General features: G+C 68.4%; 109 protein-coding genes (2 of these 109 running past the window's edge). 72 read left to right on the forward strand and 37 right to left on the reverse strand.

Going from position 1 to position 112,805, the window contains the following annotated elements:
- A protein-coding gene (locus EV640_RS03275) for a CCA tRNA nucleotidyltransferase (RefSeq protein WP_036475740.1) crosses the window boundary here: on the forward strand, positions 1-304 show its 3' end. 1,121 nt of this gene lie to the left of the window's left edge; only the last 304 of its 1,425 coding nucleotides appear in the window; its start codon lies beyond the left edge, outside the window; the stop codon is at positions 302-304.
- Here the strand turns inward: EV640_RS03275 and EV640_RS03280 are convergent.
- Complete coding sequence (locus EV640_RS03280) at positions 290-1,702, reverse strand: glycosyltransferase family 87 protein (protein ID WP_133725804.1); 1,413 nt, start codon at positions 1,700-1,702, stop codon at positions 290-292. The genes EV640_RS03275 and EV640_RS03280 overlap by 15 nt on opposite strands.
- A gap of 142 nt (positions 1,703-1,844) precedes the next feature.
- Here EV640_RS03280 and EV640_RS03285 point away from each other — a divergent pair, with 142 nt between their 5' ends.
- Positions 1,845-2,930 carry an inositol-3-phosphate synthase gene (locus tag EV640_RS03285; protein WP_133725805.1) on the forward strand — a complete coding sequence of 362 codons (1,086 nt, stop codon included), beginning with the start codon at positions 1,845-1,847 and terminating at the stop codon, positions 2,928-2,930.
- Positions 2,931-2,969: 39 nt separating this feature from the next.
- Here the strand turns inward: EV640_RS03285 and EV640_RS03290 are convergent, their stop codons facing one another.
- Complete coding sequence (locus EV640_RS03290; RefSeq protein ID WP_133725806.1) at positions 2,970-3,836, reverse strand: potassium channel family protein; 867 nt, start codon at positions 3,834-3,836, stop codon at positions 2,970-2,972.
- Between the two features lie 115 nt (positions 3,837-3,951).
- Here EV640_RS03290 and EV640_RS03295 point away from each other — a divergent pair, with 115 nt between their 5' ends.
- The 5 genes from EV640_RS03295 to EV640_RS03315 all read left to right on the forward strand — a co-directional run bounded on the left by EV640_RS03295 (position 3,952) and on the right by EV640_RS03315 (position 9,405).
- Entirely contained in the window at positions 3,952-5,244 is a 1,293-nt protein-coding gene (locus EV640_RS03295; RefSeq protein ID WP_133725807.1) for a DUF418 domain-containing protein, read from the forward strand.
- Positions 5,245-5,279: 35 nt separating this feature from the next.
- Positions 5,280-6,191, forward strand: coding sequence for an ABC transporter ATP-binding protein (locus EV640_RS03300; protein WP_036475743.1), 912 nt, complete (start codon positions 5,280-5,282; stop codon positions 6,189-6,191).
- Complete coding sequence (locus EV640_RS03305) at positions 6,188-7,090, forward strand: ABC transporter permease (protein ID WP_133725808.1); 903 nt, start codon at positions 6,188-6,190, stop codon at positions 7,088-7,090. The genes EV640_RS03300 and EV640_RS03305 overlap by 4 nt, the downstream gene beginning before the upstream one ends.
- Entirely contained in the window at positions 7,083-8,504 is a 1,422-nt protein-coding gene (locus EV640_RS03310; protein ID WP_243832215.1) for a sensor histidine kinase, read from the forward strand. Before EV640_RS03305 ends, EV640_RS03310 begins: the two co-directional genes overlap by 8 nt.
- 97 nt (positions 8,505-8,601) lie before the next feature.
- On the forward strand, positions 8,602-9,405 hold the full coding sequence (locus EV640_RS03315) for a response regulator transcription factor (protein WP_036475918.1): 804 nt from the start codon (positions 8,602-8,604) through the stop codon (positions 9,403-9,405).
- Positions 9,406-9,425: 20 nt separating this feature from the next.
- Here EV640_RS03315 and EV640_RS03320 read toward each other — a convergent pair whose 3' ends face one another.
- Positions 9,426-9,629: a hypothetical protein gene (locus EV640_RS03320; protein ID WP_133725809.1), complete on the reverse strand. Its 204-nt coding sequence runs from the start codon at positions 9,627-9,629 to the stop codon at positions 9,426-9,428.
- 58 nt (positions 9,630-9,687) lie between these two features.
- On the opposite strand from EV640_RS03320, the gene EV640_RS03325 reads away from it, so the two are divergent.
- The 6 genes from EV640_RS03325 to EV640_RS03350 all read left to right on the forward strand — a co-directional run bounded on the left by EV640_RS03325 (position 9,688) and on the right by EV640_RS03350 (position 14,312).
- A complete protein-coding gene (locus EV640_RS03325; RefSeq protein ID WP_133725810.1) occupies positions 9,688-11,007 on the forward strand; it encodes a M18 family aminopeptidase in 1,320 nt (439 codons plus the stop codon).
- 174 nt (positions 11,008-11,181) lie between these two features.
- On the forward strand, positions 11,182-11,481 hold the full coding sequence (rpsF, locus tag EV640_RS03330) for a 30S ribosomal protein S6 (protein WP_036475747.1): 300 nt from the start codon (positions 11,182-11,184) through the stop codon (positions 11,479-11,481).
- Positions 11,482-11,537: 56 nt separating this feature from the next.
- Positions 11,538-12,125, forward strand: coding sequence for a single-stranded DNA-binding protein (locus EV640_RS03335; RefSeq protein WP_036475749.1), 588 nt, complete (start codon positions 11,538-11,540; stop codon positions 12,123-12,125).
- Positions 12,126-12,239: 114 nt separating this feature from the next.
- Positions 12,240-12,479, forward strand: a complete 240-nt coding sequence (rpsR, locus tag EV640_RS03340; RefSeq protein WP_036475751.1) for a 30S ribosomal protein S18 — start codon at positions 12,240-12,242, stop codon at positions 12,477-12,479.
- A gap of 32 nt (positions 12,480-12,511) precedes the next feature.
- Entirely contained in the window at positions 12,512-12,964 is a 453-nt protein-coding gene (rplI, locus tag EV640_RS03345; protein ID WP_036475753.1) for a 50S ribosomal protein L9, read from the forward strand.
- A 226-nt stretch (positions 12,965-13,190) separates the two neighbouring features.
- Positions 13,191-14,312 carry an LLM class flavin-dependent oxidoreductase gene (locus EV640_RS03350; protein WP_133725811.1) on the forward strand — a complete coding sequence of 374 codons (1,122 nt, stop codon included), beginning with the start codon at positions 13,191-13,193 and terminating at the stop codon, positions 14,310-14,312.
- A gap of 62 nt (positions 14,313-14,374) precedes the next feature.
- Here EV640_RS03350 and glsA read toward each other — a convergent pair whose 3' ends face one another.
- Complete coding sequence (gene glsA, locus EV640_RS03355) at positions 14,375-15,385, reverse strand: glutaminase A (protein ID WP_166645863.1); 1,011 nt, start codon at positions 15,383-15,385, stop codon at positions 14,375-14,377.
- 698 nt (positions 15,386-16,083) lie between these two features.
- Positions 16,084-16,866 (reverse strand): alpha/beta fold hydrolase, encoded by a 783-nt coding sequence (locus EV640_RS03360; protein ID WP_243832216.1) that lies wholly within the window; start codon positions 16,864-16,866, stop codon positions 16,084-16,086.
- Positions 16,867-16,950: 84 nt separating this feature from the next.
- Between EV640_RS03360 and EV640_RS03365 the strand changes: the two genes are divergently transcribed.
- On the forward strand, positions 16,951-18,516 hold the full coding sequence (locus tag EV640_RS03365) for a peptide synthetase (RefSeq protein WP_133725814.1): 1,566 nt from the start codon (positions 16,951-16,953) through the stop codon (positions 18,514-18,516).
- Positions 18,513-19,874: a replicative DNA helicase gene (gene dnaB / locus EV640_RS03370; protein WP_036475756.1), complete on the forward strand. Its 1,362-nt coding sequence runs from the start codon at positions 18,513-18,515 to the stop codon at positions 19,872-19,874. The genes EV640_RS03365 and dnaB overlap by 4 nt, the downstream gene beginning before the upstream one ends.
- A gap of 40 nt (positions 19,875-19,914) precedes the next feature.
- On the opposite strand, the gene EV640_RS03375 is transcribed toward dnaB, so the two are convergent.
- From EV640_RS03375 to EV640_RS03395, 5 genes are all read right to left on the reverse strand, one after another.
- Entirely contained in the window at positions 19,915-20,907 is a 993-nt protein-coding gene (locus tag EV640_RS03375) for an SDR family oxidoreductase (protein WP_133725815.1), read from the reverse strand.
- Between the two features lie 66 nt (positions 20,908-20,973).
- Positions 20,974-21,318 carry a hypothetical protein gene (locus tag EV640_RS03380; RefSeq protein ID WP_133725816.1) on the reverse strand — a complete coding sequence of 115 codons (345 nt, stop codon included), beginning with the start codon at positions 21,316-21,318 and terminating at the stop codon, positions 20,974-20,976.
- A 379-nt stretch (positions 21,319-21,697) separates the two neighbouring features.
- On the reverse strand, positions 21,698-21,880 hold the full coding sequence (locus EV640_RS03385; RefSeq protein WP_036475763.1) for a hypothetical protein: 183 nt from the start codon (positions 21,878-21,880) through the stop codon (positions 21,698-21,700).
- Between the two features lie 124 nt (positions 21,881-22,004).
- Positions 22,005-22,664 carry a pyroglutamyl-peptidase I gene (locus EV640_RS03390; protein ID WP_133725817.1) on the reverse strand — a complete coding sequence of 220 codons (660 nt, stop codon included), beginning with the start codon at positions 22,662-22,664 and terminating at the stop codon, positions 22,005-22,007.
- A gap of 19 nt (positions 22,665-22,683) precedes the next feature.
- On the reverse strand, positions 22,684-24,018 hold the full coding sequence (locus EV640_RS03395; RefSeq protein WP_166645864.1) for a galactokinase: 1,335 nt from the start codon (positions 24,016-24,018) through the stop codon (positions 22,684-22,686).
- Positions 24,019-24,137: 119 nt separating this feature from the next.
- Between EV640_RS03395 and EV640_RS03400 the strand changes: the two genes are divergently transcribed.
- From EV640_RS03400 to EV640_RS03420, 5 genes are all read left to right on the forward strand, one after another.
- Entirely contained in the window at positions 24,138-24,560 is a 423-nt protein-coding gene (locus EV640_RS03400) for an organic hydroperoxide resistance protein (RefSeq protein WP_036475934.1), read from the forward strand.
- 129 nt (positions 24,561-24,689) lie between these two features.
- Entirely contained in the window at positions 24,690-25,877 is a 1,188-nt protein-coding gene (locus tag EV640_RS03405) for a pirin family protein (RefSeq protein WP_133725819.1), read from the forward strand.
- Positions 25,878-25,968: 91 nt separating this feature from the next.
- Positions 25,969-26,361 carry a YidH family protein gene (locus EV640_RS03410; protein WP_036475770.1) on the forward strand — a complete coding sequence of 131 codons (393 nt, stop codon included), beginning with the start codon at positions 25,969-25,971 and terminating at the stop codon, positions 26,359-26,361.
- Complete coding sequence (locus tag EV640_RS03415; protein WP_133725820.1) at positions 26,361-26,687, forward strand: DUF202 domain-containing protein; 327 nt, start codon at positions 26,361-26,363, stop codon at positions 26,685-26,687. The genes EV640_RS03410 and EV640_RS03415 overlap by 1 nt, the downstream gene beginning before the upstream one ends.
- Before the next feature lie 96 nt (positions 26,688-26,783).
- A complete protein-coding gene (locus EV640_RS03420) occupies positions 26,784-27,575 on the forward strand; it encodes a SurA N-terminal domain-containing protein (RefSeq protein ID WP_036475936.1) in 792 nt (263 codons plus the stop codon).
- A 36-nt stretch (positions 27,576-27,611) separates the two neighbouring features.
- Here EV640_RS03420 and EV640_RS03425 read toward each other — a convergent pair whose 3' ends face one another.
- Genes EV640_RS03425 through EV640_RS03445 form a run of 5 tightly spaced genes read right to left on the reverse strand, consistent with a single transcriptional unit; the run spans position 27,612 to position 32,681 of the window.
- Positions 27,612-28,826, reverse strand: coding sequence for a glycerate kinase (locus EV640_RS03425; protein WP_133725821.1), 1,215 nt, complete (start codon positions 28,824-28,826; stop codon positions 27,612-27,614).
- A gap of 30 nt (positions 28,827-28,856) precedes the next feature.
- Positions 28,857-29,285 carry a universal stress protein gene (locus EV640_RS03430; protein ID WP_036475773.1) on the reverse strand — a complete coding sequence of 143 codons (429 nt, stop codon included), beginning with the start codon at positions 29,283-29,285 and terminating at the stop codon, positions 28,857-28,859.
- A gap of 38 nt (positions 29,286-29,323) precedes the next feature.
- Positions 29,324-30,244, reverse strand: coding sequence for a sugar phosphate isomerase/epimerase family protein (locus EV640_RS03435; RefSeq protein WP_036475775.1), 921 nt, complete (start codon positions 30,242-30,244; stop codon positions 29,324-29,326).
- Positions 30,241-31,455, reverse strand: coding sequence for a dihydrodipicolinate synthase family protein (locus tag EV640_RS03440; protein ID WP_424991609.1), 1,215 nt, complete (start codon positions 31,453-31,455; stop codon positions 30,241-30,243). Before EV640_RS03440 ends, EV640_RS03435 begins: the two co-directional genes overlap by 4 nt.
- Before the next feature lie 59 nt (positions 31,456-31,514).
- The gene (locus EV640_RS03445; protein WP_133725823.1) at positions 31,515-32,681 is read right to left on the reverse strand and encodes a Gfo/Idh/MocA family protein; all 1,167 of its coding nucleotides are present in this window, start codon (positions 32,679-32,681) and stop codon (positions 31,515-31,517) included.
- Positions 32,682-32,833: 152 nt separating this feature from the next.
- Here EV640_RS03445 and EV640_RS03450 point away from each other — a divergent pair, with 152 nt between their 5' ends.
- From EV640_RS03450 to EV640_RS03535, 18 genes are all read left to right on the forward strand, one after another.
- Positions 32,834-33,856: a LacI family DNA-binding transcriptional regulator gene (locus EV640_RS03450; RefSeq protein ID WP_133725824.1), complete on the forward strand. Its 1,023-nt coding sequence runs from the start codon at positions 32,834-32,836 to the stop codon at positions 33,854-33,856.
- Between the two features lie 152 nt (positions 33,857-34,008).
- Positions 34,009-35,688, forward strand: coding sequence for a ribulokinase (araB, locus tag EV640_RS03455; RefSeq protein WP_133725825.1), 1,680 nt, complete (start codon positions 34,009-34,011; stop codon positions 35,686-35,688).
- Complete coding sequence (locus EV640_RS03460; RefSeq protein WP_133725826.1) at positions 35,685-36,458, forward strand: L-ribulose-5-phosphate 4-epimerase; 774 nt, start codon at positions 35,685-35,687, stop codon at positions 36,456-36,458. The genes araB and EV640_RS03460 overlap by 4 nt, the downstream gene beginning before the upstream one ends.
- A 26-nt stretch (positions 36,459-36,484) precedes the next feature.
- The gene (araA, locus tag EV640_RS03465; RefSeq protein ID WP_243832227.1) at positions 36,485-38,014 is read left to right on the forward strand and encodes an L-arabinose isomerase; all 1,530 of its coding nucleotides are present in this window, start codon (positions 36,485-36,487) and stop codon (positions 38,012-38,014) included.
- A gap of 80 nt (positions 38,015-38,094) precedes the next feature.
- A complete protein-coding gene (gene chvE / locus EV640_RS03470) occupies positions 38,095-39,258 on the forward strand; it encodes a multiple monosaccharide ABC transporter substrate-binding protein (RefSeq protein ID WP_133725827.1) in 1,164 nt (387 codons plus the stop codon).
- Positions 39,259-39,378: 120 nt separating this feature from the next.
- Positions 39,379-40,920, forward strand: a complete 1,542-nt coding sequence (mmsA, locus tag EV640_RS03475; RefSeq protein ID WP_133725828.1) for a multiple monosaccharide ABC transporter ATP-binding protein — start codon at positions 39,379-39,381, stop codon at positions 40,918-40,920.
- A 3-nt stretch (positions 40,921-40,923) separates the two neighbouring features.
- Positions 40,924-42,105, forward strand: a complete 1,182-nt coding sequence (mmsB, locus tag EV640_RS03480; protein ID WP_036475787.1) for a multiple monosaccharide ABC transporter permease — start codon at positions 40,924-40,926, stop codon at positions 42,103-42,105.
- Positions 42,106-42,262: 157 nt separating this feature from the next.
- Complete coding sequence (locus EV640_RS13995; RefSeq protein WP_161634820.1) at positions 42,263-44,488, forward strand: SMP-30/gluconolactonase/LRE family protein; 2,226 nt, start codon at positions 42,263-42,265, stop codon at positions 44,486-44,488.
- Between the two features lie 66 nt (positions 44,489-44,554).
- On the forward strand, positions 44,555-45,058 hold the full coding sequence (locus EV640_RS03490) for a DUF421 domain-containing protein (protein WP_036475789.1): 504 nt from the start codon (positions 44,555-44,557) through the stop codon (positions 45,056-45,058).
- Positions 45,059-45,178: 120 nt separating this feature from the next.
- Complete coding sequence (locus tag EV640_RS03495) at positions 45,179-46,411, forward strand: Gfo/Idh/MocA family protein (RefSeq protein WP_084479596.1); 1,233 nt, start codon at positions 45,179-45,181, stop codon at positions 46,409-46,411.
- An 8-nt stretch (positions 46,412-46,419) separates the two neighbouring features.
- Positions 46,420-47,112 carry a ThuA domain-containing protein gene (locus EV640_RS03500; RefSeq protein ID WP_133725829.1) on the forward strand — a complete coding sequence of 231 codons (693 nt, stop codon included), beginning with the start codon at positions 46,420-46,422 and terminating at the stop codon, positions 47,110-47,112.
- Entirely contained in the window at positions 47,109-48,302 is a 1,194-nt protein-coding gene (locus EV640_RS03505) for a Gfo/Idh/MocA family protein (protein WP_084479597.1), read from the forward strand. The genes EV640_RS03500 and EV640_RS03505 overlap by 4 nt, the downstream gene beginning before the upstream one ends.
- Before the next feature lie 61 nt (positions 48,303-48,363).
- Positions 48,364-49,425: a LacI family DNA-binding transcriptional regulator gene (locus EV640_RS03510; protein ID WP_036475791.1), complete on the forward strand. Its 1,062-nt coding sequence runs from the start codon at positions 48,364-48,366 to the stop codon at positions 49,423-49,425.
- Between the two features lie 110 nt (positions 49,426-49,535).
- Positions 49,536-50,861: an extracellular solute-binding protein gene (locus EV640_RS03515; RefSeq protein ID WP_133725830.1), complete on the forward strand. Its 1,326-nt coding sequence runs from the start codon at positions 49,536-49,538 to the stop codon at positions 50,859-50,861.
- Complete coding sequence (locus tag EV640_RS03520; RefSeq protein ID WP_235181048.1) at positions 50,858-51,832, forward strand: carbohydrate ABC transporter permease; 975 nt, start codon at positions 50,858-50,860, stop codon at positions 51,830-51,832. Before EV640_RS03515 ends, EV640_RS03520 begins: the two co-directional genes overlap by 4 nt.
- Entirely contained in the window at positions 51,829-52,740 is a 912-nt protein-coding gene (locus EV640_RS03525; protein ID WP_036475794.1) for a carbohydrate ABC transporter permease, read from the forward strand. Before EV640_RS03520 ends, EV640_RS03525 begins: the two co-directional genes overlap by 4 nt.
- Positions 52,741-52,859: 119 nt before the next feature.
- Complete coding sequence (gene arfA, locus EV640_RS03530) at positions 52,860-54,431, forward strand: arabinosylfuranosidase ArfA (protein WP_036475797.1); 1,572 nt, start codon at positions 52,860-52,862, stop codon at positions 54,429-54,431.
- Positions 54,432-54,579: 148 nt separating this feature from the next.
- The gene (locus EV640_RS03535) at positions 54,580-55,815 is read left to right on the forward strand and encodes an alpha-hydroxy acid oxidase (RefSeq protein ID WP_036475798.1); all 1,236 of its coding nucleotides are present in this window, start codon (positions 54,580-54,582) and stop codon (positions 55,813-55,815) included.
- Positions 55,816-55,861: 46 nt separating this feature from the next.
- On the opposite strand, the gene EV640_RS03540 is transcribed toward EV640_RS03535, so the two are convergent.
- Positions 55,862-56,908 carry a sunset domain-containing protein gene (locus EV640_RS03540; protein ID WP_133725831.1) on the reverse strand — a complete coding sequence of 349 codons (1,047 nt, stop codon included), beginning with the start codon at positions 56,906-56,908 and terminating at the stop codon, positions 55,862-55,864.
- Between the two features lie 187 nt (positions 56,909-57,095).
- Here EV640_RS03540 and EV640_RS03545 point away from each other — a divergent pair, with 187 nt between their 5' ends.
- The 4 genes from EV640_RS03545 (at position 57,096) to EV640_RS03560 (ending at position 61,092) form a co-directional block, all read left to right on the forward strand.
- Positions 57,096-57,911: an electron transfer flavoprotein subunit beta/FixA family protein gene (locus EV640_RS03545; protein ID WP_235181049.1), complete on the forward strand. Its 816-nt coding sequence runs from the start codon at positions 57,096-57,098 to the stop codon at positions 57,909-57,911.
- Entirely contained in the window at positions 57,908-58,867 is a 960-nt protein-coding gene (locus tag EV640_RS03550) for an electron transfer flavoprotein subunit alpha/FixB family protein (RefSeq protein WP_133725832.1), read from the forward strand. Before EV640_RS03545 ends, EV640_RS03550 begins: the two co-directional genes overlap by 4 nt.
- A gap of 55 nt (positions 58,868-58,922) precedes the next feature.
- Positions 58,923-59,834, forward strand: a complete 912-nt coding sequence (locus EV640_RS03555; protein ID WP_036475804.1) for an HpcH/HpaI aldolase/citrate lyase family protein — start codon at positions 58,923-58,925, stop codon at positions 59,832-59,834.
- A 91-nt stretch (positions 59,835-59,925) separates the two neighbouring features.
- Positions 59,926-61,092, forward strand: coding sequence for an acyl-CoA dehydrogenase family protein (locus tag EV640_RS03560; RefSeq protein WP_133725833.1), 1,167 nt, complete (start codon positions 59,926-59,928; stop codon positions 61,090-61,092).
- Here EV640_RS03560 and EV640_RS03565 read toward each other — a convergent pair whose 3' ends face one another.
- Positions 61,093-61,557 (reverse strand): GNAT family N-acetyltransferase, encoded by a 465-nt coding sequence (locus EV640_RS03565; protein WP_036475806.1) that lies wholly within the window; start codon positions 61,555-61,557, stop codon positions 61,093-61,095.
- A 100-nt stretch (positions 61,558-61,657) separates the two neighbouring features.
- On the opposite strand from EV640_RS03565, the gene EV640_RS03570 reads away from it, so the two are divergent.
- The 4 genes from EV640_RS03570 to EV640_RS03585 all read left to right on the forward strand — a co-directional run bounded on the left by EV640_RS03570 (position 61,658) and on the right by EV640_RS03585 (position 65,948).
- A complete protein-coding gene (locus tag EV640_RS03570) occupies positions 61,658-63,037 on the forward strand; it encodes a sugar porter family MFS transporter (protein ID WP_036475808.1) in 1,380 nt (459 codons plus the stop codon).
- A gap of 181 nt (positions 63,038-63,218) precedes the next feature.
- Positions 63,219-64,322, forward strand: coding sequence for a maleylacetate reductase (locus EV640_RS03575; RefSeq protein WP_036475809.1), 1,104 nt, complete (start codon positions 63,219-63,221; stop codon positions 64,320-64,322).
- A 12-nt stretch (positions 64,323-64,334) separates the two neighbouring features.
- Complete coding sequence (locus tag EV640_RS03580) at positions 64,335-65,294, forward strand: VOC family protein (protein WP_036475810.1); 960 nt, start codon at positions 64,335-64,337, stop codon at positions 65,292-65,294.
- 6 nt (positions 65,295-65,300) lie between these two features.
- The gene (locus tag EV640_RS03585; RefSeq protein WP_051501220.1) at positions 65,301-65,948 is read left to right on the forward strand and encodes an alpha/beta hydrolase; all 648 of its coding nucleotides are present in this window, start codon (positions 65,301-65,303) and stop codon (positions 65,946-65,948) included.
- Positions 65,949-65,977: 29 nt separating this feature from the next.
- On the opposite strand, the gene EV640_RS03590 is transcribed toward EV640_RS03585, so the two are convergent.
- The 3 genes from EV640_RS03590 to EV640_RS03600 form a co-directional block, all read right to left on the reverse strand.
- Positions 65,978-66,958, reverse strand: a complete 981-nt coding sequence (locus EV640_RS03590; protein ID WP_036475811.1) for an ArsA family ATPase — start codon at positions 66,956-66,958, stop codon at positions 65,978-65,980.
- A 15-nt stretch (positions 66,959-66,973) separates the two neighbouring features.
- Positions 66,974-67,330, reverse strand: a complete 357-nt coding sequence (locus tag EV640_RS03595) for a cory-CC-star protein (protein WP_341802702.1) — start codon at positions 67,328-67,330, stop codon at positions 66,974-66,976.
- Between the two features lie 139 nt (positions 67,331-67,469).
- Complete coding sequence (locus EV640_RS03600; protein WP_133725834.1) at positions 67,470-68,255, reverse strand: hypothetical protein; 786 nt, start codon at positions 68,253-68,255, stop codon at positions 67,470-67,472.
- 405 nt (positions 68,256-68,660) lie between these two features.
- On the opposite strand from EV640_RS03600, the gene EV640_RS03605 reads away from it, so the two are divergent.
- Complete coding sequence (locus EV640_RS03605; RefSeq protein WP_133725835.1) at positions 68,661-69,182, forward strand: DoxX family protein; 522 nt, start codon at positions 68,661-68,663, stop codon at positions 69,180-69,182.
- A 197-nt stretch (positions 69,183-69,379) separates the two neighbouring features.
- Here the strand turns inward: EV640_RS03605 and EV640_RS03610 are convergent, their stop codons facing one another.
- Positions 69,380-70,870 (reverse strand): amidohydrolase family protein, encoded by a 1,491-nt coding sequence (locus EV640_RS03610; protein ID WP_133725836.1) that lies wholly within the window; start codon positions 70,868-70,870, stop codon positions 69,380-69,382.
- Positions 70,871-71,123: 253 nt separating this feature from the next.
- Here EV640_RS03610 and EV640_RS03615 point away from each other — a divergent pair, with 253 nt between their 5' ends.
- From EV640_RS03615 to EV640_RS03630, 4 genes are read left to right on the forward strand one after another with little or no spacing between them, the layout of a single operon-like run.
- Positions 71,124-72,395: a CaiB/BaiF CoA transferase family protein gene (locus tag EV640_RS03615; RefSeq protein WP_133725837.1), complete on the forward strand. Its 1,272-nt coding sequence runs from the start codon at positions 71,124-71,126 to the stop codon at positions 72,393-72,395.
- Entirely contained in the window at positions 72,392-73,297 is a 906-nt protein-coding gene (locus tag EV640_RS03620; RefSeq protein ID WP_084479628.1) for a citryl-CoA lyase, read from the forward strand. Before EV640_RS03615 ends, EV640_RS03620 begins: the two co-directional genes overlap by 4 nt.
- A gap of 2 nt (positions 73,298-73,299) precedes the next feature.
- Positions 73,300-74,271: a DODA-type extradiol aromatic ring-opening family dioxygenase gene (locus EV640_RS03625; RefSeq protein WP_133725838.1), complete on the forward strand. Its 972-nt coding sequence runs from the start codon at positions 73,300-73,302 to the stop codon at positions 74,269-74,271.
- Positions 74,268-74,633: a hypothetical protein gene (locus EV640_RS03630; protein ID WP_036476229.1), complete on the forward strand. Its 366-nt coding sequence runs from the start codon at positions 74,268-74,270 to the stop codon at positions 74,631-74,633. The genes EV640_RS03625 and EV640_RS03630 overlap by 4 nt, the downstream gene beginning before the upstream one ends.
- Before the next feature lie 43 nt (positions 74,634-74,676).
- Here EV640_RS03630 and EV640_RS03635 read toward each other — a convergent pair whose 3' ends face one another.
- Both EV640_RS03635 and EV640_RS03640 read right to left on the reverse strand, forming a co-directional pair.
- The gene (locus EV640_RS03635) at positions 74,677-75,528 is read right to left on the reverse strand and encodes an IclR family transcriptional regulator domain-containing protein (RefSeq protein WP_051501280.1); all 852 of its coding nucleotides are present in this window, start codon (positions 75,526-75,528) and stop codon (positions 74,677-74,679) included.
- Between the two features lie 10 nt (positions 75,529-75,538).
- Positions 75,539-76,231: a GntR family transcriptional regulator gene (locus EV640_RS03640; RefSeq protein WP_036476227.1), complete on the reverse strand. Its 693-nt coding sequence runs from the start codon at positions 76,229-76,231 to the stop codon at positions 75,539-75,541.
- 115 nt (positions 76,232-76,346) lie between these two features.
- Between EV640_RS03640 and EV640_RS03645 the strand changes: the two genes are divergently transcribed.
- Genes EV640_RS03645 through madM form a run of 3 tightly spaced genes read left to right on the forward strand, consistent with a single transcriptional unit; the run spans position 76,347 to position 80,484 of the window.
- The gene (locus tag EV640_RS03645; RefSeq protein WP_084479626.1) at positions 76,347-79,277 is read left to right on the forward strand and encodes an AMP-binding protein; all 2,931 of its coding nucleotides are present in this window, start codon (positions 76,347-76,349) and stop codon (positions 79,275-79,277) included.
- A 42-nt stretch (positions 79,278-79,319) separates the two neighbouring features.
- Positions 79,320-79,721, forward strand: coding sequence for a malonate transporter subunit MadL (gene madL / locus EV640_RS03650; protein ID WP_084479625.1), 402 nt, complete (start codon positions 79,320-79,322; stop codon positions 79,719-79,721).
- A 1-nt stretch (position 79,722) separates the two neighbouring features.
- A complete protein-coding gene (gene madM / locus EV640_RS03655; protein WP_036476224.1) occupies positions 79,723-80,484 on the forward strand; it encodes a malonate transporter subunit MadM in 762 nt (253 codons plus the stop codon).
- 93 nt (positions 80,485-80,577) lie between these two features.
- Here madM and EV640_RS03660 read toward each other — a convergent pair whose 3' ends face one another.
- The gene (locus tag EV640_RS03660; protein ID WP_243832217.1) at positions 80,578-81,687 is read right to left on the reverse strand and encodes a MinD/ParA family ATP-binding protein; all 1,110 of its coding nucleotides are present in this window, start codon (positions 81,685-81,687) and stop codon (positions 80,578-80,580) included.
- A 288-nt stretch (positions 81,688-81,975) separates the two neighbouring features.
- Positions 81,976-85,278: a beta-phosphoglucomutase family hydrolase gene (locus EV640_RS03665; RefSeq protein WP_235181064.1), complete on the reverse strand. Its 3,303-nt coding sequence runs from the start codon at positions 85,276-85,278 to the stop codon at positions 81,976-81,978.
- A gap of 87 nt (positions 85,279-85,365) precedes the next feature.
- Here EV640_RS03665 and EV640_RS03670 point away from each other — a divergent pair, with 87 nt between their 5' ends.
- From EV640_RS03670 to EV640_RS13690, 5 genes are all read left to right on the forward strand, one after another.
- A complete protein-coding gene (locus EV640_RS03670; protein WP_161634824.1) occupies positions 85,366-86,310 on the forward strand; it encodes an acyl-CoA thioesterase in 945 nt (314 codons plus the stop codon).
- A 33-nt stretch (positions 86,311-86,343) separates the two neighbouring features.
- Positions 86,344-87,426 carry a CPBP family intramembrane glutamic endopeptidase gene (locus EV640_RS03675; RefSeq protein ID WP_051501278.1) on the forward strand — a complete coding sequence of 361 codons (1,083 nt, stop codon included), beginning with the start codon at positions 86,344-86,346 and terminating at the stop codon, positions 87,424-87,426.
- Between the two features lie 16 nt (positions 87,427-87,442).
- Positions 87,443-88,798: an MATE family efflux transporter gene (locus EV640_RS03680; protein ID WP_036476218.1), complete on the forward strand. Its 1,356-nt coding sequence runs from the start codon at positions 87,443-87,445 to the stop codon at positions 88,796-88,798.
- 111 nt (positions 88,799-88,909) lie between these two features.
- Positions 88,910-89,479, forward strand: coding sequence for a hypothetical protein (locus EV640_RS03685; protein ID WP_051501277.1), 570 nt, complete (start codon positions 88,910-88,912; stop codon positions 89,477-89,479).
- Positions 89,480-89,593: 114 nt separating this feature from the next.
- Positions 89,594-90,007: a hypothetical protein gene (locus EV640_RS13690; RefSeq protein ID WP_200869321.1), complete on the forward strand. Its 414-nt coding sequence runs from the start codon at positions 89,594-89,596 to the stop codon at positions 90,005-90,007.
- 222 nt (positions 90,008-90,229) lie between these two features.
- Here the strand turns inward: EV640_RS13690 and EV640_RS03695 are convergent, their stop codons facing one another.
- Positions 90,230-91,060, reverse strand: coding sequence for a CGNR zinc finger domain-containing protein (locus EV640_RS03695; protein ID WP_051501276.1), 831 nt, complete (start codon positions 91,058-91,060; stop codon positions 90,230-90,232).
- 119 nt (positions 91,061-91,179) lie between these two features.
- Positions 91,180-91,716 carry an SRPBCC family protein gene (locus tag EV640_RS03700; protein WP_084479623.1) on the reverse strand — a complete coding sequence of 179 codons (537 nt, stop codon included), beginning with the start codon at positions 91,714-91,716 and terminating at the stop codon, positions 91,180-91,182.
- Positions 91,717-91,818: 102 nt separating this feature from the next.
- On the opposite strand from EV640_RS03700, the gene EV640_RS03705 reads away from it, so the two are divergent.
- Positions 91,819-93,078, forward strand: a complete 1,260-nt coding sequence (locus EV640_RS03705) for a hypothetical protein (RefSeq protein WP_133725839.1) — start codon at positions 91,819-91,821, stop codon at positions 93,076-93,078.
- Positions 93,075-94,655, forward strand: a complete 1,581-nt coding sequence (locus EV640_RS03710; RefSeq protein ID WP_133725840.1) for a phytoene desaturase family protein — start codon at positions 93,075-93,077, stop codon at positions 94,653-94,655. The genes EV640_RS03705 and EV640_RS03710 overlap by 4 nt, the downstream gene beginning before the upstream one ends.
- A gap of 34 nt (positions 94,656-94,689) precedes the next feature.
- Here EV640_RS03710 and EV640_RS03715 read toward each other — a convergent pair whose 3' ends face one another.
- Complete coding sequence (locus tag EV640_RS03715; protein WP_036476208.1) at positions 94,690-95,376, reverse strand: LysE/ArgO family amino acid transporter; 687 nt, start codon at positions 95,374-95,376, stop codon at positions 94,690-94,692.
- A 94-nt stretch (positions 95,377-95,470) separates the two neighbouring features.
- Between EV640_RS03715 and EV640_RS03720 the strand changes: the two genes are divergently transcribed.
- From EV640_RS03720 to EV640_RS03730, 3 genes are all read left to right on the forward strand, one after another.
- Positions 95,471-96,364: an ArgP/LysG family DNA-binding transcriptional regulator gene (locus EV640_RS03720; protein WP_133725841.1), complete on the forward strand. Its 894-nt coding sequence runs from the start codon at positions 95,471-95,473 to the stop codon at positions 96,362-96,364.
- Positions 96,365-96,534: 170 nt separating this feature from the next.
- The gene (locus EV640_RS03725) at positions 96,535-97,608 is read left to right on the forward strand and encodes an LLM class flavin-dependent oxidoreductase (RefSeq protein ID WP_133725842.1); all 1,074 of its coding nucleotides are present in this window, start codon (positions 96,535-96,537) and stop codon (positions 97,606-97,608) included.
- A gap of 74 nt (positions 97,609-97,682) precedes the next feature.
- A complete protein-coding gene (locus EV640_RS03730) occupies positions 97,683-98,849 on the forward strand; it encodes a hypothetical protein (protein WP_133725843.1) in 1,167 nt (388 codons plus the stop codon).
- A gap of 20 nt (positions 98,850-98,869) precedes the next feature.
- Here EV640_RS03730 and EV640_RS03735 read toward each other — a convergent pair whose 3' ends face one another.
- Positions 98,870-99,409 carry a small multi-drug export protein gene (locus EV640_RS03735; protein ID WP_133725844.1) on the reverse strand — a complete coding sequence of 180 codons (540 nt, stop codon included), beginning with the start codon at positions 99,407-99,409 and terminating at the stop codon, positions 98,870-98,872.
- A 116-nt stretch (positions 99,410-99,525) separates the two neighbouring features.
- Between EV640_RS03735 and EV640_RS13695 the strand changes: the two genes are divergently transcribed.
- Positions 99,526-100,137 (forward strand): TetR family transcriptional regulator, encoded by a 612-nt coding sequence (locus tag EV640_RS13695; protein ID WP_051501274.1) that lies wholly within the window; start codon positions 99,526-99,528, stop codon positions 100,135-100,137.
- Positions 100,134-101,741 (forward strand): MDR family MFS transporter, encoded by a 1,608-nt coding sequence (locus tag EV640_RS03750; protein ID WP_133725845.1) that lies wholly within the window; start codon positions 100,134-100,136, stop codon positions 101,739-101,741. The genes EV640_RS13695 and EV640_RS03750 overlap by 4 nt, the downstream gene beginning before the upstream one ends.
- Positions 101,742-101,908: 167 nt before the next feature.
- Here EV640_RS03750 and EV640_RS03755 read toward each other — a convergent pair whose 3' ends face one another.
- Both EV640_RS03755 and EV640_RS03760 read right to left on the reverse strand, forming a co-directional pair.
- Entirely contained in the window at positions 101,909-102,385 is a 477-nt protein-coding gene (locus EV640_RS03755; RefSeq protein ID WP_051501378.1) for a hypothetical protein, read from the reverse strand.
- A 24-nt stretch (positions 102,386-102,409) separates the two neighbouring features.
- Positions 102,410-102,892, reverse strand: coding sequence for a hypothetical protein (locus tag EV640_RS03760; protein WP_133725846.1), 483 nt, complete (start codon positions 102,890-102,892; stop codon positions 102,410-102,412).
- Between the two features lie 256 nt (positions 102,893-103,148).
- On the opposite strand from EV640_RS03760, the gene EV640_RS03765 reads away from it, so the two are divergent.
- The 3 genes from EV640_RS03765 (at position 103,149) to EV640_RS03775 (ending at position 105,152) form a co-directional block, all read left to right on the forward strand.
- On the forward strand, positions 103,149-103,841 hold the full coding sequence (locus EV640_RS03765; protein WP_133725847.1) for a hypothetical protein: 693 nt from the start codon (positions 103,149-103,151) through the stop codon (positions 103,839-103,841).
- Between the two features lie 68 nt (positions 103,842-103,909).
- Positions 103,910-104,650 (forward strand): copper resistance CopC family protein, encoded by a 741-nt coding sequence (locus EV640_RS03770; protein WP_051501380.1) that lies wholly within the window; start codon positions 103,910-103,912, stop codon positions 104,648-104,650.
- A 94-nt stretch (positions 104,651-104,744) separates the two neighbouring features.
- Positions 104,745-105,152 carry a YccF domain-containing protein gene (locus EV640_RS03775; protein WP_036477075.1) on the forward strand — a complete coding sequence of 136 codons (408 nt, stop codon included), beginning with the start codon at positions 104,745-104,747 and terminating at the stop codon, positions 105,150-105,152.
- Positions 105,153-105,209: 57 nt separating this feature from the next.
- Here the strand turns inward: EV640_RS03775 and EV640_RS03780 are convergent, their stop codons facing one another.
- Positions 105,210-106,640, reverse strand: coding sequence for an aldehyde dehydrogenase family protein (locus EV640_RS03780; protein ID WP_051501381.1), 1,431 nt, complete (start codon positions 106,638-106,640; stop codon positions 105,210-105,212).
- Between the two features lie 205 nt (positions 106,641-106,845).
- On the opposite strand from EV640_RS03780, the gene EV640_RS03785 reads away from it, so the two are divergent.
- Both EV640_RS03785 and EV640_RS13560 read left to right on the forward strand, forming a co-directional pair.
- On the forward strand, positions 106,846-107,223 hold the full coding sequence (locus tag EV640_RS03785; RefSeq protein WP_133725848.1) for a hypothetical protein: 378 nt from the start codon (positions 106,846-106,848) through the stop codon (positions 107,221-107,223).
- Between the two features lie 51 nt (positions 107,224-107,274).
- On the forward strand, positions 107,275-107,445 hold the full coding sequence (locus EV640_RS13560) for a hypothetical protein (RefSeq protein ID WP_166645865.1): 171 nt from the start codon (positions 107,275-107,277) through the stop codon (positions 107,443-107,445).
- Positions 107,446-107,447: 2 nt separating this feature from the next.
- Here the strand turns inward: EV640_RS13560 and EV640_RS03790 are convergent, their stop codons facing one another.
- The 5 genes from EV640_RS03790 to EV640_RS03810 all read right to left on the reverse strand — a co-directional run bounded on the left by EV640_RS03790 (position 107,448) and on the right by EV640_RS03810 (position 111,691).
- Positions 107,448-108,917, reverse strand: coding sequence for a bifunctional PIG-L family deacetylase/class I SAM-dependent methyltransferase (locus tag EV640_RS03790; RefSeq protein ID WP_133725849.1), 1,470 nt, complete (start codon positions 108,915-108,917; stop codon positions 107,448-107,450).
- The gene (locus EV640_RS03795) at positions 108,904-109,905 is read right to left on the reverse strand and encodes an acyl-CoA dehydrogenase family protein (protein ID WP_133725850.1); all 1,002 of its coding nucleotides are present in this window, start codon (positions 109,903-109,905) and stop codon (positions 108,904-108,906) included. Before EV640_RS03795 ends, EV640_RS03790 begins: the two co-directional genes overlap by 14 nt.
- Positions 109,902-110,636, reverse strand: a complete 735-nt coding sequence (locus EV640_RS03800) for a glycosyltransferase family 2 protein (protein WP_036477037.1) — start codon at positions 110,634-110,636, stop codon at positions 109,902-109,904. The genes EV640_RS03795 and EV640_RS03800 overlap by 4 nt, the downstream gene beginning before the upstream one ends.
- Positions 110,637-110,952: 316 nt before the next feature.
- Entirely contained in the window at positions 110,953-111,249 is a 297-nt protein-coding gene (locus tag EV640_RS03805; RefSeq protein ID WP_200869334.1) for a transcriptional regulator, read from the reverse strand.
- Positions 111,239-111,691, reverse strand: a complete 453-nt coding sequence (locus EV640_RS03810; RefSeq protein WP_036477039.1) for a hypothetical protein — start codon at positions 111,689-111,691, stop codon at positions 111,239-111,241. Before EV640_RS03810 ends, EV640_RS03805 begins: the two co-directional genes overlap by 11 nt.
- 113 nt (positions 111,692-111,804) lie before the next feature.
- Between EV640_RS03810 and EV640_RS03815 the strand changes: the two genes are divergently transcribed.
- On the forward strand, positions 111,805-112,805 hold the 5' portion of the coding sequence (locus EV640_RS03815; RefSeq protein ID WP_036477041.1) for an SDR family oxidoreductase. Its footprint extends 91 nt past the window's final position; 1,001 of the gene's 1,092 nt are visible here — the first part of the coding sequence; its start codon is at positions 111,805-111,807; the stop codon falls past the right edge of the window.

Consider the following 112,805-nt stretch of genomic DNA (forward strand, 5'->3'; position numbering starts at 1 on the left):
GCAGCGGCTGCACCGGCTCACCCGGTCGGATGTGACCACCAGGAACAAGAAGAAGGCCGCCCGGCTCGATCACGCCTACGACGACCTTGAAGCACGGATCGCCGAGCTGGCCGAGCGCGAGCAGCTGGACCGGATCCGGCCGCACCTCGACGGGGAAGCGATCATGGCCGTCCTGGAGATCCCCCCGGGCCCTGAGGTGGGCCGGGCGTATAAGTTCCTGCTCGAACACCGCATGGAGCACGGGCCGGTGTCCCGCGAGGACGCCGTGCAGATCCTCAAGGAATGGGCCTCAGCCCAGCTCTGAGCTCGGCACCGGTTCGTGCCGGCCACCCGGGGCTGGATCCGGGATCGCGCGTCGCACGGGATCGCGCTCCGGGCGCAGGATGTCGAGCACCACCTGGACCATCAGATAGATCGTGGCGCCGATGTGGCCCAGCACCGCGGCGATGTAGAGCGCGGTGTCGAAGGAATGCTGCGGATCCTGGTCCCCCACGATGCCTGCCAGGTACATCCACACCGCCCAGAAGTGCAGCAGCTGGAACCCCTGCCAGATCAGCGCGTCGCGCCAACGCGGTGCCGCCAGCGCGATGAGCGGGATCAGCCAGATCATGAACTGCGGCGAATAGACCTTGTTCAGCAGCAGGAACGCCGCCACGATCAGGAACAGCAGCTGCACCATCCGGGGTGGATGCTTCGCCAGCAGTCCCAGCACCAGCACTCCGGCGCAGGCCGCCACGAAGAGCCCGAGTGCGAGGCCCGAGATCATCTCGGGACTCGGGCCGCCGCGATCCCCGGCGAGCAGCTGCCAGAGGTGCCAGGGTGAGGAGTATCCGGCGCCGCGCTCGGCGGAGAGCTCGAAGAACTGGGACCAGGAGGTGAAGCTCAGCGCCATCGCCGGGATGTTGAGCACCAACCAGCTGGCCGCCGTGCCGCCGAGCACGCGCAGGAAGACCTGAAACCCCAGCCGGGTGTCGCGGCGCAGCACCAGGACCAGCACGGCGCCGAGCATGAACAGCGGGAACAGCTTGAAGGACACGCCGACGCCGATCATCACCCCGGCGCTGACATGGGCCCCACGCTGGAAGGCCAGGATGGCCAGGGCCAGCGCGGTCACGGCCCAGATGTCCCAGTTGATCCCGATGCCGAAGATGATCGCCGGGGAGAGTGCCACGATCGCGGCGTCCCAGGGACGCGCGCCGGCGGCCTTCATCACCACCAGCACCAGCACCAGCCACACGGCTGCGGCCGCGGCGAAGCTGAGGTCCCAGTAGAGCAGCGAGGCGCGCTCGGCGGACCAGCCCAGCGCCACGGTCACCTCCTGGGTGAGCAGGAACCGGGTCGAGGCCGCCAGCAGCGCGGCGACCAGGCTGGTGAGCACCGGGTACTCGAAGTAGCTCGGGCCGAGCAGCGGACCCCACGGCGCCTGGCCGAGTTCACGCTGGGTGAAGAGCGCGCTGATGTCTGAATAGCAGCCCGCGTGATAGACCCCCACCCCGCCCCAGCCATTGATCCGACAGTACTGGCTGGTCAGCGCCGAGAGCAGGATTCCCAGCACGGTCAGGCCCAACAGCACCCGGGTCGGGGTGCCCCGAGGGCGCAACCGAGCCCCTGCGGGTCCGCCGAGGCGTTCCGAGAGGTGCCGCAGCATCGGGTCATCCCGGGTCGGAGCGACCGGGGGTCCGTCCTTCGGGGGCTTGGTCATCGGGTCCACGATAACCTCCGGGGTCGACTCGCTATAGGCTTCTGACTCAGAGACACCGATATGACTGAGATCACCTTCCAGCTGGCGGCGGGACCCCCGCCGCGCTGGGAGACAGAGCTGCAAGACCCCAAGGAGAGCACTTTTGGCAGATCATCCCATCCGAGTCGCCGTGGTCGGCGTCGGAAACTGTGCGGCATCACTGGTCCAGGGCGTGGAGTACTACAAGGACGCCCCCGATGATCAGCGAGTTCCCGGGCTGATGCATGTCCGATTCGGGGACTACCACGTGAGCGACGTCGCGTTCGTCGCGGCCTTCGATGTGGACGCGAAGAAGGTCGGGCTGGACCTGGCCGAGGCGATCACCGCCTCGCAGAACAACACCATCACCATCGCCGAGGTCCCTGCCACCGGGATCACCGTGCAGCGTGGCCCGACCCTGGACGGACTCGGGAAGTACTACCGGGAGACCATCGAGGAGTCCGCGGCCGAGCCGGTGGACGTGGTGGCCACGCTGAAGCAGGCCCAGGCCGATGTGCTGGTCTGCTACCTGCCGGTGGGCTCCGAGGAAGCCGCCCGGTTCTACGCCCAGGCCGCGATCGACGCGGGCGTGGCCTTCGTCAACGCGCTTCCGGTGTTCATCGCCGGCACCCCGGAATGGGCGAGCAAATTCGCCGACGCCGGGGTCCCGATCGTCGGGGACGACATCAAGTCGCAGATCGGGGCGACGATCACGCACCGCGAGCTGGCCCACCTGTTCGAAGACCGCGGGGTCCACCTGGACCGGACCTACCAGCTCAACGTGGGCGGGAACATGGACTTCAAGAACATGCTCGAGCGCGATCGACTGGAGTCCAAGAAGATCTCCAAGACCCAGGCGGTGACCTCGAACACCTCCGCGCCGCTGGCCGACCGAGATGTCCATATCGGACCCAGCGACTACATCCAGTGGCTCGATGATCGGAAGTGGGCGTTCATCCGGCTGGAGGGTCGCAATTTCGGGGACGCCCCGGTCTCCATCGAGCTCAAGCTCGAGGTCTGGGACTCGCCGAACTCAGCCGGGGTGATCATCGATGCGATCCGGGCGGCGAAGATCGGGCTGGACCGCGGCATCGGCGGACCGCTGCTCTCGGCGTCGAGCTACTTCATGAAGTCCCCGCCGGAGCAGTTCCACGACGATGTCGCCCACGAGAAGGTTGAGGCCTTCATCCGCGGCGAGATCGACCGGTAGGAACTTCCCAGCTCGCGTCTCGGCAAGCCGCTGGAGGGTTCAGCGGGAGCTGGAGTGGTCTGCGGCATAGGCCGCGAAGATCTCATCCAGGTCCCGGCCCGAGACGAAGCTCGGGCTCAGCGTGGAGCCCAGGTGGTCCAGCAGCGAGCCGAGCCTCGCGGCGCTGATCCGCACCTCCGGCGCGCTGCTGTCTGCTGCGGCTCGACGCAGCGCCAGGGCATGGTGCAGGTGCTGCGAGAGCGCGACGGCGTCCGCGTCGACTCGGAAGTAGTAGGTCTCGCTGTGCTGGGTGAAGTCCACGCAGATCTGCGCGATCTGCTCCGAGAGCCGGTCAACCTCGGTCTGGACCGAAGCCGGGTCCAGTTCGGAGAGCTGCTTCAGGAATCCGGATTCCTGAAGCGCGTTGAGCATCAGCGCGGCAGAGCGCCGGCGGAACAGCGGCGGATAGATCTGCATGAACCAGGTGAGCGCTCCGGTGAGCAGCGCGAAGCCGGTCAGTCCCTGGACCGGAGCCACCAGCCTCAGCCCCGGCTCCACCGCGACCACATCGCCGAAGCCGAGCGTCGCCAGCGAGGCCAATGAGACGTAGAGAGCCTCGGCGAAGACCGGGTAGTCGCCGGGGTTGATACCGTCGGCATAGAGGAGGCCCTCAGGGACATGTGGGTAGTAGATCAGTGCCCAACCCACCGCTTGGATCATCACCCACATCATGATGACGGCAACCATCGTGGCGGGACCGAGCGCGTAGCTCAACCGATGCTTCGTGGTCCTGGAGAGCTTCCACACCGCTGAGAAGACCAGGCTGCTCAGCGGACCTGACCCGCGCGGGTGCAGCAGGTGGTTGAACATGTCCCAAAGGCCCACCAGGATGACGGCGATTCCGGCGATGGTCAGTACGGTGCCCAAAGAAGACTCCTGAGACTCGAAGGTGTCCTGCGACCTTAGCGCCACAGGGCCCGCCCAGATCCAGCCTGTGCCCCCTGAAGGGATCGTGTCCGGCGGGTCCGGGTATTTTGGAGGGATGGAGAGACTTCACGCCGTCGACGCGCTACGCGCGCTGGCCCTGCTGGGCATCTTGTCCGTGAACATCTGGTACTTCGCCTTTCCGGAGAACCTCGTCGGCGGCGGGCGCTCCGCCGGACTGAGCGAGACGGGCTCCGGAGACGACGCCGGGGCCTTCGCCGCTGCTGATCAGTGGGTGGCCTTCGCCGCTACAGCGGTCTTCGAGGGCAAGTCCTATGTGATCTTCTCCTTCCTCTTCGGTCTGGCCTTCGTGCTGCAGTGGAGCTCCGCGCACCGCGCCGGGGTCAGCGAGGTCTCCCGCTCACAGCGTCGCTTCACCGGACTGGTGGTCCTCGGGCTGCTGCATGGGGTCTTCCTCTTCGTGGGCGACATCCTGCTCGCCTACGCCGTCCTGGGCTTCGCGCTGCTGGGACTGCGCCGGATCAGCACCCGGGCCGCGCTGCTGCTCGCCGCCGGGCTCTGGGTCGTGGTGGCGCTGGCGCTCCTCGGACTGGGCGCACTGACCTGGTGGCTGGAGTCCGCTCCGCTGATGGACGGCGCGGCGATGAGCCCGGAGTCCATGGAGAGCTCCGGGCTGATCATGGCCAGCGAGGAGGCCCGGGCGGCCTATACCGGGAGCCTCGGCAGCTACCTGGCCTTCCAGCTGGACGCCTACGCGCTCGTGGCCCCCTCGATGCTGCTGGTGCAGGGGCCCATCGCGTTCGCGGCCTTCCTGCTGGGGCTGGTGCTCGGACGCCTGCGGATGCTGGAGCGGATCCTCGCCGGAGAGATCGCCACGGCGCGGCTGGTCTCGGTCATGCTGCCCGCCCTCGCGGTGGGAGGCGGGCTCAGCGTGACCGCCGCCTGGATGGTCTGGGGCGGCGAGCCGGGAGCCGGTGGATTGGGCGCTGAGACGCTCAGCGCCGGACTGATCTTCCTCGCGGGACCGGTACAGGCCACCGGCTATGTCCTGGCGGCACTGCTGGTCATGCGCCACCGCGGGTTCAGCTGGCTGGTGCGCCTCCTGGCCCCGGCCGGGCGGATGTCGCTGAGCAACTACCTGGGCCAGTCCCTGGTGCTCGCCCTGATCTTCTCCGCGCTGGGCGCCCCGCTGGGCCTGGGACTGGCCGGGCAGCTGAGCGCGAGCCAGGTGGGCGGCGTCGTCGTCGTGCTCTGGCTGGGCCAGCTCGGGATCTCGCACCTGTGGCTGCGCTTCTTCGACCGCGGCCCGATGGAGGCGCCGCTGCGCGCCTGGACCTACGCGGTGAAGCCGCTTCACGTGAAACCGGCCCAGGATCATCCTTCAGCGTGATGCGCACCGCACCGGTGCGGACCTAGCGTGGAGCCATGATCACAGCCAGCGGCCTGCGCAAGACCTACGGGGAGCGAACCGCGGTGGACGGGATCAGCTTCGCGCTGGAGCCGGGCCGGGTCACCGGCTTCCTGGGTCCCAACGGGGCGGGGAAGTCCACCACGATGCGGCTGGCCATGGGGCTGGACCGGCCCAGCGCCGGGCAGATCACGATCAACGGCAGGCCCTACGCCGAACACCGCGCCCCGCTGCGCGAGGTCGGGGCGGTGCTCGACGCCGGGGCGTGGCATCCGGGATGGACCGGGGAGCAGCAGCTGCGCATCCTGGCCGCCACCCACGCCATCCCCAAGGCTCGGGTCCAGGAGGTCATCGAGATGACCGGACTCAGCTCCGTGGCCACCCGACGGATCAAGAGCTACTCCCTGGGGATGACTCAGCGGCTTGGGATCGCCGCTGCGATGCTGGGTGACCCCGGGGTGCTGATCTTCGACGAGCCCATCAACGGGCTGGACCCTGAGGGCGTGCGCTGGGTCCGCCAGCTGGTCCGCCGACTCGCCGCCCAGGGACGGACCGTGTTCATCTCCTCTCATCTGATGTCGGAGATGGCGCAGACCGCCGATCATCTCATCGTGCTCGGACAGGGGCGGATCATCGCCGATCAGCCGCTGGGCGATTTCATCGACCCGGCGGGAGAGACCCGGGTGCTGGTGCGCACCGAGGACGCGCAGGCGCTCATGACTGCGCTCGCCGGAGCCCAGATCACCCTGGTCTGCCAGGACGCCGAGACCTTCGAGGCGCGCGGCATCGACGCCCGGAGCATCGGCCGCCGGGCACTGGAGATCGGCGTGGTGATCCACGAGCTGACCCCGCTGCACTCCTCCCTGGAGGAGTCCTACCTCAGGCTGACCGGGAACTATGTCGAACACCGCTCCGGAGGACTGCTATGAACCCCAACACCTCCCGCGCCCCGGGAAGCACCCAACCCGGCGCCGTTGATCATCCGGCGGGCAACGCCGCGGCCTCGGCGTTCGGTCCCGCCGAGGTCAGCTTCACCCGTGCGCTGCGCGCGGAGTGGCTGAAGCTGACCAGCCTTCGGCTGAACTGGTGGCTGAGCCTGGCCGCACTTGCGGTGATGATCCTCACGCTGACCGCCACCGTGTTCAGCACCCGCTACCTGTTCTCCGAACCTCCGGTCCAGGGCCTGGACACTGAGCTGACCGGGCTCGGCCTCTTCGAGAGCGTCTACTTCAGCTTCACCCTGGTCACGCTGCTGATGGGGGCGCTCGCGGCGGTCGCGATCACCACCGAGCACACCTCGGGCTCGATCCGGTCCTCGCTGGCCGCGGTGCCCAACCGCAGCATGTTCTTCGCCGCGAAGCTGCTGGCGGTCTGCGGCTTCATCGCAGCGCTCACCGCGGCGCTGATGCTGCTCTGCTTCCTTGTCCTGCTGCCGCTGGCCGGGTTCTACGACGTGATGCCCCCGCTGTGGGAGCCCGAGCTCTGGTGGATGACGCTGAGCAACGCGGCGGTGGTGATCATCACCGCCTCACTCGGGTTCGGGCTCGGAGCGCTGCTGCGCAGCACTGCCGGAGCGGTGGTCACCTACTGCCTGCTGCTCTTCAGCGGACCCATCGCGCTGGGTCTGCTGCAGGCGCTCACCGACTTCGCCCCATGGGTCGAGGAGCTGGCCCGCTTCGAGATCTTCGCGCTGCAGCGCCAGTTCACCGCCGGCAGCGCCTCCCTGGCCACAGACCTCCCGGTGCCGCTTGCCGGTGGGCTGCTGCTGGCCTGGGCCGGCGTCGTGCTGCTCCCGGGGTGGCTGCTGTTCACTCGACGCGATGCCTGAGCCGGGTGCCGCGCCACTGGGTAGAGTCGATGCCGTGATCACCCAGGCGCCCTCCGAATCCCCCACCGGGCAGGTCATGCCGGCCGGCTTCGAGGATCTCGCGATCGTGCGCCGGCGCGGCCTGCGCGGCTGGTTCCGCAGGCATCCGAGGTCGATGGACGCGGTGGTCATCGGGGTCTATGTGCTGCTGACCCTCTGGGTCTACCCCTACGCCTTCTACGATCTGGGCAGCGGCGCGCTGTGGCTGCTGATCGGCTATGGCGTGATCATCGCTGCGCTGTGCTTCCGTCGCTCGCATCCGCTGAGCGTGCTTGCCCTGGTGGCCCTGGCCGAGGCGGTGCTGCTGCTGTTCTACCCCTGGCAGGGCGTGCAGATGATGGGACTGTGCTTCGCCGCCTACGCCGTGGCGCTGCAGCGCGGACTGCTGGTGGGGCTGATCACCGGTCTTCCTGCCTGTGTGCTGGGGTATCTGACCTTTCTGCGCACCGAGATCTGGGCGGATCGGAACCAGCCCAGCTGGTGGATGGAGAACTACTACGATCCGATGGGGCTCAGCGAGTTCGAGTCGCTGAGCATCCTGGCGGTGATGATGTTCTTCAGCGTCGGGATCTCCGCCGGCATCGGTGCCGCCGTGTGCCGCGGCCGCAGCCATGAACAGGAGGTCCTGGAGTGGGCCCGGCGCAGCCAGCAGCTGGCCCAGGTCGCCGAGCGCAACCGGATCGCCCGAGAGATGCACGACGTGATCGCCCATTCGCTCTCGGTGATGATCTCGCTGGCCGACGGCGCCCGGATCGTGGCGCGCAAGGATCCGCACCGCGCCGGCGAGGTCCTCGAAGAGCTCTCCGGCACCGGCCGCACCGCACTGGGAGACATGCGGCGCGTGATCGGGGTGCTGCGCGAGGGCCAGGACGTCGGCGCCGCCCGGCGCCCGGTCGGGGAATCCCTCGAGGACCTCTATGAGAACTTCCGACAAGCGGGCCTGCCGCTGACCGTGAGCCTCACCGGGCCCTCGCTGCCCGAGGACGCCGGCTTCGGTCTCACGGTGCACCGGATCATCCAGGAATCGCTGACCAATGTGCTGCGCTACGGGCGCCAGGTCACCGAGGTGGCGGTGCACATCGAACACCGCCCCGGTCCGAGCCTGGAAGAGTCGCGACGGCTGCGCTCTGAAGGCCTCAGCGCGGCGGACCAGGCCGCGCTGGGAATGCCGGCCACCGGTCAGGTGGTGCTCACGATCACCGACGACGGCGTGCACCCGGCCCATGGTGAGCGCCGCGAATCGGTGGGCAGCGGCCTGGGGATCCATGGCATGGAGGAGCGCGCAGGCTTCTACAGCGGTTCGGTCTACGCAGGCCCGGCACCGCGCCGGGGCTGGATGGTGCGCGCGGTGCTGGAACCGCCGCAGAAGGGATGACCAGGTGAACAACCACCACCACGACGACGCGGCACACCCCGCACGCCTCGAGGCCGCCGTGCCCGGGGACGAGCCGCGCACCGGCCCGTTGAAGGTGATGCTGGTCGATGATCAGCACCTGCTCCGGATGGGCTTCCGGCTGATCCTCGAGGGCGAGGAGGACCTGGAGGTCGTGGCGGAGGCCGCCGACGGGATCGAGGCGCTGCAGACGCTCAACGCGCTCCCCCCTGGCCAACGCCCAGAGGTGGTGCTGATGGATGTGCGGATGCCTCGGATGGACGGGATCGAGGCCACCACGAAGGTGGTCGAGCAGTTCCCGCAGACCCGCGTGATCATCCTGACCACCTTCGACCTGGACGAATACGCCTTCTCAGGACTCCAGGCCGGCGCGAGCGCCTTCCTGCTCAAGGACGTCACCCCGGAGGACCTGGTCCACGCGGTGCGCGTGGTGGCAGAGGGCGACGCCGTGGTGGCCCCGCGGATCACCCAGCGGCTGCTGGAGGTCTACCTGCGCGGTGGAGCCCGGATCGAACCCTCAGCAGCGCAGAGCCCCAGCGGCGGGGCAGCTCGCCGCGCTCGCGGAGCTGCAGGCGGCGCGGGGACCGGCACGACCGACGCGACCGGCGCCGGGACCGGCACGGGGCGGCCGCTGCCCGATGGTCGGGAGATCGCCGAGGCCATGGACGATGGAGTCCCGCGCGAACCCCTGACCCAGCGCGAGACCGAGATGCTCTTCGCCGTGGCCGAGGGTCTCTCCAACGCGGAGATCGCCGCGAAGTTCTTCCTCTCCGAGGCCACGGTGAAGACCCATGTGCGTCGGATCCTGACCAAGCTGCAGCTGCGGGACCGGGTGCAGGCCGTGGTCTACGTGTTCCAGACCGGGCTTATCGGTCCGCTCTAGCCCGGAGGGTGCGCGGCGGGTCAGGTCTCGGACTGGCTGGGGATCCGATCTGCGGTTTGGGCATGGGCCTGGGCCTGGGTCTGCTCCTCGCGGTAGGCGTCGTGGTCGCGCAGCGCATTGCGCACCGCGGCACGGATCGTGGCGTGCAGCACGAACATCACGATCAGCAGCAGCGCCACGAAGAGCAGGAGATTGATGAGAAGGCCGGCCCACATTGCTGACATGCGGCCACGCTGGCAGCGGGCCCCGCAGGAATCGAGGCCTCTGATTAGGATGGCGAGCATGACATCCGAAGAGCTGATCGAAGACCTCGCCGACTATGTGACCGCCTCGCCCTCCTCCTACCATGCGGCGACCGTGGCGGCGCAGCGGCTGGTCAGCGCCGGATTCACCCAGCTGGGTGAACATCAGGACTGGCCCGCCGAGCCCGGACGCTACGTCGTGGTCCGCGATGGAGCCGTGCTGGCCTGGGTGGTGCCGGCCGGGGCGTCCCCGATGACCCCGCTGCGCATTCTCGGGGCACATACCGATTCCCCCGGGTTCAAGCTCAAGCCCAAGTCCACGATGATCAGTCAGGGCTGGCTGCAGGCCGGCGTCGAGGTCTACGGCGGACCGCTGCTGAACTCCTGGCTGGATCGGGAGCTGCGCCTGGCCGGGCGCCTGGTCACCCGCGACGGAGCCACACACCTGGCCTCCACCGGGCCCGTGGCTCGCATCCCGCAGCTGGCCATCCATCTGGACCGTCAGGTCAACGAGGGCCTCAAGCTGGGCAAGCAGGCGCACACCGCTCCGATCCTGGGACTTGCCGGCTCCGCGGAGCAGGCGGCTGCCGCCGACGTGCTGGGCCTGCTGGCCGCCTCCGCCGGGGTGGACCCCGCCCAGGTCGACGGCTATGACGTGGTCCTCGCCGACGCCCAGGCCCCGGCGACCTTCGGTGCGGCGCAGGAGTTCCTCGCCTCGAGCCGGCTCGACAACCTCTCCTCGGTCCACGCCGGACTCAGCGCCCTGATCGGCACCGCGGAGACGGCCGAGGCCGGCACGGTCATTCCGATGCTGGCCGCCTTCGACCACGAGGAGCTGGGCTCGGCCTCGCGCTCCGGCGCGGCCGGGCCGTTCCTGGAAGAGGTGCTGGGCCGGATCTATGAAGGCCTCGGCCGAGCCGCAGGTCAGCCCGATGCCACCACCACCCAGCGGGCTCAGGCGCTGGCGGCCTCCTGGCACCTCTCCAGCGATGCCGGGCACGCGGTCCACCCGAACTACTCCGAACGCCATGACCCGGCGAACCGGCCGCTGCCCAACGGGGGTCCGCTGCTGAAGATCAACGCCAACCAGCGCTACACCACCGACGCCCCTGGGGCGGCGATGTGGGCCCAGGTCTGCCGCGCCGCCGGAGTGCCCACCCAGGAGTTCGTCTCCAACAACGACCTCCCCTGCGGCTCCACCATCGGGCCGATCACCGCCACCCGGCTGGGCATCCGCACCGTCGACGTCGGCATCGCGCTGCTCTCGATGCATTCGGCCCGGGAGATGTGCGGGGTCCAGGACATCGCTCATCTCCGGGACGCCGTAGCGAGCTTCTTCACCACCTCGCTCAACAGCTGAGCGGGCGCGTTCGTCGCCCTGGCGCAAAGCCGGTACGATGGTGCAGGTTGTCTGACCTTGATCCTTCCTGCCCTCATGCCGAGGGCGGAGGAAAAGGCCCAGATGCAGATGCAGATAGACCCTCCTGTTACGGAAATCCCGTGACCGCAAGGCCAAAGGAGGTGGGTTAACACAATGCGTCACTATGAACTGATGGTGCTCGTCGACCCCGAGGTTGACGAGCGCACCGTGGAACCGACTCTCGGCAAGTACATGGAGGTCGTCAAGAAGGACGGCGGCACCGTGGACAACGTCGATGTCTGGGGCCGTCGCCGCCTGGCTTACGAGATCCAGAAGAAGACGGAAGCGGTCTACGCCGTCGTCAACTTCCACTCGACTCCTGACGCCGCCGCCGAGCTCGACCGACTGCTGCGCCTGAACGAGACGATCATGCGCACCAAGATCACCCGCCCCGAGGAACAGAAGATCGATTAATCCTCCAGGTGGTCTATCCACCTGTCAGGGCGAACCAGCAACCAAGGAGCATTTCCATGGCCGGCGAGACCATCATCACCGTTGTAGGCAACCTGACGGCAGATCCAGAGCTCCGCTTCACCCCCTCGGGTGCAGCGGTCTCCAACTTCGCCATCGCGTCTACGCCGCGGTTCTTCGACCGTCAAGCAAACGAATGGAAGGACGGAGAGACTCTCTTCGTCCGTTGTTCGCTGTGGCGTGAAGCCGCAGAGAACGCCGCCGAGTCCCTCACCAAGGGCACCCGCGTGATCGCGCAGGGTCGCCTGAAGGCTCGGTCGTTCCAGACCAAGGAGGGGGAGAACCGCACCTCCTGGGAGCTCGACGTCGATGAGATCGGTCCCTCGCTGCGCTTCGCCACGGCAAGCGTCCAGCGCTCGAGCGGCGGCCAAGGCGGCCGTCCGAGCGGCGGAGGCGGCTTCGGCGGCGGCAACGCCGGCGGCGCGGCCTCCGGCGGCGGCTTCGGCGGTGGGAACTCCGGCGGCGGCTCGTCATCCGGCGGCTCCGGCGGGTGGAACAACGATTCCGCACCGCAGGATCCGTGGGGCGGCCAGCCCTCCGGCGGCGGAAGCTGGGGCACCCCTGACAACAACGAGCCACCGTTCTGAGCTTGAGCAGCGCCTCGCGCTCCTCGAGCCCACGAACAGCGGCTTGAACACACACACTATCCACCATCCCGCATCCCACAGGTGCGGGCTCCGAGAATGAGAAGGAGCACCACGATGGCAAAGGCTGAACTCAAGAAGCCAAAGCCCAAGGCGAACCCGCTGAAGGCTGCTGACATCACGGTCATTGACTACAAGGACACCGCCCTGCTGCGGAAGTTCATTTCCGACCGAGGCAAGATCCGCGCACGCCGGGTGACCGGCGTGACTGTCCAGGAGCAGCGAAAGATCGCCCAGGCGATCAAGAACGCTCGCGAAGTCGCACTGTTGCCGTACGCTGGCGCAGGCCGCGGCTGATCCAGGACTGACTGGGAAGGAAAGGAACAACCATGGCAAAGCTCATCCTGACTCAGGAAGTGACCGGTCTCGGCGCCTCCGGAGATGTGGTCGACGTCAGAAGCGGCTACGCACGCAACTACCTGTTGCCGCGTGGCTTCGCACTGGCCTGGACCAAGGGCGGCGAAAAGGATGTGGAGCGCCTGCGCTCCGCTCGCAAGGCTCGCGAGATCGCAACGGTCGAGGAAGCACAGGCAGTGGCCACCAAGCTGCAGTCTGCCCCCGTGAAGATCACCGTGAAGACCGGCGACTCCGGTCGCCTGTTCGGAACCGTCGGTTCCGCACAGATCGCCGATGCGGTCGAGGCCTCCGGCCTGGGCTCCATCGACAAGCGCACCGTCGAGATCCCCGCACGTATCAAGGCAGTCGGCAGCTACAAGGCCACCGTTCGCCTGCACGCTGATGTCTCAGCGACCCTCGACCTGCAGGTCGTCGGCTCGAAGTAGGCAGCACCCAGCATCCCAGCCGAACCCGGCTGAAACACGAGAGAGCCTCGGACTCCTGCGGGAGGCCGGGGCTCTCTTGTGCTCTGGAGGAAGCCCCGACCGACCCGCGATCAGGGGCGTCTGTGGGGAATGACCTCGGGCAGGCGCGGGTTATGCTGAACGTGCTTCAAATTTGAATCAGTGACCGGGGTGGACCGGGTCACCCGTGACGGCGCAGGGAGCAGCTATGCAGTTCGGCATATTCAGCATCGGCGACATGACCCCGGACCCGAGAACTGGACGGGTGCCCACCGAGCACGAGCGCATCCAGTCGATGGTGACGATCGCGAAGCGGGCGGAAGAGGCAGGGCTCGACGTCTTCGCGGTCGGGCAGCACCACAACCCGCCCTTCGTGGCTCCGGCCAACCCGCCGATCCTCATGGCCTACCTGGCGGCGCAGACGAGCCGGATCCAGCTCTCCACGGCGACCACCCTGATCACCACCACCGACCCGGTGCGGATCGCGGAGGACTACGCCTTCGCGCAGCACCTGGCCCAGGGCCGCGTAGATCTCACCCTGGGTCGGGGGAACACCGGTCCGGTCTACCCCTGGTTCGGGAAGGACATCCGCAGCGGGATCCCACTGGCCCTGGAGAACTACGCGCTGCTGCACCGGCTCTGGCGCGAGACCGAAGTCGACTTCTCCGGGCGCTTCCGCACCCCGCTGCAGGGATTCACCTCCACCCCTCGCCCGCTCGATGACATCCCGCCCTTCGTCTGGCACGGCTCGATCCGCTCACCGGAGATCGCCGAACAGGCCGCCTACTACGGCGACGGGTTCTTCCACAACAACATTTTCTGGAACAAGGAACACACGGGGCGGATGATCGAGCTCTACCGCTCTCGCTACGCGCACTACGGCCACGGGCCGGCCGAGCAGGCCATCGTGGGCCTCGGCGGCCAGGTGTTCATGCGCAGGAACTCGCAGGACGCGATCCGGGAGTTCCGGCCCTACTTCGACCGGGCGCCGGTCTACGGCAACGGACCCTCGCTCGAGGACTTCAGTGCGCAGACCCCGTTGACCGTGGGCACGCCCGATCAGGTCATCGAGCGGACGCTGAGCTTCCGAGACTACGCCGGGGACTATCAGCGTCAGCTCTTCCTGATCGACCACGCCGGACTGCCGCTGAAGACCGTGCTGGAGCAGATCGATCTGCTGGGGGAGGAGGTCGTGCCGGTGCTGCGACGAGAGGTGGCCGCACGCGCCCCGCAGAGCACCCCTGAGTCGCCTACCCACCAAGTCCTGGCCCGTCGCCGCGCCGAGGGTCGCGACCCCGTCCCAGGGGGCGGCACGGCGGCGGCCGCCTGAGGCTGCGCCGCGCGCGTGGGCTCGGTCTAGGCTCAGGCCCCGCCTGAAGCCGGGGGTCCGGCTCAGCCGCGGCGTTCCAGCTCCTCGATCACGTTGATGCGTTCACTGCTCATCAGGTGCAGCGAGAGCTCGTTCGAGAGGTGCTGGAACATCGCCACGCCCTGGACGCTGCTGCCTTCCTCGTTGAGCCGCGGCGCGAAGGAGGCGATGCCGACCTGGCCGGGAAGCACCCCGATGATGCCTCCGGAGATGCCCGACTTCGCCGGGATCCCGATCTGGGTCAGCCAGCGCCCGGAGGCGTCATACATCCCGCAGGTCGCCATGATGCCCAGCGTGGTGCGGGCCGACTCGGCGGAGACCACGCGCAGACCGTTCTCCGGATTGATCCCGTTGTTCGCCAGCGTGGCCGCCATCCGGGCGATGTCTTTGACCGTGACCAGGATCGAGCACTGATCGATGTAACCGCGCACGGCCTCATCGGGCTCGGTCTCCAGGGAGCCGTGAGACTTCAGCATGTGGGCGATCGCCATATTGCGGTAGGCGGTGGAGTACTCCTCCTCGGCCGCGTCCCAATCGATCTCGAGCGGACGCCCGGCGAAGGCCGACATGCCATCAAGGATCCGGGTGGTCCTGCTGCGGACCTCGGAGGTGCGAGATTCGCTCTGCCGGCCACCGGGATGCTCCTCGTGGCTGGTGTGGTCCACCAGGTGGTGCGTGGCGATGGCGCCGGCGTTGATCATCGGGTTCAGCGGCCGCCCGGTGCCCCCCTCCAGGGAGAGCTCGTTGAACGCCTCACCGGAGGGTTCCATCCCGACCATCTCGCGGACTCGGTCCAGACCGATGTCGTCCAGCGCCAGCGCGTAGACGAACGGCTTGGAGATGGACTGGATGGTGAACAGGTGCTCGTCGTCCCCGGCGGAGCATTCCTGTCCGTCCGCAGTGGCCAGGGCGAGCGCCTGCAGCTTCTCATCGGCGTCTCGCAACCGCGGGATGTAGGCCGCAAGCTTGCCGCTGACATCCGCGCTGGATTCCTTGAGCACCTCACGGAGGTATGTGTTGATCGACTCGTGCACCGGATGTCTCCTCGGGGGTTGGTCCTCCCACGCTACCCGCTGGGATCCGCGGATCCGCCGGACAGGTTCTCACCAGGGTGTGGACAACTTGTGGAAAACCAGGGGTCGAAGGGTGCATACACCTAACGAGGGGGTTACGGCAACACGACGCAATGATGGAAAAACTGGTATCCGTCATGGGCGGTGCACAGGCGCGTCGGCATAAAACTCCTTGTCAGCAGCGTAATGGGGGTGTTACTGGGATGTTATCCACAGCTTGCTGCACATGTTGTGCACAAGACACGCCGCGTAGTCCACATTTACTCCACAGGCAGGGGCATTTCGTCCTATTGCCCCTGCTGGGCTCGGGACCTAAAGTGTGGAAAGTCCCTCGGACGTGAATATTGGCTGGGCCCCGCCCAGCGCGCATTCACGCGGCGCCGCAGTCTGCGGCGGGAGCGGAGACACGGGGCCGGCAGGCATGTTTTCAGGCTGGCCCGTGGTCGACGTGTCTGAGGCCTCGGAGAAACAGAGGAGATCCTGCTCACCGCGTCCCCGCGCACACACAGCGTGGGAGGCCCAGCGGCGGGATCTGGGGCACATCGGGTCGCCGGGAGACCGGCCAAGGGAAGGGGATCACGCGCTCACTGCCCGTGATCCTGCTGGGTCTTCCGGCGATCCGATCTCCGCCCCCTCAGCGCACCCCCGTCTGGGGGCGCTCAGCAGGGGTGTGCAGCGATGAAGCGCGCCACCCGGCGCGGCCAGGTGTCCAGCTCCTCGGGTGTCTCTGCGATCTGCAGCCGTGAGTTCGGGATCAGCTGGTGCAGCTTCTCGGCGGTGGAGACCGGGTGGGCATAGTCATCCACCCAGGCAAGGATCAGTGTGGGCACCTCGAGCTCGCGGATCTTCTCCGCACTGGGAAGATCGCTGACTCCGGCCCCGCGGAAGATCGAGGGCAGCAGCTCTTGGCTGACCGCCGGGACGCGCTCCTTCGGCCGGTCAGCCAGGGCGGGCGGCGGCAGCACCTGGCGCCCCACCCGGACGAAGGCGCCGATCCCGTGGTCCTCGATCAGCTCGGCGGACCTCTGGTAGGTCTCGGCCTGGCCCGCGCGGGTCGCCCAGGCCGTGGGTGGAACCATCAAGGTCAGCGTGGCGAAGCGGTCGGGATCGCGCAGTGCGGCATAGAGCAGGGTCGCGGCGCCCATCGAGGGGCCCGCGGCGTGGACCTTCGCTCCGGGTGCGAGCTCGTCGAGCAGCTCGAGCAGGTCCTCGGCGAGCCGGGGCCACAGGTAGTCCTCCGGCACGGCACGGCCGGTGGAGGAGCCGTGTCCGCGGGCGTCGTAGCGCAGGACCCGGCAGTCATCGAGGCTGAGCGTCATGTCCAGCCCGGCGCGCTGCTCGCGTGAGGCGCAGGAGGTCAGTCCGTGCAGCTGGACGAAGGTCGGACCCTCACCGGCGACCTCGTAGGCGAGTTTCGCCCCTGCCGTCTGGAAAAGCCCCACGGTCTTCGACTCCTCCATCTCAGGTGAACAACAAGTTGTGCCGGAAGCATGCCAGCGAAGTGAACGCCACCTAGACTACGCCGTATGCGGTTGACCAATGTGGCGCAGATGCACGCCAGGCCAGGACGTCTGTCCAGCTATTCGGTGGTGGCCCAGCCCGCCGCCGCCGTCGCACCGGACCGGGGCGTCGGAGCCGGCTTCAGTGCCGAGCCTCAGCAGAACGGTGCCCAGGCCGCTGCCCCACCGGGCGGACTTCCGGTCTCTTTCGACCAGAACCGCCATGTCAGCTTCGGGTCTCGGCCCGGATCGTGGATGGCAGTTTCTTTCCAGCTCGACGGGCCCGCCTCGCTGGACGAGATCGCCGCCGTCTGGCAGGTGGTGATCCAGCGCCACGGCACGCTGCGCACGGTCTTCGAGTGGCGACCCGAGCATCTTCCGCGCCGCAGTGACACACATCACGCCAATTCCGGTCCAGGGGGAGACTCCGGCGGACCGATCAGCGACCTGCTGCTGCAGGAGGTCGCGATGCTGCCCGGCACCTGGGAGCAGCTCTCGGACCCCGAGTCGCCCCGGGCTCCCATAGGATTCAGCACAGGCTCGCGGGCGGGGCTGCAGACTGCGCACCTGGCAGCGCCGAGGGAGCAGCTCAACGCGGCCGAGGTCAAGGCCGCCCTGCGCGCCCATTTCGACACCGTCTGTGACCCCTTCGGCATGCCCTCGCATCGGCTCTGCGTGATCGACGACGGTGAATCCGCTGCGGTGCGCGAGACCGCGGGGTCGCCGCAGATCGTCATCGGCTCCGACCACTCCCACGTGGACGCCTGGTCCCTGCTGGTGCTGGTCCGAGACTTCAACGCGGTGCTGAACAACCTGCGCGCCGGTCATCCCGCAGCCCATGGGCTTCCGGCGCCGGAGTCCTTCGCGGCCCATACCAGGGCGATGGAGGCCAAGCCGTTTCCACCCGAGGCGGTCGTCACCCGCTGGCGGGAGATCCTGGAGGCAGGAGGCGGGGTGATGCCGACCTTCCCGCTGCCGCTGGGTGATATCTCACTGCCGGTCAGTGAGAAGGTCGAGGTCCGCGACGTGCTGGACTCCGCAGAGCTGAACAAGCTGGAGGCTCACGCCAAGGCGGAGGGGGTCCGACTGATCGCCGTCGCCGTCTCGGTGATGACCCGGCTCTTCCGCGAACTGGGTGACCAGCCGCTGCGCACGGTCTTCCCGGTGCACAGCCGAGACGAGCCGCGCTGGTTCGACTCGGTGGGCTGGTTCATCACCAACGCGGTGCTGGAGAACGACGACGACAGCCTGCGCGGCAGCTACCAGGCGGTGAAGGAGGCGATCCGGCTGGGCTCGCATCCGTTGGCCCCGATCATGCGCCCCTACGGCGGGATGCCCGCTGAGCCGGGGATGTTCGCGATGAGCTGGCTCGATCACCGCAGGCTCCCGGTCAACGTGGACGAGGCGCTCAACGCCCAGCACATCTCTGCCGTGGTCCAGACCGACGGGGTGATGATCTGGTTCGTGGTCAACGAGACCGGACTGCACCTGCGCTGCCGCTATCCCGATACTCCCCAGGCCCGAGAGACGATGCACACCTGGCTGGAGGCAGTGGTCGAAGGACTGCGTGCACCGAGTATCGTGGAGGGGTGACTACCGAGCTCTACGACACCGGATCGCCCGCAGGGGTGGACTCCCGCACGCCCCCGCAGGACATGGTGGCGGAGCAGTCCGTGCTCGGCGGCATGATGCTCTCCAAGGATGCCATAGCCGATGTCGTGGAGGTGCTGCGCGGCTCAGACTTCTACCGGCCCGCGCATGAGCTGATCTACGACGCGATCATCGACCTCTACGGGCGTGGCGAGCCCGCCGACGTGGTCACCATCTCGGATCACCTGACCAAGCGCGGCGAGCTGCAGCGCATCGGCGGCCCGGCCTACCTGCACAACCTGGCCCAGTCGGTGCCCACCGCCGCGAATGCCGGGTTCTACGCCGAGATCGTGCGCGAGCGAGCGATCCTGCGCCGCCTGGTCGACGCCGGGACCAAGATCGTGCAGCTCGGACACACCGCCGACGGCGAGGTCGAGGGCATCGTCAACCAGGCGCAGTCCGAGATCTACAACGTGGCCGAGAACCGGCAGAGCGAAGACTATGTCGCGCTCTCCGAGATCCTGGGCCCAACGATCGATGAGATCGAGACCAACTCCGCCCACGACGGCGGACTCACCGGCATTCCCACCGGGTTCCGCGAACTCGATGACCTGACCCACGGCTTCCACGGCGGACAGATGATCATCATCGCCGCCCGCCCCGCCATGGGTAAGTCCACCCTGGCGCTGGACTTCGCCCGCGCCGCCGCGGTGAACAACAAGATGACCGCCGCCTTCTTCTCCCTGGAGATGGGTCGCAACGAGATCGCCATGCGTCTGCTCTCCGCAGAGTCCCGGATCCTGTTCTCCGACCTGCGCAAGGGCAATATCCGTGATGAGGACTGGGAGAAGATGTCCGAGGCGGTGGACCGGCTCAACGATGTGCCGCTGTTCATCGACGACTCCCCGAACATGTCGCTGATGGAGATTCGGGCGAAGTGCCGCCGGCTCAAGCAGCGTCATAACCTCAAGCTCGTGGTGCTGGACTACCTGCAGCTGCTCTCCTCGGGCAAGCGGGTGGAGTCCCGTCAGCAGGAGGTCAGCGAGTTCTCCCGTACCTTGAAGCTGCTGGCCAAGGAGCTCGACGTCCCGATCATCGCGCTCTCCCAGCTCAACCGTGGCTCCGAGTCTCGCCCGGACAAGAAGCCGCAGGTCTCGGACCTGCGTGAATCCGGTTCGATCGAGCAGGACGCGGACATGGTCATGCTGCTGCACCGGCCCGAGGTCTATGACAAGGAGACCGAGCGCGCCGGGGAGGCCGACATCATCGTCGCGAAGAACCGTAACGGTCCCACCCGCGACATCACCGTGGCGTTCCAGGGCCACTACGCCCGCTTTCAGGACATGGCCCGCGACTTCTAGCCGGGTCCGTGGTGTGCTCTGCCGGGCGGGGGACCCAGGCTCACCGGTAGTCCGAGGCCTCCAGCGTCGCGGCGTCGGTGGTCTCCAGATCCGTGATGAAGCGCCACGCATCGGGCCGGGATCCATCGACGTCGGTGAGGCCGTAGTGCTGAGCCAGCTCGAAGGAGCTCATCGAGAGGGTGTTCCATGCCGTCCGCTGCGGATCCGCCGCGAGCGCGGTGATCCCGCGCGCAAGCATCGCCGGGGTCTCGGAGATGACGAACTCGTAGGGCGGGACCACCTCGGTCTTTCCGCGGTTGGCCTCGGCAGCGGTGCGCCAGGTCTGTTCGGTCACCCCGAAGCCGTCGAGCATCATCTCTGAACGCAGCCAGCCGGGGGAGACCGAGACGGCGGTCCCGCCGTGAGGGGCCAGCTCATGGCCCTGGGCGAAGGCCAGTCGGTCCACCGCCGTCTTGGTCAGGTCGTGGAAGACGTTCTCGCGGAAGTGAGACGCGTTATAGCCGCGGGTCCCGTCGGTCACCTCCACCACCAGGCCCCCGGAGCTGCGGATGAGCAGCGGAAGTGCGGCGTGGCTGGTGTTCAGATGCGTGGAGAATCCGGTGTCGAAGAGCTTCCTTCCGGCTGCGAGGTCGGAATCCCACAGCGTCTTGCCGAACTCCACATAGGCCTCTCCGCCGATGTCATTGATCAAGATGTCCAGCCGGCCCTGCTCGGTGTCGATCCGCTGGATCAGCGCCCGGACCTCCTCGACCTGGAGGTGGTCCACGATCACCGGATGCGCGGTGCCCCCGGCGGCGCGGATCAGCTGAGCGGTCTCTTCGACGGTCTCGGTTCGGCCGTAGTCAGAGGGAGCCTGGGCCGTGGAGCGCCCGGTGCAGTACACCACGGCCCCGGAAGCCGCGAGCTCGCGGGCGATCGCGCGGCCCGCTCCGCGGGTGGCCCCGGTGACCAGGGCGATCCGCCCGGAGAGTCCGGTGGGGGTCAGCGGTGCGCTCGCGGGGGATGCCGGGCCAGGTGCGGACCGTGCAGACATGAGGTGCCTCCCGGAGAGATGATCGGTGATCTTCAGGGTCCCACGGCGCGGGCTGGGGATGTGGGTTCAGAGGGTGCCGAGGATGACGTCGAGGAACGTGAACCCCAGGATGCCGTAGAGCAGCCCGATCCAGAGCGAGTGGGTCAGGGACTTCCAGAACTGGCCGGTGGCGATGAGCAGCCCGAAGGCCGCGGGGGTGCAGGCCATGGCGTATCCGCCCACCAGCATCCAGAGCCCGGTGAACTCACCCAGGGCCAACATGTAGAAGCCCACCCCGATGGTCCAGATCATGGTGAACTCGAAGAGCAGCGCGGCGATGACCACGGTGACGATCACCGCCCAGAGATATCGGCCCCAGTCTCTGGCGAAGCGCCGCAGGGCGCTGGGTCGCCGTTCCGGCGCGGACCTCATCAGGGCTCTCCCGTTCGACCCGGCCTTGGCCGTTGAACGGGACTTGCCCGTCGGCTGGGCCTTGCCGGTTGACTGGGTCTTCCCAGCATTCCGGGCTTTTTCAGCGGACCGGGCCCTACCAGCAGGTCGAGTCTTCTCGACTGGCCGGGCCTTCCCGGTCGTTCCGGTGCCGGCGGGTCGGCGCGCGGCCGTCGTGCTCCGCTTCCGCGGCGGGGTCGAGGACCGTCCGGCGGGCCGCTTCGCGGTGGACTTCTTGCTGGTGCTCACAGCGTGTCAGCGTACCGGGACTCGGACGTGACCAGGACACCGATCGAAGCGGCGCGGTGGAACCGGGTCGGGGCTGTCCAGTCCTTGGGGGTGGGGTTGCCCGGCTGAGAGGTCAGATCCCGCCGAGGTAGGGCAGGACCAGGAGAAAGACGATCACCCCGATGCCGACGCCCAGGGTGACCGCGACGGTGACGTCGGAGTTGGCGCGGCCGAGCCCCGGCACCTGATGGTCGGAGGGTTCCGGGGCCGGGGGATCCAGCTCCTGGCGGGAGGAGTGTGCGGGAAGAGATGACATTCGTGCACCTCGCTTGGCAGAGTCGTGCCTGGTGGATGGGCAAAACGTTCTGACCTGGATTCTAAGCAGGATCTCTGAAAATGAGCTGGGCACGAGGTCAACCTTGGCCGGGTGCTGGGGCGGCTCAGTGCAGGAGGCCTGCGGGCACCTTCAGATCGGGTCCCTGGTGCAGCGATTCGGTCAGGAGCAGGTCCACCGCACGCACCGCCTGCGCGCGGCTCACCGGCGATCCTGCCCCGGACAGCTCCGGGACGTGGACGAATCCGGCCGGCATCGAGGGCGGGCCCGCGTGCAGCAGCGCATAGAGCAGGTTGTTGCACACGAAGCTTCCGGCGCTGAGCGAGAGCGCCACGGGAATTCCTGCGGCGCTGATCGCGGCATGGGCTGCCTTCAGCCGCAGGGTGGAGAACATCGCAGGAGGGCCTCCCGGGACCACGGGTTCCTCGGTGGGCTGGTGCCCGGCATTATCGGGGATCCGGGCATCGCGCAGATTCAGGCCCACCCGCTCCAGGCGCACCGCATCGATGCCGGCCGCCAGGCCCACCGCGATCACCAGATCTGGGGCCGTGTCGGCAATCTGTTCGAGCACAAGCTCGGCGCTGGCATGGAACTCCACCGGCAGCAGCGCGGTGCGCACCACGATCTCGCCATGGACCTGCTGGGCGTGCAGCGCGGTGCGGGCGGCTGCGGCGGCCAGGTCGGTGACCACGTCCCAGGAGGGGTTGTGGTCCATCCCCGCGAAGGGCTCGAAGCCGGTCAGCAGCACGGTCGGTGAAGGGTTCATGGCGCGGCCGGCTACGTGGTCACAGCGCCTGTGCGGCGGAGGAGGGCGCGACGTCGAGCAGGCGGATGCCGCGGCTGATGCGTTCCAGGGCCACGGTGAGCTTGGGGATCGCCGCGGGGGTGATCAGAACCAGCACCGATCCGCCGAAGCCACCCCCGATGAGTCGGGCCCCCTCGGCGCCCTGGGCCAGCGCGGTCTCCACCACGAGGTCGGCGACGTCGAAGGAGACCTCGGCGTCGTCGCGCATGCTCATGTGCCCGGCGGTGAGGATGCCACCCACCGTGGAGGCGATGTGGCGCACGCCGTAGGCCTCCCCGGAGAGCAGATGATGCAGCTTCTCGGAGCGCACCATCTCGGTCAGGGCGTGCCGCAGCCGCCGCCGGCAGGCGTCGATGCTGCGCCCCTGGAGCGTCTCCAGCTGTTCTGCGAGCCGATCAAACTCCTCCAGCACATGGGAGACGTCGGCCTTGCGCGGGCGCTCGGGCAGCGCGTCGCGCAGCCGGTCGAAGCCCAGCAGGCGGGCGGCGGCCTCGGCGTCTGCTCGACGGTCCCCGAACTGGCCGTCGGCCAGCCGATGCGCCTCCCCGGTGTCCACGGCGATCAGCCGGTAGCCGCGAAGGATGCAGCCGATGTCCAAGGGGGTGACGCTGAAGTCCCGGCAGTCCAAGGAGAGCACCTTGCCCGGCCGGGCGCGCATCGCCGCGGTCTGATCCAGGCCCCCGGTGCCGGCGCCGACGACCTCGACCTCGGCGCGCACGCAGGCGGCGGCGAGATCTCGGCGGTTCTCCCGGGTCAGCGCGGCGTTGAGATCCTGGAGCGGATTGTCCTGGCCGAACGGGGTGCCCAGGGCGAGGAACGCGAGGATCGAAGCGCATTCAAGCGCGGCCGAGGAGGACAGGCCCCCGCCGATGGGCAGCGTGGAGACCACCAGCAGGTCGGCGCCGAAGCCCTCGTCCACCGCGAACGTCGGCTGGGACCTGCCCAGTTCGCGCAGCGCCCAGAGGACCCCGGAGACGTAATGGCTCCAATGGGCCTCTTCCGGCGTTGCCTCTGGTCCGATCTGGTCCGGGTTCACGGTGGTGACCCCGTCGTCGAGCGAGGCGTCGAGGGTGCGCAGGCGAAGCCTGCCATCAGTGCGCGGGGCTGCGGCCACATAGGTCCCGTGTGACAGGGCCATCGGGAGGCAGCGACCGGCGTGGAAATCGATGTGCTCGCCGTTGAGATTGGCTCTGCCCGGGGCGAACCAGGTGCCCGAAGCTGCCCGGCCATACTCCTGTTGGAAGCGGCTGACCAGGTCAGATTGGATCTCTTGTGGTTCGCCAGGGGCAATCCAGACGGCATCGGTAGTTCGCACGATGTTCCATTGTGCCACTCACGGCGGTGTGGTGTTTTATGGGGATGACCGGCACTGCTGCGGAATCGCCGCGGCGGCCGAGGACCCCGCAGGACTATCGAGAGGATCCCTCCATGGCGATCGAGACTGTGTACACCGCAGAAGCACTGGCCACCGGCGATGGACGCAACGGGCGCACCCGCACCTCAGACGGCATGATCGACCTGAATCTGAGCACCCCGGCGCCGATGGGCGGCTCGGGTGAGGGAGCCAATCCGGAACAGCTCTTCGCAGCCGGCTACGCCGCCTGCCTCCACGGGGCACTGCGCAAGATCGCCTCCGGGGAGGGGGCCGATGTGAGCGACTCCTCGGTCGGGGCGAAGGTGAGCATCGGCAAGGACGAGGACGGCGGCTTCGGGCTCGCCGTGGTCATCGAGGTGGTCATCCCTCACGTCGATCAGGCCCAGGCCGAGGCGCTCGCCGAGAAGGCCCACGCGTTCTGCCCCTACTCCAAGGCCACCCGCGGCAATATCGAGGTCACGGTCACCGTCTCCGACGACTGAGCCCCGGTCTCCGGCTGAGCCCCGGTCGCCGACGCGCTCCCTGCGCCCGGAGCGGACACCCTGGGCTTATTCATTCAACTTTGAAATACTCAAGGTTGAAGCTGGCCGCCCGCAGCAGAGGAGACGTCGATGAGCAGCACCGAGACCGAACCGCAGGAGCAGGTCTGCATCAACGGGCCCTACACCTTCGAGGGTCTGCGCGATGGCGTCACCCGCGCCGAGGACGGGGTGGAGCTGCTCGAGCCGCGAACGGTGCCGCTGGGCGGACCGCGGGCGATGACCGTGCGCCGGACCCTCCCGCAGCGCGCCCGATCGCTCGTCGGCGCCTGGTGCTTCCTGGACTTCTACGGGCCCGATGACCTGACGCGGGCCACTCCGATGCGGGTGCCCCGGCACCCGCACACCGGACTGGCCACCGTCTCCTGGCTCTTCGAGGGCCGGATCGATCATATGGACTCCGCAGGAAACTGGGCCACCGTGCGCCCCGGGGAGGTGGCGGTGATGAACGCCGGCAGCGGGATCAGCCACTCCGAGTACTCCTCCGCCGACACCACCGTGCTGCACGGCGCCCAGCTCTGGTACGCCTTCCCCGAGGCACACCGCTTCGTGGAGCCCTCCTTGGAGACCGCCCGCCCGGATCCGGTGCAGGGTCCCGGCTGGGAGGCCCGGGTCTTCCTGGGAGAGCTGCTGGGTCAGCGTTCGCCGGTGAAGACCTATCTTCCGCTGACCGGGGCGCAGCTGCGCCTCGAGCCGGGCACGGTGCTCGAGATCGAGGTCCCCGCCGCCCATGAGCACGGACTGCTGCGGATCTCTGGCGCGGTGCGGCTCAACGGCGCCCTGGTGGAAGAGGATCATCTGGCGGTGACCGAGACCGGGACCACCATGCTGCGCGTGGAGGCGCTGAAGGAGCCGGTGCTCGCGCTGCTCATCGGCGGCGAGCCCCTGGGCGAACAGATCGTGATGTGGTGGAACTTCGTGGGACGCAGTCACGAGGAGATCGTGGCGTTCCGCCACGCCTACCAGGCAGAGATGGGCTTCGAACCTCCGGCGCAGGACTCTCCGCTGCACATGCAGGCCGGGGCCGCCGAGGACGGCTCTACCGAGCGAGCGGCCCGGGCCGACGGCTCGGAGCATCAGGTCCCGGTCCCCGCAGGGGCGCTGGGCAGCCCGGTGCACGGACGGCTGCGCGATGTGCTGGCCGAGGCCCGCTACGACGACGGACGGTCGTTCCCGCAGTTCGGCGACTTCCCGCCCGGACAGGCCGCTCCACTGCCGGCCCCGGAGCTGCCCAACACCCGGATGAAGCCCCGCGGCTGAACCCGGCAGCCCCGCTGGGGAGCGACTGCTGTGAAAGACTTGGCCTCGCTCACACGGTGAGCGGCACCAGCACCGGCGAGCAGGAGGCTCAGTGAGCGAAGACCCATTGCGCGCGGACCCGCAGCGCGGACGGCTGAGCTCTCGCCTGCTGGCTCACGGGCAGGAGCCTGACCCACGCTTCACCCTCGCCAATGAGCGCACCTTCCTGGCCTGGATCCGCACCGCGCTGGCGTTCCTCGCCGGTGGAGTCGCCGTGGAAGCCTTCGCCGCCGAGGTGTTCGCCGATCCCTACCGCACCGTGGTCTCGGTGCTGACGATCAGCGTGGGACTGCTGATCAGCGTGGGCGCGGGCATGCGCTGGCTCAACGTGGAGCGCAGCATGCGCCTGGGACATCCGCTGCCGATGCCGCTGATCATCCCGGTGCTGAGCTTCGCCTCGGGTGTCGCCATGGCTGTGGTCATCGCGCTGGTGGTGCTGGACTGATGTCCCCGGCGGCCCCGCTGCATGCGGATCCGGGTCTGCAGCCCGAACGCACGGTGCTCTCCTGGGGTCGGACCATGATGCTCTTCGCGCTGGTGGGGGCGGTCTTCCTGCGTTGGCTGCCGCACTATGGCTTCTGGACCGTGGGGCTGGCGCTGAGCTGCGCCGTCGTCGCCGGTGCGATCTACGCCACCCAGCGGCGGCGGTACACGCGGCAGTCTCGTGGCATCGCGGCTGAGCAGGTGGAGGCCGATGTGCCCGCCGTGCTGACCACGACCGTGGCCACCGTGGTGCTCGGCCTGCTGGGCATCCTCGCGGTGCTGTCCTGAACTCGAGCTGAATGCAGGCTGGTCCCGGTGTTGGGCTGGGCGTGCTACGTTTCGCGCTCGACTACCAATGAGGAGGTCCTTGCCTTGTCGATGAAGATGATGACCACAGGTTTCGCCCTGGCCGGCGTGCTGGCCCTGGCGGCATGCAGTGACGCCCCCGCCGCCGAGAACGAGGACGCGGGCGCCCAGGAGCAAGGTGCCGAAGCCGGCGCGGCGAGCCCGGAGGAAGGCGCCGAGGGCGAACAGCCCGAGCTGCCCGAGGCGGACACCTCAGACATTCCGGAGGTCGTCGCGGAGGTCAACGAGGAAGAGATCAGCGGCGAGGACTTCACCGTGCTCTATGAGTCTCAGTTCCAGCAGATGGCGATGCAGTCCCAGATGACCGGCGAGGAGCCCGACCAGGATCAGCTCAAAGATCAGACCCTGGAATCGATGATCGGCAACGAGCTGCTGCTCCAGGATGCCCAGGAAGAGGGCTATGAGGCCTCCCAGGAGGAGATCGATGCGCTGATCGCCGACGCCGCGGAGACCGCGGGAATGGGATCCTCGGAGGAGTTCATCGAGGCCTATGAAGAGCAGGGCATGGACGGGGAGCAGCTCACCCAGGACGCGGAGAACCAGGTCCTGATCAATCAGGTGCTGGCACAGCTGGAGGTCCCCGAGCCCTCTGAGGAGGAGCTTCGTGAGGTCTACGATGAGGCCGTCGCCGCCCAGGAGGAAGCCGGGGGCGCCGAAGGTGCGGAGGGTGAAGACGCCGCCGAGATGCCGTCCTTCGAGGAAGCTCGTGAGGACCTTGAATCGCAGGCCGTGGACCAGGCCCGCAACGAGGCCGCGCTGGACCATGTCGAGGATCTCCGCTCCGACGCAGAGATCCAGACCCACCTGTGATCTGAGCGCGACGCCCTGGAGCGGCCGAGTGTGCCCTCAGGGCAGGTGGCGTCGCGCCGAGGAGTTGGTCTCAGCGGAGTCCATGGCCTGTGGCAGCTGATGTTCCAGCAGCCCGCAGGCCTGCGCCGTGGTGTCGGTGATCAGCTCCCCGGCTCGGTCCAGCAGATCCGGCAGCGAGGCCGCGCCAGGGGCGATCGAGAACGCCGCGGTGAGCCCCGCGGCTCGGCACTGTTCCGCGCTGAGCTGCACCGCCCCGGCGATCACCAGCACCGCCGCCTCGGGCGGGGCGCAGCGCTGCACGGCCTGGACCACCTTGCCGCCGAGGGACTGGGCGTCCAGCGAACCCTCCCCGGTGATCACGAGATCGGCCCGGGCCAGGGTCTGCTGGAGGTCCAGCGCCTCGGCCACCATCTGCGAACCGGGCAGCACCTGAGCCCCGAGCAGCACGGTCAGCGCCAGCGGCATGCCGCCGGCCGCGCCGAAGCCCGGGGCTGCGCACAGCTGCTCCGGATCGGTCTCGCCCATGACGCCCAGCACCTCGGCGAGTCGGGCGAGACCGGCATCGAGGAGACCGACCTGCTCCGGCGTCGCGCCCTTCTGAGGTCCGAACACCGCCGCCGCCCCGCGCTCGCCGGTGAGCGGATTGTCCACATCCACCGCGACCCGCCAGCGCACCTGACGGGCCCGGGGTTCCAGCGCGCTGAGGTCCACGGAGCTGATCTTTCCCAGGCCCGCGCCGCCGGGGTCCACCGGCGTCCCGGTCGCGTCGAGGAACTCGGCGCCCAGGGCGCGCAGCAGCCCGGTGCCGCCGTCGGTGCTCGCGGAGCCGCCGATGCACAGCAGGATCTCGGTGCACTCCGGTTCGGCCAGCAGCGCACGAGCGATCAGCCCGACTCCGAAGGTGTCGGCGCGCAGCGGCTGCGGCGCGACATCAGAGACCTGCGGAAGCCCGTTGCCCTGCGCCGCCTCGATCACCCCGGTGCGTCCGTCGGCAGAACGCCCGTACTGCGCGGTCGCCGGGCGACCCAGCGCGTCATGGATTTCCACGGTCTCCGGAGTGCGTCCCCAGGCGGCCAGCAGCGCCTCCAGGGTGCCCTCGCCTCCGTCGGCGAAGGGCAGCTCGAGGATCTCTGCCGCACCGAAGACCTGGCGGGCCCCGCGGGCCATGGCCGCTGCGGCCTCGGCCGCACTCGCGGAGCCCTTGAACGAGTCCGGGACGCAGACGATGCGCGGCGCGGCGGTGGTGCTCATCGTGTGCGGATCTGCCGGGGTCTGCGGGTCCTAGTCGACATAGGTGTTGGCGATGTAGACGTCGCAGCCCGCGGTGTGTGACACGGTGTTCGCGACGCTGCCCAGCACCCGACGGGCTCCGCGCATGCGCTGGTTGCCCACCACGATCAGCTGGGCGCCCGCCTTCTCCGCGTAGTCGATCAGCGCCTCCGCGGGCTTGCCCTGAGCCGATCCAGCGTGGATCTTCAGCCCGGGGGTGCGCAGACCTCGGACCACCTGCTCGGCGATGTAGAGCGCGTTGTCGGCACCCGAGACCACCCACTGGTCCGAGCCGCTGTTGACGTGTTCGATGGTGGCGTCGGTGTGCGCGGACACCACATGCAGCGCGACATCGAGCTTCAGCGCGAGATCGCGGGCCTTATGGGCGGCACGCTGGGCCGTCGGACTTCCGTCCACGCCGACGATGATCGGACCTGTCATGGTGTTCTCCTTCTTTGAGGTGTGAGGGTGACCACAGATCAGCGTACTGGAGCTTCGGCGGCTGGGCGCGCACCCTTCAGGGCGGGCAGGACCAGCTGGGCGAAGCGCTGCTTCATGGTCTCCAGCGTGATCGCCGCGTCCTGGTCGTTGATCTGCTGGTTGAAGATCTCGACCTCGACCGGCCCGGTGTAGCCGGCCTCGGCCACCCATCGGCTGATGGTGGGGAAGTCCACGTACCCATCGCCCATCATGCCGCGGGACTTCAGCGCGTCGGCGGCCAGCGGGAGGTTGAAGTCGCACACCTGATAGCTCGCGATCCGGTGCTCGGCGCCGGCCCGCGCGATCATCTCGCGCAGCTGCGGGTCCCACCAGACGTGGAAGGTGTCGAGGACGACGCCGACCGTCTGCGCCGGGTGCGGGGCCGCGAGGTCCAGGGCCTCGCCCAGGGTGGAGAGCACCGCGCGGTCCGCGGCGTACATCGGGTGCAGCGGCTCCAGGACCAGCCGGACCCCATGTTCAGCGGCGTAGGGCACCAGCTCGGCGATGCCCTCGGCCACGCGCTCGCGGGCGCCGAGGATGTCCTTGTCCGCGATGCTCTGCTCCACGGCGTCGCCGCGGCCGTCGATGAGGTGCGCCGCGGCCGGCAGCCCGCCGACCACCATGATCAGCTCGGCCGTGCCGATCATCGCCGCCTCGCGGATCGCGGCCCGGTTCGATTCCAGCGCCGCCCGGCGGCCCGGGGCGTCGGCCGGGGTGAGGAACCCGCCGCGGCACAGGGTGGTGGCGGTGAGTCCGGCGGCGGCGATGATCGCCGCCGACCGCTGCGCCCCACCGGCCTGCTCCAGCAGGTGGCGCCAGGGGCCGATGTGCGTCAGCCCCGCCTCGGCCACCGCCTCGGCGGCCTGCTCGAGGCTCAGGTTCGGCGTCGTGCCGGTGTTCAGCGAGAGTTCGAAGCTCATCTGAGTCCTCCGGTGTCTAACAGCGCGGTCATCCGTTCGGCGGCCAGCTGCGGGTCGCGCAGCAGCCCGGCCTGATCGGCGAGCACGAAGGTATGCGCCAGGTGGGTCAGTGAACGTCCGGAATGCAGCCCGCCCACCAGCTGGAATCCGCTCTGGTGTCCGTTGAGCCAAGCCAGGAACGCGATCCCGGTCTTGTAGTACAGGGTGGGGGCGGTGAAGATGTGTTTGCCCAGCGCCCGGGTGGAGTCCATGATCGCCAACCCGCGCTCCGGGTCTCCGGCGTCGTAGGCCTGCAACGCCGCCGAGGCCGCCGGGTAGATGGCCGCAAAGATGCCCAGCAGCGCATCGGAGTGCACGCCGTCCTCGCCGTGGATCAGTTCCGGATAGTTGAAGTCATCGCCGGTATAGAGCCGGACACCCTCGGGAAGAGCGGCGCGCAGCTGCTTCTCGTGTGCGGCGTCGAGCAGCGAGACCTTCACGCCGTCGATCTTCTCGGCGTTCTCCTGGATCAGTCGAAGGAAGGTGCTGGTCGCGGCCGTGACGTCCGTGGAGCCCCAGTATCCGGTGAGCGCGGGATCGAACATCGGGCCCAGCCAGTGCAGAATGACCGGCTCCTTGGCCTGGTCGAGCAGCGGCGAGTAGACCGCGAGGTAGTCCTCGGGGCTGCCGGCCACCTTGGCCAGCGCGCGGGAGGCCATCAGGATGACCTTGGCCCCAGAGTCCTCGACCACGGCGAGCTGCTCGCGGTACGCGGCGAGCACCGCATCCAGGCCAGCCGTTCCGGGCTCAAGGGGGCCGGGGTCCAGCTGGTCGGTGCCGGCGCCGCAGGCGATCAGATCCCGCACCGAGCGGCCGATCACCGCGGGGTGGCGCTGCGTGCGCACCACGGCGGCGGCCTCGGCGGCCGAGCGCCGGATCAGCTCCTGGGTCGCCGCCCAGTCCAGCCCCATTCCGCGCTGCGCGGTGTCCATCGCGTCGGCGACGCCGAGCCCGTAGGACCACAGCTCATGCCGGTAGGCCAGGGTGGCCTCCCAGTCCAGCTGCGCGGGTGCACCGGGGACGTTCTCCGCCGTCATCATCGGCACCACGTGCGCCGCGGCGTAGACCTTTCGCGAGGTCAGCGGCTTGGTAGGGGGAGTGAAGTCTGCGGGACCAGTCATCGTGTAGTCCAGCAGCTGACCCTCAGGGGAGGGCAGCCGCAGAGTCGGCAGAGTGACCGTGGAGGTTCGGGTGCTGTCGTTGGTCACGGAGTCGGCAGGGGCGGGGGTGCTCATAGGGTGAGCTCCGGGATGTCGAGGGTGCGGCGTTCTGCGGCGGAGCGCAGTCCGAGCTCGGCCAGCTGGACCCCGCGAGCGGCGGAGAGCAGGCCGAAGCGGTGTTCGCGGCCGGCCACGACGTCGGCGAGGAACTCTTCCCACTGCGCCTTGAAGCCGTTGTCCAGATCGGCGTTGGCGGGCACCTCGCTCCACTGGTCACGGAAGGACTCGGTGACCGGCAGGTCAGGGTTCCACACCGGCTTCGGGGTGTGGGCGCGCTGCTGGGCAACACACTGGTTCAATCCGGCGACCGCGGAGCCATGGGTGCCGTCGACCTGGAACTCCACGAGCTCGTCGCGGTAGACCCGCACGGCCCAGGAGGAGTTGATCTGACCGATGACCTGATCGCCCTCCGGGGTCTCGAGGTCGAAGATGCCGTAGGCGGCGTCGTCGGCGTCGGCGGTATAGGCCTCGCCGTGTTCGTCCCAGCGCTGCGGGATGTGGGTGGCGGTCTTGGAGGTCACGGTCTTGACCGTGCCGATGATGCTCTCGAGCACGTAGTTCCAATGGCAGTACATGTCGGTGGTCATCGAACCGCCGTCGGCGAGCCGGTAGTTCCAGGAGGGGCGCTGGGCGGGCTGCTGGTCCCCTTCGAAGACCCAGTAGCCGAACTCCCCGCGCAGCGAGAGGATCCGGCCGAAGAAGCCCTCCTGAACCAGGCGGCGCAGCTTGATCAGGCCCGGGAGGTAGAGCTTGTCATGCACGACCCCGGCGGTGATGCCCGCGGCCCGAGCCTGGCGTGCCAGGTCCACGGCCTCCTCCAGGGTCTCTGCAGTGGGCTTCTCGGTGAAGATGTGCTTCCCGGCGCCGATGGCCGTCGAGAGGGTGGCGTGGCGCAACGAGGTCATCGAGGCGTCGAAGACGATGTCCACGGAGGGATCGTTGATCACGGCGTCGAGGTCGGTGCTGTGATGCTCGACGTCGTGCTTGGCGGCCAGCTCCTTGATCTTCGCCTCATTCCGGCCGATCAGGATGGGCTCGACGGTGACCGTGGACCCGTCGGCCAGGGTGATGCCGCCCTGATCACGGATGGGCAGGATCGAACGCAGCAGGTGCTGGCGGTATCCCATTCGGCCGGTGATGCCGTTCATGGCGATGCGCAGGACGCGGGGCTCAGACATGGTGGGGAACTCCTTGGAGGCACGAATGGGAATGCGCTTTCCAAACTATTCTCACCGGGTTAGTTGTGTCAAACGTCACAATTCGGGATCGGCGTCGGTGCGGGGATGTGGCAGGATCATTTCGAGCAGGGGAGAGGAGCCGCGAGGTGAGCGTGGCGAAGCGCAAAGGTGCCAGGCGGCCGTCGATGATCGACGTCGCCAAACATGCCGGTGTCTCGCATCAGAGCGTCTCCCGTGTTCTGAACGCTCCCGAGACGGTGCACCCGGACACTCGCGGGCGGATCGAGCGCTCCATGGCCACCCTGGGGTACCGGCGCAACAGCCAGGCCCGGGCGCTGAAGACCCAGAGCACCGGGCTGATCGGTGTGGTCAGCCAGGGTGACACCGACTTCGGTCCCACCCGGATGACCTGGGCGATCGAGAATGCCGCTCGGCAGCGCGGCTACGCCACAGCGCTCAGCGTGGTCCGCGATCAGCGCGCCGAGACGGTGGACTCCACACTGGACTTCTTTCTCAGCCACGGGATCGAGGGGATCGTGGTGATCACCCCGGTGCCCGCGCTGGCCGAGGCGGCCAAGCAGCTCTCCGCCCGGGTGCCGCTGGTGCTGGTCACCTCTGGGCTCTGGCCTGCGGGAAACATGAACGTGGCCGGCATCGACCAGGAGCTCGGCGCGCGACGTGCCACCCAGCACCTCATCGACCTCGGCCACCGGTCCATCGCCCACATCGCCGGCCCGATGGAGTGGTTCGATGCCCGCGGCCGCGTGGTCGGGTGGCGGCAGGCGCTCGCCGTCGCTGATCTCAGCGCACCACCGATGATCCGGGCCTCCGGCTGGACGGCCGAGGCCGGCTATGAGGCTGCCCAGGAGCTCTTCTGCGGGGACCCGCTGCCCGACGCGATCTTCGCCTCCAATGACTTCATCGCCCTGGGGCTGGTCCGGGCGCTGGCCGAGCGCGGGCTCCACGTCCCGGGGGACATCTCGGTGGTCGGGTTCGACGACGTCGATGCCGCCGGGTACTTCTCCCCGCCGCTGACCACGGTGCGTCAGCCCTTCGAGGAGGCCGGACGCGCGGCGCTGGAGCTGCTGCTGGACCTCACCGACGGACTGACTCACGTGCCGAACTTCATCTCCCCGGAGCTGATCGAACGCGGATCCACCGCCGTCCGCAGCTGAACCAGAGAATCTTGAGAAAGCCTTGACGCGGAGTGCGATGTTAACGTTAACATTGCTGAGACGCAGATCACGTGACTCAGGTCACGACCGAATGTGCCGATCGGTCAGGATCTGCCCGACGTCAGATCCAGCTCAAGGAAGAACGGTGTTCCATGCCTGCTGCGGACGCAGTCGTCATCGGTGTCGACTACGGCACGCTCTCGGGACGTGCCCTGGTGGTGCGCCTCAGCGACGGAGCCGAGCTCGGCTCCGCGGTCCACGAATACGGTCACGCGGTCATGGACGCGACGCTCACCGCCCACCGCGGCGAGCCGCTGCCCCCGGAATGGGCGCTCCAGGTCCCAGCCGACTACGTCGATGTGCTGAAGTCCGCGGTGCCTGCGGCCCTGCGCGAAGCCGGGGTCGTTGCTGAGCAGGTCGTCGGCATCGCCACGGACTTCACCGCCTGCACCATGGTGCCCACGACTCGGCAGGGCACCCCGCTCAATGAGCTGCCCGAATACGCCGACCGGCCGCACGCCTACGTGAAGCTCTGGAGGCACCACGCAGCCCAGGCTCAGGCCGACCGGATCAACGAGCTCGCCCACTCCCGCGGAGAATCCTGGATCAACCGCTACGGCGGGTTCATCTCCTCCGAATGGGAGTTCGCCAAGGGTCTGCAGGTCCTGGAGGAAGATCCCGAGATCTACGCGGCCATGGACCACTGGGTGGAGGCCGCCGACTGGATCGTCTGGCAGCTCACCGGGGAATATCTGCGCAACGCCTGCACCGCCGGCTATAAGGGCATCTACCAGGACGGCAGCTACCCCGACGCGGAGTTCCTCTCGGCTCTGAACCCCGAGTTCTCCGGCTTCGTCACCGAGAAGCTCGAGCACCGGATCGGGCAGCTCGGGGAGCGCGCCGGGGGGCTCAGCGCCGCCGCGGCGGAGTGGACCGGGCTTCCGGAGGGCATCGCCGTGGCCGTCGGCAACGTGGACGCCCATGTCACCGCTCCGGCCGCCGACGCGGTGGCGCCGGGGCAGATGGTGGCGATCATGGGAACCTCGACCTGTCACGTGATGAACGGAGACCACCTGGCCGAGGTGCCCGGCATGTGCGGGGCCGTCTATGGCGGCATCACCGACGGGCTCTGGGGCTATGAGGCCGGACAGTCCGGGGTGGGCGACATCTTCGCCTGGTACGTGGCGAACCAGGTCCCTGGAAGCATCAGCGAGGAGGCCGAGACCCGGGGCCTGAGCGTGCATGAGCTGCTCACCGAGAAGGCCGCCACGCAGCCGGTCGGCGCGCACGGACTGATCGCTCTGGACTGGCATTCCGGAAACCGCTCGGTGCTGGTGGACCATGAGCTCTCCGGGCTGGTGCTCGGTGCGACCCTGGCGACCAAGCCCGAGGACGGCTACCGCGCCCTGCTGGAGTCCACCGCCTTCGGCACCCGCACCATCATCGAGGCCTTCAACGACTCCGGGGTTCCGGTGACCGAGCTCGTCGTCGCCGGGGGACTGCTGCGGAACTCCTTCCTGATGCAGCTCTACGCCGACATCACCGGGCTCCCGATCTCGACCATCGTCTCCACCCAGGGCCCCGCCCTGGGCTCGGCCATCCACGCCGCCGTCGCCGCCGGAGCCTACCCGGACGCCTCCGCCGCCGGCGCCGTCATGGGCGGGCGCCGGCGCAACGCCTACACCCCGCAGCCAGACGCGGTGACCGCCTATGACGAGCTCTACGCCGAATACCGGGCGCTGCATGATCACTTCGGCCGCGGCGGCAATGACGTGATGCGCCGGCTCAAAGCCATCCGGCGTCGGGCACGCCACCAGGAGGTCAGCGCATGAGCGCACTGCATCTGAACGACTTCTCCGCCTCGGCCAGAGAGGCCATCGCTTCGGCGCGGGAGGCCGTGGCCGCGCTGCATGCCGAGCTGCCGCGCAATGACCTGGTGGCCTGGACCGCGGGCAATGTCTCGGCCCGGGTGGACCTGGATGAAGGCGCCGAGCAGGCTGCCGCCCACGCCTCGGAGAACGTCTCAGGCGATATCTCGGGGCTCTTCGTGATCAAGCCTTCCGGGGTCAGCTATGACGAGCTGAATGCGGCGAACATGGTGGTCTGCACCCTGGACGGGGTCAAGGTCGATGACGACACCTCGATCGGGCTCTCGCCCTCCTCCGACACCGCCGCCCATGCCTATGTCTACCGGCATATGCGTCACGTCGGCGGGGTGGTCCACACCCATTCCTCCTATGCGACCTCCTGGGCGGCCCGGGGTGAGGCGATCCCGTGCGTGCTGACCATGATGGCCGATGAGTTCGGCGGCGACATCCCCGTCGGGCCCTTCGCGCTGATCGGGGACGACTCCATCGGCCGCGGCATCGTGGAGACGTTGCGGGCCTCCCGGTCGAAGGCGGTGCTGATGGACCGCCATGGACCGTTCACCATCGGGGCCGATGCGAAGGAGGCGGTGAAGGCGGCGGTGCTCTGTGAAGAGGTGGCGCGCACCGTGCACTTCGCCCGCGCCTATGGGGAGCCGCAGCGGATCGCCCAGCACCAGATCGATGCGCTCTATGCGCGCTACCAGAACGTCTATGGACAGAAGGACAACACATGAGCGCCAGCGCCGGAACTTCGAAGACCATGAATCCCACCGCTTCTCTGTTGGCTTCTCCTTTCGCGGGGAAGTCCATCTGGTTCCTCACCGGATCTCAGGGCCTCTACGGACCCGAGACCCTTCAGACGGTGGCCGAGCAGTCCCGTCAGGTCACCGACGCCCTCGACGGCGCAGATGAGATCCCGGTTCAGATCCTGTGGAAGCCGGTGCTCACCGAGCGCGACGCGATCCGGACCGCCGCGTTGGAGGCCAACGCGGATGAGGACTGTCTCGGGGTGATCGTGTGGATGCACACCTTCTCTCCGGCGAAGATGTGGATCGCAGGGCTCGAAGCCCTGGCGAAGCCGCTGCTGCACTTCCACACCCAGGCGAATATGGCGCTGCCCTGGGCGGATATCGACATGGACTTCATGAACCTGAACCAGGCCGCCCACGGGGACCGGGAGTTCGGTTACATCGCCACTCGCACGGGAGTCCGCCGCAAGACCGTGGTCGGGCACAGCACCGACCCGCGGGTGCAGGCCGAGGTGGGCACCTGGGCCCGCGCCGCGGCCGGGTGGAACGCATTGGCGAACATGCGGGTGTGCCGGTTCGGGGACAATATGCGCAACGTCGCGGTCACCGAGGGGGACAAGACCGAGGCCGAGATCCGGCTGGGCACCTCGATCAACACCTGGGCGGTCAATGACCTGGTCGCACGGGTCGACGCCGTGACCGATGCGCAGGTCGATGAGCTGCTGGCCGAGTACGACGCTGAGTATGACGTCGCCGCTGAGCTTCAGGCCGGCGGGGAGCGCCGGGAATCCCTGGCCTATGCGGCCCGCCAGGAGGCGGGGATGCGGTCCTTCCTTCACGAGGGCGGGTTCTCCGCGTTCACCACGAACTTCGAGGATCTCGGCGGGCTCCGTCAGCTCCCTGGCCTGGCGGTGCAGCGGCTGATGAGCTCCGGCTACGGCTTCGGTGCCGAAGGTGACTGGAAGACCGCGCTGTTGGTCCGGGCCGCGAAGGTCATGGGCCATGGGCTGCCCGGGGGTGCTTCGTTGATGGAGGACTACACCTACGAGATGACTCCGGGGCGGGAGAAGATCCTGGGCGCGCACATGTTGGAGATCTGCCCCTCGCTGACCACCTCGACTCCGCGGATCGAGATCCACCCGCTGGGCATCGGGGACCGGGAGGACCCGGTGAGGATGGTCTTCGACACCGATCCCGGCGAGGGCGTCGTCGTGGCGATGTCTGATCTGCGCGAACGCTTCCGGCTGACCGCGAACCTGGTGGACCTGGTGCCCCCGGATCAGCCGCTGCCGAACCTTCCCGTGGCCCGCGCGGTCTGGGAGCCGCGGCCTGATTTCGCGACCTCGGCGACCTGCTGGCTCACCGCCGGGGCAGCCCACCACACGGTGCTCTCCACCGGGGCCGGGCTTCAGGCCTTCGAGGATCTCGCGGAGATCGCCGGGATGGAGCTGGCAGTGATCGATGCGGCGACCACTGCCCGCGGGTTCGCCAAGGAGCTGCGATTCAACGCCGCCTACCACCGACTTGCGCAGGGGCTCTAGCCAGCTGTGCGCATCAGACCCACTCATTCGCACCACGTGCCTGCCACAGCGGCAGACATCACTTCTCAGGAGGAAACATCATGCACAACCGATCAATGAAGATGTTGGGCATCTCGGCGGCTCTGGTCCTTGGTCTCACCGCTTGCGCGGGAGGCGGCGCCGGAAGCGACGGCGGCGGAGACGACGCCGATGGCGGGGACGCGGCCCCGGAGGACATGACAGTAGGTGTCGCCATGCCGACGCAGACCTACGAACGCTGGCTCAACGACGGTGCCTCCGTCGAGGAGGGCCTGGAGGAGCTCGGTTATACGGCCGACCTGCAGTACGCCGACGACGACATCCCCACCCAGCAGCAGCAGATCGACCAGATGATCACCCAGGACTACGACGCGCTGATCATCGCCTCCATCGACGGCTCGGCGCTGACCAGCCAGCTCGACGCCGCAGATGCGGCCGACATCCCGGTCATCTCCTACGACCGGCTGCTCACCAACAGCGAGAACGTCGACTTCTACGTCACCTTCGACAACTTCGCTGTGGGCCAGGAGCAGGCCAACGCTTTGCTCTATGGTCTGGGGGTCTTCGACGAGAACTTCGAGGAGGCCGAGGACGCCCCCGAGGAGACGCTGAACGTCGAGCTCTTCGCTGGCTCACTGGATGACAACAACGCCCGCTTCTTCTGGGACGGCGCGATGGACGTGCTCGAGCCCTATATCGAGGACGGCACCTTGGCAGTTCCTTCCGGCCAGACCACCATCGAACAGGCCGCCACGCAGCGCTGGGAGCAGGAGACCGCCCAAGAGCGCATGGAGAACCTGTTGACCAGCACCTATAGCGGGGGCGAAGAGCTCCACGGGGTGCTCTCCCCGGCAGATCCGCTCTCCCGCGGCATCATCAACGCTCTGCGCGGCGCAGGCATGGGCGACGACATCGAGAGCGGCCTGCCGATCGTGACCGGCCAGGACGCTGAGATCGCCTCGGTCTCGCTGATCGCCGAAGGCGTGCAGCACTCGACCATCTTCAAGGACACCCGCAACCTTGCTGATCAGGCGGTCAGTGCCGCGGACTCCTTCCTCAACGGGGAGGAGCCTGAGGCCAACGACACCGAGAGCTACGACAACGGGTCCGCGGTGATCCCCTCCTACCTGCTGCCGGTGGAGATGATCCTGCAGGAGAACTATGAGGAGATCCTCGTCGACTCCGACTTCTATACCGAGGAGCAGGTCGAGTCCGGCCAGCAGTGACCTCGATCGGGCAGTGACCCTGATCCACCACTGAGCTGAGCACCGCTCACCAGTTACGCCGGTCGGGCCCGGGGCGAGCGCCCCGGGCCCGACCTCCGGCAGAGGTCCTAAGGAGGGCCCATGAACGAGAACATCCTTGAGATGCGCTCCATCACTAAGAAGTTCCCCGGAGTGGTGGCGCTCCAAGACGTGAACCTGCAGGTGCGACGTGGAGAGATCCACGCCGTCTGCGGTGAGAATGGAGCAGGAAAATCCACGCTGATGAAGGTTCTCTCCGGCGTTCACCCGGCTGGCACCTACGAGGGCGAGATCCACTTCGAGTCCAAACATGTGAGCTTCTCCTCGCTCAACGACTCCGAGGCCCTGGGCATCGTCATCATCCACCAGGAGCTTGCGCTCGTGCCGCACCTCTCCGTGGCGGAGAACATCTTCCTGGGCAATGAAAAGAGCCGCGCGGGAATCATCAACTGGCACGAGGTCAACCTTGCGGCCGCGGCCCTGTTGGACAAGGTGGGTCTCCGCGAGAACCCGGTGACTCCGGTGGGCCACCTCGGGGTGGGCAAGCAGCAGCTCGTGGAGATCGCCAAGGCGCTGAGCAAGAACGTGAAGCTGCTGATCCTCGACGAGCCTACGGCGGCGCTGAACGACGAGGACTCCGCGCACCTGCTCGGTCTCATCCGTGACCTGCGCGACGAGGGAGTCACCTGCATCATCATCTCGCACAAGCTCGGTGAGATCGCGGCCGTGGCGGACTCCACCACCGTGATCCGCGATGGCGGCACGGTGGAGACCATCGATATGGCCGAGGCCACCCGCAATGGGGAGGACCTCACCCGGCGGATCATCCGCGGCATGGTCGGCCGGGACATGGAGAACATGTACCCGGACCGCGATGTGACCATCGGTGAGGAGGTGTTCCGCGTCGAAGACTGGCACGTGAATCACCCGACTCAGCGCGACCGCAAGGTCGTCGACGGAGCCTCGCTGAATGTGCGCGCCGGTGAGGTGGTGGGCATCGCGGGTCTCATGGGTGCGGGGCGGACCGAACTGGCGATGAGCGTGTTCGGAAAGTCCTACGGCCGCGACATCAGCGGCACGGTGTATATGCACAAGAAGCCGGTGAAGGTGGACTCCGTGGCCGACGCGATCAAGGCGGGCATCGCCTACGTCAGTGAGGATCGCAAGCGCTACGGGTTGAACCTGATCGACGACATCCGCCGCAACGTCACCGCGGCTGCGCTGAAACGCGTCGCTCCGCGGGGCTGGATCAACGGCAACGAGGAGATCGCGGTGGCCGAACGTTACCGCAGCTCCATGAACATCAAGGCGCCCACGGTGATGTCGGTCATCGGGAAGCTCTCCGGCGGCAACCAGCAGAAGGTGGTGCTGAGCAAGTGGCTCTACACCGAACCCGAGCTGCTGATCCTGGACGAGCCGACCCGCGGCATCGACGTCGGCGCGAAGTACGAGATCTATTCCATCATCAACAAGCTGGCTGCCTCAGGGAAGGCGATCATCATGATCTCCTCTGAGCTGCCCGAGGTGCTGGGCATGTGCGACCGCGTCTACGCGCTGTCCGCCGGCCGGATCACCGGGCAGCTTCCCGTGGAAGACGCAACCCAGGAGCGCCTCATGGAGCTCATGACCAGGGAGAAGGACTGAGGCATGACCGGTACATCTAATCTCATCGAGCTCTTGACGCGGAATCTGCGTCAGAGCGGCATCTACATCGCCTTCGTGTTCATCGTCCTGCTGTTCACGGTGCTCACCGGCGGCACCCTGCTGAGCCCCGGGAACATCACGAACCTGGTGCTGCAGTACTCCTACATCCTCATCCTTGCCATCGGCATGGTGATGATCATCGTCGCCGGTCACATCGACCTCTCGGTGGGCTCCGTGGTGGCACTCACCGGCGGCGTGGCCGCCGTCGTGGTGATCCGCGAGGGAATGCCCTGGTGGGTGGGCATCATCGCCGCACTGCTCACCGGTGTGCTGGTGGGCATCTGGCAGGGCTTCTGGGTGGCGATCGTGGGCATCCCTGCGTTCATAGTGACCCTTGCGGGCATGCTGATCTTCCGGGGGCTCGCGATGCAGGTGCTGGACAACGTCTCGCTCTCGCCGTTTCCCAACGAGTATCGGCAGATCGCCGGCGGATTCTCCAACGGACTGCTCGGCGGTCCCGGCTATGACATCTTCACCCTGTTGATCTTCGCGCTGGCCTCGGTCGGGTTCGCCGTGCAGCAATGGCGCGCGCGGATGCGGAAGCTGGAGTACAAGCAGCCGGTCGAGGCGCTGTGGCTCTTCGCGATCCGGGTGCTCGCCGTGGTGGCGGTCATCATGGCCTTCGGCTGGCAGCTGGCGAACTCCCGCGGCATGCCATACGTGCTGGTCCTGCTTGCGGCACTGGTGCTGATCTATGGATTCGTCACCCAGCGCACCGTGTTCGGACGCCACATCTACGCCATGGGCGGCAACCTTGATGCTGCCAAGCTCTCCGGCGTGAAGACCAAGCGCGTGAACTTCCTGCTCTTCGTCAACATGGGCGTGCTGGCCGCCGTCGCCGGCATCGTCTACTCCGCCCGGTCGAACTCGGCGCAGCCGGCGGCTGGCAACATGTTCGAGCTCGACGCGATCGCCGCAGCGTTCATCGGCGGAGCGGCGGTCACCGGCGGCGTCGGCAAGGTCCAGGGCGCCATCATCGGTGGCCTGATCATGGCGGTGATGTCCAACGGGATGCAGATCCTGGGCATCGACCAGTCCACCCAGAACGTCGTGCGCGGCGTGGTGCTGGTGCTGGCCGTGGCCTTCGACGTCTGGAGCAAGAAGCGGTCCTCGGTCAGCGCCTGAGGCCGATCCTGCGGCGAACCCGGGACAGTCCTCGAGTGTGCGATCCAAACAGATGGTCCGGCCAGGTCAGGCCGAACTCCTGGACGGATCGCACACTCGACGACGTCCGGGCGACATCGCGCACCGTGACACCGCCCACGTCTGGAAGTATGAGGGAATGACCATCGATTCCGCACAGCACACCTCGGTAATCCGCAGCGCATGGGCCCCGGTGGACGAGCGGCGGCTCTTCCTCGGCGAAGGTGCACGCTTCCTGGAGACCGGGATCAGCCCGGTCCCGGAGACCGAGCAGCCCGGCACCGCCGCGCACCCCTTCGTGCTGGTCGACATCTTGGACGGCGCGCTGTACTCCACCACCGCCGAGCCCGGCTCGGGACTGACCCTGCAGGGCAGCCTGGACGAGCCGCTCGGCGCGGTGGCACCGGTGCGTCAGCACAGCTCTGCACCCGACGGCCGCTGGATCGCGGCGCTCGGCAAGGGCCTCGCCCTGCTGGAGCGCTGCGCCACAGGTGAGCTGCAGGTCGTGGAGACACTGGGTGAACCCGCCGCCGGCCGTTCCTCGGTGCCGCTGCGGATGAACGACGCCGTGGTCGACCCGCACGGCCGCTTCTGGGCCGGCGCCATGGCCTACGACGGCGACGCCGGGCAGGGCTTCTTGCTCCGGCTGGATCCCGACGGGTCGATCCAGATCGTGCTCGAGGACCTGGCCATCCCCAATGGTCCGGCCTTCAGCGCCGACGGGGCCACGATGTACCTCTCCGACACCCCCACCGGGTGGATCCGTCGCTACCGGGTGGACATCGCCACCGGTGGACTCGACGCCGGCGAGGACTTCATTCACATCAGCGAGGGCGGCCCCGACGGGATGACCGTCGACGCCGAAGACTGCCTGTGGTCCGCGGTCTGGGGCGGGTCCTGCCTGCACCGCTACTCACCCTCCGGGGAGCTGCTCGAGCGCATCGAAGTGCCGGTGCGCCAGCCCACTTCCATCGCGCTCAGCGCCGCGCCGCCCTACCGGGTGATGGTCACCTCTGCCACCGAGAACCTTCAGGAGCTCACCGACCACGACGGACGCGTGATCACCGCCGAGGTCAGCGTCGCGGGTCGCCCGGCGGTGAGCCATCTGCGCAGTCCCGAGCAGGAGCCGCAGGCCAACTGGGCCGGGAACCTCACCTACTCCGCCGACCGGCTGGTCCGGCCGCGCTCCATCGAGGAGCTGGCCCGGATCGTCTCCGAGTCTGACCAGGTCAAGGCGTTGGGCAGCCGGCACAGCTTCAGCTCCGTGGCCGACACCACCGGCACACTGGTCGAACTCACCGAGATGCCGCGGGTCTTCAGCCTGGACGCCGAGGCGGGTACCGTCACCTTCGACGCGGCCACCCGCTATGGGGACCTCGCCGCAGCGCTGCAGGACCAGGGCTGGGCGCTGCCGAACATGGCCTCGCTGCCACACATCACCGTGGCGGGGTCGGTGGCCACCGGCACCCACGGCTCGGGTGATCACAACCCGCCGCTGGCCTCCTCCGTGCGCAGCCTGGACATGATCCTGGCCGACGGCAGCCTGCGGACCTTCAGTCGCGGCGACGCAGACTTCGACGGTGCGGTGGTCAGCCTCGGCGCCCTCGGGGTCGTCACCACGCTCACCTTGGATGTGGTCCCCAGCTTCGAGGTCCGCCAGGACATCTACGACGGGGTCAGCTGGGCCGGCGTGCTGGAGAACTTCGAGGAGCTCACCGGCGCGGCCTACAGCGTGAGTCTGTTCACCCGGTGGGCCGGAGAGGACTTCGGGCTGGTCTGGATGAAGTCCACCCAGGAGCCTCCGGCAGAGGTGCTCGGCGTCCGCGCCCGGAGCCAGGACATCGGTCTCGCCGGAGGCCCCCCGGAGTTCGCCACCGAACAGGGCGGGCGGTGGGGCAGCTGGGACCAGCGCCTGCCGCACTTCCGGCTGGACTTCACCCCCAGCAACGGTGACGAGCTGCAGAGCGAATACCTGCTCCCGCGCGAGAATGCCGTGGAAGGACTGCGCCGGATGCGCGCCCTGGCCGCTGAGATCGAGCCGCTGCTCCTGATCAGCGAGATCCGCACGATGCCGGCGGACGAGCAGTGGCTCAGCGGTGCCTCCGGCCGGGAGACCGTCGGGTTCCACTTCACCTGGCTCCAGCGCGAGGCGGAGGTCGCGGCGCTGCTGCCGCGCCTCGAGGAACAGCTGCTCCCGCTCGGCGCCCGGCCGCACTGGGGCAAGCGGTTCGCCACCACCGAGATCGCCAGCCTCTACCCCCGACTGGGGGACTTCACACGTCTGGCCGAGGAGCTGGACCCGCATCGCACTTTCCGCAACGCGTTCCTGGAGGATCTGCTCTTCGGCTCGGAGTCGCGCAGCTGAGCCAGCCCAGGCGCCGGCGCGCCACCCACCACCAGGGCGCCGACGGCGCCGGAAAGCGGGATACATATGTGGTTCGATTCGTGGTCAGACCTGGGGCGGGTGCTGCTGATCGGCATGACCGCGTATGTCATGTTGATCCTGGTGATCCGCCTCTCGGGCAAGCGCACGCTGAGCCAGCTCAACGCCTTCGACTTCATCGTCACGGTGGCGCTGGGATCCGTGCTGGCGACGATCCTGCTCAGCAGTGATGTCTCCTGGACTGAAGGTGCGCTGGCTCTGGTGCTGCTCGCAGGGCTGCAGTTCATCCTGGCCTGGATCTCCGCGCGAGCGCCCCGGTTTCGAACGCTTATCACCGCACGGCCCGCGGTGGTGCTCTGGCATGGGGAGCTGCAGGCGGAGCAGCTGCGCCGCAACCGGCTCTCGGCCTCCGAGGTGCACCAGGCGATCCGCAGCAGCGGTGCCGGAGATCTGGGCGGCATCGCCGCCGTCGTGCTGGAGACCAACGGCACGCTCAGCGTGATCTCCACAGAGAACCTGGGTGACAGCTCAGCCCTGAGCGACCTCAACTGAGCCGGCCTGTTGGAGCGCGCCCGGCGCCACAGGAAGTGATTAGTTGCGCGGTGATGCGTTTTGCGGCACAAGGCGTAAGGTTGACGCGGATCACATTCCTGCTGCTGCCGAGGAGTCCGATTGACCGAGTCCACCGAAGTTCAACAGCCCGCCCCGACGTCCGCCGGACGCCCCCTGCGGGTGGCGATCATCGGCCATGCGTTCATGGGTGTCGCCCACACCCACGCCTGGCGGACCGCGCCGAGGTTCTTCGATCTTGACCACGCCCCCGAGCTCGCCCTGCTCGTCGGTCGCGACGCGGCCCGCACCCGGGCCGCCGCGGACCGGCTGGAGATCGCAGAGATCGAGACCGACTGGCGCCGCGCCGTCGAACGCGAGGACATCGACGTCGTCGACATCTGCACCCCGGGCAACACTCACGCCGAGATCGCCCTGGCGGCCCTGGCTGCCGGCAAGCACGTGCTGTGCGAGAAGCCGCTGGCCAACTCGGTGGCCGAGGCTGAAGCGATGACGGCCGCCGCCGCGCGGGCCGAGGCCGAGGGGGTGCGCACCTTCTGCGGGTTCAGCTACCGCCGGACCCCTGCACTGGCGCTGGCGAAGCGCTTCGTCGAGGAGGGCCGGCTCGGTGAGATCCGGCATGTGCGCGCGCAGTACCTCCAGGACTGGCTCAGCGACGCCGACACCCCGCTGAACTGGCGACTGGACAAGGACCAGGCCGGAAGCGGGGCTCTGGGCGATATCTGCGCCCATTCCGTGGATGCCGCCCAGTGGGTCTCCGGACAGCTGATCACCGGCGTCTCCGCCATGCTGCACACCTTCGTGGAGACTCGCCCGCTTGCCGGGGCGGCCGAGGGACTGGGCGGCCGCGCCGAAGCCGGCGCGCCGCGCGGCCCCGTGACGGTGGACGACGCCGCGGCCTTCACCGCGCGGTTCGACGGCGGGGCCATCGGCGTCTTCGAGGCCACCCGGTTCGCCCAGGGACGCCGCAACGCCAACCGGCTGGAGATCAACGGCAGTCTCGGATCCATCGCCTTCGACTTTGAGTCGATGAACACCCTGGAGTACTTCGACGCCCGCGATGACCAGGCGGCCCAGGGCTTCCGCACCATCCAGGTCACCGACGCGGTGCACCCCTACACCGATCACTGGTGGCCGGTGGGCCACGGCCTGGGCTACGGGGACCTCTTCGTACACCAGGTGGCCGACGTCGTCGCCGCCCTGGAATCAGACACCGCGCCGCGGCCCGACTTCGCCGAGGCGCTGAAGGTCCAGCGGGTGCTCCACGCCGTGGAGGCCAGCGCACAGGACGCCAGTCGCTACACCCCGGTCCACCGACCAGAACCCCAAGACTGAGAGAGACCATGACCAAGAGCGCACTCATCGTCCGCGGCGGCTGGGACGGGCATCAGCCCGTGGAGGCCACCGAGATGTTCCTGCCCTTCCTGGAGGCCAACGGCTACCAGGTGGCGATCCATGAATCCCCGGAGGTCTACGCCGACGCCGCGACCATGGACTCGGTGGACCTGATCGTGCAGTGCATGACCATGTCCACCATCGAGAAGGACCAGCTGGAAGGCCTGCGCACCGCCGTCGCCGCAGGCTCCGGGCTGGCCGGGTGGCACGGCGGCATCGCCGACTCCTACCGAGCCAGCGACGGATACCTGCAGCTGATCGGCGGGCAGTTCGCCCACCACCCGGCGGTGCACCCCGAGGAGCGCACCGGTGAGCAGTCCGACTACTACACCCCGCATCGCATCGACATCGCACCGGAGGCCGCCGATCACCCGATCACCACCGGCATCGAGAGTTTCGACCTGGTCACCGAGCAGTACTGGGTGCTCCACGATCAGCTCATCGACGTGCTCGCCACCACCACCCTGCCCAAGCGGGACTTTGACGAGTGGGAGAAGCCGCACGTGAACCCGGCGATCTGGACCCGACGCTGGGGCCGCGGCCGAGTCTTCGTCTCGACCCCCGGGCACCGCGTCGAAGTGTTGGAGAACCCGAACGTGCGCACCATGATCGAGCGCGGCATGCTCTGGGCCAGCCGATGAGCGCCGGGGCAGGGTTACCGCAAGGATCGCCGCAGGGGTCGCCGCAAGAGTCGCCGCGTGGGGCGCACCAGGGATCGCCGCAGGCATCGACGTCCGAACCGCAGCGGACGCTCAACCTCGGGCTCATCGGAGCCGGAAACATCAGCGGCCAGTACCTGCAGACGCTGAACCGTCTCGAGGACCTGAACCTGGTCGCCGTCGCCGACCTGGATCTCGATCGGGCCCGAGAGGTGGCCGCGACCGGCGGCGCGGAAGGGGTGAGCGTCGATGAGCTGCTCGCCGCCCCGGAGGTGGACGCCGTCATCAACCTCACGATCCCGCGGGCCCACGCGGAGACCTCGCTGGCTGCGATCGCCGCCGGCAAGGGGGTCTATGTGGAGAAGCCCTTCGCCGCGACCGTGGCTGAGGGTCAGCAGATGCTCGCCGCCGCCGAAGCGGCCGGAGTGGTCATGGGCAGCGCGCCGGACACGGTGCTGGGCACCGGGGTGCAGACCGCACGCGCCGCCGTGGACGCCGGGCAGATCGGGACCCCGATGAGCGCGGTGGCCACCATGGTCACCTCCGGGCATGAGAGCTGGCACCCCAACCCTGATTTCTACTACCAGCCCGGCGGCGGACCGCTGCTGGACATGGGCCCGTACTACGTCACCAGTCTGGTCACGCTGCTGGGTCCGGTGACCTCTGTCATCGGTGCCTCCAGTGCGCTGCGGACCGAGCGCGAGATCGGGTCAGGTCCCAGAGCGGGGGAGAAGCTGAGCGTGAGCACTCCGAGCCACATCACCGGGGCGCTGATCCACGAGTCGGGCGCCATCTCCACGCTGGTGATGAGCTTCGACGGCACCGCCAGTCAGGCGCCGCCGATCGAGGTCCATGGCACCGAGGGCTCGATGGCGGTCCCGGATCCGAATCACTTCGCCGGAGACGTGCAGATCACCCACGATCGCGGCCCCTGGCAGTCGCTGGAGACCGCCGGCGGCTACGTGCAGGCGGCACGCGGCTACGGTTTGGCCGATCTGTTCTGGTCCGGCGCCTTCGACGGCGACCCCACGCTGGGCCGCGCGCAGGGAGCACTGGGTCTGCACGTGCTCGAGGTGATGGCCGGGGTGCTCAGCGCCGCGGAGACCGGCGCCTCGGTGACCATCAGCTCCCGGGCGGATCGTCCGAGCGCGGTGCCGCTGGACCCTCGATGAGTCCCTGCTTCGGGGGTCCTGCGGTGTCGGCCGAGGTGTATTGAGGCCTAGGCTTGCTGTCATGACCCCGCCCAGCTCTCGGCCCACCATGCGCGACGTCGCGGAACGCGCACGCGTGTCTCCCAAGACGGTCTCCAACGTGCTGACCGGGACCGCGCAGGTGCGCGAGCCGACCCGGCTTCGCGTGGAGCAGGCGATGCGTGAGCTGGACTTTGTGCCCAACCTCAGCGCCCGTGGGCTGCGCAACGGCCGGTCCGGAGTCATCGGGCTGGCGCAGCCGGACCTGCGGGCCGCCTTCTCGGCCAGCATGACCCACGCGGTGGTGGAGGCCGCCCACGCTCGCGGACTGGTGGTCCAGGTCGAAGAGACCGCCGCGGAGCCGGCGCGGGAACGCGACCTGGTGACCCGGGCCCGCACGCATCTGATCGACGGGATGATCCTGAATCCGGTGCGGCTGCAGGACAGCGTGGTCGAGCATCTGGACCACCTTCCGCCCATCGTGCTGATCGGCGAGGTGGAGCAGCACCGCACCGACCGGGTCTTCATCAACTCACGTTCCGCCGCCCGCGACGCGGTCCGCCATCTCTTGGCCCGCGGCGCCCGCCGCATCGTCGCCCTGGGCGGCGCGGAGCACGGGGCTGGTCTGGACAAGGCCACCCAGGGGCAGCGGCTGCGCGGATACCTCGCCGGCCTGGCCGAGGCGGAGCTTCCCGCGTCGCCTGAGCTGCAGGTGGAGGTCCCGGAGTGGACCATCGCCGGCGGTGCGGCGGGGATGCGAGAGATCCTGGAGCGGGGGGCGGAGTTCGACGCGGTCCTGGCCTTCACGGACTCGATCGCGCTGGGCGCCATGCATGAGCTGCGCAGCTGGGGGGCCCGGCTGCCCGAAGACGTGCTGGTCTGCGGCTTCGACGACGTCGAGCACGCGCGCTTCGCGGGCACCCCGCTGACCACGATCGCCTTCGACCACCAGGCCTACGCGAACGCGGCGCTGGACCTGCTGACCTCCCGGATGCGGGATCGTGGGCTGCCGCCCCGCGCGCAGGAGATCCCCTATGAGCTGCTGGCGCGCACCAGCACCCAGGGACCCCCCGCTGGCTTCTCAGGAAAAAACTCACCGATCTAGTGTGACACGGGCCACATCTGTGTAGGATGGGCGCAGTCTTTACATCGATGTAAAAGACAGCCGATCACGATTGCGGAGCTTGAGCCCGCGCACGTCCGGAGTGGTGAGTGATGACCGAACTACGCGTCAACCGTCGAAGCGTCCTGGCCGGGGGCCTCGCCGCGGCAGGCCTCGCAGCGCTCTCAGGCTGCTCCCCGGGCCAGAACGGCGCCGCGCGGACCCTGCAGTTCTGGCACCTGCTCAGCGGAGGCGACGGCATCGCCCTGCAGGGCCTGATCGACGGGGTGAACTCCGCCCACCCCGAGTTCCACGTCCGGCCCACGGTGCTCGCCTGGGGTGCGCCCTACTACACGAAGCTCTCTATGGCCGGCGCCGGAGGCCGCGCACCCGAGCTCGCGGTGATGCACTCCTCCCGCGTGCCCGGCTACGTCCCCGGCGGTCTGCTGGACCCCTGGGACTTGAACCGGTTCCGCGAGCTCGGCGTGGACGAGTCCACCTTCAGCGAACCGGTCTGGAACTCCTCGGTGGTCGACGGAGAGCTCTACAGCGTCGCCCTCGACGCGCATCCGTTCATCGCGCTCTACAACACCGACATCTGCGAACAGGCTGGGGTGTTGGACTCCGATGGTCAGCTGCTGCGCCCCAGCGATCCCGAGGAGTTCCGCGAGATGTGTCGCGAGATCGCCGGGGTCACCGGGACCCACGGCCTGTCCTACGGATTCATCGGCGACGGCCAGCAGATGTGGCGGCTGTTCTACACGCTCTACTGCCAGCACGGGGCCGAGATGACCTTCCCCCCGGGGGGCCAGGTGGAGATGGGCCCCGAGGCCTTCGCCGCGGTGCTGGAGTTCATGCACTCCCTGGCCGACGGCGAGATCGCCGCCCAGCGCGGCACCATCGATGTGGCGATCGCCGAGTTCGCCGCGCAGCGCTCGGGCATCCACTTCACCGGCGTCTGGGAGCTGCCCGCGATGCAGGACGCCGGAGTGCCGGTCGGGGCGACCATGATCCCACCGCTCTTCGGCGGGAACGCGGTCTACGCGGACTCGCACTCCTTCGTGCTCCCGCACCAGAGCGAACCCGACGAGCAGGCCCGCCACGACACCTACACCGTGGTCGCAGACCTGCTGAAGTCCTCGCTGACCTGGGCGGCAGCAGGCCATATTCCGGCCTACCTGCCGATCGTGGAGGACCCGGCGTACGCCGAGCTCACGCCGCAGGCGGAGTACGCCGAGGCCGCGGACTATCTGGTCTATGACCCGGTGGCCTGGTTCACCGGATCCGGATCCAACTTCGTCCAGCAGTTCGGCCAGATCGTCGGCGGTGCGGTGGTCTCGGGCAGCGGCTATGCCGAGGCCGCGGAAGGCTTCCGCAGCTATGTGAACACCATGCTCGCCCAGCCCAATCCCGCCGATCCCCAGGGAGAACGGTCATGACAGATGTGATGGCAGACCGCAGCGCGGTCGGACCCGATCCGGAGGTGACGCCGGGAGCGGCGTCTGGTCCGCGTCCCGCTCCGCCCACTCAACGACAGGCCAGGCGCCGCGGCCAGCTGGCCGCGTGGGCCTTCCTGGCCCCGTTCATGGTGGCCTTCGTGCTCTTCGTGATCTGGCCGCTGGTCCACGGGGTCTTCCTGTCGCTGACCGATCAGTCCCTGACCGGCTCCGGCGGCAGCTTCATCGGCCTGCAGAACTACTCCGAGGCGCTCTCCGACGCCGTGATGTGGCGCTCGATCGGCAACACGGTGTGGTTCACCGTGCTCACCACGGTGCCGCTGGTGCTCATCGCGCTGATCATGGCGCTGCTGGTGAACACCGGGCTGCCCGGCCAGTGGCTGTGGCGGCTCTCGTTCTTCATGCCGTTCCTGCTCGCCTCCACGGTGATCTCACAGATCTGGGTCTGGATCTTTAACCCCGAGATCGGCGCGGCGAACGAGATCCTCAGCGCCGTCGGCCTCGAACCGATCGCCTGGCTGCAGACCGCCAACGTCGACCTGATCTCGATCGCCATCGCGACCATCTGGTGGACCGTGGGCTTCAACTTCCTGCTCTACCTCGCGGCGCTGCAGAACATCCCGACGCTGCAGTATGAGGCCGCGGCGGTCGACGGGGCCGGTCCCTGGCGGCAGCTGTTCTCGATCACGCTGCCGCAGCTGGGGCCGGTCACCGGAGTGATCCTGATCCTGCAGATGCTGGCCTCGCTGAAGCTCTTCGACCAGGCCTATCAGATGATGAACGGCAATTCCTCGGAGAGCTCACGCCCGATCGTGCAGTACATCTTCGAGGCCGGCTTCGTGGGCTACCGCTTCGGCTACGCCTCGGCCATCTCCTACATCTTCTTCGTGCTCATCGTCTTAGTGGGCATCGCGCAGATGATCGTGCTCCGCCGCCGGAAGGAAGACTCATGAGCACCACGACCATGACCAAGATCGATGCCCCCGTAGCCGATGTCACCCAGGTGAGACGGACCAACCGGATGCCGGGGGAGAAGCCCTTCGGGCTGCTCCGGATCCTCGCGTTCGCCGCCCTGGTGCTCATGGCGCTGCTCTGGCTGCTCCCGGTCTTCTGGGCGCTGGTGACCTCCTTCAAGACCGAGACCGACGCCGCCTCCGGAGGCCTTGACCTCATCGGCCCCAGCGGCTTCACCACCCAGGCCTTCGAAGCGATCCTCTCCCAGGGCAACGTCTACATCTGGGCGCTCAACAGCCTCTGGACCTCCGCGGTGATCACTGCGATCACCGTGGCGATCTCCGCGCTGGCCGCCTACGCGTTCTCCCGGCTCCAGTTCAAGGGCAACCGCTGGCTCTTCCTGATGGTCATCGCCTCGATCATCGTGCCTTCCCAGGCCCTGATCATCCCGCTCTACTACCAGATGCTGACCTTCAACATGGTCGACACCTACTGGGGGCTGATCCTCCCGCAGGTCGTGATGGCGCCGATCGTGTTCATCCTGAAGAAGTTCTTCGACGCGGTGCCCGTGGAGCTCGAAGACGCGGCCCGGGTCGACGGTGCAGGCCGGCTGCGGGTGTTCTTCTCCGTGGTGCTCCCGCTCTCACGCCCGATCCTCGGCGCGGTCTCGATCTTCGTGTTCATCCAGGCCTGGAACAACTTCCTGTGGCCCTTCCTGATCATCAACGACACCACCCTGATGACGCTGCCGGTCGGGCTGCAGACCGTGCTCAGCGCCTACGGCGTGCAGTACTCCCAGGTCATGGCGCAGGCGGTGCTCGCCGCGCTGCCGCTGGTCATCGTGTTCCTGTTCTACCAGCGCCAGATCGTGAAGGGGGTGGCGACCACCGGCTTCGGCGGCCAGTGACCCGATCCGCCAGCCCGAGCAGTCCCGATCCAGCAGTCTCGACTTAACAGCCCTATCCAGCAGTCCAGACCCATCAGGCGCACCACGCAGCGCACCCCCCCCCGATCACAAGGAGCACCATGTCCCACGCCCGCATCATCGTCGACCGTGACTTCACCATCGCCGATGTCTCCCCGCGACTCTTCGGCTCCTTCGTGGAGCATATGGGCCGCTGCGTCTACACGGGGATCTACGAGCCCGGCCATCCGGAGGCCGATGACCAGGGATTCCGCAAGGATGTGATGGCCCTGGCCAAGGAGCTCGGCGCCACCGTCGTGCGCTACCCCGGCGGCAACTTCGTCTCGGGCTATAACTGGGAGGACGGGGTCGGTCCGCGCGAGGATCGGCCGGTGCGGATCGACGGCGCCTGGCACACCATCGAGACCAACGCCTTCGGCCTGCATGAGTTCGTCGAATGGGCCAAGCGCGCGGACATGGAGGTTATGGAGGCGATCAACCTGGGCACCCGTGGCGTGGACGAGGCCCGGGCGCTGGTGGAATACGCCAACCACCCCTCCGGCACCTACTGGTCGGATCTCCGCCGCGAACACGCCGCCGCCGCAGGTACCAGCGAGGAGCCCTTCGACATCAAGCTGTGGTGCCTGGGCAACGAGCTCGACGGCCCCTGGCAGATCGGGCACAAGACCGCCGAGGAATACGGCCGGCTCGCCCAGGAGGCCGCGAAGGCGATGAAGCTGGTGGACCCGGACATCGAGCTGGTCGCCGTGGGCTCCTCGGGCAAGCAGATGCCGACCTTCGGCACCTGGGAGCAGACCGTGCTCAGCCACACCTATGACGAGGTCGACTACATCTCGATGCACGCCTACTACCAGGAGCACGACGGCGACGCCGCCTCGTTCCTGGCCGAGGCGGTGAACATGGACGGCTTCATCGACGGGGTGGTCGCGACCATCGATGCGGTGAAGGCGGCCGGGAAGCACACGAAGCAGATCGACATCTCCTTCGACGAGTGGAACGTCTGGTACCAGCAGGGGGTCGACTCCGAGGATCAGCCGGAACAGGTGGCCAAGGAGTGGAAGTCTCATCCGCGATTGATCGAAGACAAGTACTCGGTCACGGACGCCGTCGTCGTGGCCACCTTGATGCACTCGCTGCTGCGCCACGGCGACCGGGTGCGGATCGCGAACCAGGCGCAGCTGGTCAACGTGATCGCTCCGATCCGGTCGGAGGAGAACGGGCCGGCCTGGCGGCAGACCATCTTCTGGCCCTTCGCGCGGATCGCCGAGCTGGCCACCGGCGAGATCCTGCGCCTGGTCGTGGACGCGGATCAGCAGCACACCGAGCGGCACGGCGACGTGGACATCATCGACGCCGCCGCTACCTACGACGCAGAGACCGGGGCGCTGAGCCTGTTCGTCGCGAACCGCGGGCTGGAAGAGGCCGCTGAGGTCTCCCTGGACCTGCGCGGGTTCACCGCCAGCGAGGTGCTGCGCGCGGAGGTGCTGACCATCCCCGAGGGAGGTGACCGGCATACCGCCAATGACCTCGAGAGCCAGGAGGCTGTCGGGCTGGTGCCGCTTCAGGGCGTCCGACTGAGTGAGTCGGGACAGGGCGAGTCGGGGCAGAGCGGTGCGGTCACCATGAGCCTGCCGGCACTCTCCTGGGCGGTGGTGCAGGTAAAGGTCGCCTGAGCTAGACGGAAGGCTTGGCGCAGGGGTGGGCGCACGGCCGGATCGGTGGCATCGTGTGAGACAAGCGCCGAACGCGGTGCGCCCATCACGTACCGTCCACAGTCGTGAAATTCCACAGTCGCCGAAGCGACCGGTCTAGGAGCACTCAATGGTTCAGCGTCAACTGCCCAAGCCGCGCGACATCGCGCCGCTGATGAAGTTCAAGAAGTTCGACTTCAATGCCTCCCGCCGTCGGCTCTCCGCGGCGCTGACCATCGAGGACCTGCACAAGATCGCCAAGCGGCGCACTCCGAAGGCCGCGTTCGACTACACCGACGGCGCCGCGGAGGGCGAGTTCTCGCTGACCCGGGCCCGGGAGGCGTTCCAGGACATCGAGTTCAACCCCTCGATCCTGCGCGACGTCTCTGAGGTCGACACCTCCTGCGAGATCTTCGGCGGACGCTCCGCGCTGCCCTTCGGGATCGCGCCCACCGGGTTCACCCGGCTGATGCAGACCGAAGGCGAGATCGCCGGAGCCACCGCGGCCGGGGCCGCCGGGATCCCGTTCACCCTCTCCACCCTGGGCACCACCAGCATCGAGGCGGTCCAGGAGGCCAACCCGCACGGGCGCAACTGGTTCCAGCTCTATGTGATGAAGGACCGCGAGATCTCCTATGACCTCACCGAGCGTGCCGGCAAGGCCGGGTTCGACACCTTGTTCTTCACCGTGGACACCCCGGTGGCCGGGGCCCGGCTGCGGGATAAGCGCAACGGGTTCTCGATCCCGCCGCAGCTGAGCCTGGGCACCGTTCTCAACGCGATCCCGCGACCGTGGTGGTGGTATGACTTCCTGACCACGCCGCCGCTGGAGTTTGCCTCGCTGACCTCTACCGGGGGCACGGTGGGGGAGATGCTGGATAAGGCGATGGATCCTTCGATCAGCTTCGAGGACCTGAAGATCATCCGTGCGCTGTTCCCCGGGAAACTGGTGGTCAAGGGGGTGCAGAACGTGGAGGACGCGAAGAAGCTCGCGAGCCTCGGGGTGGACGGGATCGTGCTCTCGAACCACGGGGGCCGTCAGCTGGACCGGGCCCCGGTGCCGTTCCATCTGCTGCCCGAGGTGGTCCGTGAGGTCGGAGACGACCTCGAGGTGACCATTGATACCGGGATCATGAACGGCGCTGACATTGTGGCCTCGATCGCGCTGGGCGCGAAGTTCACACTGATCGGGCGGGCTTATCTCTATGGGTTGATGGCCGGTGGTCGGGCCGGGGTGGATCGGACCATCGAGATCTTGGCCGATCAGGTGGAGCGCACGATGCTGCTGCTGGAGGTCCCGAATTTGGCGGAGCTTGAGCCCAAGCACGTGACCCAGCTCGAACGTCTGGTCCCGCGCGCCCGCTGACCCTGCCTTCCTGCGTGCTGGCCTTCTGGGTGCTGAGGGGTGAGGCTCAGCGCTTGGACGCGCGGTAGCCCGCGTTCCGGGCGCCCGCCGTGGTGGCGAAGCACTCTTCGGGCTTGGTCGCCTTGTAGTACGCCCCGCTGGGCACGTGGTAGATCCCGGAATTGGCGTTGCCCTTGACCGGGTAGCCCTTCGGGCAGTGGAAGGTCGAGGACGTGATCTTCACGCTGGTCGGCTTCTTCACCGGGGCCGGCGACTTCACCGCAGCGGTCGACGCCGAGGTGCGGGTCAGCGTGGTGTGTCCGGACCTCTTGCCGGTCACCTGTACCGAGATCCGCTTGCCCTGGTGAGCCGAGGAGATCTTGTAGGTCCGGCTGGTCGCGCCCTTGATCGCGGTGCCGTTGGCACGCCACTGATAGGAGAAGGACGTCGACGATGTCCACGTCCCGACGCTGGCCGAGAGGGCCTTCCCGGTGGTCGCCGAACCGCTGATCTTCGGAGTGGAGGAGCGCGCCACTTTCAGCGTGGCCGCAGAGGTCTTCGAGGCTGTGGTGTACCCGGAGCGCTTGCCGGTGACCTGCACGGTGATCCGTTTGCCCTGCTGCGCGGTGGTCGGAGTGAAGCTGCTGCGGGTGGCGCCGCTGATCGCTCTGCCCTCGGCGGACCAGCGGTAGCTCAGCGATGTCCCACTGGTCCAGGTGCCCGGCTTCGCGGTGAGCTTCGTGCCCACGGCGGCGGCGCCGGAGATCGTCGGCGTGGGGGCGCGCAGGGTCTTCAGCGCAGCGCGGCTCGTGGTGAGATCGACCCCGGCTGAGACTGAGGCTGAGGCTGCCGGCGCAGAGGCGCTGACCGCGGAATAGGTGAGCGGCGGCGTCGTCGGCTCTGGGGGTGGCGCGGAGGCGCCGATCAGAGTGGCGGCAAGAACGGTGGTGGTCAGGACCGTGGCGAGGGTCCGCCAATGCTGGGAGGTGCCCATGGCGTTGGTCTCCAGTGTGAGGCGTCCGCTGCGCGGGACGGGGCGGCACCAGGATCTGCTCCTGAACAGTGTGATCATATAGCGGAACATGCCGATGTCCACCGCCCTGCGGAACCCCACCCTTCCTGGGTGGTTGAGTCTTCCGGCAGGAACGTATCGACCAGAGAACCCAACCGCCCAGGAGGGGTGGGGCTGGGGCTGGGGCCGGTGTCGCAGGGCTTCACGACCCTGCCAGGCGCGGCGTTTCATGCGACCATGGAAAAGGTCTGTTTCTCCATACATCTCGAGAGTGAGGCGGGAGCACCGCATGGTGAATGCACCCCTGCACATCATCACCCTGGTCAAGTGGGTCCCCGATGCCCAGCTGGAGCGTCGCTACAACGCCGAGGGGCGCATCGACCGCGCTGAGGGCGTGCTCAGCGAACTCGATGAATACCCGCTGGAGGCCGCCCTGCAGCTGCGCGAGGCCGCGGCGGACCGTGAGGTGCGGGTGACCGCGCTGACCATGGGTCCCGCCGGGGCCAGCACCGCCGCGAAGAAGGCCCTGCAGATCGGCGCCGATGACGCCTATCAGCTCACCGATGAGGCCCTGATCGGGGCGGACATCTGGGCCAGCTCGGTGGCGCTGAAGGCCGCTGTGGAGACCGTGGCTGGAGCCGGAGAGTTCGACTCCGGCGAGCCCGAGTACCTGGTGCTCACCGGCATGGCTTCTGAAGAGGGCGAATCCGGCGCGATCCCCGCCCAGCTGGCCGAGCGCCTCGGCGCCCACGTGGTCACCTACGCCACCGGCCTGGAGCTGACGCCGGACCGTCTCGTGGTCACCCGCTCCGGCGGCACCGAGTCGCAGAAGGTCGCGGTGGCGATGCCCGCCGTCGTCTCGGTCACCGATCAGGCCAACGACCCGCGCTACCCCAACTTCAAGGCCATCATGGCTGCGAAGAAGAAGCCGCTCACCCGGCTCAGTCTCGCCGATATCGGGCTGCGCGCCGAAGAGGTCACCGCGAGGGTCCGGGTGCTGAGCACCACCGCGCGTCCGCCGCGCACCGCCGGAGAGATCATCACCGATGAAGGGGACGCCGGTCTGAAGGTCGTCGAATTCCTCGCGAAGGAGCGTCTGCTGTGAGCAATGTCCTGGTCTTCTTCGATGTGCTCGGCGATGCGCTGAGCCCGACCCAGCGCGAGCTGATCGCGCAGGCCCAGTCGCTGGGCGAGGTCCATGTCGCCGTCGGCGCCTACCAGGGCGACCCCACCCCGGCGCTGGCCATCGCCGGCCTCGGTGAGGTCTACCTCGCCGAGACCAGCCTGCCCGCCCCTGAGGTCGCCGTGGTGGACCTGCTCGAGACCGCCGTCGCGGAATGCGAGGCCGAGGTCATCCTGGGCTCCTCCACCGCGGACATCACCGACGCCCTGGCCCGGCTCGCCGTGCGCCTGGACACCGGGATCATCTGCGGTGTCGCGGCGCTCAACGGTGAACTCATCGCCACGAAGTCGGAGCTGGCCGGCTCCTATACGACGACCTCGCAGCTGATCCCGGGCCCGGGTCGGCCGCTTGTCGCGACCTTCAAGCCGAACAGCCTCGACCCGCAGCGGGTCGACGCCCTCCTGCACGCCGGAGACCAGCCCGACGGCACCGTGCTGCCGGTGCGCCCCTCCGAGGGGGGCGTCGAGATCCTCGAGCGCACCGCCCTGAAGGTCTCCGCCCGTCCAGCCCTGGCGGAGGCGCGCGTGGTCGTCGCCGGCGGTCGCGGCGTCGAAGGGGACTTCACCCCGCTGGAGGACCTCGCCGATGAGCTCGGCGCCGGACTGGGCGCCTCCCGGGCGGCCACCGACGCCGGCTGGATCGAACACGCCGCTCAGGTGGGCCAGACCGGGGTCACCGTCTCCCCGCAGCTCTACATTTCCGCCGGGATCTCCGGCGCGATCCAGCAGCGCGCGGGCATGCAGACCGCCGGCACCATCGTGGCGATCAACAAGGACGAGGACGCTCCGGTCTTCGAGATCGCCGACTTCGGCGTGGTGGGGGACCTGCACGAGGTCATTCCGCAGATGATCGAGGAGCTGCGCCGCCGCAAGGGGTGACCCTGCGCATCGCCACCACCCCGCTCATCACGCCGACCATTCTCGGAGGAGACACATGCCTCACCCCACGGCCCGCTTCGCGCTGGGTCCCGCCCTGCTCTTCTGCCCGGCCAGCCGGCCGGAGCTCTTCGCCAAGGCTGCCGGTGCCGCAGACGCGGTGATCATCGACCTTGAGGACGCGGTGATCTCCGGAGAGAAAGACATCGCCCGGAACAATATGGTCCAGGCGCTGAACTGGGGAGACGGGTCCATGGACCCGAGGCGGACCCTGGTGCGGGTCAACGCTCCGGCCTCGGGCGAGCTGGAGGCGGACCTGCGCGCGCTTTCGGGCACCGAGATCAGCTATGTCGTCATCGCCAAGGCCGAACAGACCGAGCTCCTGGACCAGGTGGCCGCCGCGCTGCCCGGCGTCGGGCTGATCCCGCAGATCGAGACCCCGGTGGGGGTGCTCAACGACCTGGCCCTGGCGCAGCACCCGGCCACTGTGGCGCTGCTCTGGGGGACCGAAGATCTCATCGCCGGCATCGGCGGCACCACCTCGCGCAACAACGACGGCTCGCAGCGCGAGATCATCCGGTTCACCCGCAATCGACTGCTGCTCACCGCCGGCGCCGTGGGCGTGCCGATCATCGACGCAGTCTTCACCCGGGTCCCTGACCTGCAGCGACTGGCGGTGGAGACCGAGGACGCCTGCGCCTCCGGGTTCATCGGCAAGGCCTGCATCCACCCCAAACAGATCGCCCCGATTCGGCAGGCCTACACGCCCACCGCCAGCGACCTGGAATGGGCCAAGGGCGTCATCGCCGCCTTCGAGAACACCGCCGGGCTGACACCCGGCGCCGGACATCGTGCAGACCCGGACCTGGCCGGCGCGTTCAGCTTCCGCGGTGAGATGATCGACATGCCGGTGATCACCCAGGTCCAGCGCATCCTCACCCGCTTCGAGTCCATCGGCAAGGTCGTCTGAGCCGCACCCCACGCGACTCAGCGCCGCCCCGCTCGCTCACCTGCGCCCCAGCGCACGCTTCCCGCACCGCCCGAAAGGTGACCCACCCACGATGTATACCGGTTTCTACGAGGAGATCCACGAGGAGTTCCGCGAGGTGGTGCGCGAGTTCGTCGCCCGCGAGGTCACCCCGCACTACCAGGCGTGGGAGTCTGCGCACATGATGGACCGCTCGCTATGGCTTGCCGCGGCGGAGAACGGGCTGCTCGGCCTCGCCGTGGACGAGGAGCATGGCGGCATGGGGCTGGGGGACTACCGGTTCCGGATGATCCTCGACGAGGAGCTGGCCCGCGCCGACGCGCTCGCGGTCTCCCTGGCCCTCCACCTCCACGACGACTGGGTGCTCCCCGCGCTGCTGAAGTTCGGCTCTGCCGAGCAGCAGGCGGCCTGGCTGCCCCGCTTCATGGACGGCTCCTTCGTCTCCTCGGTGGCGTTCACCGAGCCCGGCGCCGGCTCCGACCTGCGCGCGGTGCGCACCAAGGCGGTCAAGAACGACGACGGCGGCTGGACCCTCGATGGGCAGAAGACCTTCATCGGCAATGGCATCTCCGGCGACGGCGCCCTGGTGCTGGCCCGGACCGACGGCTCCGACGTGCGCCAGCGCGGCTCCGAGAGCTCCTTCAGCCTGTTCCTGGTCGAGAAGCGGGACAACCCCGGCTATCAGCCTGGCCGCCAGCTGGAGAAGATGGGCCTCAAGGCCTCCGACACCGCCGAGCTGTTCTTCGCCGGGGTGCAGATCCCTCATGCGAACCTGATCGGGGAGCAGGGCCGCGGCCTGGACTACGCCAAGGCGATCCTGCCGCAGGGCCGGCTCGGGATCGCCACCTCTGCCGCGGCGATCACCGCCGAGGTGCTGCGCCAGACGCTGAGCTACGTGGCGCAGCGGCAGACCTTCGGGCAAGCGGTGAGCGAATATCAGAACACCCGGTTCCAGCTCGCTGAGCTGCAGGTGGGGCTGGAGGCCACGCAGCGCTATGTCGCGGCCACCGTGGACGCCTTCAACGCCGGGGAGCTGGACCTGGTGACCGCGTCGAAGGCGAAGCTCTTCGCCAGCGAACGAGCGAAGGCCTCGGTGGACGCCTGCCTGCAGCTTCACGGCGGCTACGGCTACATCCTGGACTACCCGGTGGCCCAGGCCTACCTCGCGGTGCGCCTGCTCACGATCTTCGGCGGCACCAGCGAGATCCTCAAGGAGACCATCGCCGCGGAGCTGGGCTGATCAGCCCAGCACCCGGGTCATGAACACGCTGTTCGGATCTGGGGTGTAGCGCCCGAACGGCGGGCACTGGGTGAACCCATGCCGCGCATAGAGCCTGCGCGCCGCGGCGAAGTAGTCCTCCACCCCGGTCTCCAGACTCAGCCTGGTGTAGCCGCGAGCACTCGCCACCGCCAGCAGATGGGTCAGCATCCTGGCCGCCACACCCTGCCCGCGCGCGGCGGCCGCGGTGCGCATGGTCTTGATCTCTCCGTGCTCAGGGTCCAGCTCCTTGAGAGCCGCGCATCCGGCCAACACCTCGGCGGGCTCGAACCATGCGCTCCAGAACGTCATCCCGGGCCCGGCCAGCGCGTCGAGGTCCAGGGCGTGGATGCTCTCCGGCGGAGAGGTGGCGTGCATGTCCTGCAGATGTTCGACGATGAGTGCCCGCACGGCCGGATGATCCAGGGTCCCCTCGGTGATGCGCATGCTCGATATTCTGCCACCGGCGACGGCACGGACTAGTCTGACCTTCGTTCCCTGCGCTGGTCAGCGTCTGGGGCCTGGAGCAGCAGGAGAACGGAACACCATGAGCACAGCAGCACCCACGGCTACGCAGCGACGCCGGGGCTCCACTCTGATCTACCTCTTCGGCGCCCTGGGCGGGCTGAACTGGGGTTATGACACCGGAGTGATCTCCGCGGCGCTGGTGTACCTGCGCCGGGACTTCGAGCTGAGCAGCTGGGCCGAAGGTGGGATCGTGACCGGCCTGATGGTCGGCGCCGCCATCGGGGCCTGCCTGGGCGGCGGGCTCTCCGACCGCTATGGCCGGCGGGCCGTGCTGCTGATCACCGCCGCGCTGTTCCTGATCGCTCCGCTGGGGATGGCCTTCGCGCCCAACGCCGAGGTGCTCTTCGCCGCCCGGCTGGTGGTCGGGCTCGGCACCGGCCTGGCCGCCGTCGTGCTGCCGGTGTATCTCTCCGAGATCGCTCCGGCGCGGATCCGCGGCCGGGTCACCGCCTCCTATGTGCTGGCGATCGTGATCGGGCAGTTCCTCGGGTTCGTGGTCGGGGTGGCCTTCGCCCCGGTGGAGTCCTGGCGCTGGATGCTGGGCCTCTCGGTGATCCCCTCGGTGCTCTTCGCGCTGGGGCTCACCGTGGTGCGCGAGACCCCGCGCTGGCTGGTCCACCGCGGCCGGGAGGTCGAGGCCGAGGCGATGCTGCTGCGCGACCGGACCCCCGAGGAGGCCCGCCGGGAACTCGGCGAGATCCACGAGGTCCACGAGGCGGAACAGCGCGAGGGCGTCACCGGTCTGCGTGCGCTGCGCAGGCCCTGGGTGCTCTCGATCCTCGGGGTGGGCTTCGGGCTCGGGGTCTATCAACAGGTCATGGGCATCAATGCGGTGCTCTACTACGCGCCCACCACCTTGCAGAACGTCGGCTTCTCCGACGAGGGCGCGATCGGCTCCAACCTGATCATCGGCGCGCTGAACATCGCCGCGGTCTGGATCGCCATCTGCTACACCGACCGCTGGGGACGCCGCCCGATGCTGCTGATCGGCGCCCTGGGCACCTCGCTGGCGCTCGCGGTGCTCGCCGTGGTGAACCTGGTCATGCCGGCCCCCGAGGGGCTCGGCGGACTGGGCATCGCCACGCTGGCCTGCCTGGCCGTGTTCATCTTCATGTTCCAGGTCAGCTGGGGGGCCCTGGTCTGGGTGGTGCTCGGAGAGATCTTCCCGCTGGGCGTGCGGGCCGCCGCCATGGGTGTTGTCACCACGGCACACTGGCTGGCCAACGGCCTGGTCTCGCTGCTGTTCCCGACCGCGCTCGCCGCCTTCGGCGTGGGCTGGATCTTCGCCGGGTTCTCCCTGATCTGCTTCACCGCCTTCCTCTTCACCTTCAAGAAGGTCCCGGAGACCAAGGAGCGCACGCTGGAACAGATCGAGACCGCGTTCCGCCGAGCCGGCTGAACCCCCCGGAAGGTCGACGCTGACCAGCACCGACGCATGGAACCAGCGGTGCTTCAAACCGTCGAACCCTTGACAGTCAATGTGGCTTCCACCACATAATGGCCCTCGGACAGCTGTCCGAATCTTGCGGCGCCCTTGCAGCGTCGGCAGTCCCGACTCCGCCGCGAGAGGAGAGGTCCCTATGACCATGAGCTTCAGCCACCAGACCTTGGGTCAGCGGGTCTGCTTCGGCGCCGGAAACCTGACCACCGATGTGCGCAGCGAGACGAAGCGTCTCGGCGCCCAGCAGATCCTGCTGATCGCCTCCGGCAGCGCGCAGCGCGCCGCCGATGAACTCCATGCCACGCTGCGCATCGCCCACCGGCTCGACGGCGCCCGGCAACACGTCCCGGTGGAGGAGGTCGAGCTGGCCTGTGATGCCGCGACCCAGGCCCAGGCGGATCTGATCCTGTGCGTGGGCGGGGGCTCCGCCATCGGGCTCGGCAAGGCGGTCGCCCTGAAGACCCGTGCCCCGATCCTCGCGGTGCCCACCACCTACGCGGGCTCGGAGGCGACCAATATCTGGGGTGTCACCGAGGCCGGCGCCAAGGCCACCGGAGCCGACGACGTGGTCCTGCCGAGAACCGTGGTCTACGACGCGGAGCTGGTGCGTGACCTCCCGGCCGAACTGGCCAGCGCCTCCGGGATGAATGCGCTGGCCCACTGCATCGACTCCTTCTGGGCCCCTCACGCGGATCCGCTGAACCGCCTGGGGGCGGAGGAAGCCATCCGGGCCCTGCGCCGGGGGATGGCGCCGCCCGCCGAGGGACCGAGCCGCAGCCTCGAGGCGAGCCAGCAGCTGCAGTACGGCGCCTATCTCGCCGCCACTGCCTTCGCCTCAGCGGGCTCCGGGCTGCACCACAAGATCTGCCATGTGCTGGGCGGATCCTTCGGCCTGCCGCACGCCCAGACCCACGCCGTGATGCTGCCCCATGTGCTCGCCTTCAATCTGGGATCAGCCCCGGAGGCGGGGAAGCGCATCGCGGCGGCGCTGGGAGCCGCAGACCCGCTCGAGGGGCTCAGCGGGCTGCGCGCCCAGATCGGAGCTCCGCGCGCGCTGCGCGACCACGGGCTCAAGGAGGCGGACCTCGAGCGCGCCGCGGAGCTGATCCTCGGCGTCGTCCCGGCCAGCAACCCGCGCGAGATGGCCCTCGAGGACGCCGCCCAGCTGATCCGCGCCGCATGGGCCGGCGATGACCCCGCCACAGATGCTTTCAGTCACAGATCGCAGCAGTCACTTCCATAGAAGGGCACCACCATGACGTATCTGCTCGGCTCCCACCACGTGACGCTCTCCGTGGGCAAGGCCCAGGAGGACGTGGACTTCCACACCAAGGTCCTGGGCATGCGGTTCATCAAGAAGACCGTGCTCTACGACGGCTCCATCCCGATCTATCACCTCTACTATTCCAACGCCCACGGTGACCCCTCCGCCGTGGTCACCACCTTCCCCTGGGCGCAGCAGGGCCGCTTCGGCACCCGGGGCACCAACCAGGCCCGCGAGGTGATGCTCGCGGTGCCTGCCGGCTCACTGGACTTCTGGGCGCAGCGACTGGGCTCGATGCAGATCGAGCATCAACAGTCCGAGCTCTTCGGTGAACGGCGCCTGGCGTTCAACCATCCCTGCGGACTCGAATACGTGCTGGTGGGAGTGCACGGCGACGCCCGGGTGGGACACCCCGGTCATGGGGTGCCGCCGGAGCACGCGGTGCATGGGATCTACGGGATGGGCATCCATGTCTACGACCAGGACCGGATGGTCGACTTCGCCAAGGATGTGTTCTTCCTCGGCGGGGAGATCGCCGAGGCCGGTGACGTGGCCCGGTTCAAGGTCGGTTCCGATGAGTTCGGCAACTGGGTGGAGCTGCGCGGCAACCGCACCGACGACCAGGGCACCTGGCGCTTCGCCGCGGGCACCTACCACCACTTCGCCTGGAACTTCGACACCCTGGAGAACCAGGAGGCCTCCAAGTTCGAGATCGAGGGCGCCGGCTACACCGACATCTCCGAGCTGAAGGACCGCACCTACTTCAAGTCCCACTATGTGCGCACCCCCGGCGGGGCGCTGTTCGAGCTCGCGGTGACCCACGCCGACGGCGGCTGGGACTGCGACGAGTCCCCCGAGGAGCTCGGCCAGAAGTTCATGCTGCCCCCGCAGTTCGAGCACGAGCGCGAGCACATCATGTCCCAGCTCGAGCCGCTGCGCGTGGAGGACTGATCCGCCGTGCCCAGCCATGACCAGCTTGCTCTCGTGCACCACGGCGTCGCCGCCGAGGACGCCCGAATCGTGGTGTACGGGGTCCACGGTCGCACCCAGAGCCCACAGTTCTTCATCGACCTCGCCGCACGCCTGGAGCTGGAAGGGGTCTGCTGGTGGCTGCCCACCGCGGCGGATCACTCCTGGTATCCGGGGAAGTTCATGGAGCCGCTCGAGTCCAACCAGCCGCAGCTGGACCAGGCGCTGGGGGTGATCCAGGATCAGCTCTCGCATCTGCTCCAGACGCGCGACGCCGGAGGGGCCCCGGTGATCGTCTTCGGCTTCTCCCAGGGTGCGTGCCTGTTGGCCGAACATCTGCTGGTCTCACAACCGCGGGTCGACGGCGCCCTGCTGCACACCGGCGGCTATCTGGGGCCCCGGGCGCGCAGCTTCGCCGCGGCGCCCGACCCTGGCCTGAGCGGACTCGCGGTGGAGCTGTTCAGCGCCGACGAGGATCCCTGGGTGCCGCTGCACCGGGTCAAGGACACCGCCGCGGCGTTCGAGGGTCTGGCCGGGGTGACCACGCTGAGCGTCTACCGCGACGAAGAGCACCACATCACCGAGGACGGCGCCGCCCGGATCCGCGAGTACCTCAACCGGCACGCCCGGGCCTGAGCCGGCCGGTGCCTGGTGCGTCCGCGGGCTCAGCGCAGCTCGTTCGCCAACCGCTGGATCGCCGCCGGGCCCACCAGGTCCCCGGTGAGCAGCGGCAGCCTGTCCACCGGCACCCCGGGCATCAGCTCGGACAGCGAATCGAGGTGTCGCTGCTCCTGGGCTCGGCGCTGCGCCAGGTACTCCCCGGCATCGGTGGGGGAGAGCCGATTGACCACCAGCCCGCCGACCTCCACGCCGGCCTCGCGCAGCTGGGCGCAGAGCGCCACCGATTCCAGGACCGGCAGCCGCTCGGGGGTCAGGACGATCACGAAGCTGCAGGTCTTCGGGTCCGAGAGGACTTCGCGCATCATCTCGAACCGTGCCTTCCGCCGGGTCAGCACCTGACGGATCCGCTGGTCGCGATTGCTCGGAGAGGTCTTGGCGGGGTCGTCCTCGCCGTCGAGGACCCGCACTGCGGCACCGAAGCGCTCGGCCTTGCTGCGTCGGGTCAGCAGCCCCGACATCCAGGTGGACATGATCTCCGGCAGCGCCATCAGCCGGGCGGTGTGCCCGGAAGGAGCGGTGTCGAACACGATCAGGTCGTGGGAGTCCAGGCCGTATTCGATCAGCACCGCGATCCGTTCCAGGATGGCTGACTCATGGGTGCCCGGTGACTGGGCGGAGAGCTTCAGGTGCGCGGCGACCTGGGGGTGGAGGTGCTCGGGCATGAAGTCCCGCAGGTTGGCTCCGACCTCGGCGAGATGTTCATCGATGGTGCGCTGCGGGTCGATCTCGATCCCGCGCAGCACTCCACCGGAGTCCTCGCTGCGGTAGAGCTCCACCGGGTCATCGCCCACGGTCTGGTCCCACAGGTGGCCCAGGTTGTGCGCGGGGTCGGTGGAGACCAGCAGCACCCGTCGGCCGGCGGCCGCCTGGTGCAGCGCCACGGCCGAGGCGGTGGCCGTCTTGCCCACCCCGCCCTTGCCGCCGAGGAACAGCACCCGGCGTCGTTCAATCAGGTCCAGCAGCATCGGTACCGAGTCCTTTCAGCAGCAGCCGAGTCCGTCCATCGGGGAGCGCTCCAGCCCCTGACGGGTGTGCCATTCATGCATCCGGTCCAACATCTCCGGCAGCAGCTCCAGGGTCATCCCGGAGGCCGGGTTCGGCAGGCCCAGCGCCTCGGAGAGCACCAGCATCATGAACAGGTCTTCCTCGTCGCGCTTGGCGCGGGCGAAGACCCGCCGGTACGGGGCGACGTAGAACTCGTGGAGTCCGGCGTTGAACCGCTTCCACAGGCCTGCCGGCTCGGCAGCGCCGGGGTGACGGGATGGGGGGTCATTCCCCGCTGAGCTTGCGACGGTGTCCGCCTCCCCTGAGTGATCTGGCCTGCCGGTGTGAGGCACCTCATGCTACGCCAGAGCCGAGGCGGCGTGTGCGTCGCGGAAGCGCCTGGCGCTCTATGTGCAGCGCAGGGCGCGGAGGATCGGCATCATCGCCCCGGTGATGTCACCGGTGGTGTCATCGTTGGTGTCACCGTTGGTGTCACCGGTGACGTGCCGCGACGACCACCATGGTGACGGCGGCCCCGGCTGCCGTGGCGGCCGCAGACGGTGAGCGTCGACGTTGCCCGATGACGACGCCGGCGAATGCCCAGAGGAGCGTTCCGGCGTAGACGCGGGAGGAGACACTGGCCCGTTCCGGCCCCGATGCGACCCGGGAGCCCAGCGCGCCGAGCCCCGCGAGCAGGGCCGCACCCGCCGTGGCCGCTTTCGGCCCGGCGGGAACAACATCCTTGGCCACGAGCATGGCGGCCAGGTTCACCCCGCAGGCCGCCTGTCCCCAGGCCGCCAGCATCCCCGCCGCCGGGGCGGCCGCGGCCACCTCGGCGGTGCTCAACACGCCGCTCCGCTCCGCCCGGGCAATCTGCCGGCGTCCACTCTCGGCCAGCACGGCGATCGCGGCCAGCGCTCCCTGAGCGCTCCAGAACCGTCCGGAGCGCACGAGCGGCGCCCAGATGCCAGTGGCGGCGAACGCCCCGGCGAGAGGCCATCCCGCCGCACGCCAGATCTCCTGGGTGCGGGCGGGGCCGCGCGCCTGATGGACCGCGTAGGCGATGGAGGAGGCAAAGATGGGGAACCAGACGGCGAACGTGTAGCTGGCGGGTTGGATCACGTTGGGCGGAGCGTCCTCACCCCGGAACCGTGGACCGTAGAAGGTGGGGAGCAACACCTGGGCGGCAGCCGCCGCGCAGGTGAGGATCTGACGTGAGGAATCTCCTGAAGCAGCTGCCCGCACCCGAACGGGGAGGCTGGGAACGAGGTCTCTCATATGAACTCCTCGGACGTGGGGGGAGAAGCCGCGGAAGCATGAATTCAGGCGGTCTTCCCCGCTGCGCCTGCGTTCAGGGTAGAGCGTCGGGGACAGGGCGGCAAGGCTCCGATGATCGACCTGGAAGGTCCCGGTCCATCAGCGGCGGCGCCTCGGAGGCATCGTCTCCCCGTGACGGCTTCCACGGGATCAGTCCGGTGTCCGGAGTGAGGTGCAGAGAGCAGCTTCGCTCACGCCTGTCGCAGATGCAGGTTCTGTCGAAGCAACACCGACGTCGCTGGTGGCTTTCGATTCCTGGGCGGTTCCCGACCCAGCCGTTCGATCGCGCTGGAGCCCTTGACTGCCGGGCAGAGCCGGACGACACTGAGTGTAAACGGACAGCCGTCCGCAGAATGAAAGGCGATCATGGACATCGGTCTGCTGCTGCTGCGCCTGGTGCTGGCGCTGATCCTGTTCACCCACGCCAGCCAGAAGCTCGGCGGATGGTTCGGTGGCAACGGCCTGGCCCGCCAGGGTGAGATCTTCGCGTCCCTGGGCCTGCATCCGGGGCGCGCGATGGTCCTGGCAGCAGGGGTCTCCGAGCTCCTTGCCGCGACCGCGCTCCTGCTGGGCCTGCTCACTCCGGTCGGAGCCCTGCTGGCGGCCGGGACCATGGTGGTGGCCGGAGTGACGATGCAGCTGAACTCCGGGAAGTTCTGGAACATCGCCGGCGGCGGAGAGTACCCCTACGTGCTGGCCGCGGCTGCCGCGGTGCTGGGTTTCACCGGGGCCGGCGCGTACTCGCTGGACGCACAGGTCTCGGGGGAGGCCTGGAGCACGGTGGTCCATGAGCCCGCCACCTGGGTGGGGGCGCTGATCCTGCTGGCGGCGCTGGTGGCCGCCGTGCCGTTCGCGCTGGTCGTCCGGCGCGCCGCAGCCGCCCGCTGAGTCCCAGCCGCCGCGTTCCCCAGCCGCCCGCTGAGTCCCAGCCGCCGCGTTCCCCAGCCGCCCGCTGAGTCCCAGCCGCCGCGTTCCCCAGCCGCTGAACCCCGGGGCGCGCACTGGGGCTGCGCTCCCCTCGAGCGCAGCCCCAGCTTCCGTGCACGCAGATCGGTGCGAGAAATCACGTGCAGGCGTTCAGCCGCTCAGGCGTCGGGACCCCGCCCCTGCGCGGTATGGGTCTTCTCGGTGCGGTACTCGGTATAGGTGTACGGGTTGTCCAGGATCTTGGTCTCCGGGACGTCGGGGCTCATGCCGGCCTCCCACTCGGCCTGTCCCAGCTCCGAGGCGATGTGCTCCACCGTCGCCTCCACGGTGCGGCGCACCTTGGCCAGATCCACATCAACAAGCTTGTGCTGATGCTTCACGATCCGGCCGTTGACCATCACGGTGTGCACATCCCCGCGCTGGGCCTGGAAGACCACGTGGCCGTGCGGGTTCAGGATCGGGAACATCGCCGGGGAGTCGTCGTTCTTGATCAGCACGATGTCGGCCTTCTTGCCGACCTCCAGGGAGCCGATGGACTTCTCCATCCCGAGCGCCTCAGCGCCGCCATGGGTGGCCCAGCCGACCACCTGGTCGGCGCGCAGGCCCAGGTTGGTGCAGGTCTCTCCGGTGGCGTGATGCTCGAAGTGCTCCCGCGCCCGGTCCGAGCTGAGCGTGGAGCGCATCGCTGCGAACGGATCTGCGCTCCACCAGACCGAGGTGTCCACCGAGAGTGAGACCGGGATTCCGTGCTTGCGCAGCTGCCAGGACGAGGGATAGCCCTGCCCGCAGCTGGACTCGGACTCCGCCGAGACCGAGGCCGAACCTCCGGTGGCGGCGATGCGCTGATAGGAGTCCTGGTTCAGCGTCGCGGCGTGGACGTAGACGGTCTTCTCGTTCATGAACCCATGCTCGTGCATGAGCCGGATGCCGTCGTCGTTGGTCGCGCCCCAGACCCCGGCGTGGGTGGTGGCGCCCACGCCCAGGTCTCGGGCGACCTCGAAGGCCTTCTGTTCCGGGAACTCCGGGTCACCGGTGACGTCGAAGGCCATCTGGAAGCCGAGCATGTCATCACCCAGTTGGCCGCCCGAGCGCGGGATCCGGCGGTCCACGAAGTCGCGGAACTCACGCGAGGCGGACCATTCCCAGGGCCCGGCGTGGATGTTGCCGTAGGCGAAGACGAAGCGGCCGGCGACCTCTTGGAGCGCGTCCACGGCCGCATCGGCGTGATCCACGGTGGAGAGGCCGTGGGACCAGTCCACTGAGGTGGTGACTCCGGAGTCGATGGCCTCCACCGCGGAGAGCAGGTTTCCGGCGTAGATGTCCTCGGGGCGGAACTTCTTGCCGTGTTCGAGGTAGTTCCAGACGAAGTACTGGGTTAGCGTCCAGTCGGCACCGTAGCCCCGCATGGCGGTCTGCCACATGTGCCGGTGCGTGTCGATGAAGCCGGGGGTGATCATTCCACCCTCGGCATCGATCACCTGGGCATGCTCGGGCGCCTCGAGATCCGGGCCGATGGCCGCGATGGTGTCACCCAGGACCAGGACGTCGCCCCTGGTCAAGACGCTGTGCTGCTTGTCCATGGTCAGCACGATCCCGTTCTTGAACAGGACGGGCGCGCCGGTGCCGTTGGATGCGGCTTCAGAACTCATATCAGCCTCCGTTGAAGATCTCTGTGATGGTGCTCACGATAGCTGTCGTTCGCACAGTGGACAAGGGTCCGTTTACCTCGCGAGGTCGATCTCAGGAATCCATTCCGGGGACCCTTGATCAGGTGAGCCTGGGGTTGACGGCCATGCGCAGGCGGTGTGAAACTGGTCACGGGATAAGCGGACGAGTGTCCGTATGACGACGCATCCGGGCGTGACAGGGCCTGTGTGGGACTTGCAGAAAGAGGACTCCGAGATGAACCAGCACCATCCAGATGAGACCAGCGCCGGGGGTGCGCGGCCCGGAGGCGATGCTGCCGCGCAGGCCCATCAGGCCCCGCACGGGGCACAGCCCGAGAAGCCAGGCGGGAGCCTGCCGCTGGAGGGCATCCTGATCGCGGACTTCTCCCGGGTGCTCGCCGGTCCCTACGCCACCATGCTGCTCGCGGACCTCGGCGCCGAGGTGATCAAGGTCGAGGGCACCGGCGGAGACGACACCCGGACCTGGGTCCCGCCCCGCCGTCCGGACGGGGTCTCCACCTACTACGCCTCGATCAACCGCAATAAGAAGTCGATCGTGTTGGACTTCAAGGACGCCGATGACCTCGCCGCCGCCCAGGCGCTGGCGCAGCGCGCCGACGTCGTGATCGAGAACTTCAAGCCCGGCGGCCTTGAGAAGTTCGGCCTGGACTACGACTCGGTGGCGAAGGCCAACCCCCACGTCATCTACTCCTCGATCACCGGCTTCGGCACCGAGGGCGAAGGGGCGAAGTACCCCGGCTATGACCTGATCGTCCAAGCGATGTCGGGGCTGATGAGCCTCACCGGTTCCCCGGACGGCCCGCCCTACCGCGCCGGGATCAGCGTGTTCGATGTGATGGCCGGGCTGCATTCGACCATCGGCATCCTCGCCGCGCTGCGCCAGCGCGACCGCACCGGCGACGGCGCCCACGTCGAGGCGTCCCTGATGGCCTCGGCCATGTCCGGGCTGGTGAACCAGACCCACGCCTATGTGGGCGGCGGCACCACCCCGATGCGGATGGGCAACGCCCACCCCTCGCTCTACCCCTATGAGGCCATGCCCACCGCCGACGATGACGTGATCATCGCCGCCGGCAACAACACCCAGTTCAGCAGGCTCTGCATGGTGCTGGGGATCCCCGAGATCGCCCAGGACGAGCGCTTCGCCGAGGTCGGAGACCGCACCGACCGCCGTGACGAGCTGCGCCCGATCCTGCAGGCAGAGCTGGCCAAGCACACCGCCCAGGAGCTCTTCGAGAAGCTCAACGACGTCGGGGTGCCCTGCGGGCCGATCAACACCATCAAGCAGGGGGTCGAGTACGCCGAGGCGCTGGGCCTGCGGCCGGTGGTGCAGGTCGGCACGGGAGACAGCGCCGTCCCCGGCGTCCGGCACCCGCTGAGCTTCAACACCATGAACCCGCGCTATGACCTGGCCCCGCCGGAGCTGGGGGAGCACACCGAGGAGATCAAGGCCTGGCTGAAGACCGAGGAGAGGACGCCACGATGAGCGCCGAAGAGCATCAGTATCAGACGCCGAGCTACCCCACCGCACTGGGAACCTCCACCACCGAGGAGATCAGCCTGATGGGCCAGTCCCTCTCAGAGGATCTGATGGGCAAGGTCGGGTTCGCCGAGCTGGCCTTCTGGATGACCGCCACCCGCCGGCCCACCCCCGGTGAGCTGCGGACCTTCGAGGCGGTGCTGGTCGCGCTGGCCGATCACGGCTTCACCCCCACCGCGATCGCCGCTCGGCTGACCTACCTCTCGGCCCCGGAGTCCATCCAGGGCGCCATCGCCGCCGGACTGCTGGGCGGCGGCTCCCGCTTCCTCGGGGTCACCGAGGACACCGGCAAGTTCCTGCACCAGGTGCTCGAGGCCGACGACGGCGAGCGCAGCACCGAGGCGGACTATGACGCCCTGGCGCGGGAGGCGATCACCCGGGCACGGGCCGCCGAGCAGATCGTTCCCGGCCTGGGCCACCCGGTGCACAAGCAGGGGGACCCGCGCACCCCGCGGCTGATCCAGATCGCCGAGGAGGGCGGGACCCGCGGGGAGCACCTGCGCCTGTTCGAGGCCATGGGCCGGGTCAGCGAAGAGGTGCTGGGCAAGAAGCTTCCGCTCAACGGCGCCGGGGTCTGCGGGGCAGCCCTGGCTGACCTCGGGCTTCCGGTGGACTTCCTGCGCGGCTTCGCACTGCTCGCCCGCACCGCCGGGCTGCTGGGGCAGATCGCGGAGGAGCGGCGGAATCCGATCGCCAACGACATCTATATGCATGTGGACCGGAACGCCAGGTTTGTCCCGCTGACCGGCGACGACACCCACGAGGACACCCATGAGGACGCCGAAGGGTCCGCTGAAGCTGATCACTCCGGTCATTCCGGTCATTTCGGTGAGTCGAAGGAGAACTGAGCATGGCAGAGCTGACCGCGGTGCTCGCGAGCACCCACCACCCGTTCTACTACAAGGCCACCACCTCCCCGGAAGATCAGCGACCGCCCTATGCCGCGGACTGGCAGCGCAAGGTCGAGGCCTACCGCGAGACGCTCACCGCCGCGGAACCCGACATCTTGGTGATGGTCGGGGCGGATCACTTCCACCAGCTCTGGCTGGACAACTATCCGCAGTTCCTGATCGGCAAGCAGGAGAGATGCGACGCGACCTTCTACAACGAGGAGCGCGAGTTCGGGATCCCGAAGTACACCCTCGCCGGAGACATCGAGCTCTCCCGCTATATGCACCAGGAGCTGCTGGGCAAGGACTTCGACTTCTCGGTCAGTCACGAGCTGAAGATCGATCACTCCATCATCTGCCCGATCATCACGGTCCGCCCCGAGGCGGACCTGCCGATCGTGCCGATCTACACGAACATCTTCGTGCCCCCGCTGCCCTCGCCGCGCCGGTTCTACCAGGTGGGGCGGGCCATCCGGGAGATCATCGACAGCTTCCCCAGCGACAAGAAGGTCGCCGCCATCGGCACCGGGCACCTCTCTCTGGAGCTCGGCGGACCCCGCCAGTTCGGCGAGCACGGGCCGGATCCGCTCTTCGACGCCGATGCGATCAAATGGCTCTCCACCGGCAACATCGACGCGATCCTGGCCAATGTCACCCACGAGTCGATGGCCGGGGCCGGCAACGCCACCCACGGATTCATGGACCTGCTGCTGATGATGGGCGTCGCCGGCCCCGGGGTCCACGCCGACTACGTCGATCACCTGGATCTGTTCCACACCCGGGAGATGTACATGACCTGGTACCCGAACAAGACCCAGGATCAGCTCGACGCGGCCGCCCGGGCTGCCGCGACCGCCCAGGCCAGCACCGGTCCGATCTACGCCACCGATCCGGCCTGGGAGAAGTTCCGCGTGAATCAGGAGCAGGCATGAGCAAGTACTACGTCAACAAGTTTCTCTTCACCATCGATCGGGACCCTGAATGGGTGGCCAGTTATCGCGAGGATCCCCGGGCCACCGTGGCCCGCTGGGAGAAGGAGATCGGGAGCTGGCTGAATCCGGTCGAGCAGACCAGCTGGCTGGAGTTCACGCAAGAGGAGCGCGAGGCGCTCTGCACCCACGACTACGTGTGGCTCTTCGAGCACGGCGCCCACTTCTTCCTGAACCTGACCCTTTTCATCGCGCTCTTCGACGAGGAGTACGCCGCCGCGAAGGGGCCGCTGGCGTTCCAGACGGAGATGGCGCAGAAGCTGGGCCACTGGACCGGGCGGGACTACCCCTCGGTGGCGATGTGAGCCGCCGGCGATGAGCTGTTCAGCCCCGAAGATCGGGTGCGGCTCACTCCTGCGGTGAGGCCAGCAGCGGGAGGCGCCCGAGGTTGGCGGCGTCGCGCTCGCGAGTGTGGCGGGGCAGCGACTGCCAGCGGGTCCAGTCCGCGGTGACCGCCGCGGCGGCCTCGCGCAGCGGGGGCAGGTGCTTGCTCAGCAGCGTCTCCACGCTGGTCTCGGCCGCGTGGACCGTGGTGTTCATCGAGGCCAGCACCCTTCCGCGGCCATCCCGAACCGGCACCGCGATGGAACGGATGCCGCGCGCCAGCTCCTCGTCGGCCAGAGCATAGCCCTGCCGCTGCACCCGGTCGAGCTCCTCGAGGAAGGACTTCTGGTCCCACTGCACCACCGGAACCACCGAGGAGCGTGACGGGTCGGAGAGCCGTTCCAGGATCTCCCGGCGCTCCATGTCGGCCAGCAGCACCTTGCCCTGGGAGGTCGGCGGCGCCGGGAAACGGGTGCCGATGTCCACCCGAAGGCCGATCAGCTTGGGCACCGCGACTCGGGCCACATAGACGATGTCGGGTCCGTCCAGCTGGGACATCGAGGCCGATTCATGCGTGTGGGTGACCAGCGATTCCAGGTGCGGCCTCGCCACATCCCAGAGCCCCAGCGAGCTCACATAGGCCATGCCCAGTTCCATCACGCGGGGGGTGAGTGAGAAGAGCCCGTCATCGGAGCGCACGTAGTCCAACTCTTGAAGCGTCATCAGGATTCGCCGCGCCGTCGGACGTGCCAGATCGGTGGCCTTGGCCACCTGGCTCAGGGTCAGGCCCGCGGGATATTCCGGGGTGAACGCCCTGATGACGGACAGCCCGCGGGAGATGGCTTCGATGAACTCGGGACTTCGCTCCGGTGACATCTGGTTCCTTTCAGTGGAGCTGGGTCTGGTGCTGGTCGGCACGGGCTTCGCGCAGTCGGGTCCAGGTCCGCACGAGCTGACTGAACTCCTTGACCTGCACCAGGACATGGTCCCGGGCGGTGTTCTCCGCGGTCTCGCCGTCACCGGTGCTGATCGCATTCACGATCGCGAGGTGCTCGGCCAGGGACCTGCGCATCCGGTCGGGGGCCCGGAGCTGGAGCCGTCGATAGGGCTGCAGCACGCGGCGCAGGTGGTGGGCCTGCTGGCGCAGGTACCCGTTGCCGCAGGAGTCGTAGATGATCCCGTGGAACCAGGCGTTGGCGTAGTAGTAGCCGTCCGCGTCGCCCAGGGCCTCGAACCGCTCACATTCCTTCAGCGCCCTGCCGAGTTCGGCCAGAGGCTCACGCTCGATGCGCCGTGAGGCCAGGCGCGCCGCCATGCCCTCAAGCTCGGCCATCAGCTCGAAGCGCTCGGCCAGCTCGGGCAGGCTCAGCTCGGTGACATAGGTGCCCTGTTTGGGGCGGATGCGCACCAGCCCGGAACGTTCCAGGGCCTGCAGCGCCTCGCGCACCGGGGTGCGCGAGCAGCCGAACTCCTGCTGCAGCTTGGCAGGGTCCAGCCGCTCGCCGGGGCCGTACTGCCCATCGACGATGGCGTTCTCCAGCGCATCGCGCACGCGCTGGGATTCCGGGACTCTGACCATGGCACCTCCTGTGACGAGCATATCGCCAGCAGCAAGGTGTGGCCTGGATCACGTTAATACCCTATAGTTCCTGTTATATACATCACAGCCACTGATATACACGTAGGGAGGAACCATGGCGACCACTCAAGGCTGGCTCCTGGCCGATCTGCTGCGCGGCCTCGGCGGGCACAAGTCCGAGTCCGGGGTCGGAACCGCGGCCCAGGCGCCGCTTGATCAGCTCACCGCAGCCTGCGCCGTGCTGATGGGGGACCTGGGGGAGGCGTCCATGCGGGCCGTGGCGGAGCGGGCTCTGGCCACGTACCGGGAGCTCGACGACGACGCCCGGACCGAGTTCTTCACGCACCTGCTTCAGGCCTACTCCGTGGAACCGGAGGCGCTGCGCCGCGCCTACGCGACGTGGGACTCCAGCGAGGCCCAGGCCGATCTGGCGGACCTCTTCGAGGCCAGCGAGCCTCGGCGCCAGGCACTGCTGCGCCGGCTCAACCATGCCCCGGACGGCACGCTGCACCTGGTCAACATGCGCGCTGATCTGCGCCGGATCCTGCGCGGCCGCGCCGATCTGGCGCCGCTGGACCGCGACTTCCGGCACCTGTTGAGCTCCTGGTTCAACCGCGGATTCCTGCGCATGGAACAGCTCGGCTGGGATGCGCCCCGGGAGATGAAGAACCACCTCCTGCGCTACGAGAAGGTCCACCCGATGCGGGACCTGAATGATCTCAAGCGCCGGCTCCGGCCGAAGGACCGGACCTGCTACGCGTTCTTCCACCCCGCCACCGGGGACCTCCCGCTGATCTTCGTCGAAGTGGCGCTGGTCAGGGGGATCCCCGGGGCCGTGGAGCCGCTGCTGAGCCCGACCGAGGCGCTCGCCCCGGCCAAGGCTGACACTGCGGTGCTGTATTCGATCAACAACTCCTTAGACGGCCTGGCCGGGATCTCCTTCGGCAGCCTGCTGATCAAGCAGGTCATCGACCAGGTCTCCACAGAGCTGCCGCATCTTGAACACTTCGTCACGCTCTCCCCGATCCCTGGGTTTCGGGGCTGGCTGCGCGAGCAGGCCCGCACCGCGAGCTCCCCGGAGCTCACCGCGCTGCACGTGGACCTCTCCGAGCTCCACGGGCCCGCAGACCTCGCGGGATCCGAAGACACAGGGCAGCCCGGGGCGCAGTTGCTGCAGGGCCGGCTCCGCGCCGCACTCGCCCGCTACATCGCTCTCGAACGCCGGTCGGACGGGCAGCCGCTGGACCCGGTGGCCCGCTTCCACCTGGGCAACGGTGCCACCGCCTGGCAGCTGCACTGGCCGGCCAGCAGCGCGGACTACATGTGGGACCAGTCCTACGGGGCGATGATCACCTACCGCTATGACCCGTCCCTGGTGGAGCGGCGCCACGAGAACTACGTCCGACACGGAACCATCGCTGTAGGGGACCAGGTCACGGGCCTGCTTCCAGACAGGACAGAAGACATCCTCAGCACCGAAGACATGCACAGCACAGCAGACATCCGCAGCGAGAAGGGAACCTCACCAGTGGACAACCACGTCGACGGCATCTACCAGGGCTTCATCCAGCAGGCACAGACGCACCCGGAGAAGCCGCTGTTCCACCTTTCCGACGGGCGCACCCTCACCTACGCGCAGGTGCTCCACACCTCGCGGCGGATCGCCGCGAAGCTGATCGGCGACGGCGTGCTCCCGGGTGACCGGGTGGCCGCCCAGGTGGAGAAGTCCCCGGAGGCCATCGCGCTCTACCTGGCGACCCTGCAGGTCGGTGGGGTCTACCTGCCGCTGAACACCGCCTACACCGGCGCCGAGATGGACTACTTCATGGCCGACGCCGCCCCGCGGGTGCTGGTCTGTGACCCGAGCAAGGCCGCGGAGCACGTGGCGCGCGGCAAGGACGGGATCGTCGTGGAGACCCTCGGTACGGCAGGGGAGGGCACGCTGCTCGCCGCCGAGCAGGAGCACACCGAGATCGCCGTGCTGCGCGCGTCAGATCCCGGCGCGATCCTCTACACCTCCGGGACCACCGGGCGCTCCAAGGGTGCCGTGCTGACCCAGGGCAACCTCGCGGCGAACTGCGCCTCGCTGATCCAGTCCTGGGAGTACACGTCCGAGGACGTGCTGATCCACGCGCTGCCGATCTTCCACATCCACGGACTGTTCGTGGCGGTCAACATGACCCTGGTCTCCGGCGCCTCGATGATCTGGCTGCCCAAGTTCGACCCCGACGCGGTGCTCGACGCGATGCCCGAAGCCACCGTGCTGATGGGCGTGCCCACCTTCTACACCCGGCTGCTGAGCACAGAGCGGCTCAGCGCCGAGGCCTGCACCGGGATCCGGCTCTTCGTCTCCGGCTCGGCCCCGCTGCTGGCCAGCGACCACGAGGCCTTCGAGGCACGCACCGGGCACGCCATCCTGGAGCGCTATGGGATGACCGAGACCGGGATGAACACCTCGAATCCCTACCGCGGCGGCCCGCGCCGGCCTGGCACCGTGGGGCATCCGCTGCCCGGCGTCGAGGTGCGGATCGTGGACCGGGAGACCCAGGCGACGCTGCCCCAGAACGAGGTCGGCATCATCGAGGTTCGCGGCGGCAACGTGTTCGCCGGGTACTGGAACATGCCGGAGAAGACCGCCGAGGAGTTCCGCGAGGACGGGTTCTTCGTCACCGGGGACCTCGGGGTGATCGATGAGCAGGGCTACCTGAGCATCGTGGGCCGTGACAAGGACCTGGTGATCTCTGGAGGCTTCAACATCTACCCCAAAGAGGTCGAGGGGCTCATCGATGACCACCCCGGGGTCACCGAGTCGGCAGTGATCGGGGTGCCGCACCCGGATCTGGGCGAAGGACTGGTCGCCGTGGTGGTCCCCGCAGGCGAGGGCGTCCCGGACGAGACCTCGATCCTGCAGGCGCTCGCCGGTGACCTGGCCCGTTTCAAGCAGCCCCGCGCCGTCCGCTTCGTCGATGCGCTGCCGCGCAACGTGATGGGCAAGGTGCAGAAGGCCGAGCTGCGCAAGCAGTACACAGAACTCTTCAGCAGCTGAATGCTCGCTCAAGACACCTCAACCGCAAGTCAGGAGTAGACGATGGTTCTCTATGGAGTCGCAGCGCTGGCGCTGTGCATGCTCGTGGGAATGCTGATCGGTGATGTCCTCGGGGTCGCCGGAGGCGTCGATGCCAATGTCGGCGGGGTCGGCTTCGCCATGATCCTGCTGGTCGTGGCCACCGACCGGCTGCGCAAGCGAGGCTTGTTCCCCAAGCCCACCGAACAGGGAGTGCTGTTCTGGTCCGCCCTGTACATCCCGATCGTGATCGCCATGGCGGCCACGCAGAACGTCGCCGAAGCGATCGGCGGCGGGCCGATGGCCGCGATCGCCGGTCTGGGTGCGCTCGCCGCGGGCGCCGCCCTGGTGCCGGTGATCTCACGCATCGGAGGACAGTCTGAACCGCTGCCCGCGATGACCGAGGCAGAGAAGGCGGAGGCCTGAGATGGACATCATTGCTGATGTGCTCGAACGCAACGGCCTGCTCTTCGCCTTCGTGGTGGTCGGGGCGCTGATGATGATCTCGGGCTGGCTCTCCAAGACGCTGACCCGAGGACGCCTGCAGGGCTCCGCCATCGCGATCATGCTCGGTCTGGTGCTGGCCTACTTCGGCGGCATCAACACCGGCGGCGAGGCCGGCATGGCCGATATCGCCATCTTCAGCGGCCTGGGCCTGATGGGCGGCGCGATGCTGCGCGACTTCGCCATCGTGGCCACCGCCTACGGCGTGGACCTCCAAGAGATCAAGAAGGCCGGCGCCGCCGGGGTGTTGGCACTGCTGGCCGGCATCGTGGTCTCCTTCGTCGTCGGGGCCGCCGTCGCAGCCGCCTTCGGCTACACCGACCCGGAATCGATGGCGACCATCGGCTCCGGTGCCGCGACCTACATCGTGGGACCGGTCACCGGCACCGCGGTGGGCGCCAGCTCCGAGGTGATCGCGCTCTCGGTGGCCGCCGGCCTGATCAAGGCGGTGGTGGTCATGGTGGGCACCCCGATGATCGCCCCATTCATCGGGCTGAACAACCCCAAGTCGGCCATGGCCTATGGCGGACTGATGGGCACCACCTCAGGGGTGGCCGGTGGACTCGCCGCCACGGACAAGCGCCTGGTCCCCTACGGGGCGATGACCGCGACCTTCTACACCGGACTCGGCTGCCTGCTGGGCCCCTCGATCTTCTACTTCGCACTGGTCGGGCTCTTCGGCTGATCCGCCGGAGCCTCGAAGAACACGACGCCGCCGGCCGTTCACCTCAGCAGAGGTGGGCGGCCGCAGGCCTCGGGCGCAGCGTGCACCGCTGACCTATCGGTACCCGTCCACCATGGCCGCCGCGATGGTCATATACGCCCGGCGGGTCTCCTCCTGGAGCATGTCCAGGTTGATCCGGTCCCCGTCCACCACAGCCCGGTCGAAGGGCACCACCACCAGCCTGCCGCAGGAGCCGCGCAGGCTCTCCTGGATGGCCTCCTTGTCCACCCGGTCCGAGACGCGCTCCTTATCGGTGATCACCACGATGGATTCCCGGGCCAGGCGCTCGTAGCCGTGGTTGGCCAACCAGTTCAGTGTCTGGAGTGCACGTTGGGCACCGGAGATCGCGAAGCCGGCGGCGATCACGATGTTGTCTGCGGTGTGCAGGATCCCCTTCATGGCGTTGTGGGTGACCCCGGTGCCACAGTCGGTGACGATCACCGGGTAGTACTTGGCGAACTCCGCGTGGATCCGGCGCCACTCCTCGGCCGTCAGGCTGTCCGAGAGGGCCGGATCCTGCTCTCCGGCGAGCACGTGCAGCCGTCCGGCCTGCTGCAGATAGCCCTGCAGCGCGGTTAACGAGTCGACCTGATCGAGCCTCTCGAGCAGATCGGTGATGCTCGGCGGCTGGTGCGCCTGGGTGGCCCGCTCGCCCAGGGCCCGCTCCACCAGGTCCCCGGAATCCGGGTTGGCGTCGATCGCGCAGGGAATGTCACCACGGTGCCGGGCCAGCGCCATGCCGATCCCCACCGTGGTGGAGGTCTTCCCGATGCCGCCCTTGAGCGAGAGCACCGCGGTGTTGTGGCTGCCCTGCAGCGGGCGGGCGATCCGTTCGATCAGCTCCTGCTCCTGGAGCTCCTTCTGGCTGGGGCCGATGTTGATCACCCCGCCGCTCGCGGTATAGAGGAATCGGCGCAGACCGCCCTGCGGCTTCTCCGGCGCCACCGAGATGAAGGGCCGGCCTGCTTCGGCGAGACGCCGGCGTTCGGCCCGGGTCGGGAGGTCCCTGGCCTCACCGTCCAGCGGTGCGGGGGAGATCCCCTCCGGCGGCAGCTCGGCGCCATCGCCGGCATCGCGGTCATCGACCACGCCTGTAGGTTCTGCGCGCCCCGGCGTCGGGGCGACGGCGGCTGCGCGGTGGCGCTCGGCTGGACTCTGTGACATGGGGAACCCTCCCGCTCAATGGTGTGACACCTGAGGATTCCCGGTCCGTGCATCCTGCTGAAGCATGTTTCTGCACGTGGTGTGGAATCGGGCGGAGACAGAGTTCGAACAGCTGCACAAACGTAGTAGACCCTGTCCACACCTTACGGGAATCCCTGGTCTGCGAAAGGGGTACGACAAGGAGTTCCCGCCCGTTCAACAGGCGCTCAACATGGTCCTGCGGTCCTGCGGTCCTGCAGTCCTGCGGCCCGGCAGCCCACCCGGAGAAGCCGGGCGGGCCGCCTCGGCTCAGACCTCGGCGGGCTGGCGCTGGTGGACTCGCGCGGAGTGCGCCAGCTTCACCGTCCAGGTCTCGCCCGGGGCCATGGTCTTCGGGGTGCCCTCGACGTTGACGTCGATCGGCTCCGCCGAACCCTCGGAGAGCTTGAGCTCCACCTCGTCGTGGTTGATCGAGACCACGATGGGCTGGTTGCGGTAGCGCATCCGGAAGGTCAGCGAGGGCAGCTCGTCGGGCAGCAGCGGGTGCAGCCAGAGTGCATCGGAGCGGGTCTCCACGCCGCCGTAGCAGCGCAGCACCATGTCCACGGTGCCGGCCATCGCGCCCAGGTGCACTCCCTCGCGGGTGGTCCCGCCCTGGGTGTCCGCGAGGTCAGCCTCCAGTGCCTCCTTGAACAGGTTCCAGGAGCCGGAACGGTCGAACCGGGCCGCCACCCAGCCGTGGACCAGCCGGGAGAGCGTGGAGCCGTGGGAGGACCGGGCCAGGTAATACTCGACCGTGCGGCCGAAGTCCTCCATGGAGAGCGTGTAGCCCATATGATCCAGGGTCTCCACGAGCTCATCGGCGGAGAAGATGTAGCACAGCATCAGCACGTCGGCCTGCTTGGAGAGCTTGTACCGGTTGGTCGAGTCGCCCTCGGCCTGCAGGATCAGGTCGAGCCGGCCGATGTTGCCGTACTTCGCGCGGTAGCCCTCCCAGTCGAACTCCTCCAGCGCCTCGTAGCCCTCGAACTGGCTGATCACGTTGTCCTCATGGAAGGGCACGTGCAGCCGCTTGGCGATGTGCTCCCAGTGGTCCAGCTCGTCTTCGAAGATGTCGAGCCATTCCGAGAGCGGGTCATCGCGGCCGTCGAGGTCGCGCACCAGCCGGGAGGTGTGGCGCAGCATCCAGGAGGTCAGCACGTTGGTGTACGCGTTGTCGCGCAGACCCGTGCCGGGCGCCTCGGCGGTGCCGTCGTGGTACTCGTCCGGGCCCATCACGCCGTCGATGCTGAACCGGTCGGCCTCGGCGTCGTAGGTCGTCATCGAGACGAAGAACCGGGAGATCTCCACCAGGATCTCGGCCCCATAGTCGGCCAGGAAGGTGTAGTCCTGCGTGGTCTCGAAGTACTGCAGCACCGAGTACGCGATGGCCAGCGAGACGTGGCGCTGGCGGTGGGAGTTGTCCGGCATCCACATCCCGGAGCGTGGGTTCCACAGCTCGGTGGGGGTCTCTTCGCGGCCGTCGGAGCCGGCCTGCCAGGGGAACATCGCGCCGTCGTAGCCCTCGCTGCGGGCCATCGAGCGGGCCTCGCTGAGTCGCCGGTAGCGGTAGAGCAGCAGCCCGCGGGTCAGCTCGGGACGGCGCAGCGTGAGCATCGGGTACATGAACATCTCGTCCCAGAAGAGATGCCCCCGGTAGCCCTCTCCGGTGAGTCCGCGCGCCGGAAGCGTCGCGTCCAGGTCATGGCGGGCGCCGAACGCGGTCTGCAGCACGTGGAAGGTGTGCAGGTTCAGCGCCATCTGCTGGCGGGAGGCGTTCTCCCCGATGGAGACCGCGAAGCGGTGCCAGAGCACGCCCCACATCTCCTCGTGGTAGGTGAGCATGGTGCGGAAGCTGGAGGCCCGCTGGACCTTCTTGACCGCGTTGTGCCAGACCGTGGAGATGGCCTGGTCGTGGGAGTTCGAGACCGCAGCGATCTTCTCCAGGATCACCGGCTTCCCGGATTCCAGCGCCAGCGAGATGTCGTGGCCGGCGACCAGTTCACCCTCGTGGATGGCGCGCCGCATCGGGTTGCTGGTTCCGGAGGTGGTCACCGAGGTGCGGGTCGCCAGGGCGATGCGCACCTCGGACTGGTTGGTCTGGGTCTCCAGCAGCACCGTCTCGCCGTCGACCTCGCGGGACTGCACCGGGTCCAGGTGGTTGCCGGCGAGCTCGCGGTCGGCGTCGACGTTGCGGTTGGCCACCCGCCCGTCGATCATCGAGCGCACATTGACGTTGCCGGACCAGTTCTCGGCCTCGATCTTCATCTCCAGCGCCGCGATCTGCACCCCGGCCAGGGACTGGAACTGGCGCATGGTGACCTTGGTCCGGCGCCCATGGAGGTCCTGATAGCGGGCGATCCGGGTGACCACGCCGCGGCGCATGTCGAGTTCCTGGTGGTAGTGGATCAGCTCGGGCGAGCCCGGCAGCAGCGGGGTGCCGGCATCCGGGGTCACCTGCAGGAAGGTCCAGTCCGGCACGTTGACCATGTGCTCGGTCTCGACGGTCTTGCCCATCAGGTCGGTCTTGAGCCGGTTGAACACCCCGGCGATGTAGCTGCCCGGATAGTGCGTGGCATCGGCCGCGGTGCCCGGGTAGTGCCCGCGGGTGCCCCAGTAGCCGTTGGCCATCGCCATCAGCACCTCGCGGGTGGGCTCCAGCTTCGGATCGAAGCCGTCGTAGGAGAGCACCCAGTCCGAGTGATAGGGGCGGGTGGTGCGGGTTGAGAGGTTCATCACGGCGAGATCGGTGACGACGACGTCGGCGCCGGCCTCCTTCAGCCGGGCCGGGTCCTGGCCGCGGTTGAGTCCCACGACCATCCCGAAGTCTCCGGCGCGTCCGGCCTGGACCCCTGAGGCCGCATCCTCGATCACGATCGTGTCCTGGGGCTCCACGCGCAGCAGCTCGGCTGCGTGGAGGAACATATGCGGGTTCGGCTTGCCGGGCAGGCCCAGCTCCAGCGCGTCGGAGCCGTCCACGATCACGGTGAACGCGTCGAGCAGCCCCGCGATGGTGAGCACCTCGCGGCCGTTGCGCGAGGAGGTCACCAGTGCGGTGGGGATTCCGTCCTTGCGCAGCTGTTCGATCAGCTCCACGGTGGTGTGGAAGACCTCCACGCCGTCCCGGGCGAGCACGGACTCGAAATAGCCCTGCTTGCGCGCCGCGAGCCCGTTGACGGTCAGCGAGTTGGGGGCGTCATCCGGCCTGCCCTCGGGCACGTCGAGGCCGCGCGCCTTCAGCAGCGAGCGCACCCCGTCCTCCCGGGGCCGGCCGTCGACGAAGTTCAGGTAGTCCTCTTCGGTGAACTCCGGCTGCGGGGAGCCGACGATCTCCGGCAGGGCGGTGTCGAAGAGTTCCTTCCATGCGCGCGTGTGCACCCCGGCGGTGTCGGTGACGACCCCGTCCATATCGAAGATCACGGCGCGGAAATGACGCAGCGCGTGGCGCTTGGCTTCAGCGCTGTGTCGGAACGGATTCTCAAAGGGGTGCATATCGGCCTCACGCGGAGATGGTTCTAAGGTCGGATGGCTGCCCAGGAACGGGTGCTGCTCCGTCTGGATACGGTGCCCCATCTTAGGTCTCTTGGGTTAACGATATACACCCGCCCGGTTACGACCTATGGCACAGGTCTCCTGCGCGGGGGTGCTAGCGTCGTGGTCATGGCGCGGCGAAGCAGCATCGAACTGACTTTTCGAGAGGTGGCGGGCTCCTCTCCGGACTCCTTCGTGGCCGCTGGCACGGTGGTGGACTGGATCGACAAGACCGCCTACGCCTGCGCCGCATCCTGGACCCGGACCGACTGCGTGACCTCCTATGTGGGCAATATGCACTTCACCGTGCCGGTCCCACGTGAGACACCTGTCACGGTGCAGGCCCGCGTGGTCCACACCGGGCGCACCTCGGTGCACATCCAGACCCGGGTGCTGATCCGTAAGGAGGAGGGCTGGGTGGTCTGCACCGAGTGCTTCATGATCTACGTGGCGGTGGGCGACGACGGAGAGCCCGCCGCCGCCGCCGGGTTCGAGCCGCAGACCGAGCTGGAGCGACGGAGAGACCTCGACGCCTCCCAGCGGATGGTCTACCGGCGGCAGATGGAGGAGACCATCCGGTCGCTGCCTGAGGGAATGGGCAGCTCCGAGGCGCTGACCCTGCGCTTCCTGGCCGACACCGATGAGCGCTACCCCGACGGGAAGATCCGTGGCGGCGCGGTGATGAAGTGGATCGATAAGACCGCCGAGATCTGCGCCGAGCGCTACAGCGGCCATGAGGTCGCCGCGGTGCTCACCGGCGGGGTCCGGTTCTACCGCCCGGTGACCGTCGGGGACCTGGTGGAGGTCGATGCCCGGCTGGTGCTCACCGGCTCCAAGTCCATGCACGTGCTGGTCCGGGTCCGCGCCGGGGACCGCCGGGTGAAACACCCTGATGTGGTGGCCTACGGGCTTCCGGTGATGGTCGCTCCGGACGGCACTGGTTCCGCCCGGCCGATCGCACCCTGGGAGCCGATCACCGATGAGGACCATGCGGTGGCGGCTCAGGCGCGCAAGCTGCGTGACCTGCGCAACGCCACCCTGCTGACGCCGAGCCCGATCACCTCACAGAACTGACCCCGTCACTTCACGGAACTAAGCTGGTACGCGATGACTCAGCCTCCGCAGAACCCCTATGGCCACGATCCGCGCTACCCGGCGCCCGATGTCTATGGCCCGGGGGCCGGCCTCTACGGCCAGCCCCCGCAGCAGCATGCCCAGCCCGCGTACCCCTACGGCGAGCCGCCACAGCCCGGCCCGCCGCAGCCCGGCCCGCCGGACCAGCACGGCTGGCCGCCAGCCTCGCTCCCGCCGCGCAAGCGGCAGCGCGACTCGGAACCCGGCCGGTTCGTCTGGGGCGATCTCATCGCGGTGCTGGCCTATGTGGTCGTGATGCTGGTCGGCGGCGTGAGCCTGCTGGCCCTGGTCCCGCCGTTCTCCACGATGCTGGGCTCCGGGGTCGAGCAGCAGGAGCAGCAGGCGCTGTTCCTGCTCAACGTCATCGGCTACGGCGTGATGGTGGTCATCGCGCTCGCGCTCTCTGCGAAGGCCCTGTGGCGCTCGGTGCGCGCCTTCGGTCACCTGTGGTGGCTGAAGCTGCTGTTGGTGCCCGTGGCCTGGGTGGGCACGCTGATCCTCACCGCGCTGCTGGTGCTGGGCCTGGGCGGGGAGCCGGAGACCTCGGAGAACCAGCTCGCGATCGAGTCGATGCTGGCCTTCGTGCCGTTCCTGGCCGCGGTGTTGGTGATGGGGCTGCTGGGCCCCTATGTGGAGGAGTACTTCTTCCGCCACCTGCTCATCGGCAAGCTCTCCCGGTATATCAATATCTGGATCTGCGGCGTCATCTCGGTGATCACCTTCCCGCTGCTGCACTTCATCCCGGCCCTGGTGCTGATGCTGGCCGACCCCAGCGCTCCCACGGATCTGACGGTGATCTCGGTGGTGCCCTATGTGGTGATGGGCTCGGTGTTCACCCTGGCCTATATCCTCACCGGGCGCTCGCTGATCTATGCCTGGTTGCTGCATGCCTTCAACAACGTCATGGCCCTGGTGATGGCCTACTTCGTCCAGCCCCAACTTGAGCAGTTTCTCGAGGACAGCGGCATCGACGACGTCGGTGGCCTGGTTGCGCACACCGGTGCGGTGCTGCGCGTGCTCACCGAGACCACCCTGGCGCTGACCGGCGGCAAGTGAACCAGCAGCACCCCTGATGCCGTCAACACCTGAGTCTGCGCCCGCGCGCGATCCGCGACCGTTGGGTCGCCAGATCCTGGCGCTGGCGGTCCCCGCCCTCGGGGCGCTGGTGGCCGAGCCGCTGTTCCTGCTGGCGGACACCGCGATCATCGGGCGGCTCGGCGTCGAGGAGCTCGCGGGCGCGGCGCTGGGCATCACCGTGATGCACACCGTCACCGGGCTGATGATCTTCCTGGCGTACTCGACCACCCCGGCGGTGGCGCGCTTCGTCGGCGCCGGTCGGCTCTCCCGGGCGCTCGCCGCGGGCCGCGACGGGCTCTGGCTTGCGGTGATGCTCGGAGCGGTGCTGGCCTTCGCTGGACTGGCCTTCGGTGAGCAGCTGCTGCTGTCCATGGGCAGCTCCGGAGGGATGCAGGTCCACGCCTGGAGCTACCTGCTCTGGTCGCTGCCAGGGGTCCCGGCGATCCTGCTGGTCTTCGCCGCCGTCGGGATGCTGCGCGGGCTCCAGGACACCAAGACCCCGCTGGTCGTGGCCGCTGTGGGCTTCGGCGCGAACATCGTGCTGAACCTGATCCTGGTGCACCCGCTGGGGCTGGGCACCGCCGGCGCCGCCATCGGCACCTCGATCGCCCAGTGGGGGATGGCGATCACCTACCTGGTGATGCTCCTGCCCAGGATGCGCGCCGCCGGAGTGCCCCTGGGAGTGGACCCGATCGCGCTGCGCCAGGCGGCCAGCGTCGGCTCCTGGATGATGCTGCGCACGGTCTCGCTGCGCGCCGCCATCGTGGCCACGGTCCTGGTCGCCACCGATCTGGGGACTCACACCCTCGCCGCGCACCAGGTGGCCTTCACCATCTTCTCCACCCTGGCCTTCGTGCTCGACGCCCTGGCGATCGCGGCGCAGGCGCTCATCGGCAAGGAGCTCGGCGCCTCCCGGGTGAGTCAGGCCAAGGCGATGACCCGCACGATGATCCGTTGGGGCCTGGGGTTCGGCGTGATCACCGGTGGGCTGATCGCGCTGGCCGCCCCGTTCGCTCCGGTGCTGTTCACCCCGGATGAGCGGGTCGCCGCCGGGATCACCGCCGCGCTGCTCGTGATGGCGGTGGCTCAGCCGCTCGCCGGTTTCGTGTTCGTGCTCGACGGGGTGCTCATGGGCGCCGGGGATGTGCGCTATCTCGCCGTCGCCGGCCTGGTCAACCTCGCGGTGTACCTCCCGCTGCTCTGGTGGATCGCAGGCGCCGGGTTCACCGGAGCCGAGGCGATCGTGTGGCTCTGGTCCGGGTTCGCGGTGGTCTTCATGGGCGCCCGCGGGGTCACGCTCGGGGTCCGCGCCTACGGGGAACGCTGGATGGTTCCCGGGGAACACCGTTGAGCCGCCGCTGGGCAGTGCCGCTGGGCGGCTGCTGGACAGCACCGCGGAACACCCGCCGGGCGGGCCCCTGGTTGGGTCGGCCCTCCGGGCCGCAGCGGTAGACTCTGTTGCGTGCCTGTGAAGAAGATCCCCGCCGCCACCGCCGAAGAGCTGACCCGCCCGGTCTGGCTGCGCGCGGTCATCACCGTCGTCTTCGCCGTGGTCGCGATCTTCTGGCAGGGAGAGACCGTCACCCTGCTGAAGTTCTCGATCGCCGGGTACTTCGTGCTCGGTGCCACGGCCGTCTGGGACTACGCCAAGGTCGAGGCGGTGCCGATCACATTGCGCGGACCGCTGGCCATGGGCTCCGCGGCGTGGGTGCTCTCAGGAGTGGCCGTGATCTTCGTGGACACCGCCGCCGCGGCCGCCGTGGTGGCAGCCATCGGATTCGCCGCGATGGGTGCAGCCGAGCTCGTCGGGGGCTTCCGGGCACGGCGTGACTTCGTGCCGGCTCGGGACCAGATCGTCCTGGGCGCCGTGGGCCTGCTCACCGCGCTCGGTCTCGCGATCGGGCTCCAGCTGGACCCGCATGGGATTCTCGGAGTCGCCGGCATGGGCGTGGTCATCATGGCGGTGGTGCTCTTGATCAGCGGTTCCGGGCTGCTCCACGACGCCAGGCGGGGGCGCGCCTCGACTCGTTGAGTCGCTGAATCGGCGCCGGTCTACTACAGCACGTAGAATTGTCCATAGGGCCCTGCGCCGCAGGCGCGGGCCGGAACAGACCACACACCGATGCTCAGGAACGAGGAACTCCCAGTGGCTGAAGACGATAAGGGGCGCCGTTCTCTGCTCGAGACGGTCAAGGCCCCGCTGATCTTCTCCTTCGCCATGGGATTCGTGGCGGGCTTCGTGACGCTGATCACGTCCTCCGGCGGCACCGACAACCCGGCACGGCTGGACCTGGGGCTGATCGCGTTCGGGATCGGCTTCATCGCGACGCTGCTGATCATCTCGATGCTGCACCTGGCTTCGCGGGAGAACCCGGAGCAGCTCGCCGAGGGCTCGGGCGTGAATCGGAACTCCGAGGAGCTCTACCGCCAGCAGGTGGCGACGCGCCGCGAGGCGGCCCGGCGCAAGAAGGCCGATGAAGCGGCCAAGGCCCGGCGCGAGGCCGGGGGGCCTGAGGGCGACGACGAGCCCACCTACGGGCGCCGCAACGACCGCGACTGATCTGCGCATCAGAACCTTGGGCGCTGAACCTTGGTGTTGTTCACCTCGGTGACCTGATCTCGAGCTGCCTGCACCTGGACTTGCACAACCCCGACATGCAGAACCCGGACCGGCTGAATCTGGTGCAGCAGCACCAGCCTCAGCCGACCCGGGTTCTACCTGTCCTGACCGATAGGTACGTCACAGCCTCCTGTTTTCCGTGACGGCCCCTCGGTCCAGCGGTTATTTCTTGGCCTTCTTCTCCTTCTTCAGCTTCTTGGCCGATTTCTTCTCGCGCTTCTCCATCAGCTCATCGCGCATCCGGTCCCTGAACTCCTTGGCCGCGACGGCGGACTGAGAGGTGGGCACTTCGATCTGTGCCGCCTTCTCGGCCGCGCTCGGCTTGACCAGTCGCGGACTGTCCAGCGTGTCCGTATGAGCGTCCATGTGCCGCGTCGAGGGCCCTGCGGGGGCTGTCGCCTCAGGTGTGCTGGAGAAGGTCCTGCGGTGCGCCGCCTGACGGGCCCGGTAAGCCCGTACATGAGCGCGGTTGGCGCAGTTGCCGAAGTCGCAGAACAACCGGGAGCGATTCCGTGTGAGGTCGATGATGACCGCATCGCAGCCTTCGCCCTTGCAGGTTCGCATTCGCGCCGTCTCATCGCGCACCACCAGGTGCTGGATGGCGGTGGCCACGCTGGCTGTCATCACATCTGCGAGCTCCTTCGACGCCGGCACCGGTTCAGCGCGGTATTCACCGTCTGAACCGCGGGCGACCCTGAGTCCCACACCGTGCAGGAGCTCGTTGAGCACCCGCACCGGGGCGTCGGACTCGATCGGGGCCGCGCTCCAGATCCGCTGAACCTTTTCCCGCAGGTCCTGCACCTTCTCCAGCTGCGTGCGATCAGCACCAGACGGTGGCCAGCGCATGTCTGGAGCTCGCGCACTCAGATACTCCTTGAGCTGCGTCACCGTCGTAAGCTGGTCCAGTCCGGGTGTGGCGCTGCGCAGTCCCACACTGGTGTTGACCAGGTCGGCTGCCGCTACGAGGGTTCGGTCAGTATCTACATCGAACATGCATCTCCTCTCCCGAGGTCATAGCACCCGTCCGAGATCCGCGGCCTCGCGGGGGCGGGCGCTGGTGTGCGGCTAATGCTAGTCCATCGCGGGTGCAGATCTCAGGTCCGAGCGACCGCTCAGCCGTCAGGGGTGAACCGTCGCTGCAGCCTGGAGAGCGAGGCTTCGATCCCGCGGCCGTTGCGGGAGTAGACCTTCGAGGCCGTCAGGGCCGCACGTACCGGTCGGAACTGAGTGCGCGCGTCGTAGGACTCGGTGACCACGGTATGGTCCATGCCCGGCTCCGATGCGGCCATCTCCCAGCGCCACCGGTGCCCCGTGGGCTGGACCCACTCCAGCACGCCGGGCCGCTGCGCCGTCGGCGGCTGTGCGATCGAGACCCGCAGCCGCAGTCGATAAGGGATGCCGAAGACGCGCATCCGGACGCTGAACCGATCACCGGTGCTCAGCCTGTGCGGTCCGGTGGCCTGGTTCTGCACGGTGCCCGACCCGTCGATCTCATGGTGCCGATGCGGATCGGCGACCAGCGCGAAGATCTCCTGCGCCGGGGCGGCGACCTCGGCGCTGAAGGCCACCACGTGCTTGCCCAGGTCCACTCGCTGAGGTGGACGCGGGGCGTCTCGAGGTCCGGAGGGGGCAGGCGTCGGTATGCTCATGGGCGCCAAGTCTAGGCCGAGCGGCCGGAGGCGGACGGTCCGTCCGCTGGGAGTTCACCGCGCCAGCTTGCAAGAAGACCCACCTGCGGCAAGGCTTGGGTAGTGACCCGATCCCCATCCACCCATGGCATGGCCCGCCGGCTCGCGGCGCAGGCCGCGGTGGAGGAGGCCTCCCATCCTGCCGAGACCACCCGGTCCCAGGCCGAGACCCAGGCCCGGCTTCAGGTGCTCATCGAGTCCCGCGCGATCTGGTGCGCCATCGGTGGTGCGCTCATCGGGCTGGGGCTGGGATTCATCGTGTTCACCGACCACCGACCTCCGCTGGCCGGGGACGGGTCCATCCAGGTCTTCGGCTCCATCGTCGGCGGGGTCACCGCAGGGCTCGCCTTCCTGCTGGGCTTCTCGCTGAACACCCGGTTGGCGAACATCTGGCTGGGGCAGCGACCACGCATCCGCCAGGTGATGGACACCCTGGCGCTGCTGGTGGTGCATTCCTCGATCGCCGTGATGGTCGCGCTGGGCCTCTTCCGGGTCTTCCAGGAGGCGTTCATCGGGCTGACCGTGGACTATATCGCTGGCGCGGTGCTGCTCGCCATCGTGGGCGGGACCTCCGGCTATTTCAGCTTCAACTCCGGGGCGCGGATCAATGCGTTCACCCTCTCCACGCTGTTGGCGCTGTTCACCGCCTCCGGGGTGCTGGTCTCGATGATCTTCGCCGAGAACCCGTTCTGGTGGCACGTGATGTTCTCCGAACTGGGCACCGGCCAGGCGGGACTGACCTCCTTCTGGACCTTCAACACCACGCTGGTGGTCTCCGGAACGATCATCACCACCCTGACGGCGTTCATCACCCGTGATCTGGAGATCTGGTCCGATCACATCACCGGCACTCGTGCGGAGGCGCTGGAGCAGCGGCAGGCGGGACGCCGCCGCGGAAACGGCAGCCTGCCCCTGGTCGCGCGGATCAGCGCTGGGTTGAGTCGCCGCGTCTCCAGGCCGCGGATCGGCATGATCCGCGCGGTGATGATCAGCATGGGCGTCTGCCTCGCCGGGGTCGGGCTGGTGCCGATCAGCCTGCACCATGACATCCATGTGCTCTTCACCGCCGGCTTCGGGCTGTCCTTCCTGATCCTGCTGATCGGGATGCCGTACCTGCTGCCTGGTTTCCCGCGCACCTTCTACCTGATCAGCTACCTGGCTGCCGCGGCCGTGGTCGGTGCCGCGGCGCTGTGGGAGCCCATCGGCTACTACAACCTGACTTCCCTGGAGCTCATCGGCGCCGCTGTCCTGTTCTCCTGGATGGTCGTGTTCATCCGAAACATCGCCGCCCTGGTCGCCCAACTGAAAGGTCCCCTCTCATGATGCGAGCCGCCGTTGTAGGGTCCGGTCCCAATGGGCTGACCGCCGCCTGCCTGCTGGCCCAGGCCGGCTGGGAGGTCACCGTCTACGAGGCGGCCGACGCTCCCGGCGGTGCGATGCGTTCGGCGGAGCTGTTCGCCGGGGAGCTCGGTGCGGTGGGCTCGGGAGGTGCGGTGCCCGGTGGGGAGGGCGTGATCAGCGACCTGGGAGCCAGCGTGTTCCCCTTCGGCCCGCCACCGGTCCCCGGTCTGGCCCGGCACGGCCTGGAGTACCTGCACCCTCCGATCCCCGCGGCCCATGGGCTCGACGACGGCGCCGCACCGGCCCTGCTGCACTCCTCGGTGCGGGCCACCGCGGAGGGGCTGGGTCCCGACGGCGCCGCCTGGACCAGGGTCTTCGGTCCGGTGGCGCGGGACTGGGACCAGGTGCTGCGCGCCGGAATGACCCCGATCACCGCGCCGTGGTCCAATCTGCAGTCCGACAGTGCCGCGCGTCGGCTGCAGTCCCTGGCGCAGATCGGGGTCCGCGGCGCCTGGCCCTCGACCTGGTTGCAGCAGATCTTCGCCCAGGCACCGGCGAAGGCGCTCTTCGCCGGACTCGCCGCGCATGCCACCACGGATCTGCGCCGACCCTTGACCTCGGCATTCGGGCTGCTGCTGGGTGCCGCCGCGCAGGTCAACGGCTGGCCGGTGGCCCGCGGCGGCTCTGGTGCGGTGGTGCGCGCGCTGGTGGCGGAGCTGGAGTCCCATGGCGGCAGGGTGCTCACCGGCCGCAGGATCACCGGGTTGGATGATCTGCGCGAACCCGGGAGAGCCGGCGTCTCCGGCCATGTCCCTGACGCGGTGCTGCTGGACCTGACCCCGGCGCAGCTGCGCAGCTTCGGCGGGCTGCGACTGCCACGCGGATACTCACGGGCGCTGCGCCGGTGGAACTACGGCACCGGCATCGTGAAGGTCGACTATCTGCTGGAAGGTCCGATCCCGTGGCGACATGAGTCAATGGGCCGGGCCGGCACGGTCCACCTCGGCGGCGGAGCTCGGCAGATGGCGACCGCAGAGGCCGCCGCGGTGCGCGGCACCCTGCCTGGGCGGCCCTATGTGCTGCTGGCCCAGCCCAGTGTGGCGGATCCTTCCCGGACCCCGGATGAGCGCACCGTGGCCTGGGCCTACGCCCATGTCCCCGGCGGGCTCGGCGGTCCCGCGTCGGCCCGCGTGGTGAGGATGATCGAGGCCGAGATCGAGGCCCAGGCCCCTGGATTCGGCGGCTCCGTCCAGGCCCGGAAGCTGTGGAGCCCCGCGGCCCTGCAGGAGTGGAACCCCAACCTGGTGGGTGGTTCGATCAGCGCCGGCGCCCCGACGCTGCGGCAGTTCCTGGCCCGCCCAGCGCTGCGCGCCGACCCCTACCGGGTGCCGCGGGCCGGGGATGCGGCGCCGGGCACCCCCGAGGGCGTCCCGCACGGTCCGATCGACGGGGCGCAGGGCCCCGAGGTCTACCTCTGCTCCGCCGCCACGCCTCCGGGAGGGGGAGCTCACGGCATGGCCGGGTTCCACGCCGCCCAATCGGTGCTGCGCCGGCACTGAGCCCGGCGCCGCACTGAGCCCGGCGCCGCCGGGGTCAGAATCCGCTGAACGCCAGCAGCCCGGCGACCACCATCATGATGGCGCCGACGAAGATGTCGAGCACCTGCCAGGTGCGCGGCCGGTTCAGCCACTTGGAGAGCACCGCGCCGCCGAGGGCCAGCGAGCTGAACCAGAGGATCGAGGCGATCACGGCGCCTGCCGCGAAGAGCCAGCGCTGATCCCCGAAGGTGTTGGCCATGGTGCCCAGCACCACCATGGTGTCCACCCAGGCGTGCGGATTCAGGATGCTCACGCTGAGCCCGGTGGCAGCGATCGATGAGATCCGGGTGACCTGGACCTGCTGCGCCTGCTTCAGGGCGGTGCCGCCCGAGCCGGAGGGGGAGGGGGCGTCGTCGTCCTGGCTGGAGAGCTCGACATGGACCCCGGGCTTCAGCGCCTGCCCCGCGCGGCGGGCGGAGCGGAAGGAGCGGTAGGCGAACCAGGTCAGATAGGACACGCCCAGCCAGCGCAGCACCTCCATCAGCCAGGGCGCATGATCGAGCACCGCCCCGACGCCGGCGGTGCCCAGTGCGATCAGCGCGATGTCGCCGAAGACGCAGCAGGCCACCGCCAGCAGCACGCGGTCGCGGCGCAGGCCCTGGCGCAGCAGCCAGGCGCTCTGCGGGCCGATCGCGACGATGAGGGCCAGGCAGGTCAGGAGTCCGGTGAGCAGGATGGTCATGACTCCATCGTGGGCCCCGCACCACCATCCGCACCAGCTCATGATCCTTCACTATCTGAAGCAACGCTTCATATTTGAGCGGTAGCCTTGGGGCATGAACACTGATCACCTGCGGGCCTTCGTCGCGGCGGTGGATGAGGGGACCTTCGATGCCGCCGCCGCGCTGCTGCAGATCTCCGGCTCCGCCTTCTCCCAGCGGATCAAGGCACTGGAGCGGGAGGTGGGCCACGTGCTCGTCACCCGCACCGTCCCGGTGGTGCCCACCGAATCCGGGGCGGAGCTGCTGCGAATCGCGCGGCAGACCGTGATGCTCGAAGACGAGGCGCGGCGCAGCCTGGGTTTCCATCGGATTCCCGGGGAGGCGGCCCCGACGGTGACCCTCTCGGTGGCCGTGAACGCAGATTCCCTGGCCAGCTGGTTCCTGCGGGTGCTGCAGGAGGCCGCCACCTGGGACGACGTGGAGCTGCACTTCTATGCGGAGGACCAGGAGCACACCCATGAGCTGCTCCGCAACGGCACCGTGGCGGCGGCGGTGGCCGAGAATCCCGCACCGGTCTCCGGGTGTCGCTCCACCGTGCTGGGCGTCATGCGCTACTGGCCGGTGGCCAGCACCGAGCTGCTGGACCGGCACCGGTCGCCCTCCGGAACGGTGGACTGGCATCGGGTCCCGCTGGTGGAATACGGCATCCGCGATTCGCTCCAGCGCGCCGGGCTGCGCCGACTGGGCGTCACCGGGACTCCGGCGACGCATATGGTCCCCTCGGTGGAGGCCTATAACGCGGCCGTGGGCTACGGTCTGGGCTGGGGGATGATTCCGGAGTCGATGATGCCGCCCGGGGTGATGGAGGGAACTCACCGTGATCTGGCGATCGTCGAGGAGATCGGGCTGCAGGAGACCACGCTGCACTGGCAGCACTGGTCCAGCACCACCTCCGCGATGGACCGACTGAGTGCGGCGGTACACCGGGCTGCCGCGCGGATGCGCTGAGCGCCGCGTCGGATGCCCCGCTCGGCGCGGCGTGGGCTGCTCGGCACTGGACCGCTCGGCACTGGACCGCGCGGCATTGGACCGCGCGGCACGGCGACGGTGGACCAAGAAATCTCCAAGTCCTTCAAATTTTGAGGAATGGAGTGGGAAACGCCGGTGTTGCACCAGCCATGACCATCAGCACAGAGCGCCACAGCGACCAGTTCGAACTCGGCCTGCACACCTTCGGGGACGTCACCAAGACCCTCGACGGCGAGCAGGACGTGCCGCAGCCCCAGGTGCTGCGCAATGTCCTGGCAGAGGCCAAGATGGCCGACGCCTCGGGGGTCGACGTGATCGGCATCGGCGAACACCACCGCCCCGACTACGCCATCTCGGCACCCGATGTGGTGCTCTCCGCGATCGGCGCGGCCACGGAGCGAATCAAGCTCACCTCCGCCGTCACCGTGCTCTCCTCCGATGACCCGGTCCGGGTCTACCAGCGCTTCGCCACCATCGACGGGCTCACCAACGGTCGCGCCGAGGTCTCCCTGGGCCGCGGCTCGTTCATCGAGTCCTACCCGCTCTTCGGCTACGACCTCTCCGACTACGAGCAGCTCTTCGAGGAGAAGGTCGAGCTGTTCAACCGGCTGCGCTCCGAGGGCCCGATCAGCTGGCAGGGCAAGACCCGTGGCTCGCTGAAGAACCAGGAGATCTACCCCAAGACCGATCACGAGCACGGACTGCCTACCTGGATCGCCGTGGGCGGCACCCCCAATTCGGTGGTCCGGGCCGCCCGTCACGGGCTCGGCCTGGAGCTGGCGATCATCGGCGGAGCTCCGGAGCGCTTCCGGCCGCTGGCCCAGCTCTACCAGAAGGCGCTCGATGAGTTTGGTCACAGCGGCGACCGCCGGATCGCGGTGCACTCCCACGGATTCGTGGCACCCACCGACGAGGAGGCGCTGGACGTCTTCTACCCCTCCTGGGCCGAGTCGATGGCGAAGCTCGGCCGCGAGCGCGGCTGGGGCAACGGCCACCCCTCCCGGGCGCAGTTCGAGCAGGAGGTCCACCAGGGAGCCCTATATGTAGGCTCTCCCGAGACGGTGGCCAGGAAGATCGCACGGACCCAGAAGCTGCTGGGCAACAGCCGCTTCGGCATGAAGTACGGCAATGCCAGCCTGGCCCACGAGCACATGATGAGCGCCGTCGAGCTCTATGGCACCCAGGTCAAGCCCCTGGTGCTGGACATGCTCAGCGACTCCTGAGCGCGTCCCGAGGTGGTGTCAGCGCCCCCTGGGCGCGCGGATACCACCTCGGAACTGGGCGGTACGGTGGTTCCATGGCAGCGCAGGAGACGCACGAGGATGCGGATGAGAAGCCCGGCACCGGAACGGCCCCAGGACAGCAGGACACCCAGAACCAGGGACAGGTCGATCAGTACCCCGAGACAGACCTCCCGGTCCGCGACGGCAGCATCGTGGTCTACTCCGATCCAGGACGCACCTCGCTTCTGGTGCGCAAGATGCTGCAACAGCCCCAGCGCGGCCGCCGTGCCGGCTGGGCCCGCGGGGCCGAGGTCACCCAGGAGCAGGTGCTGATCCCGCTGCGCGAAGACGCCACGCTCGACCTGGTGGTGGCCAAGCGCTGGGCCCGGGAGTCTGAGGCCGATATGACGGTGATCGTCACCGAGATCCCGCGCATGGCCGGTGAGCGGCCCAAGACCGCGGAGCTGCATTTTTCGGAGCGGCTCGCGATCATCTCGCTGCCCGCGCTGGGGCCGGCCTTCATCAGGCACTCGCTGCGCCGGGAGCTGCACCGGGTGGTCACCGCCCTGCTGAACGAGTCCGTGGACGCTGCGCGCCAGTACGGCGGGTACTACGCACACGTCGAGGAGCAGAAGGGCGACGACACGTTCTTCATCTCCCCGGGGATGCTCTTCCCCGGTCGGCTGTGGATGACCCTGGGAATGGTCGCGGCCAACGAGCCGCTCTGGTCCCTGCCCAAACTCTCCGGCGTCTTCGCCGCCGCGGCCGCCACCGGGGCCTTCGGCATCTTCTTCACCACGATCTGGGAGATGGCGAACTTCCTGCCGCACTGGCGCCTTGCCATCGTCTCGGTGACCGCCGTCAGCATCGTCAGCGCCTGGCTGATCATCAGCAATCGGCTCTGGGACCGGTCCGCCGTCGTCGGGGGCGCCCGAGAAGCCGCGATGTACAACATCTCCACCGTGGTGAGCCTGCTGGCCAGCGTCACCGCGCTCTACCTGGTGCTCTTCAGCTCGATCCTGGTGGTCGGGCTGCTGCTGATCGAACCTGGGTACATGGCTGAGATCCTGGGGGAGGGCACCGGGTTCATGAACTATGTGGAGATCGCCTGGCTCTCGGCGTCGCTGGGCACCTTCGCCGGCGCCATCGGGGCGAACTTCGATGACAGCGTGGACCTGAAGAACCTCACCCAGGGATCCCGCGAGCTGCAGCGCTACCCCAAGGACGCCGAGCAGCGCTGAGGCCTGCTGGTCTGGTCCGGCTAGCCGAGGAAGGTCAGTCCCCAGATCGCGAGCAGGCCGAACCCGGCGCCCCAGAGGATCACCGAGACCAGCATCCAGGCCATGACTGCGTGCCGTGATGCGCCGAAGGAGACCATCAGCGGGGCGGTGAACTGGCTGGGCAGCGCGAGCGGCCCCAGGATCGAGACCCCCGGCACGCCGAAGCGATCGAAGATCCTGCGGACCTTCTCGCGCTTGGCAGACTTCTCCGGGTCCATCTGCTGCGGGCGCTTGTGCAGGACCGCGGTGCGCACCCAGTGGGCGACGTAGACGACCAGGATCAGCGAGAGCATGTTCCCGATGACGGCGGCGAGGATCGCCACGGCCGGGTTCATCCCGGCGAGGATCCCGATCGGGGCGCCGAAGAAGGACTCCACAAAGGGAATGGCAGAGACCAGGATGACCCCAAGCCACTGCAGCGCCGGGGGCATGCCCTGGGTCCACTCCTGCAGGCCCAGGACCCAGTTGTCCTCGCCGGTGGTGGAGGCGAGCTCTGTGGCAAGTGTGAGTGATTCAAGCATTGCTCCATTATTTCGCAGGACCGCCCGCGTCACGTCAGCCCGAGGGGTGATCTGCAGATGCACCCAGGTGCGTACGTGCACTTGTGCAAAGTTATACTGATGCATAAGATGCACTAGTGCAAGAAAATCTGACGCTGCGTCGACGCAATCACCGTGACACCTGGAACGCGATCCACCAGGCCGCCTTCGCGCTGGCCTCCGCCGGTGGCCCCGGGGCAGTCACCGTGGATGAGATCTCCACTCGGGCGGGAGTCTCCCGCAGAACCTTCTTCAACTATTTCCCGGTGAAGGAGGACGCCGTGCTGGGGACGCGGTCAGCGGAGCTGGACCCGGCCGTCGTCGAACGCTTCCATGCCTCCACCGAGGATGAGCTCACCCGGGTGGTGCACCTCTTCGTCGCCGTGGTGCGGACCTGTCTGCCGGAGGAGACTGCGGCGCAGCGCCGCGAGATCATCGCCGAGCACCCGCAGCTGCGCGCCCGCCTCGCTGAGCTGCTCGCGCAGGTGGAGCGGCTGGTGTACTCCGCGGTCCATGCCGAGGCGGACCAGGGCGGGATGCACCTGCCCGAGGGCGCGGGCGCCCACGCGTTCGAGGCGCTGCTCGCGCTCGCCGGCGGCATCACCAAGTTCGCCTTCTCCAGGTATCACGAGTCCGGCGCGGAGAGCCTCGATCCCTTCATCGGCGAGACCATCGCCCTGTTCAGAAAAGTCGTGGAGACCACCCGATGACCGACCCAGAGACCGCTTCGCTGCCCAAGGCCACTCCGCCGTCCGAGGGGGAGGACGCAGCCGGTGGGGACACCTCCGGTGGCAGTGCTGCGACCGCAGGCACCCCGCCCGAGCCGGAGACCGGGCACCTGAAATGGATCTTCAGTGCCCTGATCCTCGCCATGCTGATGGCCTCCCTGGGCCAGACCGTGCTGGCCACCGCGCTGCCGACCATCGTCGGGGAGCTCGACGGGGTCGAGCACATGGCCTGGGTGATCACCGCCTTCATCCTCGCCTCCACCGTGATGATGCCGGTCTACGGCAAGCTCGGTGACATGTTCGGGCGCAAGCCGCTGTTCATCTTCGCGATCATCGCCTTCGTCATCGGCTCCGCCCTCGGCGGCGCCGCGGACAGCATGGCCCAGCTGGTCGGAGCCCGCGTGATCCAAGGCATCGGCGGCGGCGGCTTGATGATCCTGTCCCAGGCGACCATCGCCGACGTCGTGCCGGCGCGCGAGCGCGGACGCTACATGGGAGTCATGGGCGGGGTCTTCGCGTTCTCCTCGGTGGCCGGCCCGCTGCTGGGCGGCTGGCTCACCGATGGTCCCGGCTGGCGCTGGACGCTGTGGATGAACGTGCCGCTGGGCATTCTGGCGCTGATCGGGATCGTGTGGCTGCTGAAGCTGCCCGCGCGTGAGCCTGAGGCCCGCGGTCGCATCGATGTGTGGGGGATGGCGCTGCTGGGCGTGGCCACCACCGCCGTCGTGCTCGTGGCGACCTGGGGCGGCGGCGAGTTCGCCTGGACCTCCCCGATGATCCTGGGCCTGCTCGCCGTGCTCGTCGTCTCGGGCCTGCTCTTCACCTGGATCGAGTACCGGACCCCGGAGCCGATCCTGCCGCTGATGCTCTTCCGCAGCCGCAACTTCGTGCTGACCATGGTCGCCGGGCTGATCACCGGCGTGGCGATGTTCGGCGCGCTGGGCTATATGCCCACCTACCTGCAGATGGTCACCGGCTACACCCCCGCCCAGGCGGGCATGCTGATGATCCCGATGATGGGCACCCTGCTGGTGGCCTCGATCATCGTTGGGCGCCGGGTGAGCAAGTCCGGACGGTACAAGAAGACCATGGTGATCGGTAGCGTGATCACCGCGCTGGGCCTGGGCCTGCTCTCCACGGTCAGTGCCGACTCCCCGGTGATCCTGGAGTGCCTCTATCTCGGGGTGCTCGGCCTGGGACTGGGCTGCACCATGCAGCTGCTGACCCTGGTCGCGCAGAACTCCTTCGCGCTGCGCCACGTGGGCACCGCGACGGCGGGGCAGAACTACTTCCGCCAGGTCGGGGCCACGCTGGGATCGGCCGTGATCGGCTCGCTCTTCGCGACCCGGCTCACCGAGATGCTCACCGATCGGCTGCCCGCCGATGCCGCCGGCGGGGTGGGTGCGAACTCGCTGACCCCGGAGCTGGTGCGCGGGCTGCCCGATTCGATCTACACGGTGGTGGTGGAGTCCTACAATGAGGCGCTGGTGCCGTTGTTCCTCTGGATGGTGCCGCTGGCGCTGATCGCCACCGTGATGCTGCTCTTCGTGGAGGAGAAGCCGCTGGCCACGACGCTTGACCGCTGAGCCGGGTCAGCGCCCGCGCGCGCCGCGCTCCCGCGTCCCCCTCCCCGCGCCGCGCCCCCGCGCCCGGTTCCGCGCCCCCCCGCCATCGATTGTGCAATTTGATCGCCGGAACGACTGAATTCCGGTGAAAAACCTGCACAGATTGCACACTCGATGCCGGCGGGTGATCAGAGACGCGGCGGAGGCAGCGGCTCGGGCTGCGCCGCAGCACTTCTGCGCTGCCTCCAGATCACCTGCGTGAGCCGGGTGATCCCCAGGACCACCACGGTTCCCAGGGTGCTGCCGATGCCCACGAGCATGGCCCCGACGAGCCAGAGCCCGGTGCTGTCCTCGGCCGCGGCGGTCAGGCTCCACGCCACGGTGAACGACGGCGGCAGCAGCAGCACGGTGAGCCACCAGCGGCTGCGCGAGGTCCATAGGGCGATCAGCAGCAGGGTGATTCCACAGCCGATCACCTGCCAGGCCTCATAGGGCCCGTGCTCCATGCCGGTCACCGGGTCCACCTGATACTCCTGGTCCCATGCCATCCAGCCGAACCAGGCGCCGGCGGAACCCAGGATCACGAAGAGGGACCAGGCCAGGACGTGGCGCCTCGTGGAGGAGCGGTCGGTTTCGGCAGATCCGACCGGCGGAGTGGTGGTCATGGCGTCATTGTGCTGCAGGCCGGGCTAGCTACTCTGCGACACGCTGGTGCCGCCGCGGAACGATGATCTCGGCAGCGCGTGCTCGGGCCGGGCAAATCGCGTGACGCCTAGGACGACCAGTGTCCCCACGAGGCTGCCTAGCGCCATGTATGCCGCTCCCACCCACCAAAGACCGCTCTCGTCACTCCCGCTGACCGTCACGGACCAGGCCAGAGTCAGCGACGCCGGCAACAGCAGCACCGTGGGCCAGCACCGGTTCCAGGAGGTCACCACCGCGATTCCCAGGAGCAGGATCCCGCAGACGAGGAACTGCCACGGCATCGGTGGGCCCTGCTCCACCCCGGCAGCAGGGTCTTGGATGTAGCCCAGCTCCCAGGGGAGCAGGGCGAGAGAGCCGAACCAGGCTCCGGCCGTCCCCAGGACGACGAATCCCGCCCACGCCGCCACGCGGAGGGTTTGGCTCGCCCGCGAGTCGCGGGTGGCCGGGGTCGGTGGTCTGCTCGTCATAGCGTCATTATGAGACCACGCAGGACGCTCTCGCCCATCGATTGTGCAATTTGACCGCCGGGACGCGCGAATTCCGGCGAAAAACCTGCACAGATTGCACACGCGATGCCCCACGAGCACGGCGATGACGATCAGGGCTCGAGCCGAGCGTGCCTGCGCCCCTTGAGAAGTCGCTCCCACAGCATCCGCCCACCCCCACGCTTCTTCTACGCCCTGTAGTAGACTCGCCCGCATCAGCCGAGGGAAGGGGTCTTCTGTGGTCAATGCCGCGGACTTCGACCCGTCGCCGCGCCGGGTGACCGGCGCCGCGCGGCTGATTCGAGGCCTGCTGGCCGCCGCGCTGGCCATCGGCTCCGCAGCGGTCTCCCACACCGCCGCCGGGCATCACATGCCGCACTGGATCGTATTGGCCCTGGCGCTCGCGGTGAGCCTGCCCGTCTGCGCCTCCCTCGTGGCGGTCCGGCTGAGCGGAGTCAGGCTCGGTGCCGCCGTCGTGTTCAGCCAGGCGGTGCTCCACGGGCTCTTCGCCCTCTTGCCGGCCGCCAGCGCTTCCGATGGCCCCGCCGGACCCAGCGGCCCCGCAACAGAGGCCGCAACAGAGGCTGCAGCCCAGGCTGGACATGCGGCGCATGATCACAGCCTCACCATCGCCGCGGTGGCGCCGTCCAGCACGGCCGCCCAGGTGCTGCCCGACGCGCCGATGCTCCTCGCCCACGCCCTGGCGGCACTCTTCACCTTTGTGGTGTTCCGCCGCGGCGAGCTGATCCTGCAGGCACTCAGCGACCTTCTGCTGCTGCGACCGATCCTTCTGCTGTTCCTGCGCCCGATCTCGCAGACCGGGCCCCGCGCCATCTGCGCGCACGACTCCTTCTCCACCGTCATCCTGCAGGAACTCTGGCTCGGTGGCGGCGCGCAGACCCTGCGCGGTCCGCCGGTCCTCGTGAGCTGAGACCACCCTGTGGTTCCTATGGCACGACGCTGGGGACCAGTCACCTCACGACGGAAAGCATCGAACTTATGTCATCCTGCGCACCCAAAGCCCGCAACTCCACGACCGGTCGCCAGCGCGCCGGTCGGATCACCGCGCTCTCCGCAACGGCCGCCCTCGGCCTGGCGGTCACCACTATGGCGGCTCCCGCCTGGGCCCACGATTCACTCATCGCCTCCTCCCCGGAGGCAGACGCGGTGCTTCAGGAGAGCCCCGAAGAGATCACTCTGGAGTTCTCCGGCGGCGGCCTGACCACCGGGGACTCCATCGCCAATGTCATCGTGGTCACGGATGAGGGCGGTGAGAACTGGGAGGGTGAGACCGAGATCGAGGGCGCGACCATGTCCACCGAGCTCTCTGAAGAGCTTCCCGGCGGGGACTACACCGTGGCCTATCGGGTGGTCTACGCCGATGGGCACGCTGAGGAGCAGTCGTTCGGCTTCGAAGTGGCTGAATCTGAGCCGGAGCCCACCCCGGAGCCCACTCCGGAATCCACCACTGAGGCTTCAGCTCCGGAGGAGTCCGAAGCGGAGTCTGAGACCGAATCTGCTGAGCCGGCAGAGGACGACGACGTCGACTCCGCCACCGACTCCAGCACCGCTGGTCCTGATGAGGCGGACGAGCCGGCCGCAGGCGACACCGCTGCTGACACGCAGCAGGATTCCGGTCTGCCGGTCTGGGCGGTCGTGGTCGGGGGCATCGTCGTGGCAGGACTGCTCGCCGCGATCGCGACGGCTGTGCTGCGCGGGCGCAAGAATCCTCGCGCCTGACTCAGTGCTGCTCCTCGAGATCTTGAGAAGACCAGTCCAGCTGCCCTTCTGAGTGTTACGCCGGATGCTATTGAATAGAGAGATGAACTCTATGATCTCCACGATTCTCAATGTCATCTGGCTTCTCTTCGGCGGCCTGTGGCTTGCCCTGGGCTACTTCCTCGCCGGGATCGTCTGCTGTCTGCTGATCATCACGATCCCCTTCGGCATCGCGTCCTTCCGGATCGGGGTCTACGCGCTGTGGCCCTTCGGCCGCACGATCGTGGACCGCAGCCCTCGAGGTGCGGGAGCGTTCACCACGATCGGCAACGTGATCTGGGTCCTGGTGGCAGGGATCTGGATCGCGATCGGTCACGTGCTCACCGCGATCCCGATGTTCATCAGCATCATCGGGATCCCGCTGGGCATCGCGAACCTGAAGCTGATCCCGGTCTCGCTGATGCCGCTGGGCAAGGTCATCGTGCCTTCCAACGCGGTGCTGCCGACCTACCGCCACGCCTGAACCCTCGGTGCGCGAGGTCGACGGCGGGTCGCCGGCGCCGCGTGATGGGCCTCGGCCTCAGCCCTTGAGCAGGATCTTGCGCATGCCCCAGGAGATCGGGGCCTTCGCCAGCCGGGTCGGGTCGAAGCCAGGCAGCTTGCGCAGCACCCCGCGCTCGTGGCTGAAGGTCGCCACGCTGTACTCCCCGTGATACCGGCCCGTGCCGCTGGCGCCGACTCCACCAAAGGGCAGGGTGGACACCGCAAGCTGCGTCAACACGGTGTTGAAGGTGATGCCACCGGATGAGGTCTGCGCGAGAAAGTCCTCGCGCACCTCTTCCCGCTCGGTGAAGGCGTAGAGCGCCAGCGGCTTCGGTCGCGCATTGATGAACTCGATGGCCCCCTGGTGATCGGTCACCGTGAGGATCGGCAGGATAGGACCGAAGATCTCCTCCTGCATCACCGCGGAGTCGGGCTCGACGTCGAGCAGCACCGTGGGTGCGACGTAACGGTCAGAGACCTTCGCGGTGCCGCCGATGACCGCTCGGCCGGAGTCCAGCAGCCCGGCGAGGCGCTGGGCATGGCGCTCATTGATGATCCGCCCGTAGTTCTCGGCGCTGGCCGGCTCCGGGCCGAAGGCGCGGCGGGTGACCCGGGCGATCTCCTGAGCCAGCGGCTCGGCGAGCTCGAGGGTGGTCAGCAGGTAGTCCGGGGCGACGCAGGTCTGGCCGCAGTTGCTGAATTTGCCCCACACCAGCGACTCGGCAGCGGCGGTGAGATCGGCTGAGGAATCGATCCAGACCGGGGACTTGCCGCCGAGCTCCAGCGTCACCGGGGTCAGGTGCTTGGCCGCGGCGGCCATGACGATCGCGGCCACCGTGCCGTTGCCGGTGTAGAAGATGTGGTCGAAGGGGTGCTCCAGCAGTCGGGTGGTCTCCTCGACTCCGCCCTCCACCACCTGCACGGCCTCGGCGTCGAGGTACTGCGGAATCAGCTCCGCCACGGTCGCCGAGACTGCCGGTGCCAGCTCACTGGGCTTGAGCACCACGGAGTTTCCCGCCGCCAGTGCACCGATCAGCGGCATCAGGAGCAGGTGGAACGGGTAGTTCCAGGGCCCGATGATCAGCACCGTGCCCAGCGGCTGGCGCTGAACATGCGCCCGAGCACTGCCCACGAGGAACGGGACCGAGGTGCTGCGATTCCGAGTCCAGCGTTCAAGGTGCTTCAGGGTCTGCTTGACCTCGGACTTCACCGAGAGGACCTCGGTGAGGTGAGCGTCGACGTCGTTCTTCCCCAGGTCCGCCGCCATGGCCGCATGAATCGCCGGTGCCTGCTCCTCCAGCAGCCGCAGGATGCCCTGCAGCTGATCACGACGCCAGTCCAGCGAGCGGGTGCGGCCGGTGGTGAAGGCTGCCTTCGTCCCGGTGACGCAGGCGTCCACGGCGGCGACGGGTGTAGAGACCTGCTTGACGGGAGTGCTGCGCACCTCGGCTGGGATGTATGGCGTCATGGAGCGAACCTCTCGGGTCTGGGGGTCTTCCCCACCCTACAGATCTCGAGCCCGCGCGCACCCGGATTTCGACAGGGGCTAACACCACGGTGACTCACATTGCGTTAGAAGCCCTAATAGTTGTACTTTCTAACTGTAAGGTCGATGAAGACGAACGTGCGTGACTTCAACACGGGGCAGCCGCCACAGGGCATGGAGAGATCAGATGAGTGCACAACGAGTCCCCGGCAGCATGGTCCCGCCGGCACACACGGCTCCGCAGCCCCTCCGGGAGCGGACGCGCGGCACCGCGGCCCCCGAGGCGGCCCGCCGACTGCGCTGCACGCGCTATGACCAGATGGCCAAGGCGGCCTCCGCCGGGCTGATGGCGCACCCGCACGTGGAATCCGCGATCGTCGAGATCTCCGGCGACGACGCCGACCTGGTCTTCCACCTGAACTGCACGATCAAGGCCGATTCTGATCCCTCGGATCTGATGGAGACGGTCTCGAACGGCGTGATCTCGAACATCGAGCGCATGCTCGGCACCGAGTTCTCCTCCCGACGCCTCCACTTCAATCGCAGCCTCTACAGCGCCACCTGAGCCAGATTCCAGGGCAGCGATGCCCTGCCACGCCACTTTGAGGAGCCTGCCATGGAGACCATGCTGGTCCAGACGTTCAACGCCTTCTTCCTGGCCGCCGTGGTGCTCTCCGTGCCGGTGCTGATCGTCGCCGGAATCTGGGTGGCAGCCGTGGAGCTCCGCCGCCCGGACCGCGCAGCGGCAGAGCTTCAGTCCGAGACTCGGACGGCCCACCAGTCCTGAGCTCAGTGCAGGAACTCGGTCTGCGCCACGCTCGGGGTAGCTGGACCGAGGATATCGATCAGCATGTCGCGATCCTCATAGCTGCCATGCAGGATCCATCCGGGCACGGCCCGCAGGTCTGCCCGGATCTGCTGCGCTGAACGGAACGCCTGCGCATCGGGGTGTCGCCAGTGCACCGACACCAGATGCCCGCCGGGTTCCAAGGTCTTCGCCGCGCGCCCCCGGACGGCCGCCCACTGGGCGTCGTTGAGGTAGTAGGCCAGCTCGCTGAGCAGGATCAGGTCGATCGCCCCGGCGGGCCAGTCCTCGATGCTGGACTGCTGGAATGTCACATTCTCGGCCCCGACCCGCTGCGCCGCCGTGTGCAGCGCTGCGCCAGAGATGTCGGTGGCCAGGACCTCGTCACAGCGCTGTGCGAGCAGCTCGGTGATCCCACCGATGGAGCACCCTGGTTCGAAGGCGCGGCGGTAGCGAGCTCTCGGGAGCACCGCCATGGTCAGCGCGTATTTGCGCTGCTCGTACCAGCGGCTGGTCACTCCCCAGGGGTCTGAATCCTGGGCGTGCAGGCCTTCGAAGTCCAGCGGCGTTCCCGGAAACACGATCTGGCGATCCCGCAGCACGGTCTGAAGCATGCTCGCGGTGAGCACCGGCTCTCCGGGGTTTCGGTCTGCCGGGGTGCCGTGCTCGGTCCCCAGCTGGGACACGAAGGCGGCGACGGCGCGGCCCCGGGCCTGGGTCAGCTCGGCGTCGATCGGGATGGAGCGCGCCGCGGACCAGGAGATCTCTGGCTCCGCCGGGCTCGATCCGGTCATCGGCTCCGAGTCCTGCGCGGGGTGCAGTCCTGGCGGCGTGCTGTGCATCCAGAGCCACACCGGATACTGCACCAGAGGTGCGTTGTGCTGCGCCGCTGCGGAGGCGGCAGCCTCGCCACAGGCGTCGTGATCGGGGTGTCCGTCGCGAGAGAGCGGAGCCGCCAGGACGGTGCCGCCGGGCATCTGCCTCAGCGCGGCACCGATCGCCGCAGTGAGCGGGGCCCGGTGGTCGGCGAGCGCGCCGTCGGGCAGGTGCAGCCGCTGGCGCTGCAGGCTTCCCGCGCCGCGCGGGCCCGGAGTGAGTCCGCGCAGCTCCTCCAAGGCGGACTCGGACTCGGTGGTGCGGATCTCGGCGAGCCGTTCTGGGGGTATGACCTGAGGTGGATGCGACCCGGTGCCGTCGCTGGCGGCCAGGATCTGCACCGGGGAGCCGCTGCGCAGACCTGCCGCGATCAGCGCCGCGGCGCCGAGGATCTCGTCATCGGGGTGCGGAGCGACCACCAGCAGCCCGGGCAGGTTGTGCGGGATCCAGCGCCCTGCAGGGTCTACCTCGCCGATGCCCCATTCTGGGACGCCGGCATCGTAGCGATCCAGGGCGGCGCGGGTGTTGCGTGGGGTCTGGGCGCCGTGGAAGGTCGCCGCGGTCTCACCAGGTGTCATGGCCGTCCCCGATCAGCTGGTCCCAGCCGAGCCCGTGCTCGGCCAGGACCGCTGGCAGTGCCGCTTCGTCGGTCTCGGCGTGGCACTGGCGGATGTAGACGCTGAGATCGGCGACTCGCTGGGCATGGATCGCGTCCGAGGCGAGCGGGCCCGGTCCGAGGGCGCGCCCGCTGCGGTCGATGATCTCGGCGGCCAGCCGGTCGATGTAGGTGCGCACCGCGAAGGCCTGTGCCTTGGCCAGAGCAAGGTTGTGCGGATCGGCGTCCACGGCGCGGGCGGTGCTGCTCAGCAGCGCCCAGCCGGCGGTGAGCCCGGCGGCCGCAGCCCCGGCGTGGGCTCGCAGCAGCGACGAGGCCTTGGGTGCGGCGGCCCGGCTGAGCAGGGGTGCTGCGACGGCGCGCGCCGCGCCGTACCAGCAGGCGGCCACTCCGATGCCGCCGTGCCAGAAGCCGGAACGTTCCAGGTAGTCCGCATGGGTGCCCAGCGCGGTGGCGGGCACCTGCTCGAAGGACACCCAGCCCGAGTCGCTGGCCGCCATCCCGACCGCATGCCAGGTCTCGGGCACCGGGGTGACGCCGGGGGAGGAGAGGTTCACCGCGAAGAGCAGCTTCTGCGCCGCTGCCCCCGGGGAGTCGGGCAAGACGGTCGCGGTGACCAGCGCGTGGCTGCACAACGAGGCCCCCGAGCACCAGGGTTTGGTGCCGCTCAGGGTCCAGCCCGCGCCGCTGCGCGTTGCGGTGAGCACCGGCATCGGCGGCTCTGCGGCCCAGACGCCCCAGAGCTCACCGGCGGAGACCAGCTCGGGGTAGCCGAGGTCTGTGCCGATCGCGACCGCGTCGGCGTGGGCCTCATAGAGCCGGCCCACCACGGTGTTCTGCGCGGTGATTCCGGCCAGCCGGCGCCAGCGCGCCTGCGTCTCACCACGCCCGGGCAGCTCGGGAAGGGGCGTGTGAAGCTGCTCGTGCACTTCGTGCAGAAGATCGGTCATGCGTGCAGGGCTCCCAGGGTCTGAGCGAATCCGCGCGGAGCGCGGCCGGTGGTGCGCCGGGAGGTCATCACCGGCATATCGGTGGCCGTGACGAGCACGGCGTCACTGCGGCGCAGCCTGGTCACCAGATCGACATCCTCATCATCGGCCAGGCTGCTGAACCCGTTCACCGCACGATAGGCCTGTGCGGTGAATGCCAGATTCGCGCCATGGATGTGGCTGTGCCGACTGCCGGTGATCTGCTGTGCGTAGTCAGCCGCCCAGGCGCGGCCCACCGGGTCTGTTCCGAGGACCGGAGCCAGGATCACCGTACCGAGCACGACGTCGGCGCCGCGGTCCCGATGCTCGGCCTGCCGGGAGAACCAGTCGAGCGGAACCTGGCTGTCGGCGTCGGTGGTGGCGAGCCACGGCTCACCTGCAGGTGTCGAGGCATCGGTGGTCGTCGGTGAGTCACGGGAGTCTGCCGGTCGGCTCAGCGCGTGATCGAACCCGGCGGCGCGTGCGGCACCGACGTTGTTGGCCTCGATCACGACCACCTCGGCCCCTGCTGAGCGCGCGAGCCTCGCCGTCTCGTCGGTGCACGCGTCAGCCACGACGATCAATCGAAGCCATATGCCGGCATGGAGTGCTGAGGCTCGCACCGCGGTGAGTGCGGCCTCGATGGTTCCGGCCTCATCATGGGCAGGCATCACCACGATCACGGACGGGCTCTGCGCGGAAGGGTCGGTCACAGATTGATTCTAGGCTCATGAGCGAGGTGGGAGTCACCGCTGTCCGGAGCTTAGGTCCTGGCTTCAGATCGGATCGCCCGGGGCGCCGAAGGCCGGTTCACCCCGGCGCCGGCGCAGCAGCTCGGCCTCCTCGTCGAGGCTGAGTCCTGATCGTCGTGGTCGCAGGGGCCCGCGCAGCCGCCCATCTTCAAGCCCCCGGTGCCGCCGAGAATCAAGATCCGCCCCATGGGTCGATCCAACGCGGAGACCGGGGCCGGGACAACAGTGTTTCGCTCTCAGCGGCAGGTCAGCATCGAATGAGTCGGCGCCGGGACCGTCAGCGGTGATCCTCCAGAAGCGCCTTGAGTGCCTCCTTGTGCGCAAGATACGCCTCACGCCCGGCAGGGGTCAGGGCGAGCATCAACCGGGATCGACCCTGGAAGACGAAGGACTCTTCGCTGAGGTATCCGGCGTCGGTGAGCTGACTCAGATGCTTGCTCAGCGCCGATTTCGAGAGTCCGGTGCGCTCTTGGATCTCGCCGAACTCGATGCCCGAGGCCTGGGAGAGCATCGCGCAGATCCGCAATCGATGCGGGGCGTGGATCAGCGCGTCGAAGGTCGGCTCAGGCGCCACGATGCCGCCGCTGATACGGGATGCCGATGGCGAGGAGTCCCGCGGCGAGGATGATGCCGCCGGCGAGCCAGACCCAGGAGCCCAGGACGTCATCCAACAGGATCGCAGCGACCGGCAGGGCTCCTGCCACCAAGCCTGCCGCGCAGACCTTGACCCACGGCACAGAGGTGCCCCGGTACCCCGGCTGGTGGAAGCTGAACCTTCCCACGAGCGCTCCGATTCCGACCGCGAGCAGCACGATCACGGCAGCCTGGAGGATGCGCAGCGTCGGGTTCAGGTCGCCCAGCGCATTGAGGCTGAAGAGTGCCAGGATCAGCCCGGCGAGGCTCGGGAAGTACCAGGCAGGAACCGGCCGGTTGATGGTGGCCTGTTCCTCCTGCTCGGCCGCGTCCAGGGCGCGGCGGGCCTCCTCCGGGGTCGGTGTTGATCGCTGTGTTTCCATGAGAGAAACACTAGCGAGTTTCCTGCATGGAAACAAGAGGTGGGCTGATGTGTCTCGGCTCTCCCTGCCAGGTCCAGGGGAATTTCCCCGGAGCTATCCCGCTTCCACCGAACATGACTTCCCCCGCAGAAACCCCCGCACCCAGGACCGCGCTGATCGTCGGCGCCTCTGGGATCACCGGCTCGGCGATCGCCCGCCAGCTCATCGATGAAGACTGGGAGGTCATCGCGCTCTCGCGCAGCGCCTCCTCAGCCCCGGGCATCCGCGGTGTCGCCGCCGATCTTCGTGACCCCGAGAGCCTGCGCAGCGCGCTGGCCGCAGAGCGCCCCACCCACGTGTTCTTCACTGCCTGGCAGAAGCAGGACTCCGAGGCCGAGAACATCACGGTCAACGGCGGCATGCTGCGCGATCTGCTGGCCGCCCTGACGCACGCCCCGCTGCAGCACGTGGCGCTGGTGACCGGGCTCAAGCACTACCTGGGCCCCTTCGAGGCCTACGCCGCCGGAGAGACTCCAGATACGCCCTTCCACGAGGAGGAGCCGCGCCTGGAGACCCCCAACTTCTATTACGCGCAGGAGGACGAGCTCTTCGCCGCTGCGTCCAAGCAGGGGTTCCACTTCTCGGTGCACCGTGCACACACGATCATCGGCCACGCCGTGGGCAACGCCATGAACATGGGCCTGACCATCGCCGTGCAGGCCACGCTGGCCAAGGAGCTCGACCTCGACTTCGTCTTCCCGGGCAGTGAGCAGCAGTGGAACGGGCTGACCGATATGACCGATGCCGGGCTGCTCGCCGAACAGATGATCTGGGCGTCCACCGATCCCAACGGATCCGATGAGGCATTCAACATCGTCAACGGCGATGTGTTCCGCTGGCGCTGGATGTGGCCCCGGCTCGCCGCAGATCTCGGCGTGCCCGACGAGCGCGTCGTCGGCTACGCCGAGGCGCCGCGTCCGCTGGAGCAGCAGATGGCCCCGCATGAGGCGGCATGGCCGGGCATCGCCGAGAAGCACGGACTCGTGGAATCCAACATCAGCCGGCTCGCCTCCTGGTGGCACACCGACGCCGACCTGGGCCGGGACATGGAGGTCGTCACGGATATGGGCAAGAG

The organism is Nesterenkonia aurantiaca, assembly GCF_004364585.1.
GTDB classification, from domain to species: Bacteria; Actinomycetota; Actinomycetes; order Actinomycetales; family Micrococcaceae; genus Nesterenkonia; species Nesterenkonia aurantiaca.

What these genes read in the sequence shown, in the direction of transcription:
- EV640_RS03760 (WP_133725846.1), bottom strand. Translation starts at nt 102,892, where the DNA reads ATGACGAGCAGACCACCGACCCCGGCCACCCGCGACTCGCGGGCGAGC.
- EV640_RS03295 (WP_133725807.1), top strand. Translation starts at nt 3,952, where the DNA reads ATGGAGAGACTTCACGCCGTCGACGCGCTACGCGCGCTGGCCCTGCTG.
- EV640_RS03490 (WP_036475789.1), top strand. Translation starts at nt 44,555, where the DNA reads ATGTGGTTCGATTCGTGGTCAGACCTGGGGCGGGTGCTGCTGATCGGC.
- EV640_RS03335 (WP_036475749.1), top strand. Translation starts at nt 11,538, where the DNA reads ATGGCCGGCGAGACCATCATCACCGTTGTAGGCAACCTGACGGCAGAT.
- EV640_RS03590 (WP_036475811.1), bottom strand. Translation starts at nt 66,958, where the DNA reads ATGCTGCTGGACCTGATTGAACGACGCCGGGTGCTGTTCCTCGGCGGC.
- EV640_RS03735 (WP_133725844.1), bottom strand. Translation starts at nt 99,409, where the DNA reads ATGCTTGAATCACTCACACTTGCCACAGAGCTCGCCTCCACCACCGGC.
- EV640_RS03460 (WP_133725826.1), top strand. Translation starts at nt 35,685, where the DNA reads ATGAGCGCACTGCATCTGAACGACTTCTCCGCCTCGGCCAGAGAGGCC.
- EV640_RS03680 (WP_036476218.1), top strand. Translation starts at nt 87,443, where the DNA reads ATGCCGTCAACACCTGAGTCTGCGCCCGCGCGCGATCCGCGACCGTTG.
- EV640_RS03310 (WP_243832215.1), top strand. Translation starts at nt 7,083, where the DNA reads ATGCCTGAGCCGGGTGCCGCGCCACTGGGTAGAGTCGATGCCGTGATC.
- EV640_RS03810 (WP_036477039.1), bottom strand. Translation starts at nt 111,691, where the DNA reads ATGGAAACACAGCGATCAACACCGACCCCGGAGGAGGCCCGCCGCGCC.
- EV640_RS03520 (WP_235181048.1), top strand. Translation starts at nt 50,858, where the DNA reads ATGACAGATGTGATGGCAGACCGCAGCGCGGTCGGACCCGATCCGGAG.
- EV640_RS03610 (WP_133725836.1), bottom strand. Translation starts at nt 70,870, where the DNA reads ATGAGTTCTGAAGCCGCATCCAACGGCACCGGCGCGCCCGTCCTGTTC.
- rpsF (WP_036475747.1), top strand. Translation starts at nt 11,182, where the DNA reads ATGCGTCACTATGAACTGATGGTGCTCGTCGACCCCGAGGTTGACGAG.
- EV640_RS03675 (WP_051501278.1), top strand. Translation starts at nt 86,344, where the DNA reads ATGACTCAGCCTCCGCAGAACCCCTATGGCCACGATCCGCGCTACCCG.
- EV640_RS03300 (WP_036475743.1), top strand. Translation starts at nt 5,280, where the DNA reads ATGATCACAGCCAGCGGCCTGCGCAAGACCTACGGGGAGCGAACCGCG.
- EV640_RS03405 (WP_133725819.1), top strand. Translation starts at nt 24,690, where the DNA reads ATGAGCAGCACCGAGACCGAACCGCAGGAGCAGGTCTGCATCAACGGG.
- EV640_RS03755 (WP_051501378.1), bottom strand. Translation starts at nt 102,385, where the DNA reads ATGACCACCACTCCGCCGGTCGGATCTGCCGAAACCGACCGCTCCTCC.
- EV640_RS03565 (WP_036475806.1), bottom strand. Translation starts at nt 61,557, where the DNA reads ATGCGCATCACCGAGGGGACCCTGGATCATCCGGCCGTGCGGGCACTC.
- EV640_RS03575 (WP_036475809.1), top strand. Translation starts at nt 63,219, where the DNA reads ATGACCATGAGCTTCAGCCACCAGACCTTGGGTCAGCGGGTCTGCTTC.
- EV640_RS03700 (WP_084479623.1), bottom strand. Translation starts at nt 91,716, where the DNA reads ATGAGCATACCGACGCCTGCCCCCTCCGGACCTCGAGACGCCCCGCGT.
- mmsA (WP_133725828.1), top strand. Translation starts at nt 39,379, where the DNA reads ATGAACGAGAACATCCTTGAGATGCGCTCCATCACTAAGAAGTTCCCC.
- EV640_RS13995 (WP_161634820.1), top strand. Translation starts at nt 42,263, where the DNA reads ATGACCATCGATTCCGCACAGCACACCTCGGTAATCCGCAGCGCATGG.
- EV640_RS03660 (WP_243832217.1), bottom strand. Translation starts at nt 81,687, where the DNA reads ATGTCACAGAGTCCAGCCGAGCGCCACCGCGCAGCCGCCGTCGCCCCG.
- EV640_RS03635 (WP_051501280.1), bottom strand. Translation starts at nt 75,528, where the DNA reads ATGTCACCGGAGCGAAGTCCCGAGTTCATCGAAGCCATCTCCCGCGGG.
- EV640_RS03320 (WP_133725809.1), bottom strand. Translation starts at nt 9,629, where the DNA reads ATGTCAGCAATGTGGGCCGGCCTTCTCATCAATCTCCTGCTCTTCGTG.
- EV640_RS03315 (WP_036475918.1), top strand. Translation starts at nt 8,602, where the DNA reads ATGCTGGTCGATGATCAGCACCTGCTCCGGATGGGCTTCCGGCTGATC.
- EV640_RS03695 (WP_051501276.1), bottom strand. Translation starts at nt 91,060, where the DNA reads ATGTTCGATGTAGATACTGACCGAACCCTCGTAGCGGCAGCCGACCTG.
- EV640_RS03555 (WP_036475804.1), top strand. Translation starts at nt 58,923, where the DNA reads ATGCCTCACCCCACGGCCCGCTTCGCGCTGGGTCCCGCCCTGCTCTTC.
- EV640_RS03545 (WP_235181049.1), top strand. Translation starts at nt 57,096, where the DNA reads ATGGTGAATGCACCCCTGCACATCATCACCCTGGTCAAGTGGGTCCCC.
- EV640_RS03515 (WP_133725830.1), top strand. Translation starts at nt 49,536, where the DNA reads ATGACCGAACTACGCGTCAACCGTCGAAGCGTCCTGGCCGGGGGCCTC.
- EV640_RS03365 (WP_133725814.1), top strand. Translation starts at nt 16,951, where the DNA reads ATGCGGTTGACCAATGTGGCGCAGATGCACGCCAGGCCAGGACGTCTG.
- EV640_RS03640 (WP_036476227.1), bottom strand. Translation starts at nt 76,231, where the DNA reads ATGGTCAGAGTCCCGGAATCCCAGCGCGTGCGCGATGCGCTGGAGAAC.
- EV640_RS03785 (WP_133725848.1), top strand. Translation starts at nt 106,846, where the DNA reads ATGAGTGCACAACGAGTCCCCGGCAGCATGGTCCCGCCGGCACACACG.
- EV640_RS03795 (WP_133725850.1), bottom strand. Translation starts at nt 109,905, where the DNA reads ATGACCGATCTTCTGCACGAAGTGCACGAGCAGCTTCACACGCCCCTT.
- EV640_RS03535 (WP_036475798.1), top strand. Translation starts at nt 54,580, where the DNA reads ATGGTTCAGCGTCAACTGCCCAAGCCGCGCGACATCGCGCCGCTGATG.
- EV640_RS03715 (WP_036476208.1), bottom strand. Translation starts at nt 95,376, where the DNA reads ATGACCATCCTGCTCACCGGACTCCTGACCTGCCTGGCCCTCATCGTC.
- EV640_RS03510 (WP_036475791.1), top strand. Translation starts at nt 48,364, where the DNA reads ATGACCCCGCCCAGCTCTCGGCCCACCATGCGCGACGTCGCGGAACGC.
- EV640_RS03600 (WP_133725834.1), bottom strand. Translation starts at nt 68,255, where the DNA reads ATGAGAGACCTCGTTCCCAGCCTCCCCGTTCGGGTGCGGGCAGCTGCT.
- EV640_RS03525 (WP_036475794.1), top strand. Translation starts at nt 51,829, where the DNA reads ATGAGCACCACGACCATGACCAAGATCGATGCCCCCGTAGCCGATGTC.
- EV640_RS03435 (WP_036475775.1), bottom strand. Translation starts at nt 30,244, where the DNA reads ATGAGCTTCGAACTCTCGCTGAACACCGGCACGACGCCGAACCTGAGC.
- rplI (WP_036475753.1), top strand. Translation starts at nt 12,512, where the DNA reads ATGGCAAAGCTCATCCTGACTCAGGAAGTGACCGGTCTCGGCGCCTCC.
- EV640_RS03420 (WP_036475936.1), top strand. Translation starts at nt 26,784, where the DNA reads ATGATGACCACAGGTTTCGCCCTGGCCGGCGTGCTGGCCCTGGCGGCA.
- EV640_RS03605 (WP_133725835.1), top strand. Translation starts at nt 68,661, where the DNA reads ATGGACATCGGTCTGCTGCTGCTGCGCCTGGTGCTGGCGCTGATCCTG.
- araA (WP_243832227.1), top strand. Translation starts at nt 36,485, where the DNA reads ATGAATCCCACCGCTTCTCTGTTGGCTTCTCCTTTCGCGGGGAAGTCC.
- EV640_RS03350 (WP_133725811.1), top strand. Translation starts at nt 13,191, where the DNA reads ATGCAGTTCGGCATATTCAGCATCGGCGACATGACCCCGGACCCGAGA.
- EV640_RS03615 (WP_133725837.1), top strand. Translation starts at nt 71,124, where the DNA reads ATGAACCAGCACCATCCAGATGAGACCAGCGCCGGGGGTGCGCGGCCC.
- EV640_RS03430 (WP_036475773.1), bottom strand. Translation starts at nt 29,285, where the DNA reads ATGACAGGTCCGATCATCGTCGGCGTGGACGGAAGTCCGACGGCCCAG.
- EV640_RS03560 (WP_133725833.1), top strand. Translation starts at nt 59,926, where the DNA reads ATGTATACCGGTTTCTACGAGGAGATCCACGAGGAGTTCCGCGAGGTG.
- EV640_RS03415 (WP_133725820.1), top strand. Translation starts at nt 26,361, where the DNA reads ATGTCCCCGGCGGCCCCGCTGCATGCGGATCCGGGTCTGCAGCCCGAA.
- EV640_RS03770 (WP_051501380.1), top strand. Translation starts at nt 103,910, where the DNA reads ATGTCATCCTGCGCACCCAAAGCCCGCAACTCCACGACCGGTCGCCAG.
- EV640_RS03305 (WP_133725808.1), top strand. Translation starts at nt 6,188, where the DNA reads ATGAACCCCAACACCTCCCGCGCCCCGGGAAGCACCCAACCCGGCGCC.
- EV640_RS13560 (WP_166645865.1), top strand. Translation starts at nt 107,275, where the DNA reads ATGGAGACCATGCTGGTCCAGACGTTCAACGCCTTCTTCCTGGCCGCC.
- EV640_RS03670 (WP_161634824.1), top strand. Translation starts at nt 85,366, where the DNA reads ATGGCGCGGCGAAGCAGCATCGAACTGACTTTTCGAGAGGTGGCGGGC.
- rpsR (WP_036475751.1), top strand. Translation starts at nt 12,240, where the DNA reads ATGGCAAAGGCTGAACTCAAGAAGCCAAAGCCCAAGGCGAACCCGCTG.
- EV640_RS03730 (WP_133725843.1), top strand. Translation starts at nt 97,683, where the DNA reads ATGGCAGCGCAGGAGACGCACGAGGATGCGGATGAGAAGCCCGGCACC.
- EV640_RS03380 (WP_133725816.1), bottom strand. Translation starts at nt 21,318, where the DNA reads ATGAGGTCCGCGCCGGAACGGCGACCCAGCGCCCTGCGGCGCTTCGCC.
- EV640_RS03505 (WP_084479597.1), top strand. Translation starts at nt 47,109, where the DNA reads ATGAGCGCCGGGGCAGGGTTACCGCAAGGATCGCCGCAGGGGTCGCCG.
- EV640_RS03720 (WP_133725841.1), top strand. Translation starts at nt 95,471, where the DNA reads ATGAACACTGATCACCTGCGGGCCTTCGTCGCGGCGGTGGATGAGGGG.
- arfA (WP_036475797.1), top strand. Translation starts at nt 52,860, where the DNA reads ATGTCCCACGCCCGCATCATCGTCGACCGTGACTTCACCATCGCCGAT.
- EV640_RS03625 (WP_133725838.1), top strand. Translation starts at nt 73,300, where the DNA reads ATGGCAGAGCTGACCGCGGTGCTCGCGAGCACCCACCACCCGTTCTAC.
- EV640_RS03375 (WP_133725815.1), bottom strand. Translation starts at nt 20,907, where the DNA reads ATGTCTGCACGGTCCGCACCTGGCCCGGCATCCCCCGCGAGCGCACCG.
- EV640_RS03725 (WP_133725842.1), top strand. Translation starts at nt 96,535, where the DNA reads ATGACCATCAGCACAGAGCGCCACAGCGACCAGTTCGAACTCGGCCTG.
- madM (WP_036476224.1), top strand. Translation starts at nt 79,723, where the DNA reads ATGGACATCATTGCTGATGTGCTCGAACGCAACGGCCTGCTCTTCGCC.
- EV640_RS03710 (WP_133725840.1), top strand. Translation starts at nt 93,075, where the DNA reads ATGATGCGAGCCGCCGTTGTAGGGTCCGGTCCCAATGGGCTGACCGCC.
- madL (WP_084479625.1), top strand. Translation starts at nt 79,320, where the DNA reads ATGGTTCTCTATGGAGTCGCAGCGCTGGCGCTGTGCATGCTCGTGGGA.
- EV640_RS03750 (WP_133725845.1), top strand. Translation starts at nt 100,134, where the DNA reads ATGACCGACCCAGAGACCGCTTCGCTGCCCAAGGCCACTCCGCCGTCC.
- EV640_RS03665 (WP_235181064.1), bottom strand. Translation starts at nt 85,278, where the DNA reads ATGGGGCACCGTATCCAGACGGAGCAGCACCCGTTCCTGGGCAGCCAT.
- EV640_RS03580 (WP_036475810.1), top strand. Translation starts at nt 64,335, where the DNA reads ATGACGTATCTGCTCGGCTCCCACCACGTGACGCTCTCCGTGGGCAAG.
- araB (WP_133725825.1), top strand. Translation starts at nt 34,009, where the DNA reads ATGCCTGCTGCGGACGCAGTCGTCATCGGTGTCGACTACGGCACGCTC.
- EV640_RS03280 (WP_133725804.1), bottom strand. Translation starts at nt 1,702, where the DNA reads ATGACCAAGCCCCCGAAGGACGGACCCCCGGTCGCTCCGACCCGGGAT.
- mmsB (WP_036475787.1), top strand. Translation starts at nt 40,924, where the DNA reads ATGACCGGTACATCTAATCTCATCGAGCTCTTGACGCGGAATCTGCGT.
- EV640_RS03780 (WP_051501381.1), bottom strand. Translation starts at nt 106,640, where the DNA reads ATGACGCCATACATCCCAGCCGAGGTGCGCAGCACTCCCGTCAAGCAG.
- EV640_RS03645 (WP_084479626.1), top strand. Translation starts at nt 76,347, where the DNA reads ATGGCGACCACTCAAGGCTGGCTCCTGGCCGATCTGCTGCGCGGCCTC.
- EV640_RS03500 (WP_133725829.1), top strand. Translation starts at nt 46,420, where the DNA reads ATGACCAAGAGCGCACTCATCGTCCGCGGCGGCTGGGACGGGCATCAG.
- EV640_RS03570 (WP_036475808.1), top strand. Translation starts at nt 61,658, where the DNA reads ATGAGCACAGCAGCACCCACGGCTACGCAGCGACGCCGGGGCTCCACT.
- chvE (WP_133725827.1), top strand. Translation starts at nt 38,095, where the DNA reads ATGCACAACCGATCAATGAAGATGTTGGGCATCTCGGCGGCTCTGGTC.
- EV640_RS03425 (WP_133725821.1), bottom strand. Translation starts at nt 28,826, where the DNA reads ATGAGCACCACCGCCGCGCCGCGCATCGTCTGCGTCCCGGACTCGTTC.
- EV640_RS03790 (WP_133725849.1), bottom strand. Translation starts at nt 108,917, where the DNA reads ATGACACCTGGTGAGACCGCGGCGACCTTCCACGGCGCCCAGACCCCA.
- EV640_RS03385 (WP_036475763.1), bottom strand. Translation starts at nt 21,880, where the DNA reads ATGTCATCTCTTCCCGCACACTCCTCCCGCCAGGAGCTGGATCCCCCG.
- EV640_RS03445 (WP_133725823.1), bottom strand. Translation starts at nt 32,681, where the DNA reads ATGTCTGAGCCCCGCGTCCTGCGCATCGCCATGAACGGCATCACCGGC.
- EV640_RS03620 (WP_084479628.1), top strand. Translation starts at nt 72,392, where the DNA reads ATGAGCGCCGAAGAGCATCAGTATCAGACGCCGAGCTACCCCACCGCA.
- EV640_RS03630 (WP_036476229.1), top strand. Translation starts at nt 74,268, where the DNA reads ATGAGCAAGTACTACGTCAACAAGTTTCTCTTCACCATCGATCGGGAC.
- EV640_RS03325 (WP_133725810.1), top strand. Translation starts at nt 9,688, where the DNA reads ATGACATCCGAAGAGCTGATCGAAGACCTCGCCGACTATGTGACCGCC.
- EV640_RS03390 (WP_133725817.1), bottom strand. Translation starts at nt 22,664, where the DNA reads ATGAACCCTTCACCGACCGTGCTGCTGACCGGCTTCGAGCCCTTCGCG.